Source organism: Duganella sp. GW821-FHT01E12, from assembly GCF_059422325.1.
The window spans coordinates 1-110,324 of sequence record NZ_JBWKWR010000013.1; the positions used below are offsets into that span (position 1 = coordinate 1).

Below are 110,324 nucleotides of genomic sequence, written 5' to 3' on the forward strand. Positions count from 1 at the left end.
GCGGCAACACCGCCGGCGCGGGCGGCAGCGGCGGCACCACGACCGGCGGCGCGGCCACTGGCGGTGCGGCGGCCGGCGGCACTGGCGGCGCCGGCGGCGATGTGTCGGTGACGGCGGGCACGTTCAACATGTCCAACACCATGAGCAACGTCGGCCAGTCGGCCGCAGGCATCATGGTCACGGCGCAGAACAGCGGCATCGCCTCGCTGGTGCAGCAGAGCGTCAACGTCCAGGCCAATCTGTCGGTTGGCAAGTAAGGCAGTCGCGGGATGCGCGCGCCGTTGCGGCGCGGCGCGTCCCGCCATCCACAGGGGGTACGGTATGCGAATACCAGTCTTGAGTTTATGCGGCGCGCTGGCGCTGGCCGGGCAGGTTGCTGCTGCTGCGCCGGCGATCGCGCCACTGATTCCACCGCCGGCGCAGCCGGACGCGCCATCCCGGCCGGCGCTGCTGCCGGACGCCATCGTCATCACGGCGGCCGATCCCGCCGGCTTTGACGCCGCCGCCGTGCCGGCCGCCAAACTGGCCGGCAAGCGCGCGGGCGCGGACGCGGTCAACAACGACATGCAGTTGAACGGCGCCGTCAGCGGCAACACGGCGGTCAATGTCTACACCGGCGCCAACGCCATCAGCAGCGGCTCGTTCAGCAACGCCTCCGGCCTGCCGGTGGCGATACAGAATTCCGGCGCCAATGTGTTGATCCAGAACGCCACCATCATCAACGTGCGGATGCAATGAACACGCCTGCCTGCATCATCGTTCTGGCCGCCGTCGCGTGCGGCCAGGCCGGCGCGGCCGACCTGCCCGGCATGGCGGGCGGCAGCTATGCGCTGCGCGTCACCAGCCTGAAGGAGGCGCGCTTTCGCGCCACCGTGCGCCAGCAGTTCGATTTCAGTTGCGGCTCGGCGGCGGTGGCCACGCTGCTCAGCTTTCACTACGACACGCCCGTCAGCGAGCGCCAGGTGTTCGACGCCATGTACGCGCAGGGCGACCAGCAGAAGATACGGCGCGAGGGCTTTTCGCTGCTGGACATGAAGCGCTACCTGGCCACGCTGGGCTTCATCGCCGACGGCTACCAGCAACCCTTGCACAAGCTGGCCGAGGCGGCGTTTCCGGCCATCGTGCGCATCCGTGAAAACGGTTATGAGCATTTCGTCGTCATCAAGGGGCTGGACGACGGGCGCGTGCTGCTGGGCGATCCGGCCGGCGGCACGCGGGCCGTGCGGCGCGCCGACTTCGAGGCGCTGTGGCAGGACCAGCTGCTGTTCGTGATCCACAACTGGCCGGGCAAGCCGCGCTTCAACCAGGCGGCGGACTGGGGCGTGGCGCCGCGCGCGCCGCTGGGCGAGGGCATCAGCCGCGCCAGCCTGACCGACATCACGCTGCCCAAGAACGGCAGCGGCAACTACTGAACGGAGGCGCGCATGCGCACAAGCATCCTGAGCCTGCTGCTGGCCTGCGGGGCGGCCGCGCACGCCGGCGATTTGCCGGACCCGACCGACGGCTGGGGCGCGGTCGACGATGCGCGGCTGGAGCAGGCGCGCGGCGGCTACGAGCTCGGCGGCGGGCTGCTGGTGTCGCTAGGTGTCGAACGTTTGGTTTCGATCAATGGCAGTGTTGTAGCGAATAGTCGTTTCGCGATCGCCGATGTGACAAAGTTGAGCGCTGCGGAAGCACAGATGGCCGGCGATGCGCTGGCCGCCGTGGTGGTGCAGAACGGCGCCGGCAACGCGGTCGATCCGCTGCCGGCCATGCCAGGTCTGGGGGCCTTGCTGATCCAGAACAGCGTCAGCGACCAGGCCATCCGCAGCCAGACCACGATCAGCACCAGCGTCAGCAACCTGGCGTTGCTCAAGGCCGCCAACTTCGAAACCCTGTTGCGCGATGCCCTGAGCGGTGCGGTGGGACCGAAATGAACGCGACTCAGGAGGGCGGCGATGCGAAGTGCGAGATGGCAGGGCGGCGCGGTGGCGCTGTGGGCGTTGGCGTGCGCGGCGGCGCAGGCGCAGGGCGGGGCGGCCCAGCCGCCGGCGGTGGCGCCCTTGTTCGAGCAGCCCGGCGTGCTCACGCCGCGCGGCAAGCTGGTGCTGGAGCCGTCGGCGCAGTTCGGCTACTCGTCGAGCAACCGGGTGGTGCTGGTCGGCTACACCATCATCCCGGCCTTGCTGATTGGCCTGGTCGATGTGCGCGAGGTCAAGCGCAACACGCTGACCGGCGCCGTCAGCCTGCGCTACGGCCTGAGCAACCGCGCCGAGCTGGAGTTCAAGCTGCCCTATGTGTACCGGTCGGATTCCACCGTCAGCCGCGAGCTGTTCACCGGCACCGGGGTCGACAAGGTGTTCGAGACCAGCGGCAAGGGCGTGGGCGACGCCGAGCTGGCGCTGCGCTACCAGCTCAACCAGGGGGCGCCGGACCAGCCGTACTACGTGGCCGGGCTGCGCGTGAAATCGCGCACCGGCACCGATCCGTTCAGCGTGGTCACCGATTGCAGCAAGCGCTGCGTCGGACCCAACGCCACCGGCACCGGCCTGCCGCTGGAGCTGCCCACCGGCTCGGGCTTTTATGCGCTGCAGCCCAGCCTGACCTGGCTGTACGCCAGCGACCCGGCCATCCTGTTCGGCAGCGTCAGCTATCTGTACAACTTCAAGCGCAGCAACGTCAGCCGCAAGGTGCTGGCCGGCGACTGGGAGCCGCTGGGCACGGTCGCGCCGGGCGATGTGCTGGGGTTTAACTTCGGCATCGGGCTGGCGATCAACGACAAGGCGCTGGTCAGCCTGGGCTACGACCACAGCTCGATCGCGCGCACGCGCCAGAACGGCGTGCCGGTGCCGGGCTCGGTGCGCACGCAGTTGGGCACCTTGCTGATGGGCGTGTCGTACCGGCTCAGCGACAAGCGCACCATCAACGTCGCCGTCGGCGCCGGGCTCACGCGCGACACGCCGGACGTGCAGCTATCGTTCCGCATGCCGTTCAGTTTCTAGCCGGGTTACCAACAAAGTTGATTTTGCGGTATCGTAGCGTTTCTCGATAATCAAAAATACAGGGACGCTATGATCACGACCACCTTGACCCGCTCCGCCGGCCTGCTCGCATTGGCGGCGGCATGTTCGATGGCGCACGCGGCCGCGCCGATGGCCAAGTTCCAGGCGCCGGGCTTTTACCGCACCACGCTGGGCGAGTTCGAGATCACCGTGCTCAACGACGGCACCATCGACCTGCCGGTCGACCAGCTGCTCAAGCAGCCGGCCGCCAAGACCAACGCCGCGCTGGCCCGCGCGTTCCTGAAAAGTCCGGTGGAAACCTCGATCAACGCCTTCCTGATCAACACCGGCGGCAAGCTGGTGCTGATCGACGCCGGCGCGGCCAGCCTGTTCGGGCCGACGGGCGGCAAGATGCTGGCCAACTTCAAGGCCTCGGGCTACAAGCCGGAGCAGGTCGACGAGATCTACATCAGCCACATGCACGGCGACCACGTCGGCGGCCTGGTGGCCAATGAACAGCGGGTGTTTCCCAACGCGATAGTCCGCGCGGGCAAGCTGGACGCCGACTACTACCTGAGCCAGAGCAACCTGGACAAGGCGACCGGCGACGAGCGGGACGATTTCCAGGGCGTGATGATGTCCTTGAATCCCTACGTCAAGGCCGGCAAGTTCCAGCCCATCGTCGCCAACAGCGAGCTGGTGCCGGGGATCAAATCGTATTTCAACGGCGGGCACACGCCGGGCCACATCACCTACGTGGTCGAGAGCGCGGGGCAGAAGCTGGTCCTGCTGGGGGATTTGCTGCACGTGCAGGCGGTGCAGTTCGAGCATCCGGGTGTCGGCATCGCCTTCGACACCGACAGCAAGGTGGCCATCGCCGAGCGGCGCGAAGCGTTCGCGGCGGCGGCCAAGGACGGCTACCTGATCGGCGCGCCGCACCTGTCGTTCCCGGCGCTGGGCCATGTGCGGGTCAACGGCAAGGGCTATGAATTCGTGCCGGTGAACTACGCGTTGCCGCGCTAGCGGTCACGGAGCGGTCCAACCCCTGAGCGTTCAGCGATACGCTTGCCGCGCCACCTAGGGGTCGGACCCCGTCCGGGGTTCGACCCCGCCTGGCCGTGCGGGTCAGGCCAGCGCCGGATAGTCGGTGTAGCCCTCTTCGGCCGGTGCATAGAAGGTTTCGGGTTTCCACTCGTTCAGCGGCGCGTCCAGCTGCAGGCGGCGCGGCAGGTCGGGGTTGGCGATGAAGGCCTTGCCGAAGGCGATGGCGTCGGCCGTGCCGGCGTCCAGCACCTGCTGCGCGGTCTGCTTGTCCATCTTTTCATTGGCGATGTACACGCCGCCGAATTCCTTCTTCAACAGCGGGCCCAGGCTGTCCTCGCCCACCGCTTCGCGTGCGCAGATGAAGGCGATCTTGCGCTTGCCCAGCTCGCGCGCCACGTAGCCGAAGGTGGCGGCCGGATTGGAATCGCCCATGTCGTGCGCGTCGCGGCGCGGCGCCAGGTGCATGCCGACGCGGCCGGCGCCCCAGACGGCGATGCAGGCGTCCGTCACTTCCAGCATCAGGCGCGCGCGGTTCTCGATCGAGCCGCCGTAGTTGTCGGTGCGCTGGTTGGTCTTATCCTGCAGGAACTGGTCGAGCAGGTAGCCGTTGGCGCCGTGGATTTCCACGCCGTCGAAGCCGGCCTTCTTGGCGTTTTCCGCGCCCAGCTTGTAGGCGGCCACGATGCCGGCCAGCTCTTCGGTGTCGAGCGCGCGCGGCACCGGATAGGCGCGCTGCGGACGCAGCAGGCTGACGTGGCCCTCGGCCGCGATGGCGCTGGCCGACACCGGCGCTTCGCCGTTCAGGAAGCTCGGGTCGGAGACGCGGCCCACGTGCCACAGCTGGGCGAAGATCAGGCCGCCGGCCTCGTGCACGGCCGCCGTCACCTGCTTCCAGCCTTCGACCTGCTCGTCCGACCACAGGCCCGGCGTGTCGGCGTAGCCCACGCCCTGCGGCGTGACGGCGGTCGCCTCGCTCAGGATCAGGCCGGCGCTGGCGCGCTGCACATAGTACTTGGCCATCAGCGCGTTCGGCACGCGGGCGCCGCCGACGGCGCGGGCGCGGGTCAGCGGCGCCATGACGATGCGGTTTTTCAGGGTGAGGTCGCCGATGGTGAGCGGGTCGAAAAGATTTGCCATGATGAGTTTCCTATAAAGTCATTTGATCGATGAAGGCCTGGATGGTCGCTTCGTCGCGTTTGAAATAATTCCACTGCCCCACGCGGTGGGAGGTGATCAGCCCCGCCTTGAGCAGCGTGGCCAGATGCGCGGAGACCGTCGACTGCGACAGGGCGCAGCGCCGGTCGATCAGGCCGGCGCACACCCCCAGGCTGAGCGGGTGTTGCTGGTCTGCGAAATACACCTCGGGCTCCTTCAGCCACGCCAGGATCTGGCGCCGCATCGGGTTGGCGAGGGCTTTGTGGATAGCGTCTATGTCCATTTGCATGTAACGATATATGGATCGTCTTTTTCCGATTTCAATATCGTCATCTTACGATATAAAAGAAAAACGTGCTGGCGGCGCGAAAATCATTTATGTTATTGGAACATTGTTCGAAGTTTAATGAGGGCCGTATGTCGAGTCATTACCTGGATGTGGCCATCGGGCTGTCCTACACCTTTCTGGCGACGAGCCTGCTGTGCAGCGCCACCCGCGAAGCGATCGCCTCGCTGTTCCAGACCCGCGCCAAGGTGCTGCTGGACGGCGTGCTGACGATACTGCACGAGCCGGCCAGCCAGCCGCGCCTGCGCGGCATCCTGCCGTCGATCCAGCGCCTGCTGCGCCTGGACGGCGGCTTCAACCTGGCCAAGCTCGGGCCGAACTCGCTGTCGGCCGCCGTCATGACGCATCCGCTGATCACCGGCATGGCGCAGCAGGGGCGCATGCCGTCCTACATCCCGTCGGCGATCTTCGCGCGCGCCTTCGTGTCCACGCTGACGGCCAAGTATGGCAAGGGGCAGACGGCCGCGCTGTTGCTGGCCAACGTCGGCAACGAGGGCTTGAGCCGCACGCTGCTGGCGATCATGGGCGAGGGGCCGGACGACCTGGCGGCGCTGGAGAACGCCGTGCGCATCTGGTACGACACGGTGATGGACCGCATCACCGGCTGGTACAAGCGGCGCTCGCAGCTGGTGCTGTTCTGCGTCGGCCTGTTCTACGCGGGCGCGATGAACATCGACGCGCTGCAACTGAGCCAGCGCCTGTGGCGCGACAACGCCGCCGCCTCCGCGCTGGCGCAGCAGGGCGCCGACGCCATCGCCGCCGGCGCCATGAAGCCGCCCGTGGCAGCCGCGCCCGGCGCCCCGGCGGCCACGCCGATGAGCCAGGTGGTGGAAGCCAGGAAGGACCTGCAGACCGTGCAGGCCTTGCCGATCGGCTGGCCGTCCGCGCGTTTCGACGGCGCGCATGGCAAGGGCGCCGGCGCCTTCATGGCGGCGCTGGCGTTCGCGTTGATGGGGTGGATCATCACCGCCTTCGCCTCGTCGCTGGGATCGCCGTTCTGGTTCGACGGCATAGGCTGGCTGCTGGCCTTGCGCGGCACCGGCTCCAAGCCGGCCCCGACCGAACCGGCGCCGGTGGTGGTCGACACCATCGTGCTGCCGAGCCTGACGGTGGCCAAGACCACCGGCAGCTAGGCCTCAGGCGAAGTGCAGCGCCAGTGCGATCACGGCCGGCAGGGTTTGGATCAGCAGGATGGAACGCTTGACCGTCACGCCGCCCCACACGCCGGCCACGGCCACGCAGGCCAGGCCGAACACCGTGAAGGCCGAGGCGATCGCCGGATCCGGATGCGCAAAGCCCACCACCAGCGCCGCCACCAGGAAGCCGTTGTAGCAACCCTGGTTGGACATGGCCGGCTGGACGATGTCGGCCTTCTCCTGCGTCAACCCGAACACGCGGCGCCCGCGCGACTGGAACAGCACGGTCTCCAGCAGGACGATGTAGACATGAATCAGCGCCACCAGTCCGGTGACGATCTGCGCCAGTAAATGCATGGGTACTCCTCGTTTTTATTGAAAGGGCATTATGGCCCGAGGCGGGCGCGGCGGGAAGCCGTCAGCGGAGATTTCGCGCCGATGCTATAGTTCCGGCCAATTTTGGAGACACGCGATGACCTGGATTATCCTCATCCTGGCCGGCCTGCTGGAAGTGGCATGGGCGGTCGGACTCAAATACACCGACGGCTTCAGCAAGCCGCTGCCGACCGTGTTGACGCTGGGCGCGATGGCCGGCAGCGTCGCCTTGCTGGGCCTGGCGCTGCGCACGCTGCCGCTGGGCACGGCCTACGCCATCTGGACCGGCATCGGCACCGTCGGCACGGTGATCTTCGGCATCGTCGTGCTCAACGAGCCGGCCAGCGCGCTGCGCGTGGGCTGCATCGCCATGATCATCGGCGGCATCGTCGGCCTGAAGCTGTCGACTGTCTGATCAGAAGGCGGGATTGGCGCGCGTGAGGTAATACCATTCGCTGTTGGCGCCGGCCGCCGCGTCGGGGAACAGGATGCGGCCGTCGAACTCGGCCAGCACCGGTGAGCCGTCCGCGCGCGTGCCGATCTGTTCGCCTTGCCGCACCAGATCAAAGCTGGACCAGGCGCGCGTGAAGCGGTCGTCGGCATGCTGCTTGTCATAGACCGCGACCATGCTGAGCGCCTCCATCGCCTCGTCGGCGATGGGCGGTGGCGACGGCGCATCGATCAGGCCGAGGAAGGCGAGGGTGTTGACGATGGCGCGATAGCCGACCTCGGGCGCCTGCGGATCGGCGTGCTGGCCGCATTCGAGCGTGAGCGCGTAGCCGCCGGTGCTGCGCATGTATTCGGTGGTGCCCATGCCGTAGCGCAGCACGGTTTCGAGCTGGCTGTCGTCGCGCAGGCGGCGCTGCACGCCGGCGCCGTAGGTGCGTAGCCAGCCATCGACGAAGCGGCGCACGCCGAGCCGGCGCGCCATCGCGCGCTCCTGCTGCTCGTGCTGGAACGGTTCCAGCGGGCCGTCGTTGTCGCGCGGGCCGACCATGACGAACGGTTCGCTGGCGGCGTTGAACGAGTGCAGGTCGAGCAGCACATCATGCTGCGCCAGCAGCGGGCACAGCCAGTTGGCCACGCGGTCTTCGAAATCCTGCGGATGCAGATTGGGGAACAGGTTGCGGTTCAGGTTGCGGTCGCCGGAGCGCTCGCCCTTGGCGTAGGCTAGCGGATTGGCGACCGGGACGAAGGTCACGCAGCCGTTTCGGATGGTCAGCGCGCCGCTGTCCAACTCCTGCATCACGCGCGCGATAGCCTTGGTGCCGCAGGTCTCGTTGCCATGCACCGCGCCGGTGACGATCAGCTGCGTGCCGGCATGTTGTCCGCAGTATTGGTGTGATTTGAACTGGAATTTTTTGACATCGGGCATACCGCGCTCCTGTCTGGTTCGTCCGGCAGTGTATCCGATATTAAAGATGGTTTACAGCGGCCAATTGCGCGCCGCTGCAGGTTGCCGTGAAAATTGTTTTAGCTTTGAGGGTCGTTGTGGATTTGTGGATCGTGGGAAAACTCGATGCCTTCCTTATCTTCAAACTTCAGGTTGATGTTTAACGTCATTTTGATCGTATTAATATCGCTGAAGGTCAGAAGGCGACCATCGACGCTGACTGTAGCTTTACTCAGTTGGCCGTTGTTCTCAGGTTTGACGGACATACCCGTGAAAACAATGGGATAGCCTCCTGTATCGACGATCTGATAATTAATGACGGTGTCCGCATTGATGATTTGCGGTGCCGCCGGCTCGGTGACGACGTCATATTTACCTGGGTGGTCGGCTCTTGGCTTAACCCAAACCATGATGTTTTGGAAGGTGATTGGAGGTACGAGCGTAGTCATGAAGTCGCTTTCTTTGAGGGGTGGTTGGAAAGGTACTGCAAGTAAATCGGATCTCGATAGCCTATGGCCTCAAGTTGTTTCTTGGTCGAGGTGACCTCGTTGTGTGCATCGAGGCAGGCATGGGATTTGACCCAAGGAGCCAGGACATGGAAGTCGGTGCTATGTTGAATAAATGGCGCCAAAATATCCCTGACAGCGGCACAGTTGTGACGTGCGGTTACTGTATCTCGAAGCGCAAAGTCAATTTCAGCCTTGAGTAGTAGGCTATCTAACAGATTGCTGCGTAATACTTGATCTGCTGGAGTGCTTGCATAGATTTTTTGTAAGCGTTCAAGTGCTGGTCTTAAGGTCCGTGCTGCTTGCTCGGCTTTTCCATCACGCAATTCTAAGGATGCCTTCCGTTGTTCGGTGACTGCTACCAGCATTTGTAAATTTACCTTGTTGGGCTCCAATCGACTCAGTTCCGCAAGATTGTCATGGAGCTTGTCCAATAGCTCAAACGCCTGAGACTGAGCCATTAGTTGGCTTGTCACGTCGAGTACTTTTAGTTCGGCAATATACATATCGCGTTGCCATGCGCGATTGCTGGGGTCTTCGGTGACTAAGGTACGTAGTAGTTCATGAGCGCTGTTAAGGTAAGTGTGGCTGGCTGCCACATCGCCTCCCGCTAGCTTTACTTCAGCTTGATGCAACCATGCGGATGCCAACGTTTTCAACCATAGTTTGTCGCCCGGATTCGCGTCGCGCAGCGCCTCTAAAAGTGCCAGTTCACGCGCATAGAGAGACTCTGCCGTGGCCAACTGACCTAATTGAAGTTGTGCGCTTGCCAGCCATGAAAGACTGTCCGCAAGATCGGCGGCTAGTGCTTTGTCATTAGGCGATTTCTCTCTGGCCCGAGTCTTCAACTCGACTGAAAGCGCGAATTCGTTCGCAGCACGCCGCACATCGCTACGTTGTAAAGCGAGCGTTCCGAGACTGTTGTGTGCATAGGATTGTTCGATCCAACTGTCGGGGCTTGCGGGGGCTATCTCGGCCAGTCGGTCACTGTGCGCCCGATACTCGTCGAAATATTGCTGCGCTTCGTTCCACTCCTTACTGTCGAAATGAATTTGTCCCAGCCAGAACGCATTTTCACCGAGGCTTTTCAGCAGGCCAGTGTCGGTAGATCGGGTCTGCAATTGTTGATGCAGAATGTCGCGTGCTGCCAGTAGCGCAGTGTTAGCGCCTATTGGATCGGCGCGCGCGATCTTGACTTCGGAAATCAGTTGCAGCGATTTGGCGCGTTGCGTGAGGGCCGCTTCGCTATCGTTCGCCTTGGTCTTGTCTGAAAGGTAGGATAGGGCGCGATTGCTAACGCTATCGAGTAGGTCCAGCTTTCCAAGCGGGCGCAATTTATCTACGAATTCACCGAGCATGTAGCCCATCAAGTCCTCGGCTTCGGTGCGATGTTGTTCGGCGAGTGATTGGGCATTCTTTGCCACCAGTCCGAGGCCGCCGGCCAGCAGCGTCAGGCCTGCCATGACGATGGTGATCGTCAGGCGCAGCCGCTCGCCGCGCTGCACGCCCTGCAGTGAGGCCTGCACGAACGCCTGCTCCTGCGGCGTGAAGCTGAAGCCGCTGGTCTTGAGTAGCTGGCGCGCCTGGTTCGCCTGTGTGCCCGACGGCAGCAGCATGTCTCGCGCGCGGCCGCTGTCCTGCCAGCGCCTGGCTTGCGCGCTGATGCGGCTGCGCACCTGCAGCGCTTGCCTGTGTTCCTCGATCCACGCCACCACGCGCGGCCAGCGCCGCAGCAGCGCCTCGTGCGCGATGCCGAACGCCGGCGCGCCGCCGTGCAGGTCGCTGACGAACAGGTGGGCGTCGACCAGCGCCTGCACCAGCCCGTGATCGGCCTCGTCGCGCAGCGCCGACCACGGCACGCGGCGCGAGGTGACGGTCGATTCGTCCTCGGCCACCAGCACCAGTTGCGACAGCACATGCGGCAGCGCGGCGATCTGCGCACTGCCCAGCGCCGAGATGACTTGCTCCGCGCGCGCGCCGATCGCGCCCTCCAGCCCGCCCAGCGCGTGGAAGCTGGCGTGGCTCAGTTCACCCTCGGGACTGCGCAGCCGGTAAAGCTCCTGCAGGCAGTATTGCAGCAGCGGCAGCGTGTCCGGGCCGGCCTTGGCGGCGTCGATCAGTACCTGGTCCAGCGATTCGCCGGTGTCGGCGTCGACCGTGTAGCGCAGCTGCGCCACCTGCACCGGGTGGCGGATGATCTGGGCGATGTCGGCCGCGCCGGGCGGGGCCAGGTCGAAGTGGCCGCCGCGCAGCTTCATGCTCATCAGCGCGGGGTAGGCGGTCAGGTGCGGATAGAAGTCGTTGCGGCAGGCCAGCACCAGCAGGATGCAGCCGGAACGCGCCAGCTGGTCGAGCACGTGGATGAAGCCGGCCCGCTCCTGCTCGCCGATGTGCGGCAGCCGGAAGATGGCTTCGAAGCGGTCGATGAATAGCATCAGCCGGATCGACGGCAGCCGCGCCTGCAGCTGGGCGATCAGTCCCGGCAGGTCTTGCGCCATGCGCTGGGCCAGCGCCGCGGCGCTGGTGTTCTCGAACAGCAGTTTGCCGTCCAGCTCGGCATCCAGCAGCACGCTGGCCAGGGTGTCGAGCAGGCTGGCCTGGCCCATGTCGGCGCAGTCGAGCTGCAAATGGCTGGCGATCGCCAGGCCGGACTCGGCCGGCGCGGCGCCCGCCTTCAGGGCTGGGATCAGGCCGGCCTGCACCAGCGAGGTCTTGCCGGCGCCGGACGGTCCCAGCACCAGCACCATCGCGCACGCGGCCTGCACCTGGCTGACCACCACCTGCACCAGCTGGTCGACGCCGAGCTTGCGGCCGAAGAAGATCGCGGCGTGCTGTTCCTCGAACGCCTCCAGGCCGCGGAACGGCGAGGCGTGCAGCCAGCTGCCGTTGCTGACGTCGTCGTCGTAGCTGAGCTCGGCCAGCAGGCGGTAGCCGCGCTTGCGGATGGTCTCGATATAGCGCGGTTCGACCGCCGAATCGTCCAGCGCCCGGCGCAGCTGGGTGATGATTTTATGGACCGCGTTGTCGCTGGGGGAGATGTCGCCCCAGCAGGCGTCGAGCAAGGTTTCGGCGGACACGACCACGTGCGGGTGCTTGCACAGATGCAACAAAACATCCATGGCACGCGGTTCCAGCTGGCGGTTCAGGTCGCCGCAGCTGAGTGTATTGGTGGCGGGATCGACCCGCCACTGCCCGAAACGAAAGCTTTTGTGATTCACACGGACCTTCTTGGTTCTTAGATAAGTTATTTGTAATCAATGACTTGGAGGCCGGAAGGTTTTCCGAAGGCCAATTCCATGCGGATTGACTACAGTTGTTTCATATCTACATCTTTTGCAAATATTAACATTAACACGGGGAAACCACACCCCTTTCTATCGGAGATGTCATGGTTGTTCTGACTGGCCTGAAAGCGCCATTTGAACTGACGCAGCACGCAATTGCAATTAAACAACAAGGGATAGATTTCGCGATCCGCTATTACAGCCACCAGGCGGGCAAGAGTCTGTCGCTGGCCGAGGCCCGTTCGCTGACGGACGCCAGCATTCAGATCGGCGCGCTGTGGCAGGCCGGCGGCGATCACCTGAACTATTTCAGCCGCGCCCAGGGTTGCGCCGACGGCGCCGCCGCCTATCTGATGGCGCAGCAGGTCATCACCCAGCCGTCCGGCTCGGCGATTTACTTCGCGGTGGATTTCAACCCGTCGGAAGAGGCGATCGCCGGCCCGGTCAGCGCGTATTTCGAGGGCGTCAACCAGGCGTTCCGCGCGGCGGGGCCGGGCGAGCCCAAGTACCAGGTCGGCGTGTACGGCTCGGGCGCCTGTTGCGAGACGATGCTGCTCAGGGGGCTGGCCGCGCTGAGCTGGCTGTCGCCGTCGCCCGAGTACCACGGTTCGCGCGATTACGTCGGCTTCAGCCTCAAGCAACTGGCCCCCGCCAGCCTGGCGGTCGACGACGGCAAGCGCATCAGCGTGGACCTGACCCGCACCAACGACGGCTATCCGGCAGGCCTGTTCCGGGTGCTGTGATGCAGATCATCCAATTTACCGAAGCCGTGTCGCTGAAGACAGTCAAGCCGACCAAGACGATTTTTCTCAACAATACGGGGCAGGATCTGGTGCTGAAGTTCGTCACCGCGCCGGACATGCTGCTGTCGGCCTACACCATCAGCAACGGCGTGAGCGCGGCGATCGACAGTATCCGGCTCGGCACGGTCGATTATTATTCCGGCCACAGCCACAACGTAGCGATCGCGCTTGGCAGCACAGCGGTGCTGAATGTGACCAACAACGTGCTCAACATGGTGATCTCGCCCTGATTTGTTAAGATGCGGACATGAATCCCATATCCCAGGGCCGCAACGCCGGCCTCGACACCCTGCGAGCGCTGGCCATCGTGCTGGTGTTTACCAATCATTACATGCTGTTTGTCAGCGGTAGCCCGACGTTCGGCTGGTTCGGCCAGATCGGCTGGGCCGGCGTGGACCTGTTCTTCGCCCTCAGCGGCTATTTGATCGGCAACCAGATCCTGGGCGGCATCCGCCGTTCGCGGCAGTCCGGCGGCGGCGAGCGCTTTTCGCTGGCGCGCTTCTATGCGCGCCGCCTGCTGCGTACTTTGCCGAATTTTTACTTCGTGCTGGCGCTGTATGCCTTGTGGCCGGCGTTCCGCGGCACGACTGTGCTGCCGCCGCTGTGGAAGTTCCTCACCTTCACCCAGAATATTCAGCTGACGCCGGGCACGGCGTTCTCTCATGCGTGGTCGCTGTGCGTGGAGGAGCAGTTCTACTTCCTGCTGCCGGCCGTGGCGCTGGCCATCGCCGCTTGCCGCAGGCCCTTGCTGCTGGCATGGCTGTCCATGGTCGGCACGCTGCTGGCCGGCATGGCGATCCGCAGCCATCTGTGGACGCAATACGTGGGGCCGGAAGAGCAGGGCGGTTTTCACTACTACACGCTGATCTATTACTCGTCGCTGTGCCGTTTCGACGAGCTGGTGGCCGGCGTCGCGCTGGCGCTGGTGAAGAACTATCACGCGCACGCCTGGACTCGGCTTACCTCGCGCGGCAACTGGGCGCTGGCGGTGGGCGCGGCGTTGCTGGCGCTGACGTGGTCGCTGTTCCTTGAGGACCATTACGGCTATCCGATGACGGTGATCGGCTATCCGCTGCTGGGCCTGAGTTTCACGCTGCTGCTGGTGGCGGCCCTGAGTCCCGGCTCGCTGCTGCAACGGTTGCGCGTGCCGGCCGCGGCCAGTATCGCGCTGTGGTCGTACGCGATCTACCTGACGCACAAGACGCTGTGCGTGCTGTTGCGGGCGCCGCTGCAGGCCGAGGGGTGGGGGCCGAACAGCTGGCAGGCCATCGTGCTGATGAGCGCGGCCAGCCTGCTGGCCGGCTGGCTGCTGCATCTGCTGGTGGAGACGCCGTTCATGAAGCTGCGCGACCGCTACGTGCCTGGCAATTTTGCGCGGCCGGCGGCGCCGGCGGGCGCCGTCGCCTAGGCCGTCATCGGAAAACCGCGCAGGGGATAGGTGGGGGGGGAGCTGCGCGGTGGTTGTAGCAAACGTCCTATTTTCTCCCCTATTTTCTTCGGCTTTCCGCGATCTGGATCGGCAAATTCGGAAATTGTGAAAAGCTTGAAAAAATCGAAGAAAATCAAAAAGAAAATCGAAGGTTTGCTAGAAGGGCGCGGGAGGAGCACCCCCATGTACATACTCCCATGTTTCCCTTAATTCAGTTCGATCACGTCGAACGGCGACTGCATTGAGCCGAGGAAGGCCATCACGCTGCGCGCGCGTTCGCCCATGTCCTCGTGCCGGGTGGCGGCGATGGCGGCGCGCAGGCCGGGGACCACTTCGGTGATGTGCGGACTGTCGTAGGCGGTCACCAACAACGCCGCCAGTTCGCTGGCGCGGCCGCGGTTGTTGCGCATGCGCTCCTCCAGCATCGCCAGCAGCGCGCGCTGCATGCGCGGAGTGGGGTTGGTGATGTAGCCGAACACCAGCGGCGTATTGCCGATGGCCTCGCACAGCCGGCTCTCGATCTGGTCCGGTTTGACGTCGGAGGCGATGTCGAAATATGCGCCGTTCCAGCGCGTCCGTTCGTACGGATGGCCGGGCGGGAAGGATTCGGCCGTCTCGAAGCCGAGAACGTGGCTCAGGTAGCGCAGCCATTTGAGGATAGTGGGCATCATCCCGGCATTTTATCCTGAGACGGGAAACTGATGGGGAGACAGCCGCCGGGCAGTATGCCTGTCCGGCGGCTGGTGCAACCTTAAACGTGGGCTTCCTCGCCCAGCTTGCCGGCGCGGAAATCCTCAACGGCGGCGAAGATCTCGGCCTGCGTGTTCATCACGAACGGGCCGTACTGCGCGATCGGCTCGTTCAGCGGCCGGCCCGCCACCAGGATCAGGCGGCTTGCCTGCTCCGCATGCACCGTCACGCCGTCCGCGCCCGCCGTGTTGGCCAGGATCGCCATGCGGCCCGAGGCCACCACCTTGTCGCCCACACTCACCTCCCCGCGATAGGTAAAGATGAACGCGTTGTGGCCCTCCGGCAGCGCCTGGCTGAAGCTGGCGCCGGCCGGCAGATGGATATCGAGATAAACCGGCTCCGTCACCTCGCGCTGCACCGCGCCGGCCACGCCGTGGCTGCTGCCGGCGATGACCTTCACGTCCACGCCGTCGGCCGTGGTAAAGGCCGGCACGTCGGCGCCGTTGAAGTCGCGATACCACGGTGCCTGCATCTTGTCCTTGGCCGGCAGGTTCAGCCACAGCTGGAAGCCTTCCATCACGCCCGCTTCCTGCTCCGGCATCTCCGAGTGGATCACGCCACGACCGGCCGTCATCCACTGCACGCCGCCGTTGGTCAGCAAGCCTTCGTTGCCGGCGCTGTCCTTGTGACGCATGCGGCCTTCCAGCATATAGGTCACGGTCTCGAAGCCCCGGTGCGGATGGCTGGGGAAACCGGCGATGTAGTCGTTGGCCTGGTCGCTGCCGAAATTATCCAGCATCAGGAACGGGTCCAGCCGGCGCTGCAGCGGCTGGGTCAGCACGCGGTTGATCTTGACGCCGGCGCCGTCCATGACGGCCTGGCCGCTGATGATGCGTTCTACGCCGCGAGGGCTGCTTACTTGGCCGGTCATGGCATTCTCCTTGTTTGCTTGTCTTACACCAGTACTGCGTTGATCTCCGCTTCGGCCTGGGCCTGCGCCTTGGCGACGGCTTCCGGACCCATGCCCAGGCCTTCGGCGAACACGTACTGCACATCGCTCAGGCCCACGAAGTTCAGGAACATCTTGATGTGCGCCAGTTGCGTATCGGTCGGCGCGTCGCGATGCAGGCCGCCGCGCGCCAGCGCCACATACACTTTTTTGCCGGTCAACAGGCCGACCGGGCCGGTCGGGCCGTACTTGAAGGTCACGCCGGCGCGGGCGATGGCGTCGAACCAGCTTTTCAGTTGCGCGGTGATGCCGAAGTTGTAGGTCGGCGCGCCGATCACGATCACGTCGGCCGCCTGGACCTGGGCGATCAGCGCATCGTCCAGCGCCACGCGGGCGGCCTGGGCTTCGGTGCGCTGGTCGGCCGGGGTGAACAGGGCTTGCAGCGTCGGCTCGTCGATCACCGGATGCGGATCGCTTGCCAGGTCGCGGCGCAGCAGCGTGGCGGCCGGATTAGCGGCGCGGACCTTGGCGACGATGGCGTCGGCCAGGCGGGTGGATTCGGAACCGGTGCTGCGGGCGCTGGAGTTGATTTGCAAGATGTTCATGGTGTTGCTCCTGTTATTGGGTTTGTGCTGCGATGGAGTCACTTTAATCGTTTCAAATTCATTCCGGAAGCCGTTAAAATGGATAACATTAGTCCACTGATGGAACAATCCTATGGAAATCGACCCTGGCGACCTGCTTTTGTTTGCCCGCATCGTGGAATGCGGCAGTTTCAGCCTGGCGGCGCAGCGCGTGCAGCTGCCCAAATCGACGGTCTCGCGGCGCGTATCGCTGCTGGAGGCGCAACTGGGCGAGCGCCTGCTCCAGCGCACCACGCGCAAGCTGGTGCTCACCGAGTTCGGCGCCAGCCTGCTGGAGCACGCGCGGCGGGTGGCCGACGAAACCGAGATGGCCGCCGCGCTGGCGCAGCACCGGCAGGGCGCGCCCAGCGGCTTGCTGCGGGTGTCGATGCCGGCCGACTTCGCCAACCTCACGATGGGCGGCATGATGGCGCGCTTCATGAACCAGTACCCGGCCATCTCGCTGGAGCTGGACCTGTCGCCGCGCCGGGTCGACCTGGTGGCGGAGAATTTCGACCTGGCCATCCGCATGGGCAACCTGCCGGACGACGCCTCGCTGGCCGCGCGCCGCGTCACGCTGAGCAAGATCGCGCTGTACGCCTCGCCGCTGTACACCTCGCTGCGCGGCTTGCCCGAGCACCCCGACGACCTGTTCCGGCACGACCTGCTCAGCCTGCCGCCGCGCCTGAACGGGCTCACGCGCTGGAAGCTCTTGCGCGGCAAGGTGGAATGGGAGCGCGAACTGCCGGTGCGCCTGATGGCCAATTCGCCGGAAATGCTGGTGCGCATGGCGGCGGCCGGCGTCGGCATCGCCGCCTCGACCGAGCTGATCGCGCGCGAATATCTGCAGGGTGGGGACTTGGTGCGGGTTTTGCCGGAGTGGTCGTTCCCGGTCGTTACGGGCTGGGCGGTGTTCCCCGGCCGCCGGCTGATGCCGGCCAAGACCAGGGTCTTCCTTGACATGCTGGAGACCGCCTTCGAGGACGGCCGGCCAGTGGAGTGACGGGGCTTACTGCTTCAGCGTGGCCATCGCCTGGCCCAGCTGGACTGCGCCGGCCGGCTGCCAGGCCGGATTGAAGCTCAGCACATCCTTGGGGAACAGCATCACGACGGTCGAACCGAGCAGGAAGCGGCCCAGTTCCTCGCCTTTTTTCAGCACGATGTCCTGGTCGTCGTACTGCCATTCGCACACATGCGGCATGCGCGGCGGATTGACCACGCCGTGCCACACGGTGGCCATGCTGCCAACGATGGTGGCGCCGACCAGCGTCATCACGAACGGGCCATGGGCGGTGTCGAACACGCACACCACGCGCTCGTTGCGGGCGAACAGGCCGGGGATGCCGCGCGCGGCGGCCGGGCTCACCGAGAACAGCTCGCCCGGCACGTAGATCATGCGGGTCAGCCTGCCGTCGCAGGGCATGTGGATGCGGTGGTAGTCGCGCGGGCTCAGGTACAGGTTGGCGAAGCTGCCGTTCTGGAACTTGGCGGCCAGCTCGGCGTCACCGCCCACCAGCGCCGTGGTCGTGAAATTGTGGCCCTTGGCCTGGTAGATTTGGTCGTCCTTGATTGCGCCGAACTGGCTGATGCGGCCGTCGATCGGGCAGATGAAGCCGGCGTCGGCCATCGGGCGGGCGTCCGGGCGCAGCGCGCGCGTGAAGAACTCGTTGAAGCTGCTGTAGTTCTCGATGTTCGGATCCAGCGCCTCGTCCATGTTGACGTTGTACTTGCCGACGAACCAGCGGATCAGCCAGGTTGTCTTGCCGCCCCATTTGGCGCCGGCCACGCGGCCGGCAAAATTGGTCAACGCTCCTTTGGGAAGCAGGTAGTGCGGCAGGACAGCAAGACGAGACACGATAGGGTATCCATACAATGAACGATCGCGCATTATAGCGCCGGCCGCCGGCGCGGTTTAGAAAAATGGACTAAACACGCGGCGCAACTTGCCAATTGCTGAACATTTTGTTTAAAACAAGGCATAATGCGCGGACTCATCCTACAACTTGCCCCTCAGAATGATGCCCGCCCGCCAATTCCGCCTGACGCAGCTCGCTGCCGCCGTGTTCTTCCTGTATGCCGGCGCCGCCCGCGCCGAAGCCGAAACACCGCCCGTCGAGCAGCCCAAGCCGGCGCCGATGCAGAAGGTGGAGATCAAGGGCGCGGCCGCCAGCTACGACGCGCGCCGCGACGACACCGCCAGCAAGACCGTCGTCACCAGCGAGGAGATCCAGAAATACGGCGACACCTCGGTCAACGACGTGCTCAAGCGCGTGCCCGGCATCACCGTCAGCGGCGCGGCCGGCCGCAGCGGCGGCGAGATCCGCATGCGCGGCCTGGGCAGCGGCTACACGCAGATCCTGATCAACGGCGAGCGCGCCCCGGCCGGCTTCGCCATCGACAGCCTGGCGCCCGAGGTGATCGAACGCATCGAGATCCTGCGCGCCGCCAGCGCCGAGTTCAGCACGCAGTCGATCGCGGGCACCATCAACATCGTGCTGAAGAAGGCCTTGAAGTCCGCCCAGCGCGAAGTCAAGCTCAGCGAGGCCAAGGGCAGCAAGTTCAGTTCGCCGTCCCTCAGCCTGCAGATGTCGGACAAGCTCGGCGGCACCTCCTATTCGTTCGGCGGCAACGCCTGGCGCTACATGTATAACCGCAGGTCGCCGTCGTATGACAGCGGCACCGATGCCAGCGGCCAGCCCAATCTGGACCGCGTTACCACTTGGGGCGACCAGGGGCGGGCCGACGGTCTGAACATATCGCCGCGCATCAACTGGACGCTGGACAACGGCGACACGCTGACCTCGCAAACCTTCGTCAACCTGAACCATTTCGCCAACAACAGCCACGGCCGCACCAGCACCGCGCTCGGCCGCGGCCCGGACTATGACCGCATCGACGGCACCTTCAGCAGCCACAACGCCTTCGGCCGCACCGACCTGAACTGGGTGCACAAGTTCGACGGCGGCGCCAAGCTGGACTTGAAGGCCGGCGTCAGCGACAACCATAACACCAGCGATTCCCTCCAGTTCGGTGGCAACCACGGCCTGCCGGCCACGCTGGAGCGCACCGTCATCTCGACCAGCGGCGAGCAGGGCTTCAGCACCCAGGGCAAGTACTCGCGGCCGCTGACCTTAGGCGTGGCGCCGGCCGACGGCAAGGGCGAGGCGCCCACCGAGCACGCGCTGTCCATGGGCTGGGACGCCGGCGTCACCCAGCGCGACGACACCCGCATGCAGCGTGAGGCCGCGCTGCCGGGCGCCACGCCGGACAACAGCGACGAAGGCTTCTCGGCCAAGGTCACGCGGCTGGCGCTGTACGGCCAGGACGAATGGAACCTGACGCCGCAATGGTCGCTCTACACCGGCCTGCGCTGGGAGGGCCTGGACACGCGCAGCGACGGCAACACCTTCGACGCCGTGCGGCAGCGCTCCAGCGTGCTCAGCCCGCTGATGCAGACCCTGTACAAATTCCCCAACAAGAAGGACCAGCTGCGCGTTGCGCTGACCCGCACCTACAAGGCGCCGTCCACGGCCAGCCTGATTCCGCGCAAGTTCACCTCGACCAACAACAGCCCTACCGAGCCCGACCGTCGTGGCAACCCGCACCTGAAGCCGGAGCTGGCGCTGGGCCTGGACGCTTCGTTCGAGCATTACTGGGGCGAGGGCGGCCTGCTGAGCGCCAGCGCCTCGCTGCGCCGCATCGAGAACTACACCCACCAGGGCTTGCTGTACGAGGACCAGCGCTGGGTCTCGACCGCGATCAACGACGGCCGCGCCGAAACGCGCGGCATCGAGCTGGAGGCCAAGTTCCCGGTGCGCGCGCTGATCGAGCACGCGCCGGCGCTGGACCTGCGCGCCAGCGTCAGCCGCAACTGGTCGCGCGTGGACAGCGTGCCCGGCCCCGACAACCGGCTCGACCAGCAGACCCCGCTCAGCGCCACGCTGGGCGTGGACTACAAGAGTCCGAACGGCGCGCTCAGCACCGGCAGCAGCTTCAGCTTCCGCAACGGCGGCCTGGCGCGCCTGAGCGGCACGCAGGGCGGCTACACCAGCGTGCGGCGCGACCTGGACGTGTACGCGTTGTGGAAAATCGACACCCAGAACAATCTGCGGATCGCCGTGTCCAACCTGCTGGCGCAGGACTATGTCACGGAAAGCCTGTACAGCGACGCCAACGGCACGCAGAACCGCACGTCGGTGGCCAGCGGCGAAACCCAGTTGCGCATCACGGTCGAAAAGCGTTTTTGATGGCGTGATTCCGAGGTGATATGATTCTGCGGTGTACTTAATTGCCGCGGGCCTCCCCTGAAAAAGCCTAAAGTTACCGAGATCGAGCAGCCGGACGCCGACAGCCTGCGTCTGGCGCTGGCCGAGGTGCGCGATCTGCAGCGCACCGTGGTCGTGCTGCGCTCGGAATTGGAGCTGTCCCACCAGGAGCGCCAGCACGCGGTGCAGGACGCCTTGTCCTTCGCCCACAGCGAGATCAGCCAGCTGCGCGACACCGTCGCCGCGCTGCGCGCCAGCCTGGAACGGCTGACGCAGGAAAAGCTCGACGCGCTGCAGCAGGCCAGCACGCTGCACCACGGCGAGGTCGCCCAACTGCACGACACCATCCGCGCCCTGCGCGACACGCTGGAGGCGCGCGCATGAGTGCCAAGCCCGCCATCCGCAGCGTGCCGGCCAAGCCGCCCGCCAAAAGCGAGGCGGCCTCGGCGCAGGCGGCGGCCGGCGCCCAGCGCAAGCGGCTGCGCCAGGTCGAGCTGCTGCTGGAAGTGTCGCGCCGCATGGCGGCCTACGACACGCTCGACGAAATCCTCACCGCGCTGATCGACGTCACCACCGAGGAGCTCGACGCCGAGCGCGGCACCTTGTTCCTCAACGACGCCGAAACCGGCGAGCTGTTCTCCCGCGTCGCGCAGGGCAACATCCAGCGCGAGATCCGCTTCCTGAACCACACCGGCATCGCCGGCCACGTGTTCACCACCGGCGAGGCGCTCAACATCGCCGACGCCTACGCCGATCCGCGCTTCAACCGCTCCATCGACGAGCAGACCGGCTTCGTCACGCGCAACATCCTGTGCGTGCCGATCAAGACCTTCAAGGGCGAGATCATCGGCGTGTCGCAGACGCTCAACAAGCGGCGCGGCAAGTTCACCCGCGCCGACCTGCAGCTGCTGGAGGCGCTCACCACCCAGGGCACGCTGGCGCTGCAAAGCGCGCGCTTCCTGGAAAGCATGAAGAAGATCCGGCGCCAGGAGATGGAATTTATCGACGTGGTGTCCGAGGTCACGGCCGACATCAAGCTCGGCTCGCTGCTGCAAAAGGTGATGGGCGAGGCCACGCGCCTGCTCAACGCCGAGCGCTCGACCCTGTTCCTCAACGACGACAAGACCGGCGAGCTATGGTCGGAAGTGGGGCAGGGCCTGGAGTCCTTGCAGATCCGCCTGCCCAACACGGCCGGCATCGCCGGCGCCGTTTTTACGTCCGGCAAGACCATCAACATCCCCTACGCCTACGCCGACCTGCGCTTCAACCCGGCGTTCGACAAGCGCACCGGCTACTTCACGCGCTCCATCCTGTGCGTGCCCATCGTCAACAAGGCCGGCAAGATCATCGGCGTCACGCAGGTGCTCAACAAGCGCGGCGGCCCGTTCACCCACGAGGACGAGTCGCGCCTGCGCGCCTTCACCGCGCAGATCTCGATCGCGCTGGAGAACGCCAAGCTGTTCGCCGACGTCCAGCAGATCAAGAACTACAACGAGGCCATGTTGGAGTCGATGTCGAACGGCGTCATCACGCTGGACGGCCAGGAAAAGATCGTCACCTGCAACGCGGCCGGCCTGCGCATTTTGCGCACCGGGCCGGCCACCATCCTGGGCCGCTCGGCCGAGGAATTCTTCGGCGGCGCCAACAGCTGGGTGATGGACAAGCTGCGCCAGGTCGAGGAACACCAGAGCGCCGAGCACCTGATGGACGCCGAGCTGGTGGTGGCGGACGCCACGCTGTCGGTCAACTTCAGCGTGCAGCCGCTGCTGTCGATGGAGAAGCAGCGCATCGGCTGGATGCTGATGCTCGAGGACATCTCCAGCGAGAAGCGGCTGCGCTCGACCATGTCGCGCTATATGGACCCCGGCATCGCCGACCAGATGGTGGCCAACGGCGCCGAAATGCTGGGCGGTAAAAACGTGCCGGCCACGGTGCTGTTCTCGGACATCCGCAGCTTCACCACCATCACCGAGCAGCTGGGCGCGCAGGGCACGGTCACCCTGCTCAACGAATACTTCACCATGATGGTCGACTGCATCCAGCGCGAGGAGGGCATGCTCGACAAGTTCATCGGCGACGCCATCATGGCCGCCTTCGGCATCCCGGTCGGCCACGACGACGACGCCGACCGCGCGCTGCGCACCGCCATCGCCATGATGACCGAGCTGCGCGCCTGGAACGGGCTGCGCGCGCGCGAGGGCAAGCCGCCAGTGGAGATCGGCATCGGCCTCAACACCGACCAGGTCGTGTCCGGCAACATCGGCTCCAAGAAGCGCATGGACTACACCATCATCGGCGACGGCGTGAACCTGGCGGCGCGGCTGGAATCGGCGTGCAAGCAGTACGGCGCCCACATCCTCATCAGCGAGTTCACCTACCGCGCGCTGCGCGCCACCTACCGCCTGCGCGAGATCGACATCGTGGTGGTCAAGGGCAAGACCCGGCCGGTGTCGATCTACGAGGTGATGGACTACCACAGCGAGGACAGCTATCCCAACCTGGTCGAAGCCATGGGCCTGTTCCGCAACGCGCTGCAAAGCTACCGCAAGCGCAACTGGTCCGCCGCCGGCAAGCTGTTCGACGAGGTGCTGTCGCTCAACCCGCACGACCGCGCGGCCGCGCTGTACATCGAGCGCAGCCTGCACATGGCGGCCAACCCGCCGCCCGACGACTGGGACGGCACCTTTGTCATGGAAACGAAGTGAAGATACCCCGCAGCACGCTGGAACAATGGCAGGTCTTGCAGGCGATCGTCGAATGCGGCGGCTACGCGCAGGCGGCCGAGGCGCTGCACCGCAGCCAGTCCTCGGTCAGCTACATGGTGGCCAAGCTGCAGGAGCAGCTGGGCGTGGAGCTGCTGGAGATCGACGGCCGCCGCGCGCGCCTGACGCAGAACGGCGCGGCCCTGCTGGCCAAGGCGCGCGAGCTGCTGGGCGACGCCTTCCAGCTCGAGCAGCTGGCCAGCAGCCTGGCCGAGGGCTGGGAGCCGCAGGTGGCGATCGCGGTCGACAGCCTGTTCCCGGTCGAGCTGCTGGTGCAGGTGCTGCGCGACTTCGAGCCCTGGGCCAGGCACACCCGCGTCAACCTGGAGGAGACCGTGCTGTCCGGCTCGGAGGATGCGCTGATCGAGCAGCGGGTCGACATCGCCATCGCCAGCCGCATTCCCTCGGGCTTCCTGGGCGACCTGCTGATGGATATCGAATTCGTCGCCGTGGCCCATCCCTGCCACCCGCTGCACGAGCTGGGCCGCGAGCTGGAGGTGGACGACCTGAGCCGCAACCTGCACATCGTGGTGCGCGATTCGGGCACGCTGAACCCGCGCGACCACGGCTGGCTTGGCAGCAACCAGCGCTGGACCGTCACCAGCCCGCACACGCGGCTGGAGATGATCTGCAACGGCCTGGGCTTCGGCTGGCTGGCCGAGCACAAGATACAGACCCAGCTGGAGCAGGGCTTGCTCAAGCCGCTGCCGCTGCGGGTGGGACAGCGCCGCAAGCTGTCGCTGTCGCTGATCGTCGCCAGGCCCGAGGTGGCCGGCCCGGCGACTTGCCGCCTGGCCAATCTGATCCGCAAAGTGGTGAAGGACGGCATCGAGCACCGGCCGCTGTGCGGCTGAGGTCCCGCCGAGCGAGACGGCATTTTTTTGTATAATCGGCGTCCTTCTTTGACGCCGAGTCCAATGTCCGACACCCGCCACCCCGCCTCGCGGCCGCCGCGCAGCCTGCGCCAGGCCCTCCGTCCGGGCGTGCGGTGGCTGCACCGGTGGCTGGGTTTGACGCTGGGCCTGCTGATCGTGCTGGCCGGCCTGAGCGGCAGCCTGCTGGTGTTCCAGCACGAACTGGACGCCGAACTCAATCCGCAACTGGTCCACAACCTCGTGCCCTGCGACACGCCGCTCGACATCGGCGGCGCCATCGCCAGCCTGCGGCGGCGCTGGCCGCAGGCCCGGGTCGGCTCGGTCTACCTGCCCAGCCATGCCGGCGCCAGCTACGGCCTGTACTTCAAGGCGCCCGGCGCGGCCGACAACGAGGCCATGCTCGATTCGTGCAGCGGCGCCGTGCTGGGCAGCCGCGACCGCGACGCGCCCGGCTTCGACGCCCCGCATCTGGTGCCGACCCTGCTGCGCTGGCACACCACGCTGATGCAGGGCAAGCCGGGCCGCGCCGCGCTCGGCTGGCTGGCGCTGGCCTGGCTGGCGCTGCTCGCGGCCGGCCTGCTGCTGGCCTGGCCGGCGCCGGCCCAGGGCTGGAAGCGCGCGTTGCGGGTCGACCTGCGCCGCAACGCCTGGCGCGCGCCGGCCGACCTGCACCGCTCGGCCGGCCTGCTGGCGGCCGCCCCGATGCTGGTTGTGGCCGTGACCGCCTTTTGCAACGGCCAGCCGGAACTGACGCGCGCGCTGGTGGGGCGGGTGACGCCGGTCAGTGCCGAACACCGCCGCATCGCCCGGCCGGCCCTGGCGCCGGGCGAGGCCACCATCTCCTGGAACGACGCCCGCGCCATCGCCGCCCAGCACCTGAGCGACGGCGCCGTGCTGCTGGCGCTGCACCGCCTGCCCGAGCGCGGCATCTACCAGGTGCGCCTGCGCCGCGCCGACGACTGGCAGCGCACCGGCACGCTGCGCCTGCTGATCGATATCCGCGACGGCGCCGTGATTGAAACAGTTAATCCGCTGGGCGGCACCGGCGGCGACCGCTTGCTGACGTCTTTATTCCCGCTGCATTCAGGCCAATTCGGCGGCGCGATAGGGCGCTGGCTTATGGCGATTGCCGGTTTGCTGCCCGCGCTATTCTTTATAACCGGCCTCGTCGGTTGGATTATGCGGCGCCGTCGTAAAAGCGTCTGATACGCGCTTCATTTGAACAACAGTGGTGGAAATAATTCGTTTTTATAGCTATATTGGTATTTGTCGCGTATATCTCTGGAGAATTAGTGCAAAGTTATGGTAAATTGCGCTTATCAATTCTCACACATTGTCACTAGTGGTTTTTTTAGAATCTAACCTGCCGATAGAAGGAAATAAGATGACGACTTACCAGGAATACAAAGCAAAGATCGCCGAACTGGAAAATCTGGCCGAGACTGCCCGCAAAAATGAAATCGCGCAGGCTAAAGAAAAAGTCACGGCCATCATGCGTGAATACGGCCTGACCGTGGCGGATCTGGGCGGCGTAGCCAAGGTGAAGGCGGTCAAGACCCGCGCGCCGGTGCCGACCAAGTACCGCGACGACGCCACTGGCCAGACCTGGACCGGCCGCGGCCGCGCTCCGAAATGGCTGGAAGGCAAGGACAAAGAGCAATATCTGATTAAGTAAGCCGCGCCGTCAGTTTGCTGCAGGCCGGGAGCTGCGGGTTTATATGTTTTTATAAACCCCAGTCCCGGCTTTTCTCTTTTTTGGGACGCGATCCATGATGAGCCGAGCCGCAGTCTTATTCTCCGCTTTAATTTCTCTTTTTTCTCCCGCCGCCGGGGCCGCCGATAGCCTGTTAAGTCCGGATCGCGTGTGGACCGGCGACGGCCAGGCGCATGCCAATTGGTCGGTGCTTATTGTCGAGGGGAAGATAGCGGCAGTCGGCCCCGCCGATAAAATGAATGCGCCGGCCGGCGCCGAGCGTATCAGCCTGCCCGGCACGACCCTGATACCGGGTTTAATGGACCTGCATGCGCATCTGCTGCTGCACCCGTATAACGAAACCTCGTGGGACGACCAGGTCTTAAAGGAGTCGCTTGAATACCGCACCCTGCTGGCCTCCCGCCACGCCGCCGCCACATTACAAGCCGGTTTTACCACGCTGCGCGATCTGGGCACCGAAGGCGCCTTGTATGCCGACGTCGCGATTAAAAAAGCGATAGAGGACGGGCTTATTCCCGGCCCGCGTTTATTCATCGCCACCCGCGCCATCGTTGCCACCGGAAGCTATGGGCCGTCGCCGCGCGGCTACCGCGCCGACATGGATCTGCCCCAGGGCGCGCAGGAAGCGAGCGGCGTCGACGAGGTCACCCGCGCGGTGCGCGAGCAGGGCGCGCGCGGCGCCGACTGGATCAAGGTCTACGCCGACTACCGCACCGGCGCCGACGGCGGCGCCCACGCCACCTTCTCGCAAACGGAACTGAACGCGCTGGTGGCCGCCGCCCACGAATCTGGGCGCAAGGTGGCCGCGCACGCCGGCACGGACGAGGGCATGCGTCGCGCCACGCTGGCCGGCGTCGACAGCATCGAGCACGGCTACGGCGGCAGCGAGGCCACCTTTCGCCTGATGGCCGAACGCCACGTCGCCTATTTCCCGACCCTGACCGCGCCCGAGGCCACCAGCGTATACTTCCAGCGGCACCAGCGTGGCGGCCCGCCGACGCCGTCGATGCAGGCCGCCGCGCGCGCCTTCCAGCTGGCGCGCAGGCTGGGCGTCGTCATCGGCAACGGCAGCGACGTCGGCGTGTACGCGCACGGCGCCAACGCGCGCGAGCTGGAGTGGATGGTCAAGCTGGGCATGACGCCGACCGAGGCGCTGAAGTCCGCCACCGTGGTCAACGCGGCCGTGCTGGAGCGCGCCGCCTCGCTGGGCGCGATCCGCGTCGGCTACCTGGCCGACCTGGTGGCGGTGCAGGGCGACCCGACCCAGGACATCGCCGCGCTGCGCAGCGTTGCTTTTGTGATGAAAGGCGGCGTCATTTACCGCCGGCCTTAACGAAGCCTTAAGGTTAGTGCGGTCAGTCTAGTCCGGCCGCGGCCATTTCGTGCGATGATGGCGGAATGGCATCAATTCCTCTTTTTCCCCTGAATACCATCCTGTTCCCGGACGGCCATTTGCCCTTGCAGGTGTTTGAAGTACGCTATCTGGACCTGATCAAGCGCTGCATCGCCAAGGGCGAGGAATTCGGCGTGGTCCCGCTGCTCGAAGGCAGCGAAACCCGCATCCCCGACAAGCAGGAAACCCTGTCCGACGCCGGCACCATGGCGCGCATCCTGGAGTGGACCGCGCCACTGCCGGGGCTGCTGCAAATCTCCTGCGTCGGCACCACGCGCTTCCAGATCAAATCGGCCGAAAAGCTCAAGCACGGCTTGTGGATGGCCGAGGTCGACGAGGTGGCCGAAGACATGGTCGTGCCCATCCCCACCGAACAGCAGGACGTGGCCAACGCGCTTGGTTCGCTGATCCGCTCGCTGCAGAAGAAGCAGATCTCCACCGCCAACATGCCGCTGGCGCCGCCGTACCGGCTGGACGAAGCCGGCTGGGTGGCGAACCGCTGGTGCGAGCTGCTGCGGCTGGACGTGGGCGAGAAGCAGCGCCTGCTGCTGCAGGAGAATCCCGTGCTGCGCCTGGAACTGATCCAGGACGTGCTGAGCGAGAACGGCTTGCTGGACTAGGCCTGGCCCCACGCGGGCTGCCCGCGCTGGCCCTTTCCGCGCCCGCGCGCTGCTGCTACACTGGCCGGCGTCACCACTGCCGCCATCGAGCCGCCATGTACCTGCAACCCGCCTTCGCCGAAGACCGACTCGAAGTCCGCCACGGCCTGATGCGCGCCTTCCCGCTGGCCACGCTGATCCTGGCCGACGCCGACGGCGTCACCGCCGACCTGCTTCCCTTCATGCTGTACGCCGACGAGGGCGACAGCGGCCTGGGCGTGCTGCGCGCCCACGTGGCGCGCGCCAATCCGCTGTGGCGCAAGCTGGGGGCGGCGGCGCAATGCCTGGTGGTGTTCCAGGGCCCGGAATCCTACATCAGCCCGAGTTGGTACGAAACCAAGCGCACCACGCACAAGGTGGTGCCGACCTGGAACTACGCGATGGTGCAGGCGCGCGGCGCCGGCCGCGCGGTGGACGATCCGTTCTGGCTGCGCCGCCTGCTGGACCGCATGACCGCCTTCCACGAAAGCGGCATGCCGCAGCCATGGGAGCTGGACGACGCCCCGGCCGATTTCATGGCCGCGACGATGAAGGCCATCGTCGGCATCGAGATCCCGATCGACAGCCTGGTGGGCAAATGGAAGGTCAACCAGAACCGCAGCGCCGCCGACCAGCGCGGCGTGGTGGCGGGCTTGGGCGACGATCCGATGGCGCAGCTGGTGGCCGAGCGTCTCAAGCCCGAATAGCGCGGCGCTAGCCGGCGTGCGCCTCGCCGGCCTCGTCCAGCGCGTGCACGCGCATCGACCACATCACGCCGGCCGCCAGCAGCAGCATGGCGGCGATCTCCAGCCCGCGCGGCAGCTGCTGCTTGTAGATAAAGCCGTACAGCAGCGCGAACAGGGTCTCGAACAGGATCAGCTGGCCGGACAAGGTCAGCGGCACCTTGCGGCTGGCGATATTCCACAGATGGTTGCCGATCACCGAGGCGCCCAGGGCCAGCAGTGCGTTGACGATCCAGAACAGCGTCCAGTCGCGGCCGCTGGCCACGGCGCCGGCGCCGGTCACGTCGTTATGGAACAGCGCCAGCGCCGCCAGCGCGATCGCCAGCGCGATCAAGCCGCTCGACACCCCGTACAAGGCCGACCACTCGCCGCTGCTGAAGTGCGGATTGCGCTTCAGGTAGCGCGCATTGTCCACCGAATACCAGGTCCAGCACAGCAGCGCGCCGGCCGCGCACAGCACGCCGAGCAGCTTGTCGGCCAGCGGCGCGCCGTTGCCGGCGTCGTGGCTGAAAACGTCGATGTTGATGCAGGCGATGCCGGCCGCCACCAGCAGCAGCGGCAGCGTCAGCTGCCTGAGCGGCACCGAGCCGTGGTCCTTGCTGCCCATCAGCGTGACCGAGATCGGCAGCACGCCGATGATCAGCGAGGTGGCAGGCACGCCGGCGAACTTGACGCCCAGCGCAAGCAGCATGTAGTAGACGATGTTGCCGGCCAGCGCATGCTTGACCATCGCGGCCACGTCGCCCCGGTCCAGCCGGCGCAGCAGCGCGGGCAGGCGCGGCGCCATCAGGCCGCCGGCGATCAGGCCGTAGGCGATGTAGCGCCCGCAAGCCATCTCCAGCGGCGTGAAGGCCGTCAGCAATTCCGGCACGATGAACACCATGCCCCACATGGCGCCCGCCAGCAAACCGCACATCACGCCTTGCCACATCGTCGGTATCCTCAGTAATTTGCGCACAGCCGCCAGACGGCGGTCAACGCGGCAAGGTTCAGCGCCACGCTGCACCAGTAGGCGATCTGGAAGGAAGTCTTGACCGTCTTGTGGCGCAGCCAGCGCTGCGCCAGCAGGCCGCCCGGCCAGCCGCACGCCAGTCCCATCAGCAGCAGCGTGCGTTCGGGGATGCGCCGGCGCCGGCCCACGGCGGCCGACTTGTCGAGCGCGTAGGCGATAAAGCAGACCACGCTGGCCACGCCGTACGCCGCCGCCAGCCACGGCAAAGCGTCCGGCGTCAAAGGCTTCAGAAGTAGCTCAGGCCGAGCGCGGCCTTGACTTCGTCGGCGGTCTGCGCCGCCACTTCGCGCGCGCGCATCGTGCCTTCCTTCAGCATCTGCATGATGTAGCCCTTGTCCTGGGCCAGCTCCTCGCGGCGGGCGCGGATCGGCGCCAGCATCTCCTGCAGCACCACTTCCAGGCGCTTCTTGACGATGGAGTCGCCCAGGCCGCCGCGCACGTAGTGGGCCTTCATCTCGGCCAGCTTGTCCTTTTCCGGATCGAAGGCGTCCAGGTAGATGAAGGCGACGTTGCCCTCCAGGTGGCCCGGATCCTCCACGCGCAGGTGCAGCGGATCGGTATACACCTTTTTCACGGCGGCGGTGATCTCGGCCGCGGTGGCGCCCAGGTTGATCGTGTTGCCCAGCGATTTGCTCATCTTGGCCTTGCCGTCGGTGCCCGGCAGGCGGCCGATCTCCGGCACCAGCGCCTTGCACTCGACCAGGATATCCTTGTTGGCGATGCGGTTGAAGCGGCGCACGATCTCGTTGGTCTGCTCGATCATCGGGATCTGGTCCTCGCCGACCGGCACCAGCGAGGCCTTGAACGCCGAGATGTCGGCCGCCTGCGAGGCCGGGTAGGTCAGGAAACCGGCCGGGATGTCGCGCTCGAAGCCGCGCAGCGCGATCTCGGTCTTGACGGTCGGGTTGCGCTCCAGGCGGGCCACCGTCACCAGGTTCAGGTAATAAAAGGTCAGCTCGGCCAGTTCCGGGATCTGCGACTGGATCAGGATGGTCGACTTGGCCGGGTCGATGCCGACCGCCAGATAGTCCAGCGCCACCTCGACCACGTTGCGGTGCACCTTGCCGGTGTCGTCCATGTTGTCGGTCAGCGCCTGGGCGTCGGCCAGCATGATGAACTGTTTGTACTCGTGCTGATAGGCGACGCGGTTGCGCAGGCTGCCGACGAAGTGGCCCAGGTGCAGCGGGCCGGTCGGACGGTCGCCGGTCAGGATCACGGTCGGGCCTTTGGACGCGGCTGCTGCGGTGGCGATTACTTCGGACTGTTCGGTCAGGCTCATCAGGGGTTCCTTTACGTTGCCCCGATCCGGCGCGACGAATGTAAAAAACGCCACCAGATGAGGGCGGCGTTGATAAAAATATCACATCACTATGGGTAGACAGTGGCCGCGCGCTAGGAGCGGCGCCAATTCAGGCAGGCGTGAGGTGTGGTGAAAAAAGTCATCCGCGTATGGTTGCAGTTCAGCGCCGGTCTGTCAAGATGTGAGGCCCCGCCTTGCTTCTCCAGCCCATGCATTAATCTAAACGATAAGGTAGTATTGCCGATCCCGAGCAATACCCCTTACCGGAGCCGATATGCGTGACCTTGCAGTTGCAGTGCTTTCCACCCTGATGGTCTCCGCCGCAACGGCGCAAACGCCCACGCCGCCCATGGCGCCCGACATCCCCGCCAAGTTCGACACCGCCGTCCCCAACGCCGACTACGTCAAGCGCGACGTCATGATCCCCATGCGCGACGGCGTCAAGCTGCACACCGTGATCGTCATCCCCAAGGGCGCCGTGCACGCGCCCATGGTGCTGAGCCGCACGCCCTACAACGCCAGCGGCCGCGCCCAGCGCAACGTCAGCCCCAGCGTGCTGGCCACGGTCGGCCAGGGCGACGAGGTGATGATGGAGAACGGCTACATCCGCGTCTACCAGGACGTGCGCGGCAAGTACGGCTCCGAGGGCGAGTACGTGATGACCCGCCCCGTCAAGGGCCCGCTCAACGACACCCGCACCGACCACACCACCGACGCCTGGGACACCATCGACTGGCTGGTCAAGAACGTCCCCGAAAGCAACGGCAACGTCGGCATGATAGGCTCGTCCTACGAAGGCTTCACGGTGCTGATGGCGCTGGTCGATCCGCACCCGGCGCTCAAGGTCGCCGTGCCGATGAGTCCCATGGTCGACGGCTGGCGCGGCGACGACTGGTTCCACAACGGCGCCTTCCGCCTGCCGAACCTGAGCTACATCGCCGGCCAGACCGCCGCCAAGGGCAGCGGCAAGACCATGGCCACCGGCGTCTACGACGACTACGAGGGCGTGCTGCGCGGCGGCTCCACCGCCGACTACGCCAAACAGTTCGGCCTGGACCAGCTCAACTTCACCCGCAAGCTGTTCGAGCACCCGGCCTACGACAGCTACTGGCAGCAGCAGGCGCTCGACAAAATCCTGGCCAAGCGCCCGATGAAGGTGCCCACCATGACCGTGGTCGGCTACTGGGACCAGGAAGACATCTACGGCGCCTACGCCTTCTACTCGGCGGTGGAACCGCAGGACACGGCCAACAACAAGAACTTCCTGGTGGTGGGACCGTGGCGCCACAGCGGCGTCAATTACGACGGCTCCAGCCTGGGCGCGCTCAAGTTCACCGGCGACACCGCGCTGGAATTCCGCCGCGACGTGATGCAGCCCTTCCTCGACCAATACCTGAAGGACGGCGCGCCGGCCGCCGACACGCCGCCGGTGCTGTTCTACCAGACCGGCGTCAATCGCTGGCAGCGTTTGCAGCGCTGGCCGCTGGCGTGCGAGGCCGGCTGCCCGGCGCCGCTCAAGCCGATCTACCTCAAGCCCGGCTTCAAGCTGGACTTCGACGCGCCGCGGCAGGGCGCGGGCTACGACGAATACGTGTCCGACCCGGCCAAGCCGGTGCCCTTCGTGCCGCGTCCGGTGCGCATGGGCGACGCCAACGTGTGGCGTCCGTGGCTGGTTAGCGACCAGCGCGGCGTCTCCGACCGCACCGATGTGCTGAGCTACGTCACCGAACCGCTGAAGGCCCGCCTGCAGATCGCCGGCGCCGCCATGGTCAACCTGTACGCCTCGACCAGCGGCACCGACAGCGACTGGGTGGTCAAGCTGATCGACGTCTACCCGGACGAAGTGCCGTCGCAGCCGGAGCTGGGCGGCTACCAGCTGGGCATCGCGATGGACATCTTCCGCGGCCGCTACCGCAACAGCTACGAGCATCCGTCGCCGGTCGCGCCGGGCGCCGTGGAGAAGTACCGCTTCGCGCTGCCGAACGCCAACCACGTGTTCCTGCCGGGCCACCGGGTGATGGTGCAGATCCAGTCCAGCTGGTTCCCGCTGTACGAGCGCAACCCGCAGACCTATGTGCAGAACATCTTCCACGCCAAGCCGGCCGACTACCAGAAGGCCACGCTGCGCGTGTACCACGCCGGCGCCGAAAGCAGCGCGCTGGAGCTGCCGGTGGTGGAGGGGAAATAAGCCTAACGGTATAAACCGTTTAGCGCCTAACGCGGACGCACGCTGTCGGCCAGCACGTCCGCGCGGAAGTAGCGGCGGTAGCCTTCCATCACCTGGTTCGACTTGCCGATCTTCTCCAGCATATCGATCAGCAGCCGCTGGTCCGCCGCCGGCAGGGCGCGCGACACATAGGCGCCGCTGTCGTTCCACGGCAGTTCCGGAATCGCGTCCAGGCGCAGCTTGTCCTGCAGGCCGTCGACGCGCGGGTCGCGCCGGATGGCGCCGGCCATCAGCGTCGGCCCCATGATGGTGAGGTCGGCCGACCCGGCGTGCAGCAGGCGCGCCACGGCCACCACGTCGACCTCGGTGAACAGGCGGCCCTGTTTGGCCAGCTCGTTGACCAGCGCCATATACTGCTCGCCATAGTCGAAGCCCCGCACCACCGCCACGCGCAGCTCGCGCCGCTCCAGCAGGTTCCTGGCGCTGGTGATCGGCGCCAGCTGCCCGGCCACCGAAATCAGCATGGCGCGGTGGCCTATCATCGGCACGAAGGTGCCGGCCAGGTCGCGCGACGGCGTGCGCGAGGCCGGCAGCAGCAGGTCGGCCTTGCCGGCCTTGTACATGGCCACCTGGCGCGCGCGCGGCACCACGCTGAAGACGAAGTTGCAGCCGTACTTGCCGCTCGCGCCACGCAGCAGTTCGGGGTAGATGCCGCCGATATGCTCGCCCTCTATCTGCACGCTGGCGCCGCTGGCCGACACCGGCACGGCGATCTCGCGCGAGCATGCGGCGGCGCATGCCTGCGCCACGCCTGCCGCCAGCAGCGCGGCGATGGTGCGCGGGTTCATGGCTTGGCCGCCCGCAGATGGTGTTGATGGAAATAGCGCTGCGCCACCAGGATGGCCACCGCCTGCATCGCCGCGCACAGGTAGAAGGTGCTGCCGATGCGCCAGTCGTCGGCCGGCAGGTGGCTCACTTCGCCGAGGATGGCGGTGCCCAGCAGCGGCATGAAGATCACCCCCAGGCTGCTGACCGATTGCAGGGACCCCATCAACTCGCCCTGTTCATGGGGCGGCGTCGCCTTCGAGACGATGCCCTGCAGCGCCGGGCCGACCGCGAACGCCAGCACATTGCACAGGATGAGCACATACATCATCCAGCCGTGCGTGGCCAGGCCGTACAGCAGATAGGTGAGGGCGCCCGAGCCCAGTCCCAGCAGCGACAGCCGCACCTCGCCGAAGCGCTTGATCAGGATGCCCAGCAGGCCGGCCTGCACCACGGCCGCCGTCAGGCCGACGCAGAACATGGCGGCGCCGTTCTGGCCCGGCGTCCAGGCGAAGCGGAAGTGGGTGTACAGCACCCAGGTGGTCTGCAGCATCATCTGCGCGAAGGTGACCAGGGCGAAGGTGATCACCAGGCCGCGGATGTCGGTGCGGCGCGCCAGCTTGAACAGCGCCGACAGGGGATTGATCTTGGCCAGCTTGAACGTCGAACGGCGCTCGGCCGGCAGCGATTCCGGCACCACGAAGTAGCCGTAGACGAAATTGGCGGCCGACAGCCCGCCGGCCACGTAGAACGGCAGGTGCAGGTTGACGCTGCCCAGCAGGCCGCCCAGCATCGGGCCGCAGATGAAGCCCAGGCCGAACGCCGCGCCGACCTTGCCGAAGCTCTTGGCGCGGTTCTCCGGCGTCGAGATGTCCGACGCGTAGGCCGACGCCACCGACATGCTGGCCGACGACATGCCGCCCACCACGCGGCCGATGAACAGGTAGGCCAGGTTGGGCGCCCACGCAGTGGACAGGAAGTTGATGCACATGCCGGCCATCGAATACAGCATCACCGGGCGGCGGCCGATGCGGTCGCTCAGGGCGCCCAGCATGGGCATGAAGATGAACTGCATCAGGCCGAACACCGCGCTCATGATGCCGAACCAGTAGGCCTGGTTCTCGCGCGAGCCGGTGAATTCGCCCACCAGCATCGGCAGCACCGGCACGATCAGGCCTATGCCCAGCATGTCGATGAAGACGCAAATCAGGATGAAGTTCAGGTTGCCCGGCGCCGGGGTGGCCGGCAGGGCGCTTGCTGCGGTATCGGGGGTGGTCATGTCGATGAATGAAAAGGGTCAGGGCGCGGCCGGGCTGGCGGCCCATTCGGCGATGAAGCTGTCGCGGAAGGCGGTCAGCTCGTTGAGGCGGGTCTGTGCCAGGTGGCGGCCGGCGGACGTCTGCATCTTGGCGGGCAGGGTGGCCAGCTTGGTGTCGATATGGTCCAGCGCGTAGGCTTTCTCATCGAGCTCGCGGTGCAGCGCCATCGGATCGTCGGCGTGGGCCAGCGCGCTGCCCATGCGTCCGGCCGTGTAGAATAGCCGTGCCAGGCCCACCGCGCCCAGCGCGTCGAGGCGGTCGGCGTCCTGCACGATCTTCGCCTCGATGGTCTCGGGGCGGATGGCGGCGGAAAAGCTGTGGCTCTCGATCGCATGCGCGACGGCGGCCAGCTTGTTGGACGGGAAATCGAGTTCGGCCAGCTGGCGGCTGGCCAGCAGCGCCGCCTTGCGCGAGGCCTGGTGGCGTTCGGGATCGTTCTTGGGCAGGTTGACCAGGTCGTGCAGATAGCAGCCGGCCAGCACGACCAGCGCGTCGGCCTCGGGATAGTCGTCCAGCAGCAGGCTGGCGTTGCGCCAGACCCGGTGCAGGTGGTTGGTGTCGTGCGCGCCGTCGGCGCCGGCGGCGGCACTGGCCAGGCGGACCAGGCGCGGGTGCCAGCTGTTCAGCAAGCTGTTCATCGTTCTCCCGTGGTGTCTGTCTTCGACGATCTTTTTTCAGATCATACAGCCTGATACGGCCCTTGTGCAGGGGAACTTGGTGGTGATTAACAATTGTTCGCTTGACAAGTACGACGAGATTGCGCATTATGCAACCATATTTGATAATCACAGGCACTATGATGCGTAACTTCCTGGCGCTTGCGCCGATGTTGTTGACCCTGGCATGCGGCGGCGCGCAGGCGATCGACGACACGCCGACCGTGGCGCCCCATATCCAGGTCAAGGGGGAAGACAGCCGCCAGGCCGTCGCCCGTCCGAACGCGGCCGCCGCCGCGCTGGCGTCGCCCGCGCCGCGCCGCGCCCAGGCCGAGATCGAGGCCGCCCGGCCCGACCGCGACGCCACGAATCCGCGCGCCGTGATCACCACCGTGCTGCGCCCGCTGCCGTCCTCGGCCGGCCGCCTGGTCGAAAATCCCAGCTGGAAACGTTAATACAATTTATTTCCCAGGTGCATTTATTTGGTGCTTAATAACTTGACTTGAGGTAACATTGCTGCCAATCACTTTAGCAATGAAGGAAACCCCATGTCTAATGTAAGCGAACTGCACGCAACGAACCCCGCCGGCGAGTATTTGGCCTTCACCCTGGGCCAGGAAGAGTACGGCATTGACATACAAAAAGTAGCGGAAATCCGCAGCTACGAAACCCCGACCCGCATCGCCAACGCGCCCGACTTCGTCAAGGGCGTGGTCAATCTGCGCGGCATCATCGTGCCGATCGTCGACATGCGCATCAAGTTCAACCTGGGCACGCCGTCTTACGACCAGTTCACCGTCGTCATCATCCTCAACATCGGCCACCGCGTGGTCGGCATGGTGGTCGACCGCGTCTCCGACGTGACCACGCTGCTGCCCGAGCAGGTCAAGCCGGCGCCGGAAATCGGCGCGGCCATGAACAGCGACCATATCGTCGGCCTGGGCACGCTGGAAGAGCGCATGCTGATCCTGATCGACATCGACAAGCTGATGTCGAGCGCCGACATGGGCCTGGTCGAAACCACCGCGCTGGCGGCGTAATGGGCATGCTGGCCAATATCAGCATCGGCAAGCGCCTGGCGCTGGGCTTTTCCATCATCCTGGCGTTCGCCATGCTGATCACCGGGATTTCGGTGTGGCGCCTGCAGGGCGTGGCCACGGCCACGCGCGACATGATGCAGGTGCCGCTGGCCAAGGAGCGCATGATCTCCGACTGGTCGAGCAAGATCGACAGCGCGATCCGCCGCACGACCGCGATCGCCCGCAGCAGCGACGCCACGCTGGGCGCCTTCTTCGCCGACGAGGCCAAGGCGTCGTCGGCCATCTCGGCGGAATACCAGAAGAAGGTGGAAGCGCTGATTGTCGACGCCGACGAGCAGGAACTGTTCGGCCGCATCGGCGAACAGCGCAAGATCTACCTGTCGTCGCGCGACCAGGTGGCCAAGCTGAAAAGCGCCGGCGACCAGGAAGGGGCCGAGAAGGTGTTCTCCGGCGTGTTCGTTCCGGGTTCCACCAGCTATCTGGCGCTGATGCAGGAACTGCTGAAAATGCAGCGCGCGAAAATCGACGCCACCGCCGTCCACATCGACGAAGTGGCGGCCAGCAGCCGCAATCTGCTGTACGTGCTGGCGCTGCTGGTGCTGGCCTTCGGCGCGGTCAGTTCGTGGCTGCTCACCACCGGCATCACCGTGCCGCTGCAGCAGGCGGTGACGGCGGCGCGGCGCGTCGCCGGCGGCGACCTGACCGGCAATATCGACGACAGCGCGCGCGACGAAACCGGTCAGCTGCTGACCGCGTTGAAGGAGATGAACGCCAGCCTGCTGGGCATCGTCACCGAAGTGCGCAGCGGCACCGACCATATCACCACTTCGTCGAGCGAGATCGCGGCGGGCAACCAGGATCTGTCGCGCCGCACCGAGCAGCAAGCCGGCGCGCTGGAGGAAACCGCGTCGTCGATGGAGGAGCTGACGTCGACCGTGAAGCACAACGCCGACAACGCGCGCCAGGCCAACCAGCTGGCCGCGTCGGCCGCGCAGGTGGCGATGAAGGGCGGGCAGGTGGTGTCGCAGGTGGTCGACACGATGGATTCGATCAACCAGTCCTCGCGCAAGATCGTGGACATCATCGCAGTCATCGACGGCATCGCCTTCCAGACCAATATCCTGGCGTTGAACGCGGCGGTGGAAGCGGCGCGCGCCGGTGAGCAGGGACGCGGCTTCGCGGTCGTCGCGACCGAAGTGCGCAACCTGGCGCAGCGCAGCGCGTCGGCGGCCAAGGAAATCAAGGAGTTGATCGGGGATTCGGTGGAGAAGGTCAACCAGGGCAGCAAACTGGTGGCCGATGCCGGTTCGACGATGGACGAAATCGTCACCAGCGTGCATCGCGTCAGCGACATCATCACCGAGATCACTGCGGCCAGCACCGAGCAGAGTGCCGGCATCAACGAGGTGTACCAGGCCATCGGCGCGATGGATGGCGTGACGCAGCAAAACGCCGCGCTGGTGGAGCAGGCAGCTGCGGCGGCGGAGTCGATGCAGCAGCAAGCGGCAGCGCTGGCGCAGGCTGTGAGCGTGTTTAAGGTCGAGGGATCGGCATCGCGCTCGCGCACCACGCCGGCGCGCGCAACGGCTGCCCGTCCGGCCCTGCGCCTGACCAGCCACGCCTGAACCACATCGTCATTTCCCCCACCGGGGAAAATGACTTCCCGCCTGCGCGGGAATGACGTATCAGGCCTCTGGTGCTGTGCCCGGAGGCCTGTGTATCGCCTGCTGCGACAGGCGATCCGCGTCGCCATTGCGATGGCGCGGAACCCAGCGCAGGCTGACATCTCCCAGCCGCGCCAACAACTCCACCACGCGCAGCCGATGCGCCTCCAGCCCTTTCGCCCCGCGACCGGCGGCCACCGCCTGCACACTCAGATTCACGTCATTGACCACCACCTGGCTGTCTCCATGCACCACCAGGCCGGTGGCGTCGAGCCGCACGGCCGCCTCCAGCAGGGCCGTCAACGCCAGGTATTCCGCCTCGCCGCTGTTGCCATGGCCGGCGCGGCGGCTGATCTCCACCCGTTCGCCATCCGGCCCGCACAGCAGCGCGCCGATGCCGATCTGGCCCGGGTTCGGATGCGCCGAACCGTCGAACCATCCGCGCCAGCCGTCGCTGGCAGGCCGCGTGCGCGCCGCGCGTTGTTCCAGCAGTCTGGCCTTTTCCGCCACCCTGGCCGAGCGCCGCTCTTCGTCACGCAGACGCAAAGCCTCGCGCCCGGCCAGCAGCAGCGGCAAGCCCTGCGCGCCGGCCGCCTGCGTCAGCACCTGATGCAGCGCCTGCGCCTCGCTCACATTGGAGCGCGCAGCCAAACGACGAGCGGCCACGCGCTCGCCCTTGTAGGCGGCCGTGGCCAGTACTTCGAATTCGCTTTCGTTCATCAATCGCGCCGTGGATTGTCCGGATGGCGGTCCTGGCGGTTAGGCACGCCGTCGCCGTCGCGATCATGGTCGTAGCGGTTCGGGATGCCGTCGTGGTCCTTGTCGCCACGACCATGGCCCCGGTTGTCGTGACGGTCGTAGCGATTGGGGATGCCGTCGTGATCGCGGTCGCCGTACGGGCCCCGTTCCCAGCGTGCTTCCTCGCGCAGCCAGCGTCCGTCGCGCTGAACCCAATGCGGCTGGGCGTAGACGTAGCCCGGCCGCTCCACCATCCAGCTGCCGCCTATCCATTCGTGGCGGTTGCCGCGCCAGTCCCAGTACCCCGGCGCCCAGATGTAGCCGACGCGCGGAGCCGGCACGCGCTCATAGCGCGGTGGCGGCGGGGCGACCGTCACGTAGTCCACGCGGCCCGGGCCTGCATCGACCGTCACCCAGCCGCCTGGGTCCAGGCGCCAGTTGCCGCCGTCGCGTATCCACTCGGCGCGGCGGTATTGTGCGCCGATGCGTTCCTGCTCCCAGCGGCCGGCCAGCCATACGTGGCGATAGCCGTCCCAGTTCCAGTAGCCCGGCGCCCAGACATAGCCATGACGCGGCGCGGGAATGCTCTCGAAGCGCGGCGGAGGCGGCGCATTGCCGATCACGATGCTGACGCCAACCTGCGCGGACGCGATGGCTGGTGCGAATGCTGCTGCGCTGATGGCCAGCATGGCGGCGGCGTAAATGGTGTGCGAGCGCTTGATCATGATGTTCTCCGTTTGCGCGTCCTGGTACAACGCTTGAAACGAACTATAGCAAGCCGCGTATGGGAAGACTCCCGAAGATGCAACTTTTTACATCTGACACAAACGTGGGTGAAGTTGTGTGCGATGGCGCACAGAGGGCAAGGAGGCGGGGGAGGTGCGGAAAGGCGAGCTTGAAACGGAGCGAGGCGGGGAAAGGCTTCGCCTGTTACGCGGCATGTCGGTGGCGCGTACAGGCGAAGGGCTTACGGGCCTTCAAATTTTGCTCGCTGCGGTGGTGTCGGCGGCCAGCACGGACTTGCCTTCGTCGAGCAGCGATTGTTTTTTCTGTTCGGCGGTCAGGCGTTTGGCGCTGACGACGATCACTTGCATGTCCTTAGCGGCTGGCGCGGCGTAGCTGGCTTGAACCGGCGCAGGCGCCGCGGTGGTTTCGTCGAGGACGTAGTTGGCGGCGCAGGCCAGGCCCAGGGTCACGACAAACAGGGCTTCGAAGTTTTTCAGGACGTTCATTTTGCTTCCTTTCGGTGGTTAAAAGTGTGTTTCGATGTGCTCACTTTATGCAAAGGCCTGTCCAGCCGCCACGGGATTGCGACGAGACGCGCTTTTGGCGGCCCGAAATGCAGATTGGCGCGATAAGGCGATAGCTTTTAGACCACGGAACGGCTTTTCCCCGCCCTCCGCTAAGGCTGGGCAGATACCGTCCACCAGCGCGAGGGGCTTATGCCGAGATTCATCACCACCATACTGCAAGCCTGGGCCCAGCGCCGCCTTGCGCGCCGCAGGCAGGCCAATCTGCGCGCCGGCGCGCGCGGCCGTCCGGCGATGCGGCTGGTGCCAACGGCGCGCTCCGGCCGCAGCCGCGCCGCTGGCGCGCAGGACGGTGCAGAAGGCGCTGAGAGTTCGATAGGCCGGCATCGCGCCATGTGGATCGCCGTGGCCGGTGTCTGTGTGCTGGCCGGGGGCGGTGGGCTCATCGCCGGCCACGCCCGCCATCTGGCCGCCGCCACGGTCAGCACGCCGCAGGCGGTCAACAGCGTGCGCGCCGCCTACGCCTATCAATCCGTGCTGCCCGGCGCCGCCTTCACCGTGCCGTCGCAGGCGGGGCTGAGTACCAGCATCCACGCCGGCGGCGCTTTGCTGGTGGCGTCCGGCATGCAGGCCGCGCCGGCCGTGCGCGTGGACCTGTGCAGCCAGATGCGCAGCCCCGGCGACGCACGCCTGCTGCCGCTGCGGCTCGGCTATCGCTTCGACGACGTCAAGCGCTGGGTCAAGCGCAATGAGGAATCGAGCGCCCAGGTCTCGCTGCGCAACGTGCTGCTGGTGGCCGACAGCGGCGCCGGCGCGGACGCCGTGCCGGAAATCCAGATCGACGGCACGGCCCGCGCGGACTTCGCCGATCCGCTGAGCGAGCCGCTGCGACTGAGCTGGCGCAGCGCGCAGGCGGGCGCGCGCTGGATCGGCGACGCCAGCTTCGGCCAGATCGAGCAGGGCGCCAGCGGCCAGGTCGCGCTGCGCCAGCAGGGATGGCTGCTGTGGGGCGCCGCGTCGGCGCTGCGCATCGAGCGGCGCGCCAACGCCATGTGCCCGCAGGCGGGCGAGCTGCTGGTGCAGATGTACCGCTTGGCGCCTAAGACCGCTGCGGGCAGCGCGCTGGTGGTGGCCTTCCCGGCGCGCGGCAGCGCCGTGAGCACGACGCTCGCCGCCGGCTCGTACCAGGTGCCGGCCGCCGCGCCGGCGGCGTTGGAAGACCAGGCGCTGTTCAACGAACTTCAGGAACAGGGCCTGGTGCGGCTGACCGCCGCCGGCGCCATCGAAGTGGCGCCGCGCGACCTGGCGCAATGGGAGGCCGCAGGCGTCGCCGAACGCGCCGCCGAATTGGACAACTGGAAGCAGGTCAAGCCCGGCGCCGCCACGCACAAACTCTTCAAGCGCCTGTACTACCAGGCCGACGGCGCCTACGTCCGCCAGCAGATCGATATCTACAACAGCGAGCGCCGCCTGCTGGCCTGGCGCGTCAAGGCGCCCGCCGGCCTTGTGCTGGACTGGAGCGCCAGCGCCGGCAGCGACGCCTCGCCAGGCAGCGTGCCGGCGATGGTCGCCACCACCAGCCAGATGCCGGTCGCCGCCTCGCGCTTGTTCGCCTCCCTGCCGCAGGGCTGGCAGCCGTGGACCCGCGTGGCCCGCTGGCCGCAGGCCGCCGAAGGGCAGAGTGGCCGCCCCGTGGTGCGCCTCAGCCTCGCGCTGCCGCGCGCCGCGCAGGGCGGCGAAACGATGCAGGTGATGGTGGCCGGCCGCGTCACCGGCAGCGTCGGCGCCAGCGCGCAGTTGTCGCCGGCCTGCACCGGCCGCGCATGCGCCAGCGGCTCGGATGTGCAGCAGGTCAGGCTGACACTGCTGGCGGGCGCGCGCAGCGTGCAGCTCACCGCGCAACCGCTGGACTTCAACGCGCCGGAGGACCAGAAATACCGCCATCTGCGCGTCGCCGGCGGACGGCTTGTATGGCAGGCGTTGTCGCCCGTCGCCGGCGATGCCGCACCCGGCCTGCCTCGTCCCGCCGCGCTGTCGCCGGTACAACTTGTAGACCGCAACGGCACGCCGCTGTGGACCGATGGCGCGCCGACGCAGTCCGCCATCGAGGCCGGCCTCGCGCCGCTGCTGGGCGTGAGCGGCGACCACGCCAACAGCGTGGCCGGCATGCTGGCCCGCCTGCCGGTATCCGACGCCACCGTCTCGCGGGCCTCCGGCGCGGCGGTCGGCGCGCGCCTGACGCTGGACCTGCCGCTGCAAGCCCTGAGCCAGCACGTGTTGAACTGCATCGGCATGCATCGCGGCCGCTGGGACGGCAAGGCCTGCACCGGCGGCCAGCCCGCGCCCGAAGGCCGCCACGCCGGCCTGGTCATCCTCGACACCGAAACCGGTGACGTGCTGGCCGCCGCCGGCGCCGGCGCCGGCGAAGTCAGCGCCGCCAACTGGGCCGAGGTGCGCGACTTCGACCGGACCAGCCCCGCGCGCAGTCCTCTGCGCCTGCCGGCCCTGCAGCACGACGGCGGCGCGCACCAGAGCCCCGGCTCCACGTTCAAGGTGGTCAGCGCGCTGGGCCTGGAACTGGCCGCGCAGCGCGATCCACAGATCGACGCGCTGCTGGGCGGCATGCCGCTGCCGGCCATCAACCGGCTCGCCGCGCAGCGCGGCTTCGGCTTCCAGACCGACGCCGCCAGCTATCCGCTCAATCCGCGCCTGGCACACATCACCAACTACCACGAGCAAAGCCTGGACCGCCGCGCGCAGGAGGGCCGCCTGGGATTGGCGCAGGCGCTGACCTACAGCCTCAATACCTGGTTCGCCTGGTCCGGCGAATTGAGCGACCAAAGCCTGTTCGGCCGCGCCGACGGCGGCGCGCCGGACCTGCAGGCGCTGGACGCCGACGCGCTCGACGCGGTGCGTCCCATCGTCGCCGCCGCGCACAGGCTGGGTTTCGAACAGACACTTCGCCTGGACGGCGGCCTGCTGCCGGCCGATTTCAACTGGCGCAGCTGGGATGCGCTGCAGGCCACGCCGGCGCACATCGATCCTATCCACACGCGGCACGAGTTGCGGCAGATGTCGATCGGCCTGCGCATGCAGGTCACGCCGCTGCAAATGGCGCTGGCCGCGGCGGCGGTCGGGCAGGGCAAGGTGGTGGCGCCGCGCATGCTGCTCACGCTGGGCCGCGCCGACAGCGCCGTGCCGGAGATGAAACCGGTCGGCATCCGTTTGGACCGCATCAAGGCCGGCATGAAAGGCGTGGTCGATGTCGGCACCGGCGCCGGCGCGTTCGGCGGCGCCGCGCTGGCCGGCGTGCGCCCCGGCCTGTACGGCAAGACCGGCACCGCGCCCACCGGCGACGACACGGCCACCGTCTGGTTCACCGGCTGGCTGGAGCCGGGAACCTTGCCGGGCCAGACGCACCGGCTGGCAATGGCGGCCTTTGTCAGCCACTCGAACGCCACCGGCGGCGAGCACGCGGCGCCCGTGCTGGCGGCGGTGCTGTCCACGCTGGCGGCGCAGAACCGTGAACAGAAGGGGAAATAGGCTTGTAAACGGGATAATGAAATCGCCGCTTTTGTGGCATGATTTTGAGGCGTCCGCCATAGCGCGCCCATTTTCGTTTTTCTATTATTGACAGGACTGTATGCGCTTGCCAGGAACCCGGTATCAGGAGCACGGCTGGGAACAAGTGCGCAAGCTGTTGGGACACTGCTCGCTGCAGGCGTTCCGGCGGCTTGAGATGCACCAGCTGCTCGACGCGGGGCAGCACGCCGCGCTGCTCGACAGCTACACCGATGCGGTGGCCGCAGCGCTGCGCGCGGGCGCGCGCTTGGCCCGCGCCGAGGCGGAGGGCAACAGCTACGGCGACAGCGTCTATGAATTGTCCCTTAGCCTGCTGTTTGAATTGCAGGCGCAGCCCGCGTTCTGGCTGGCGTTCGCCGCCGCCGTCGCCGCCGAACATGCGCGCAGCGGCGCCTTCTGGCTCGACGCCGCCGCCGAAGGCGTGATGCGCAAGAAGGTCAACGACATGTACGCCGGCCTGCGCGACAAGGTCGATGCCGACAACTACATCGTCACCACGGGCCGCGACTGCTCGCCCAACAAAATCTATACATACCGTATGCTCGATACCGCCTACCGCGAGATCGCCGGCCTGTTCGCGGACTGGCGCCAGCATGCGGCGCAGGTGGGCGATATCCTCGGACGTCCGCTGGACGGCAGCCCGATCGAGGCGCGGCAGATGAAGTCCATCGGCGGCTGCAAGGCCGAGTGGATCATCCGCTGGAGCGAGTCGCAGGAGCGCTATGCCGGTTCGCCCGGGCCGCTGCACACCAGGTCCAAGCGCTTCGCCAGCCTGAAAAACAGCCCGGAGAAGATCGGGGCGATGCTGTCGGAGATCGGCGACTACGAGGAACTGTCGGCCAATATGGACCGCGCCGACGACTGGTCGGGCGACGCTGGCGAAGCGGCCTTGTGGCTGGAAGACTACTGGCGCGTGATCGGCGAGTCCGAACAATGCCAGGCGCAGGATGAGGACCGCATCCTGCCCGAGCCGGCGGAGGAGGAAGAGGCAAGCCTGGGGGACGACACTGCGGACGACGGCGCCGGGCCGGAACCCGAATTCGAGGCCCATGACCTGGCGGTGGAACAATCGCTGGCCGGCGCGCTTTCCCTGCCCCCCCGCTATCTGGAATTGGCGCGGGCCGCGCAGGAAGCCGGCAGCTGGGCGCTGCGCATCCTGAGCGGCGAATCGCTGCCGATCCGGCTGGCCGTGTACCAAAAACTGCTGGGCGCCGCCGACGACACCTACCCGGAAGCCTGGCTGGACCCGGCCACCGGCGAGCTGCCGACCTTGCAGCAGCTGGCGGCGCTGGACCAGATTTCGATGCCGACGCTGCGCAAGCGCCGCAACGAAGCGATCGACAAGCTGTACGCGGCCAACGCCGCGCCGGTGAAATGAAGGAGAACGATTTGAAATCCGCACAAGATGAGCAAGACGCGCGGCTGCAAGAGCGCGCGCTGCTGGCCCGCGCCGTGCCGGGCGACCGCCTGATGCTGGCCGACGCCACGCTGCTGGCGGCGCTCGACGGCAGCCGGGCGCTGACGCCGAACGAACGGCAGGCGCTGTCCGCGTCGCCGCTGACGTTGCGGCGCTTTCGCCAACTGTCGCTGGAGCGGCGTGCGCGTGCGGGCTTGCCGCAGGCCGCCAACGATCCGGTATGGGGCGGCAGCAGCGGCATGCTGCGCGCGGCCGCCAGCGCTACCGCGTTGGAATCGCTGGTCACCGACGACAACTGCTGGACGCTGCACTTCCTGCCGCAAGGCGAGGGCTGGCAGGTGATCCTGAGCCTGTCGGCGGAGGCGCCGTTCGCCGCGCGCCTGCTGCGTGAGCATGTGATGGTGCGCGTGATAGACGGCGGCGGGGCGATCGTCCTGCAAGGTCGCCTGGACGCGGACGGTGAATGCGAATGCGCCTGGCCCTTCGCCACCGCGCCGGCGCGGCACTTCCAGATGTACGGTGCGGGTTTCGCCGTCGAACCGGTGACACCTTAGACCATGGGTATATTTTTCCGGCGCCGCAAACCAGCCGTCGATGTCGACGGTCTGGGAGTCACGCTCATCGCGCTTCGGCTCGAGGAGGGCGACTTTGCGCCGGCTGGCAGCACTGTCGTGGTCTTCAACGCCGGCGGCCACGGACGCCGCGTGCCCGCCGGGAAGATGGCCTGTGAGCAGGGCGAGACGGCGCTGTGTTTTCATCCGGGGCCGTACACGGTGCATCTGGCTCCATTCGCCTCGGCGCCGGAGTGGGGACTGCAGCTGCGCTTTGTGGTGGACGCGCCCAATCCGCGCGTGACGCAGCAGCGTTTCGACCTGTATTTGTACAGCGAGATGGCCGAGCGCCTGGACCTGGAGACGCTCCGCGCGGCAGCACAGGCTGCGCTGCAAACGGAGCTCGCGCAGGGCGCATTGGATCTGCCGCCATGCACCACGCTGGACGAGTGGCACGCATTCCGCGCTGGGCTCAATCAGTTGATGTACACGCGCTTCGGCGTGACTGTCGACGATTGCGTGCCAGTGGATCTGGGCGACCGGGTCGATTATGCCGAAGTGCTGAAGGCCCGCGCCGCGATCGAAGCTGACATTGTGGCGGCAACCGAGGCAGCAGTCGCGCCGGCGCGCGAGGAGCCCTCCACCGTTTCGCCCTTGCCCCCGATTGCGCCGCCCGTGCCGCCTGCGCAATCGCCGCGTACCGCCGCGACCAGCGCGTCAACCGACCAGCAGGACGCATACGCCCTGCGGCGCCTCTTCATCGAACTCCCCAGCCTTGCCACCGAACTGCGCCTGCTCGTCCTGCCGGACGGGCTGCAAATCTTCCAACAACACCAGGCCCTGTTACTGCGTCTCGGCATGGCCGCGCTGAACGTCAACACCATGCCGGCGCTGGCATGGGCCGCACCCGACCAGCCGCTGGCGCACGAAGAACAGACCCGTCGCACCGTCCAAACCCTGCTGGCGGTGCAGGCGCTGGACGAAGCCTGGGCCTTGCTGGCCCGCTTACAGCGCGCCGACCACGCGCAATGGCCGGCGTTGCTGGAAGATGCAGATCGCATTTGCGCCAACCTGGAAACCGGCCTTGCCTTCCGCCGCGCTCCGCATGCGCCCCGCATGGAACCTACGCTATGACCACGCTATCCGCCGCCACCGTGCCCACCAACGCCGAATGCCGCAGCATGCTGGCCGACGGCCGCGTACTGACCATCACCGCCAGCCGCCGCCCGCGCGCCAACCGCGCCGACGTCAAATGCAGCGTCGCCGGCGCCCCCGCCATCGCCGAGCGGATGCAGGAAGTGGTACGCCTGGCCCGCCACACCGAAGTGCGCCTCGACAGCCGCGACCAGGTCGTCCTCAGCATGGACATCGCTCCCGCCGCCGCAGACCGCGACTGGGAACTGGCCGCCGTACTGGCCGACCGCATGGTGCGCGGCCTGCATCGGCCGATGCATGCGGGCGGCGAATACGCGCAAGGCTGGTCCGATGCATGGCACCTTGGCCGCGTCGATGGCACGGTTGGCGACGGCGCTGCGCGCACGCAGCGCATCACCCACCTGGGCGCGCTGAGCGGACATGCCGATCCATCGGCCGGCGTTTCCACCGTGCGCGCCTGGTTCCCGCTGCACAGCGGCGGCATCAACGACAGCCTGGCATGGGTGGAGGTCAGCGTCTTTGCGATCGACAGCGCCGCCGAAATATCGGCCGCGACAAGCGAGGAAGACACCATCGCCGCGCCGGGCCTGGACCTGAGCGCCCAACTGGAGGTGCGCCAGACGCTGGCCAATTCCCGCCATTTCGACGCCAGGGGGCTGGGACGCTGGCGCAGCGTGGTGCGTTTTGGTCAGCCGCGCTTCCAGGGCGGATCGTATCAACTTGCGCTGGTGATGGCCGACCGGCTGGCGCGAGGGCGCGAATTCGTGCCGCGTGGGCGCATCATCGCCACCGGCTGCTCCAGCGCCTGGCATGCCGGCCGCGTTGAAACGGTCGAGGGCCGTGAGCCCAAATTGGAATTGATATTGAAGCAAGCCGCCGCCGGCGACCGCATCCTGCTGCCCAAGGACTGGGAGCCCAACCTGCCGGCCGGTTTTACCGCCGAATTGCGCCAAAGGGGCGCCAGCGTTGCCTGTATCGAGCGGATCGGTATGATTTAGCGCAGCGCGGTATCGTGCGCAAGAATGAAATCGGGCTCGCCCTGCTAAAATCGGCGAATGGCAGGGCGGCCCTGGAAGATGAATCGAAGAAGGAGTCTGACATGTTCCAAATGTTTGGTTTTGGCGGCGTCAAATGCCCGCGCTGCGAGCACAAAAACGACGACCAGTCGGGCTACTGCAAGCACTGCGGCTTGACCTTGGGCGCCCCGCGCAACGAGCCGGTACTGCGCGATAACCGCTGGATCCCCGGCGACGACGAACTGGCCGTGTACTTCGGCGTGAGCGCCTTGTCCGGCATCTTCACCAAAACGCTGCGCGTGCCGGCCACCTCGCGCGCCTACATCCTGCAGGCGGACAAGGCCACCGAGGTGCCGCAGGGCGAGTACGAGATCGAAGGCTTCTTCACCCGCCTGAACCACCTGCTGCGCAACCAGAACGCAGAAATCCTGATCACCCGCAGTGCCGCGCTGCCGGTGGAGTTTTCCTTCGCCGACCTGCAAACGGCGGAACATCTGAAGGTATCGGCCCGCTTCACGGTCGCCATCCGCATCGAGAACGTGCCGGCCTTCGCCCAGCACTTCATGACCGTGCCGGGCACCGTCAGCACGCAGGACCTGCACGACCTGCTTGGGCCATCGGTGCACCAGGTGGCGGCGGAATTCGTCGGCAGCCGGTCGATGCGCGACATGGCGCACAACGCCGACCTGCGCCTGCAACTGGACGAGCGCCTGCAGGCCGCGCTGAAGCTGCGCCTGGCCGCGTATGGCCTGGCCATCGACCGCGTGGAGACCGCCGCGCTGCGCCACGACAAATTCGACCACAACCGCGAACGCATCGGCACCCTGTGGCTGGTGGCGGACGAGCGCCACGTGCAGCTGGAGCACACCAAGCAGCTGGACCAGATCTACGACGAAGAGGAATGGCAGGCCATCTGGCGCGAAGAGCAGAAGATGCGCTCCGAGCTGCGCCGCGCCGAACTGCGCCAGGACGCCGCCGTCGAAAAGGCCGAGCTGACGTTCAAGGAATCCGAGCGCATGCAGGCATTGCGCGCGCGCGAAGTGGACCTGTACAGCCGCGTGATGGAATCGAAGACCCGCAAGGTCGCCGTCGACAAGGGCGCAGGCACTGTGCTGGCCGATCTGGAACACGAGCTGGCGAAGAATAAATCGCACCGCGCCGGCGAGCAGGCGGATTGGGAGCATGTGCGCCACCTGGCCCAGATCAAGATGCGCACCGAGCTTGAAGTGCTGCAGCAGACCGCTGCCGAGCAGCGGCAGTTGGCGCAGCAGCGCCTGTCGCACCAGCTGCGCCAGCAGGCCATCGAGAACCAGATGGCGCAGGCGCTGCTGATCGAGGACGAAGCGCATCGCCGCAGCGAGCTGTCCGCGCTGCGCCAGCGCGAGAAGGCGGAAAAAGAGCGCGAGCTGCAAATCGAGGCGGAAGGCCACAATGAGCGCATCCAGGGCCTGACCCTGGCCGCCGCCGCGCGCCGCCGCGAGGCCGAGCGCGTGCAGGAATGGGAAGACCAGCTGCAATTGGCCCGCCAGCGCGAACTGCTGCGCGGCGACGCCGTCAAGGACGCGGCCAACGCAGTGCAGGTGGCCGAGATCAACCAGAAGATCGAGGAATTGAAGCGCGCCGGCGCGCAGGCCGATTCCGTCGCCCAGTACGAAAAGCTGTTGCGCACCATCGAGGCGGACGGCGTGCACCAGCGCCAGAACCTGGCCGTGAACAAGCAGGCCATGCTGGATCAGCTGGAGGTCGAGGAACAGCGCCAGATCCTCAAGCAGAAGGAGCAGGAGGCCCAGTGGCAGCGCGAGCTGAAGAAACTGGAGCACGACCGCGACGAGAAGTTCGCGCGCTGGAAGGGTGAGTACGATGTGCTGCTGGCGCAGCAGTCGCACGAACTGGCGCGCATCGAAACCATCGGACGCCTGAGCGATACCGCCAAGGTAGCCACCGCCGCCGCACCCAACGCCGAGGCACTGACGCAGATCATGAAGCTGCAGATCCAGGGCGGCATGACGGCAGAGCAGATACAGGCGCTGGCGAACGTGGTGGCGGCCGAACATGGCGTCACTCCGGCGGAAGCGGCGCAATTGGCGCATGCTCGGGTGCTGGAGGAACGCGCGCACCGCGACGCCGAAATGGACAAGGACCGCCGCCACCAGCTCGATCTGCTGAACGTGCAAAACGCGGCCAGCGCCAGCGCGCTGACCACGCAGAGCCAGCTGGGCGTGGGCGTGGCGCAGGCCGGAGCATCGGCACCGCCACCGGCGCCTGTGCGCTATTGCGTCAACGGCCATCCAACGCGGGCCGGCCACCCGCTGGACAAATTCTGCGCCCAATGCGGCGTGCCTTTAGCTTGAACGGTTTGAAGCAGGAACGGTTACACTTCGCTTAATGATGCAGACAGCAAGAGACAAGATCCGCGAACTGCGGGCCTTACATGATGACGGTCTACTGAGCTTGCAGGAGTTCGACCGCCGCAAGAACGCCATCCTGGATGCGGAGTACGCGCCACCGGGAGGCGGCGTCACGGCCCCGCCGCCGGTTCGGCAGGGGACGGAGCTGGGGCTGATGTCCGGGCAGGAGATCGGCCCGCAGAACCGCCGCTATCGGCTGGAGCGCCTGATCGGCATGGGCGGCATGGGGCAGGTGTGGCAGGCGACCGACCTGGCCACCCACGCGGAACTGGGCCACAGCGACATGGTGGCCCTGAAGATCCTGCCGCCGCAGCTGACGCAAAGCGCCACCCACGCCAAGCTGTTGATCGAGGAAGCGACGCAGGCGCGCAAGCTGGCGCATGAGAACATCGTCCGCGTGTATGAATGGGCGCAGGACCCCGCCACCTCCAGCTATTTCATCATCATGGAATACCTGGAAGGCCAGGATCTCGACGCCTACCTGGCGGCGCAAGGCCCGCTGCCGCTGGACACCGTGTACCGCCTGCTGGCGCCCGTCGGCGACGCCTTGCAATACGCATGGGACAAGCACAAGCTGGTCCACCGCGACATCAAGCCCGGCAATGTGTTCCTGACCCAGCGCGGCGAGATCAAATTGCTCGACTTCGGCATCGCCTCGCGCGCGCGCAGCGCCGGCAGCAGCCTCGGTTTGCAGACGCCCAATGCCGGCACGGTCGGCTACCGCGCGCCGGAAGCGGGCACGCATCAGCGCCAACCCGCGCCCAAGCTGGATGTCTACGCCGTCGCCGTGATGATCTACCAGTTGCTCGAAGGCCGCATGCCGTTCGACGATATGCGGCCGGCCGATTTCCATCCGTCGCCGCCGCAGGGACTCAACCCCGCGCAGTGGAAGGTGCTGCAGAACGGCTTCGCCTACGCGCAGGAGCGCCGTCCGGCATCGGTCAACGAGCTGCTGGCGGAGCTGCACCGCGCCGCCGGCCCGAGCGAAGAGGAACTGGCCGCGCAAGCCAAATTGGCGCAGGAGCGCGAGCAGCAGCGCAAATCCGAGCAAACCGCCCACGCCGAGGCCAAGGCCGCGCAAGCGGAGCAGGCGCGCGCCGCCGAGTTGAAGCGCCAGGCGCTGGCTACCGAATTGGCGGCGCGTCGACAGGCCGAGGCGCAGGCGGCTGCGGCGGAGAAGGCAAAGCTGGACCAGCAACGCCGCGCGCTGGAGGCCAAACAACGCGCCGAGGCGGAAGCCGCAGCGCAGGCGCGCAAGCAGGCCTTGCGCGAACAATTGCAGGCGCGCCGCGATGCCGACGCGAAGAAGGCCCGCGAGGAACGCGAGGAGCAGCAGCGCAAAGCCGCGCAGCTGAAGGCGGAAGCGGCCTATCGCGCCGAACAGGAACGCCACCGCAAGCAGCAGGCCGAGCGCAACGCCGCCGAACTGGCCGCGCTGATGCCCACGCCGGGCAGCCCGGTCGCCGACGCCAATGGCGTGCTGCGCGACCGCTTCCTCGATGGCACAGGCGTCGGCCCCGATCTGGTGCTGATACCGACCGGCCGGTTCCAGATGGGTTCACACGAACATGAACAGGCGGCGGCCATCAAGGCCGGCGCGCAGAAGAACTGGCTGGACCGCGAAACCCCGCAGCACTGGGTCGGCATCGAACATTCGTTTGCGATGGGGCGCTCGCCCGTCACGGTCGGACAGTGGCGCCAGTTCGTGCGCGCCACCGGCTGGGAGTCGCAGTCGGACACCGACTGGCGCGCGCCTGGCTTCGCGCAGACCGACGAGCATCCGGTGGTCGGCGTCAGCTGGGTCGACGCGCAGCTGTACCTGCGCTGGCTGTCGGAGAAGACCGGCCAGTTGTACCGCCTTCCCAGCGAGGCGGAATGGGAGTACGCCTGCCGCGCCGGCACCAAGACCGCCTTCAGCTTCGGCGACACCATCACCACCGAGCAGGCCAACTACGATGGCCACTACACCTACAACGGCAGCCCGCGCGGCGCGTATATCCAGGGCACCAACAAGGCGGGAACCTTCCAGCCCAATCCCTGGGGCCTGTTCGACATGCACGGCAACGTGTGGGAGTGGACGCAGGACCTGGTGCACGACACCTACGTCGGCGCGCCGGTCGACGGCAGCGCGTGGGAGGAGGGCGGCGACCCGGTGCGGCGTATTCTGCGCGGCGGTTCGTGGCTCTACAACCCGCGCTATCTGCGCTCCGCCGTGCGCAACGGCTTCTCGGCGGTGCTGGCCAACGACATCGTCGGCTTCAGAGTGGCGCGAAAATTGGTCTAACTACGGCCAAGCACTGGTATAATGCTGCCTTCTTCAAAACACCAGGACCGTACCATGAGCACCTTGCCACCATGCCCGAAATGTAATTCTGAATTCACCTACGAAGACGGCACCCAGCTGGTATGCCCGGAGTGCGCCCACGAGTGGAGCGCCACCGCTGCGGAAGCCGCGGAAGAAGGCGCCAAGGTGTATCGCGACTCCGTCGGAAACATCCTGCAGGACGGCGATACTGTGACCGTGATCAAGGATTTGAAATTGAAGGGCGGCGGCGGCACTGTCAAAGTGGGCACCAAGGTCAAAAATATTCGCCTGGTCGACAGCGACCACGATATCGACTGCAAGATCGACGGCTTCGGCGCCATGAGCCTGAAAACCGAGTTCGTTAAAAAAGTCGTGTAATCATCCCAGCCGCTCCAGCGCAAAGTCCACGAAGCTGCGGACCTTGGCGCTGGGGCGCGCTTCCGGCCTGCGCAGGATGTGCATGGGCCGCGACGGCAGTTCCCACTTCGGCAGCAGCCGTACCAGTTTGCCCGCTTCCAGCGCGGGCTCCAGCAGCAGGTCCGCCTGCATCGCCACCCCCATGCCCGCGATGGCGGCCGACACCAGCGACGTTCCCGTATTGCTGACGAAGGAGCTGCGTACCGGCACCTCGATCTCTTGTTCTCCCTTGCGGAAGCGCCACGCCGCGTGTGGGCGCCAGTCCGAAAACACCAGGCAGTCGTGTTTTTCCAGATCCGACGGATGGCGCGGCGTGCCGCGCCGCTTCAGGTAGTCCGGGCTGGCGCAGACCAGCACGCGGCCCGGCCGCAAAGGCCGCGCGATCAAGCCGCTGTCGGCCAGCGCGCCGGAACGGATTGCGACGTCCACGCCTTCCTCGGCCATGTCGACCACACGGTTCGTCAGCATCAGATCAATTTTCACTTGCGGATGCAGCGCCGAGTAGGCGCCGATGACGGGCATCAGCCGATGTTCGCCGTAGGTGGCGGGCGCGGAGATGCGCAGGCTTCCTTGCGGCTCCGCGCGCAGGTGCTCGGCCACATGGTCGGCCGCTTCCACGCTGGCCAGCACGTCGCGGCAGCGCTCCAGGTAGACAGCGCCGATTTCCGTCAGCGACTGCCTGCGCGTGGTGCGCTCGATCAGACGCGCGCCCAGTTCCTGCTCCAGCGCCTGCACATGTTTGCCGACCATGACCGGGGACATGTCCAGCGCCTGCGCGGCGGCTGCAAAGCTGCGCGCCGTGGCGGCGGTTACGAATACCTGCATGCTGCGGAGTTTATCGCTCATTTTCTATTCGAAAGTAATGGTTACGAGTCTGATAAATTCTAGCTCATTTATACCTCACTCGCTTTGAATCAAAATGGAGTCTCATTCAACAGCAAGGAGGTCATCATGGCAGTATACGCAATCGGCTATCTCACTTTACGCAACTCGGACTGGGTGGCCGAGTACAGCGCGCACATGCCGGCGCTGGCCCAAAAGCACGGCGGCAAGCCGCTGGCGAAAGCGGCTCCCGTGGTCCTGGAAGGTTCGCCGATGCTTTCAGAGACGCAGATCATCGTCGAGTTCCCGTCGATGGAGCACGCGCAGGCCTGGTACGACGATCCCGCGCACGCGCCGCTGAAAAAACTGCGCCAGGGAGGCGCCGATTTTTCGATGGTGCTGCTGAACGGCCTGTGAACGTTTAGTAGAGGCGAAACCTGGTCAAACGGTGTAGAGTGACGGTTTTGATAATGCCGTTTTCGAGGACCACCGTATGACTATCAAAGTACTGCGCGACCAGTCGCTGCCGATGCGCCACATCGTCCATGTGCGCAATCACATTCTGTCGACCGACGGCTCGGTGGAGGAGGGCGGCAGCGACGCCGGCCCTTCGCCGCATGACCTGTACGACGCGGCGCTGAGCGCCTGCAAGGCCCTGACCGTGGTCTGGTACGCCAAGCGCAAGAACATCCCGCTCGAACATGTGGAAGTGAGCATGGAGCGCGACGCCAGCGAAGAGCGCCAGGGCACGTATCGCCTGGCCGCCACGCTGCACCTGACCGGCAACCTGACCGAGACCCAGCGCGCCGAACTGCTGGCAGCCGCGCAGAAATGCCCGATCCACAAACTGATGACTTCCGTGACCACCGAAGTCACCACCGTGCTGGGGTAAGAACATGACGATTTCGAATCTGCTCAAAGGCCACGAAAAAGACCTGGGCGGCGGCTTTGTAGTGCGCCGCTATTTGCCTTCCGCCGTCAAGCAGGCGGTGGGCCCGTTCATCTTCTTCGACCATTTCGGCCCGGTCGATGTGCCGCTCGATGCCGATCATGACGTGCGTCCGCATCCGCACATCGGTCTGGCCACCGTGACCTATCTGTTCGAAGGCGCGATCGACCACCGCGACAGCATCGGCAGCGTGCAACGCATCGAACCCGGTGCGATCAACTGGATGACGGCCGGCCGCGGCATCGTCCACTCCGAGCGCACTCCCAAGGACTTGGTCGGCAAGCCGCACCGCACGCACGGCCTGCAGCTGTGGGCCGCGCTGCCGGTCGCGCATGAGGAGGACGAGCCGGGCTTCTGCCACACGCCTTCCGAAGACATTCCCGAGTTCGACGTGGACGGCGCGCGCGTGCGGGTGCTGGTCGGTTCGGCCTTCGGCCAGACCTCGCCGGTGAAGACCTACAGCCAGACGCTGTACCTGGACGTGACGCTGAAGGCCGGCCACGAGCTGGCGCTGAGCGGCCTGCCGGCGGAAGCGGCGATCTATCCGATCAGCGGCGATCTGAGTGTGGATGGTACGGCGCTGGCGCTGCATACCATGGCGCTGCTTGATACGTCCACCGCGCAGCTGATCAAGGCCGACGCGGATGCGCAGTTCGTGGTGATCGGCGGTGAGCCGCTGGATGGACATCGCTACATGTCGTGGAATTTCGTCTCGTCGCGCAAGGAGCGCGTGGTGCAGGCGGGCGAGGATTGGGAGGCGCAGCGTTTCGACAAGGTGCCGGGTGAAACCGAGTTCATTCCGCTGCCGGCCAAAAAGCCGGCGTAAGCCTATCGGTTCAGGCGGTCGACATGGCGTTGGCCGCCACGGTGCTATACAGGTCGGTGGCGCCGGTGCGGATGATCCAGTGTTCCGGATACGGATCGCTGGCGAAGCGGTTGTGGCGCGCGACGCGGCTCAGTTTTTCGAGCGGCACGGTCGGCGCCAGCGCGGTTTCCTTGCCGGTCAACTGGTCCAGGTGCCAGAAGCCGCCGTCGCGGTGCAGCAGCAGCGGCAGCGCGGCCGCATGCGGCGCGGCGGCGAAGGCCTTGACCGGATAGCCAGGATGCGTCTCCGGCATCAGCAGGTAGAAGCACTCGGCGTTGGCGCCCTGGTCGATGCGGTGCAGGATCACGCCATGCGGCATGATGGCCGATACCGACAACACCACGATGCCCTTGATGCTGGCGCTTAGCTCGATGCGCATGCCCAAGCGCAGCGCGGTCGGCTTGTGCTTGCCGGGCCAGACGCCGTCCAGCAGCAGACCGTAGCGCGACACGTCCTCGATTTCAAACCCCTGGCCGGAGCGGCGTATCACCGCATGGCGGCCGGACAGGCGGCGCGTGAGGCCGTTGGTGTCCTGGCCGTCGGCGCTGTAGTGGGTCAGCAGCACGTCCGATTCGGGATCGACCAGTTCAAAGCGTCCCAGCACGCATTCCTCCATCGCGAACAAACGGATCTGGCGCTGGGCGCCGGCTTCCGGCGCGGCGTTGACCAGGCAGGCCGCGCGGCTCGGGTGCGGATGCACGGCCGCCGCCAGCGGCATGTCGATCTCGATCAGGTCCTCGTCCCAGGCGATGGTGGTGAAGCCCATGTCCACCTTGCCGGCCGGCGCGTTCAGGTCCAGGTGGGCGATGCCGGCGTTGCGCGCGGTGACGTCGATATCGAGGCTGTCGCCGCCCTGCGCGCTGACACGGGCGATGGAGGCGTCGTCCGCCATCACGCGCACGTTCTTGTGCGTGCTGAGGAAGATGCGGTGGATTTCGGTCAGCGTCGCGTCCAGGCGCGGCACCAGGATCACGAAGGTGCACACCCATTTGCGCGAGGCCAGCGCCGCGTGTTGGCTCAGCAGCTCGATGCTGATCTGGTACTGGCCGTGCTCCTTTCCGCGCGAGGAGAACTCGACGAACACCGGCCGCCACTCGCCGCTGGTGGCGCGCACGAACTGCTGGCGCGCGGCGCCGTTGGGGATCAGGTCGGACTGCACCTGCAGCGTCAGCTGCGGCGCGCAGGCGTCCGGCATGCCGCGCAATTCCATCTTCAGGGTCTGGCGGCCGCCGGCGGCACGCGGGTCGAAGCCGCTGATGTGCAGCTGCGGGCGCTCCGACTGGGCGCGTTGCAGGGGGCGGGCGTAGGTGCTGGGCGTGTGGGCGGCAGTATCGGCAGGGGCGGCGTCCAGCACCGTGCCGGGGACGCCGGAACGGGTGCGGCGCACGGCACTCAGCAGGTCAAAGCTGGAGGGCTCTGCTTGGGCGTGGCCGCCTTCGCAAGCTTGCGCTCCTGGCATGACCCAGTAGGTGCAATGCGGGTGCTGGGCATTACTGCATTTTTTCATGGCGAACCGACCGATGGGATACCCGTCAGTTTATGCGGTTTTCACTGTGTTTGGCAATTCGGCGGCCATGGAATCGACTTATTTTTGAGGCATGCCGCGTCGTGGGGCGGCGGCGCAACACCGTCGCCCATCAGTTATCAAAAATGTGACGGCATTGATGCGTGGGGCAGTGCCGTTTCGTCAATGTTTTCGCCCTGTGCCGGATCGTGCGGCGGCGCGAAGCGCAGCACGATGGCGCTCAGGTTGTCGATGTGGAGCGCGGGCGGCGGATGGTCGGCGTAGTCGTTGAACAGCGCGTCGAGCGCGGCGCCGGCCGAGTGGCCCGGCTGAACCAGCAGCGCCGGCCAGCGCGCGGTCCAATGCAGCGGCCGGCCGCAGGACCAGAAGCCGTCGGTCGCTAGCAGATAGGTAGCGTCCGCGCGCACGGTCAGCAGGCGACGGTCGGCCAGGCCGTGCAGGAACGGCGGCAGGTTGGCGGCGCTCAGCGCGAGCAGGCCGTCGTCCAGTACCTGCGGATTGGCGAAGGCGTTGCCGAGGATGTAGGCCTGCGTGATCTGCGGGCGGTGTTCGCCGTGCACCTGCTGCCACCATTCGCGCTCGCCCAGCAGCCCGTGCATGGCGAACGAGGTGGCCGGCACGTGGTCCACCGTGAGCGGCTGCGCGGCCTGCGCGGTGATTTCGTACAGCCTCGAATCGCCGACGTGGTACAGCATCGGCGCGGCGCCGGGCGGGATTTCGAGCAGCGTCAGTGTGGTGCCGGGGCGGCGGAAGCTGTCTTCGTCGCCCTCGCTGCGGAATTGATCCTGCAGGCGGGCGTGCAGCGCGTCGAGGCGGGCGCCCAGTTCTTCCTGCGTGTCGCAGGCCGGCACCAGCAGCAGGCCGGTGGCCACGGCTTCGGCGGCCTCGCGGCCATTGCCGTGGCCTCCCATGCCGTCCAACACGGCCAGCCGCACGTGGCCGCGCGGCCAGTCGGGCAGCGTGATGCTGTGCGGCGCCTGGTCGCGCAGGAAGACGGCGTGGCCGCCGGCGTCGATGATGAGCAGGTTGTCCTGGTTCTCCGGCACTTGCAGCTTGCTGATGCTCGCGCTGCTGCGCGCGGCGATGTCGAGGTGGGGGCCGAAGTTCTGCGAGTCGGTGATTCGGGTCATCGGTGCGGGCGCCGTGGCGCGGGAGATGAAAGGCCACAGCTTAGCTGAAAATTTGCCCGCGCGGGATGGCGTGGCCGCCGGCGTCATTCGCCGCTCCGGCGCAGCCACAGGCTGTTGACCCAGCCGGTGCTTTCGTGGCCGGCCACGCTGGCCCGGATCTGCCACCAGTCGCCGTTGCGCGCGCCGGTCGGCGTGACGGTGGCGCCGGCCGGCACGGTGACCAGGCGGGCCGCGTGTACGCCGGCCGCTGCGCGCAGGTTCAGGTCGCGGTAGACGGCGAAGGGTTGCCCGGCGATCAGCGGCGCCGACGCGCGAGCCGCAGCTTCCCTTGCCGCAGCAGCCGCCGTGATGGCGCGCGCTTCGGCGGTGCGGTCCTGCGTGACGGCGGCGATGTCGTTCTCGCTTTGCCGGCCGTGCGCCGCGTACAGTATCAGGCTGCCGAAGCCCCATGTGCCGGCCACCATGATGAGCAGCGCGCGCGCGTTCGGACGGCGCCACCACTGGCGCGGCGTCAGGTAGGCGGCCAGGAACAGGGTGATCACCAGCCCCGCCGCGAAGGCGCCTGCCGCGTAGAGTTTTGCCGTTTCCATGCAGGCTCCCTGTGCGCTCAGGCGTCGAAGCGCAGCACGTAGTGGCCCGCCACCAGATGATGGCCGGTCGGCAGAAGGTAGGGCGCGTCGGTGTCGGCGTCGCCGATGCTGGCGACGAACTCCAGCCTCTCGTCCAGGTGGTACAGGGCCTGCGAGGCGCTCAGGCGGCCGATCTTGTAGCCCTGCGCCGCCGCCTCGAAACTGAAAGCCTCGCGCGAGAGGCCGATGCGGTCGGCGCTGGCGGTGTTGGCGCCGCCGGCGCGCTTGAGGAAGCGCGGCGAATCGAGCAGGCGCAGTGCCGCCAGCATCGGCGAATTGCGCCCGAAGCTGAAGCGCGCGCCGCTCGCCACCGAGGCGCCCACCGGTTGCGGCAGGCAAATCAGGGCGCGGTAGCGGTCGTCCATCTGCGGTGCTGCCGTCAGTACGCGGATCGCCTGCGTGTCGACCGGCGTGAAGGTGGCTGGCGCCGTGATGCGCTGGCGGCCTTCGGCGGTGCAGGCATACAGCTCGTCGGAAGCATCGACCACGAAGCTGATCGCCGGACGGCCGTCGGCGGACAAGGTCAGTGCGCGGTTGAACGGCAGCTCCATCGCCTGCGCGCCGGTGTCGCGGTAGCGGCTCAGGCGCGGCATGGCCAGCGCCACAAGGCTGACGCGCTGTTGCGACACCGGCGCGTAGGTTGCGTCGCTTTCGCCGGCGTTGTTGGCCGGCTTGTGGCTGACCGGGATGGCCGTCATGTCGGGCGCGGCGCCGTTGTGGGCGCGGCTTTGCCATACGGCCGGCTTGCCGGTGTTGGCCGGGGCGATGCTGATGGTGTCGGCGGCAGCACTGGCTTGCGGGCGCGGCGCCGCCGCTGCGGTGCGCGCGATCTTGAGCATCAGGCGCGGGCTGCCGCCGGGCGTTTCGCGGGTGGACTTGATGGTGTAGTAGCCGCTGCGCGGATCGAAGCGGCAGTCGTAGGCATCCTTGGGGCGCATCTGCACGACGGGCGGCGCATCCGGGCCGTCGTTGATGACGAGGATGGCGCCATCGGGACCGAACGGCCAGCCGCTGGCGACGAAGCTCGCTTCGCCGCCTTCGCCGCCGATCAGGGCAAGGCGCTGGTTCGGGTAGATCGGGCAGACCGGGTGCCAGATCGCGCTGTCGCGCGAGACGCTGACGTTGTAGAGGATTTTTTCGTCCGCCGCCGGCAGGTACACGGCGTGGCCGAACTTGACTTCGATCTCGCCCGGCGCCAGCGACGACGTGCCGATCACGTCGTAGCGCACCTGGTCGCCGCCCAGCAGGTCGCCGAAGTCCTTCTGGTGCAGCGCCGTCAGCGTCTGCGCCAGGTCGCGCGCGCGGGCGCCACGGGTCAGGTGGTAGTCGTCGTCGACTTCCTCCTGCGGCAGCATCAGCGTGACGTGCGAGAAGCAGCGCGTGGCGGCGCGGCCCTTGTGCTCGCGCGGGCTGCGCTCCAGCAGGTCGCGCAGCAGCGGGCGGCGCGAGAATAGCGCCAGGCCGGGCGCCTGCCAGATCGCTTCGGCGTTGAAGACGTCGGGGATGCGGCCCAGGACTTCGTGTTGTACGTAGATCGGCATGATTCATTCTCCTTCTGATGATTGCGCGCTGATGGCACTGAACGCTAGCAGGGGGCAGAGGAAAAACAGCAGGTGGCTGCCGCCGGCCGAGAGGAAGCTCATGGGCTGGCCCATGATGGGGAAGATGGCGAGGTTGGTGCCCCACGAGAGCAGGAAGTGGCCCAGCACGAAGGCGCCGCCGCCGCACAGCACGAAGTAGCGGAAGCGGCCGGACCAGGCGTGGCGGAAGTCGCGCGCCATCGTGCCGGATTGGTAGGCGCGGGCTGCGGTGAGTGCGAGTCCCGCCAGGAAGGCCGCTTGCGCGGTCCACAGCAGCAGGCCGCCGATCAAGCCGTGGCGGTTGAGGAAGAACGAGGCGGCGAAGTCGTCCTGCACGGCGGGGATCTGCACCGCGCCGCCGGCCGCCATGCCGAGCGAGCGCAGGCCGAGCCAGTGGTCGGCGCCCAGCCAGCCGCCGTCGGCGATGGCGCGGGCGCCCAGCAGCAGTTGTTGTCCGGTGTGTGGGTGCTCGGCGGGATTGAGCCAGACCAGGAAGCGGTCGGCGTAGAAGCCCCAGCGTATCAGGTCGTCCGTGCCGACGCAGCGCAGGTAGACGATGGCGCCGGCGGCCGTCAGCGCCAAGGCGATCAGCGCGCCGGCCAGCCTGCGGTTGCGCGCGGCGAGGGCGTAGGCGAAGGCCATGACGGTGCTCCAGATGAGCAGCAGGATCAATGGCGAGAAGTCGTCGACTTGCACCAGCGAGAGACCCAGCAGGGCCAGGAACAGCAGCGCGGGGGCGATCAGCTGCAGCCAGCGGGCGCCGTGTTCGACCAGTTTGTGCGGGCCGGCGTGCCAGTTGAAGCGCAGCGCAAGGCAGTGGGCGGTGAGGGCGGTGAGGGCGAGTTTGGCCAGTTCCACCGGCTGCAGGTCGAAGACGCCCTGTTCGTCGCCCCACAGCACTTGCGCGGCCAGCGCGGCCAGCGCCACGGCGGCGAACAGGGCGAGCAGCCATTCGATGCTGCGCTGCTGGAGATGTCCGCCGCGCGCGGCCTGGTGTCGCGCCCACAGACGCAGCAGGCCACCAAGGCCGGCGCCTATCGCCAGCATGGCGGCGCTTTTCTGGTAGTAGCGCAGCCAGGACGATTCGGGGGCGCCCAGGCCCAGTTCCAGTTGCGACAGCAGGCCTGCGGCCAGCAGCACCACGCCGGCGGCGGTCAGCAGCGCGAGGCGGCCGGGTAGCGCGAGCCACAGCACAAGCGCGCAGGCGGCCAACGCCATCGAACACGCGGCGCTCGGTGCATAGCCGGCACGCTGCGATACCAACGCGACGACGCCGCAAACCAGCACGCCACCGGCGGCCAGCAGCATGGCCATGCTGCCAACGCGGCTAACTTGCGCGCCGTTCCCGACGCCCGCACCGCCGGCCTTGCGCCGCCCGCGTGGAGCGAGCGTCAGGGCCGCCGCCATGCAAGCGAGACTCGCGGCGATGCCAGCCCAGATGGCGCCGGACTGCCCGCCGCTCCATAGTGTGCGCTGCTGCCACTGCCAGCTCACATGCTCCGGCAGCTTCAGGTCCGGTGCGCTGAAAAGGTTGACGTGGCGGCTGGGGCGAAGCGTGAGTTGGCCGCCGTTCGCATCCAGCTGGAAGCGGGTATGTCCGACCACAATCGCCGTCACACCGTCCAGCGATGCCTCCTGCTTGCGCAAGTCGGTCTGCGAGCCGGCGCTGTGGATCAGCACCGCAGCACGGTCGCCATCCGGATTGCCTGCCGTGAGCTGGAGGCCACCGTTGCCGCGGGCGATCAGCGCCGCACCTGGCGTCACCTGCGCCAGTCCAAGCCGATTATCGCAATGCAGATTGCCGCCGAAAGATAATGGACGCGATATCGTCAGCACGCCAGGCACGGCGCGGTTCCACAGCGACAGCACCTTCGACGCCACATGCGACTCGGGGCAATTGGCCTGCTGATGACCGTCGCGGTACAGCACCGCGCCGTCGTAGCGCCATTCGTGGCCGTCGCGGGCGAAGACGATGCTGCCGGAATCGGCGGCGCGCACCTCGAACAGCGCACTGTCGATCTGGAAGCGTTGGCCGCCGGCCAGCGGCGTGCTGCCCAGGCGTTGTTCGCTGCCGTCGCGCAGCAGGATCACTTGCCGGGTCGCGCTCAGGTTGCGCACGATCCAGCCGTCGTGCGCATCGCGGCGCAGGGACAGATGATCGCGGTCGGCCTGTGGCGCCGCCAGTTCGTGCCGTCCCAGCGCGACGGATTCGCCCTGCGCCAGCTTGACGCTGATGGCAGCCGGCAGCCACGCCGCCGGAGCGCGCAGCAAGGCCAGCGCCTGCAGGCCGCACAACGCGGTGAGCAAGGCCAGCGTGACGGCGAGGGTGCAATGGGCAGCGGCGGCGCGGGCAGTGGCCGCAAAAATATCGCGAGGGCCAGGCCGGTCGAAAGCGGCGCGGCGCGCGGCGGGCGCCGTGGAAAACGGCAGACGTAAAGAGATCGCCATCATGCCCCCCGGATGTTGCGCCAGCTGTTATCGGCTGTCGGACGGCCCATGCCGTGGACAGGATCGGCCGCGGTTAAAACGCCGCGTCCCGGCTTGACGCCGTGGACCGCATGCAGCATGCGGCTGATCTGGATGGCGTGGCGCGGACGCTGTGCCGGGTCCAGATGCAGCAGCGCGCGCAGCAGCTCAAGTGCCGCATCGCGCGCCGACGCCGGAATCGCGGCGGCAAAGCGTGCCTCCTCCTCGGCATGCAGCGCCGCCGGAATCGCGCCGCCGTGCACGCGCCGCAGCAGATCGGCGCCGGCCGTGTGGTGTTCGCGATAAGCTTGCCCGCAGTCGCTGCAAAAGCGCAGCGGCAGGCCGCCGGTGACGAGGAAGTAGAACATCGCGCCCAGCGAGAAGTAGTCGCTGCGCTGGCCTGTGGCATAGCCGCCGCCATCGGCGGGGAAAAACTGTTCCGGCGCCTGCCAATTGGCGGTGCCGGCATACGAGTGAACTTGAAGGCTGCCCAACTGGCGGTTGGTGCCGAAATCGGCCAGCTTGACGGTGGCCAGGTCCCAGTCCAGCAGCACGTTGGCCGGTTTCAGGTCCAGGTAACGCCAGCCGTATTGGTGCACCTTGGCCAGCGCCTGGTTGACTTGGGCGATCCAATGGAGGATGCGCGGCAGCGCAAGCGCCTGGGTGCGCCCCTTCAGCGCGATCATGTGTTTGCCCAGGTCCGTGGCCATCAGCTCCAGCGCCAGCACCGGCAGGCCCTCGTGCCAGCCATTGTCGAGCAGGCGCACGATGTGGCGCTCGTCCCACGGCTCCAGCGACTGCAGGAAGCCGATTTCGTTGTTTGCGCTGGCGATCCAGCGCTCGCGCTGCGCGGGCAGGGCGCGCGCCATCTGCTCGCGGTTGATCAATTTGATGGCGACGTCGCGCGTGGCCGGCGGCCCGCTGGCGCGCCAGATGATGCCGTAGGCCGATCCGCCGATCTGCTCGCGCAGCCGGTAGTGGCCCAGTTCCAAAGCGATGATTGCGTCTGCTGTCGTCATGATTTCCCCTCGGCCCGCGCCGTTACGCTGGGCTAGCGGGGGGCAGACGAAAAAAGGCCCCTTGCGGGGCCTTGTGCGGTCTGCGGACCTGGGATTACCAGCGGTCGTAATGATGATGGTGGTGGTGTTCCCAGCGTTCTTCGCGGTATTCGCGGTAGTAAGGGCGGGCCGGTTCCACGTACACCACGCGCGGAGGCGGGGCGTAGTAGCGTGGCGGCGCCTCGTAATACACCGGAGCCGGTTCGTAGTACACCGGAGCGGGCTGGGTGTACACACGGGTCTCCACGTAACGGTCGCCACGGCCATAGTAGCGGTCATTGGTGCTGATGCTGTTGCCGACCGCCGCGCCAACCAAGCCGCCGACGATGGCGCCATCGCGTCCACCGGCATTGTGGCCGATGGCGGCGCCGACCACCGCACCGGCTACCGTGTTGAAATCACGGTCGCCAGCGTAGGCCGACGACGATACTGCTGCTGCGGCCAGTAACGCTACACCCATAAATTTTTTGCTCAACATGGTATTTCCCCTTGCGGTGGCCCGGATCGGAATGATACGTCGGCCAGTGACTTCACTATAAAGCCTGGGCAAAAATACGCCACGTCTTATACACATGCTTACAAACCGGCCAATCCGGTAATGGCTTGTAACAATTGGCGGCCGCCCCCATTTAGCCGCGGAGCGCCTCCCATTCGGGGCGCAGCAGGCTGAAAACCTGCACATCCTGGTATCGGCCGTTGATGAAAAAGCTCTGGCGCAGCGTGCCTTCGGCGCTGAAACCGCATTTTTGCGCCACCCGGATCGACGCCACGTTCTCCGGCGCGGATAGCAGTTCCAGCCGGTGGAACTGGTGCACCTTGAACAGATAATCGACCAGCATCCGGCACGCTTCGGTCACGTAGCCGTGCCCCGCCAGCTTGGCGTCGAACAGGCGGTAGCCGATTTCGCGCGTGACCGGCGTGCGGCTCTTGAAATGGGTGATGACGCCGACAATGTGGTGCAGGCTGTCCTCGATCACAAACAGCTCGCTGTCGTCGGAAACGAAACCGTTTTGCACGAACTCCTTGCGCATCGTCTCCGGCGACTTGAAATGACTGGAAAAGTAGTCGCCGCGCGAGGGCAGGTCGTTGACCAGGGCGATGAAGGTGTTCAGATCGGTGGTCAGCAGGTGGCGCACGGTGCAGAGTGAACCCTTGAGCATAGGCGGCACTTTCGTCGAGGAGGAAGGTTCATGGTAGTGCAATGGCCATGACAAATCAACATTGATGACAAGAACTCCATGATGGGTTATCGTTTAGATCGTTCTTTGCAATTCACTCCCCCATCGATAGGAAACGCATGAAATCCGTCTTCAAGTCCCCGCTGTCCCTGACTGTCCTTGCCAGCTGCCTGTTGAGCGCCGGCGCCATCGCCGCGCCGGCCAACGATCCGGCCACGCTGGCCCAGATCCGCGACAGCGCGATGAAGAACGACTGGGCCTACGAGCGCTTGGCCGACCTGACCGACCTGGTTGGCCCACGCCTGTCCGGCTCTCCCGGCGCCGCCGCGGCGGTGGAGCAGGTGGCGGCCGCCATGCGCAAATTGGGCGCCAAGGTCACGCTGCAGCCGGTCAAGGTGCCGCACTGGGTGCGCGGCGTGGAGACGGCGGAACTGGTCGATTACAACGGCCGTCCGGCCGGTATCACGCAGAAGATCGTGCTGACGGCGCTGGGCGGATCGGGCGCCACGCCCGCCGCCGGCCTGACCGCGCCGGTGGTGGTGGTGCGCAGCCTTCAGGAATTGAAGGCCAAGGCGGCCCAGGTGAAGGGCAGCATCGTGCTGGTGGACGTGGCCTTCGACCAGGAACTGGCCGATCGTGGCCACGCCGGCGCGGCCTACGGTCCTGGCGCTGGCTTCCGCTATATTGGTCCGAAGATGGCGGCGGAGATGGGCGCGGCGGCGGCGCTGGTGCGCTCGGTCGGCGGCGCCAACTACCGCATCCCGCACACCGGCGTGACTGGCCTGGTCGACGGCGCCCGCATTCCGGCCGCCGCCATCACCACCGAAGACGTGCTGCTGCTGGACCGCCTGCTGGCGCGCGGCCCGGTCAAGATGCACCTGACCCTGACGCCGCAGAACCTGCCCGACGCCGACAGCTTCAACGTCATCGCCGATTGGCCGGGCACCGACAAGGCCGACGAAATCGTGGTCGTTTCCGGCCACCTCGATTCGTGGGACCTGGCCACCGGCGCCAACGACGACGGCACCGGCGTGGCCGGCGCCATGGGCGTGATCGAGACGCTGAAGAAGCTGGACCTGCATCCGCGCCGCACCATCCGCATGATCGCGTGGATGAACGAGGAAAACGGCACCCGTGGCGGCAAGGCCTACTTCGACGCGAACAAGGATAAACTGGATAAACAGTTTGCCGCCATCGAATCGGACAGCGGCGGTGGCCGTCCGTTCGGCTTTATCGGCAGCGTGACGGCGCCGATGGTGAAGTACTTCGCGCCGCTGAAGGACGCGCTGGCGCCGATCGGCGCCGGCCAGTTCGAGCGCCGCGACATCGCCGGCGCCGCCGATACAGGGCCGATGGAGCGCGCGGGTGTGCCGGTGTTCGAGCCGATGGTCGATAGCTCGGCCTACTTCAATTATCACCACACGCCGGCCGACACGCTGGACAAGGTCAACCCGCTGGAATTGAAGCGGCATGTGGCGGTGATGACCTCGCTGAGCTGGTTCCTGGCGAATATGGAGCAGCCGATCGGCCGCACCGCGCACCAGGACGGCGAGGAGGATTGATCGGTCTGGCGCGCGGCGCATCCGTGCGCGGCGCGCCAGGGCCTTCGTGATAGGCTGCTTACTTATCGAGGAGAGCGTCATGGACAAGATTCACTACAAAGGGTGGAATATCGTGCCGACCGCGTTGCCGACCGCCGACCGCCGCTGGTCCGCCAGTTGCGACATCGAGCGCGCCAGCGCGGGCGGGGTGGAGGTGTTCGAGGGCGCCACCATGCAGTTCGTGCGCGACACCGAGGACGAAGCCATTGCCGCCGCCTGCGACGAGGCGATCCGCCAGATCGACAACATCATCGCCAACCCGCTGGTGCGGCTGGCTTGAGCTTGCGCTCAGGACGGATAAAAAGCCTTTGCTGCCAGCCCCAGCAGGAATAGCGCGATGGCGAACTGCGTGCCGAAGAGCCAGCGGGCCATGTAGCGGAGTTCCGAGCGCAGCTCTTTGATCTGCGCGGCTTGCTCGTCCAGGCGGCGGTCGATCTGATCGAAGCGTTGATCGACATATCCGAAGCGTTTGTCAATCTGATCAAAGCGCTGATCGACATATTCGAAGCGTTGGTTGACATACTCGAAGCGCTGATCCGTGTCTTTAAATCGCCTGTTCATGTCTTGCCGCAGGTCTGCGATCTGGATTGCTTGGGCGTCCAGTTTGCTTAGTATGAGTTGGGCGTCCACTTTTTGCTGGCGCAGCTCGGCCAGTTGGTTATCGACCAGCCTGAATCGCTCGTTCATATCGCTCCTCAGTGCAGCGACCGCGGCGACGGTGCTGTCGGCTATTGCTTCAAGTTTTGCGATGCGCTCTTCCATGGCCCCATCCTTCCGGCAGATAAGGTGTTGGACCTGCGTCGGCTGAATTCGTTCCTTCGCTGCGGCCTGATTGCCGCCCTCCGGCGAATTTGCTAGTATGCAAGTCAGATGAAATCACGCCGCTATCCCGAACAAATCACCCTGTTGCCGTACCTCGGCAAATGGACCTTCATCGCTGGCCTGATCGCACTGCTGAGCGGCACGGCCTCCGCCTTCTTCCTGTTCGCCCTCGACCGCGCCACCGGCTGGCGCGAAGCGCACCCTTGGATCATCTGGCTGCTGCCGCTGGCCGGCTTTGCCGTCGGCTGGGTGTACCTCAAGTTGGGCAGCAGCGTCGAAGCCGGCAACAACCTGCTGATCGACGAAATCCACGACCCCAAGAAAGTCGTCCCGCTGCGCATGGCGCCGCTGGTGTTGGTCGGCACCGTGATCTCGCACCTGTTCGGCGCCTCGGTCGGCCGCGAAGGCACGGCCGTGCAGATGGGCGGCACGCTGGCCGACCAGCTCACCCACGTGTTCCGACTGCGCCATGCCGAGCGCCGCATCCTGCTCATGGCCGGCATCAGCGCCGGTTTCGCATCGGTGTTCGGCACGCCGCTGGCCGGCGCCATCTTCGGACTGGAAGTGCTGGCCATCGGCCGCCTGCGCTACGACGCCATCTTCCCCTGCATGGTGGCGGCCATCGTCGCCGACCAGGTGGGCATGGCCTGGGGCGTGCATCACACGCATTACGCGATCAGCGGCGTCGTGGCGATCGGCTTCTGGAGCATGGCCGCCGTGCTGGCCGCCGGCATCCTGTTTGGCCTGACCGGCATGCTGTTCGCCAAATCCACGCACGCCGCGTCGGCGTTCATGAAGCGCCATGTGGCGTATGCGCCGCTGCGTCCCCTGATCGGCGGCGCGTTGGTGGCGCTGGCGGTATGGGTAGTCGGCACGCGCTACATCGGCCTTGGCATCCCGGTGATGGTCGAAGCGTTCCAGCATCCGCTGGCGGCGACCGATTTCATCGGCAAATTCCTGTTCACGGTGGCGTCGCTGGGCAGCGGTTTCAAAGGCGGGGAGGTCACCCCGCTGTTCTACATCGGCGCGACATTGGGCAATGCGCTGGCGCCGTTGCTGCACCTGCCGTTCGCCATGCTGGCGGGGCTGGGCTTCGTCGCCGTGTTCGCGGGCGCTGCCAACACGCCGCTGGCGTCCACCATCATGGCGATCGAATTATTCGGGCCGCAGATCGGGCCTTACGCCGGCCTGGCGTGCGTGGTGGCTTATCTGTTCTCCGGCCATACCGGCATCTACCGTGCGCAGAAAGTCGGCATCGTCAAGCACCGCTTGCCGCCGGTGGCGCGCGACCGCCAGCCACCGGCTTGAGGCTTACTGCTGCTGGTCCCGCGCCAGATCGATAGGGGCGACGGCCGGCGCCGGATGCCAGTTCTCCTTCGGGATCACGTGCGGCGTGGCCGGTTCGCGCGTGAAATGCGGCGATGTGATCTGCACGCCGAATTCGTTGAACACGTCGACGATGTACTGGTGCAGCTGGTTCAACACCTCGGCGCGGCGGCGCGGTGTCTCCACGGTGGCGTAGGCTACCAGCCGGTATTCCACATAGAAGTCCGACAGCCCGATCTGCATCACGTAGGGCTTGGGCGTGGCGGCGATGTCCTCGGTTCTTGCCGCCGCCAGCTCCAACATCGCATGCACCTGGCGCCAGGGCGTGTCGTAGCCGATGGTGACGGTGGTGTCGAGCACAAAGCCAGTGCCCGTATGGGCGCGCGAGTAGTTCTTGGTGGTGTTGGACAGCACCCATGCATTGGGCATGGTGATCTCTTCACCGAGGCCGGTGCGCAGCCGCGTTTCGAACATGCCCAGTTCGACCACCGTGCCTTCCGATTCTCCGATGCGCACGTACTCGCCTTTGCGCAGCGACCGCGCGTACATCAAAATCAAGCCGCTGGCGCCCTGGCCGACGATGCTCGATGCGCCGATCGACACCATCAGACCCACCAGCACCGACACGCCCTGGAACGCGGCAGTATGCGCGCCGGGCAGGTAAGGGTAGGCCATCGCCAGCGCGAACAGCCAGATCACGACATTGAAGATGCGGCGCGTGGGCATGGCGGTGTCGCGATCGAGCCAGGCGATTTGCAGCTCGCCGCTCTCCACGCGCTGGAACACCGAGCCGGCGGTGAGCATCACCAGCCGCGCGATGGCGGCGATGACGGCCACCAGCACCAGGCCAGGCAGCGCGTCGATGACGCCCTGGGCCACGCTGGCGACGATATCGATCAGGTAGTCCTGCAGGCGCTCGCCCCAGCTGCGCGAATAGGGGATTTTGCCCAGCACGAAGGCCAGCCACAGATAGGTCGCCATCAGGCGCAGGCCCCAGATCAGCAGGTTGACCAGCTGGCGCATGAAGGCCACGTAGTGTTCGGCGTCGAGGACGCGCACGTTCTTGAGCCGCACCTGGCCGAGGCGGCGGCTGATGGCCTGGGTCGAACGTTTGCCCACCCAGCGGTGCATCAGCCGCAGGCCGTGCAGTATCAGGCCGTATGCCAGCGTAGCCGCGGCGCACAGGGCCGCCGCGATCAGCAGGTAGCGCGGGCTGGCTTGCTCGCGGCGCTCCAGCAGCGCCTTGCCGAGCGTCGCCGCGCTTTCGGCGGCGACGCTGTCGGTGGTGTCGCCGGCCAGCGGATTGATGTCGGCCGGCGTGACCAGGAACAGCAGGGCGCCGTCCAGCATCACCTGCGTGCCTTCGGCGATCGTCCGGGTGCCGGGTTGCTGCGGTCCATTGCGGGCCAGCGCCGCCTCCAGCCGCTTGTGCGCGCCCTCGGCGCGTTCCTCGGGCGGATAACCGGTCAGCACGGAGCGGAACACGAAAATGGTGCGGTTGGCGAACACCAACTTGGCTTGCGTGGGCGCCGAGGCGGGCGTGGCGGATGATGGGCTGGGGAGGGCGTCGGTGGCGGTTGCGAAGCAGTGGAGCATCATCAACAGCGCCGCAACGAGCAGGCGGCGTAAAACGGTCATGGCTATCCTTGTGACGTAGATATTAGCAATGATGCCATGTTATCGGATCTGACAGTTGCCGGTGTGGCAGTTATGCCGGGTTCGTGGCATAATCACGGGCTCTGTCGCTCCGATGGTGAAATTGGTAGACACTGGAGACTTAAAATCTCCCGCCGCAAGGCGTGCCGGTTCGATTCCGGCTCGGAGCACCATTACCTCATCCGCAGACGTCCACGCGCGTCGCGGTTTTTCTCCTTCTCATAGGAGAAATCTCAAATCTAAGTCCCCCAAAAGCTGCTGAGGTCTGTTGACAGCTCGCGGTTTTGGAGGCATTTTTGGGGGCAGTTTTCGGGATGCCCCCTTAAAATGCCCCCATCATGCCGATCCCCGTCGTACCGTTGAGCGATACCCAGATCCGGAAAGCCAAGCCCCGGGAGCGTACCTACAAGCTCTTCGATGGTGGCGGGCTCTACCTTGAAGTGATCCCGTCCGGTTCCAAATTGTGGCGCATGAAGTTTCGTCAGGCGTCGGGCAAGGAAAGCCGGCTCTCGTTCGGACCTTATCCGGAAGTGTCGCTGAGTGAGGCGCGTGCTTGTCGCGACGAGGCGCGTGCACTTCAGCGGGGTGGCAAGGATCCGGCGCAAGCGCGTCGCAGCGCCAAGGCCGTGCGACAGATGGCGGCGTCCAACACCTTCGAGGTGGTGGCTCTCCTGTGGCTTGAAAAGACCAAGGCTGAACGAGCCGAGGGCACACGGAGAAAAATCTTCAACTGGCTGCGCAAGGATATCTTCCCTGTCATCGGCGCGATGCCGATCTCGGAGATTCGTCCACGCCAGGTTCTCGGCGCGCTTCGACACATCGAGGATCGCGGCGCATTGGAGACCGCTCATAACGTCAAGCGTGCGGTGGGGCAGGTCTTTCGCTTTGCGGTGGCCTGCGAGCTCGCAGAACGCGATGTGACGCGCGATCTGGGCGACGCCTTGGCCTCCGTGCCTGAGGGGCATTACGCGGCCATCACGGAGCCTGAAAAGGTCGGCGCGCTGCTGCGAGCCATCTACGGATACGAAGGGCATCCATACACCATGGCTGCGCTGAAGATCTCGCCGATGCTGTTCCAGCGACCTGGCATGATCCGCGCGATGGAGTGGTCGGAGCTCGATCTCGTTAAAGGCGAGTGGCGCGTCCCGGGCGTCAAGATGAAAATGGAGAATGACCATATCGTGCCGCTTCCCACGCAGGCGGCCGACATACTGCGACAGGTGCATCGATTGAGCGGGAAGGGCAGGTATGTGTTCCCAGGTATGCGCACGCATGACCGCTGCATGAGCGAGAACACCATCAACGCCGCCTTGCGCAGTATGGGTTACAGCAAAGAGGTCATGACAGCTCACGGCTTCCGCGCGATGGCGCGAACGATCATGGACGAAGTTCTCGGCGAGCGCGTTGACCTGATCGAGCACCAGCTGGCGCATCGCGTCAAAGACCCGAATGGCCGTGCCTATAATCGAACCGCTCATTTGCCGGCACGACGAGAGATGATGCAGCGTTGGGCCGACTATCTTGACGGACTGCGCGCAATGCAAAATAGCCTCGACTACAAATAAACCGAAGATAGTTTTATCCAAGTGATGCCGCCGCGAGCCGGATGGCGGACAATATGCTTTTCGACGCGAGGGGATCGCCCTTCGCGCAACTTGGCATCGCGCCAAGCGTCTGCGCTCGTCACGCGCCCTTAGATAATGCATTCGTGCATAGCTTCATCTTAGATTGGCTTCGCCGTTGAGCGAGCCCGCGATCAGCCTGGATAGGCTGCATCCATCTTGCGCATCCTTCCCCCGAGGACGATGCGCGTCACACCGTGCGCATTCACGCACCGTCACCATCTCACGCGGCGATCTGCCGCCGCGTGCATGTCGATACGCCGCCATAGTCCGCGGCGCAAACCGCGCGTCGTTACTGGCGGCCTGCTGCCAGTGACGACGCGTCAGCAATCAAGCGCTATATGGGCTGCGCCGCCGTTTTCTCAGTGACGGCGGCCAGTGACAGCGGATCTACCGCTATCAGTGCAGCAGAACGCTGCTTGCCAACCATGCCCCTCGTGGGCCGACAACGTGTGCGAGGCACACCCCATGGACCCTGGGTAACTGGTCCCACCGCGATCATGCTTCTAAAAGGAGCGGATCGCGGCGCCATACGCGCATGCGGCGCGGGCAAGCAGTGAATACACCGCATACACGGGAGTGGTGTCCCGGGGCCTTTACAAACCGTCCTTGCTGCGGCAAGCACGGTGGCCAGAAACACTCACCAGATTCGATTACACCATGTATGTTTGACCAAGCGGTTCCTGCTGTGACAATTTGCGTTTTTTTCATATGGACAAGCTGTTATGCTGCCCCCGTAGACCAAGTCCGGCCAGGAACTGATGGTTAGATCCGGCAGTCTGACTAAAAAATATCGGAGTGATTCAATGGCAGAAGATGTTGAGATGATGCTGTTCCCATCCCAGGGAGCTTTTGCGCATTGGCTTGCAGCTCATCACGACGGCTCTGACGGGGTGTGGCTGCAGCACGCGAAAAAAGGGGCCCCGGTCCCTAGCGTAAGCTATCAAGAGGCGTTGGAAGTTGCGCTGTGCTTCGGCTGGATCGACAGCCAGAAGCGTTCGCTCGACGCCCATCACTATTTGCAGCGCTGGACTCCGCGTCGCCCACGCAGTCTATGGTCCAAGGTCAATCGCGAGAAGGTGCTGATGTATATCGAGGAGGGTAAGATGCAGCCGAGCGGCCTGGCTGAAATCGAGCGAGCGAAAAAAGATGGTCGATGGGATGCGGCATACGAATCGGCCAGCATGGCGAGCGTGCCGCCCGAACTTCAAGCCGCATTCGCTGACCACCCCGGGGCCGCCGAATTTTTCGCCACTCTCAATTCGCAAAACCGCTATGCGGTGTTGTTCCGGGTTCAGACAGCGATAAAGCCTGAGACCAAACTACGCAAGGCACAGGAGTATGCAGCCATGCTGGCTCGGCATGAGACGCTTCATCCGATCATGGCGAAGAAGCGGAGCAAGGCCGACGAGGACACGACATAAGCGTAAGGGGGCGTTTCATCGCGAAGACGAACTCAAGCGGCCAAGTGCAAGCATTGTTGAGTTAAGCAGGGCGTTGACTGCTATTTCCCACAGCGGTATTCTTAGTAACATATATTTCATTAATTAATTAACATGCAGATTGCAACGATTATTGGTTTGGCAGGTACGGTAACATGCGTAGGTCTCTTCTTTAAGCAAAAGAACTGGTTGCTCGCTACCGCTTTTGTTTTTTCTACGGTGTACATGATATTGGATAAAGTAATTCATATTCCGCTGGTGCCATATTTTTTGGTTCCATGGTTTGCGTACTTGTTTTTTGCTCTTGTTGCGTATGAGATTTTTCGAACAGTTGTCCTCAAATAGGTTCATGTCGACTAGGAACAGTCACTATGGATATTCCTGTTAAGCGGCAGGTCTAACGCTGAGCGAAGACCTGCAACGGGCCGTCAGGGGCCGAGCCGGCCGACAGTGAGCGCTGCCGGCCAACATGCAACAGCAATGGAAGGAATAAGCATGACCGTTGGAAAAAAGCCGGACGCCGCCCGGTTGGACAAAATTGTGGCTGACGCACGGCGCGCGGCTGATCAGCGCGAGCTGGGCTATCGCGAGCGCTCGCTAAAAATGTATCCGTGGGTGTGCGGGCGCTGCATGCGCGAATTCACGCATTCCAATGTGTCGCAACTAACAGTGCACCATCGTGACCACAATCACGACAACAATCCCCCTGATGGCAGCAACTGGGAATTGCTGTGCCTTTACTGCCACGACAACGAACACTCGCGTTATCTGGAGGCCGACCGGGGACATGGTCTGAAATCGGCCGAGGTCGCGCCCGCAACGCATAATCCGTTTGCCTCATTGGCGGGCCTGATGAAAAAGAAAGAATGACGGTAGAGGGGGGGCGGCGACGTGAATAGGCACAATCGGCCACATCCGAATGTAGCAGTCGCAATTTTATATTGTAAAATTAGAAATATTGATGGAATTTATGGACAGTGCTTCTAGCATTTTGGTTCGAGCTCTCAAAGAAAGCGATTTCCAGGAATGGCGGGAACTGTGGCTTGGATACAATCAGTTCTACGGACGCCATGGCGAAACAGCGCTACCCGAAAATACCACCCTAATCACTTGGTCACGGTTTTTCGACGCCTACGAGCCGATGCACGCGTTGGTCGCCGTGAAAGACGACAAAGTCGTAGGGCTAGCTCATTTTCTCTATCATCGAAGCACAATCCAGGTCGGGCCCAGCTGCTATCTACAAGATGTATTCACCGACGCATCAGCCAGGGGACAGGGTGTCGCCCGGTGTCTTATAGAGCGGGTTTACACGGAAGCGACAACCGCAGGATGTCCTCGAGTGTACTGGCAAACACACGAGACTAATACTACAGCCATGCGACTGTATGACAAGATTGCCCAGAAGTCAGGTTTTCTCGTCTATCGAAAATTATTGTGATTTGAGTCGGCCGAAATCGGCCAGGAGCAGCTGCTTCAGCATGTGAAAGGAAACGATGAAAATACCACCGGACGATTTGCCAATTTATCGAGTGCTAACGGGACCTGACGACGCAAAATTTTGCCGTCGCGTTAGCGAAGCGCTTGCTCTAGGGTATGTGCTTTACCGCTCGCCGTCAGTGACGTTTAATGGGGAAAGCGTTATCGTGGCCCAGGCCGTCGTCTGGCCTAAGATTGACGCTTAATTGGCCTCATCCGGCCAGGATCTGCCACTGAAACTTCAGGAACTTGAGGGGTCTATAGTGCTGAACGAGTTGGAGAAAAAGAGAGTTGAAAACGCAGTTGGAGCCTTCGTTGCAAGGCGTCGTCCGCCCGTCCACGTCCGAAAGGAAGTCGATCTTGATTTCAGGATTGCAGGGCAGAGCATCGAAATTTTTGAGATACGACCAGTTTGGCAAGGGAACGGAGAAACGCATGAAATTCCTATTGCGAAAGCGACATTTGTTAGGACACGTAGCGTTTGGCAATTGTATTGGCAGCGCAGAGACTTGAAGTGGCACAGTTATGAACCCTTGCCTGCGGCGCGTTCAATTGAAGAAGTCATTGCCGAGATTGATGCCGATCCTTGCGCCTGTTTCTGGGGATAATTCAGTGCCACGTAGAGATACGCCAATTTGGCCGAGTTCGGCCATAAGCAGCCGTTGAATTCATGAAATATAAATACAGTTCCAAAGAAAGTTGAACATTCGAATGCGGTTCCTGAAGCAACGAATCAAAGAATTTATTGTTGGCTTGACGTTATCAACGTCATGTGCGATATCCGTATCCGCGCAGGAGCCGGGACGACTGGCCGAAGTTGCAACAAAGTCGACTAAGGCCGAAAGCTGGGTGCATATCTATCGGGATGCATCGCCAATGATCGGTCCGACCGATAAAGGCCCATATGACGAATATCTGAATTTAGACTATCTGGAAGTCAACGGGGAGTGGGTGCTAGTGCATATAAAGACCATTCGTGATGATCCCCCCACGGAGTACCACGGCAAGCTGATACTGAGCACATTGGCTATTTCCTGCAAACAGATCAAGTTTGGCCACCCTTATATAGGCAATTTTTACGATGTGGAAGGGCGCATGCCGATGTACGAAACCACCATTACCTTTGCGGAGTTGGATCGGCTTGCTAGTGGGCGTGTACCAGCTGCAAGTTCGCCTAGTGCAATCTATTATCGCTTTGCCTGCCTTGGCCTTAAGCCGCAGCCAGAGGAGGTCGTGTGGACTATGCCCTGAGAAGGACTGCGACTTCTTCCGGCCAGAAGCCGCCGCTCAAAACTGAATTGATATGATTGAACGCCTTATTTTGTCAGCCTCTTTGTTGGCATCATGCCTCCCGTGCAATGCGCTTCCACACGGCTCGCCTCCTCCATTACCAATGACTTTTGCTGGCGATTACTGGGACTGTGTTCTTCCGCTAAAGATAACGTTAACAGGTCCCTCCACCGGGTACGAATCGCCGGAAGATAACTCGAAAGCGGTTCAAAAATTTCGAACAAAGGACCATGTAGTGATGCTTGAAATTCGGGATGTCGTTACTGAACCAGGCTTGGCCGTGGTCAAGCGGAATGACTTTGACAACAATCATCTTAGTTTGAAGGTTGGGACAGAGGTGTATGCGTTGGCCGAATGGGAGTATCTGTATTACCACGCCTGGATTGACGGACATGAGATTGAAGGCGGACTGCCACTAGCCGATGATACATACTTTGAGTTGAGTCGCCCACCAAAGGTGGAGCACTGGATTCTGCTTCAGAAGTCCCGTACTAAGGGTATAAAGAGCTGGGTGAAGTACGATGATGCCGTTCGAGATGACCATGCAATAAAAACCTGCAAAAATTACCAACATCACTAATTGACTTGGCTCCTGGCTGTAGTCGGCCAAAAGCTGTCGCTGAGATTGAATGGAATTTACATGAAAACGTGTTGCACCTTAGTTGTATTGTTAGCCACACTAATCGTGTCTAGCTTTGCCCTTGCAGGCACAACTTCTTCCGACGCGCTTAAAGAAAACGCCAATACGGCTGGATTCCAACCCAAAGAGGGTATGGTGCCAGATGCGACGACTGCCATTGCGATAGCGATTGCGGTCTGGAATCCTGTATATGGCGAAAAGGAGATAGCGTCGGAGAGACCTTATAGTGCAGTTCTGAAAAGAGGCGAATGGACTGTCACACGCAGCATGTCTGACAGTTGGGTTGGCGGGGCACCTACCGCTGTAATATCAAAAAGAGATGGGCGCGTTATCAAAATTTACCATACGAAATGACACCCATCGGCCAACAGCAGACCATGGCATTTAGCGAGGAATAGATATGCGAGCAGAAATTCGGAGGCTCGTCGAGCTAGGTGAGCTGCCAAGCGAAGACGACGGCGATGTCGAGACGCTTCGAAAATATGAAATCGAGTATCGAGGAATCACGCGGCCAATCACCGACGAAGAGGCCATTGCGCTTCTCGGACTTTTTGGGGAAGATGGATGCTTCGGGTTCGCTTCATCGCTCATGCATCTTATTGAAACAGCACCTGGCTGGCCGATAGAAGCCTGCCTTACTGATACCGGCAATCCTTGGGTTCTCGCATTAAAGAATCGGGCTATCCGGGGCGGTGTTCTTCAAGGGCGATGCGTTGGTTGCGTATCGGCTAGAAGCCGCCCTTGAGATCACTAAGAAACTAAGGCCCTGATATGCCCTCCGACCAGCAGCAAATTTGCCAGCGATTCAATGCCCAATACATGCCGCCTAGCGGGCATGAAAAGGTCGGAATTGCTCTGGGAACTTTAGCGAACGTCCCTCTTCATGCGGTTCGAGTCCAGCCAGAGAACGGCGATTGTGGCTGGTACATTTACGGTGGCGAGCACTCTACGGATACTGACTTTTATCAGCCACTATGCGCTGCACACCTGCCGGAATACTGCGATATGATTGTTCCGTATCTAGGGCTCCCGCCAGGATGGAGAGTGTTACTCGCACCGGATTACGAAGACGTCTGGTTCGATGAAGAATTATTGAGAAGCAAAGCTAAAGACGCATAGCGGCCAAAACTGGAGTTGCAAGCGCCTCTAAATTAAATGACCCTGAACATGCATTTTTCCGACGAATTCGATAGCTGGCTTGCCTCCGTGCTCACGCCAGGTGTGCCCATCACTGTAGTCGCATTTTCATTCAACCTCTTTGAACTTGAATCCGCAGAAGCGAAGTATGGCATTGAACTAATTGGCGCCGACGAGTTTGATCCGGAGGATCCTGACTGGGCATGCGGCGAGGCTTGGGTCGCCCGTCCTCGGTCGATTTCTATCCCACGCACATTTGCCAACGAAGGCTGGGATGAATGCTTGCGCAAGACTAAGCGGCTTCTGAAAAATAAACTAAGTGAACCTTCCTCACCTGTCGCAAAGCTGAAAGAAACTAGAGCGGTTGCCATTGGATTCGTCGATGGAGACTTGGAGCTACTTTGGCAACGCTAGGCTGCAGCCGGCCAATTCCGGACAGAAGATTTCATATAAAAATTAACCATGACAGCCATGCGAGAATTAGACGACCTTGATACCGTTTCTGCTATCTGGATTCTCGCGTCTAACGATGAGAACCCACTGATTACATACAAGGGATTGGTACACCGACTCGGATTGCCAGCTAACTGCGATGTAAAGGTCATAGTTGCGTCTCGCCCCGAGATGTTTCGCCCAGGTGCAACCGAAGCACGTATAAATTCTTGGAAAGAAAATTTAAGAGCAGGTAAAGGTCTTCCAGGATGGCTGAAGGAAATCAGCGAAGGTGCGGAAAGAAGCGCAGCCATTGAAGCACTCACTTCCAATGATATCTTTAGGAGTCAGTTCAGAGCTCATTCCGGCGCGGAGCGCTCTCCTATTGAGATAATCAAATGGGGGTTGGAGCACTTAGACCGATTACGAAAGGCCAGGGCAGAAGCAAATGATGCATCGGTAAAGCGATGGCAGATGTGGCTGGTCTTTTGGGTGAGCCTGCTGGGGGTAGTATCCCAATTCGTCATCGCCTACATCAAGCACCTTGGCTGGTTGTAACATTTGAACTAAGTTGACAGTTTTCGGCCAGGAACGGTCATTCATTTTCATAATAGGTGCTCGATGGCTATTTGGCAGTGCGTAATAGAACTAATACCGCAGGCATGGGCAGAGATAGAGGGAAATGTTCCAGAAATGCTGCGCGACGGCGAAGGGTACTATGATATGTCGAGGGCCTGGAAACAGAATCAACCCAGCGCAAATCTGGTCGACTTGATTGCGCAAATATTGCCACCAACGGAATCGTGGAGTGAAACGATTAAAATTTTTGGTGACCAAGCCAAGAGCGATGTACAAGTTAGCTATGCTGGCAATGCCGTTGAGTCTCTCCAATTTCGCATTGACACGCGGGAGGAGACGTCGCACATGTGCTTGAAAATTGTTGAACTTGCACGTGCGCTAGGTTGCTTCCTTTTCCTCCCAGAAGCGAGTTCAATAATCATGGCGGAGGTGGCCGCGCTCAACTACGCTGTTCATAATTCGCGGGCGGCAAGATTCTCTGCGGAACCGCGTGATTTTATGGAGCGGCTTGGTCGAGTAACCTCCAGGGAGAGTTAGTCAGCTAGCCGCCAAAAACGGGCTATTATTTTTTTGTAAGAATTTTTCTTGAATAACCTCTTTTGGTACATATGCTTAAAGAACTCTCCGATATCCCCCCAGCACTACAGTTGCTGGTAAATGAGGTGGCTCAATGTGATGGATGGGCGGATTCCAGAAAACGTATCAGAGCTATTCTTCCGGAACTTAAAGCTCAAGCTCGTTTTTTTGACTTTCCAGATGCGAGTGAGATGGCTATCGCAAGGGATCCCGGAAAGCTGAATATCCATTTGCATGGAGCGCTAGACCTCATTAGTGGAGACGGCTGCGGTGCATTTGATTGCAGATTGAAAGCTGCAGATAGAGTCGCGCGCAGCGTCGGACTAATTGCTGACAGAATATGGCTGACGGATACCATATCCTATCGGTTAGTAGATTTTGGTAGGGCGACCAATGAAAAAATTGATATTCTTATCGAGGACGCGTTAATTGTTGGCAGACTTGCTCCGTTAATAAATGCGGGATTGATGAAATTTAGATCACCCTTCTTCGGTATTTGTGATCACTGCTCAGACATGCTTATTGGTGAAGTTTCTTCTCTAGCTAATAAACTATCTAAGAAATTCAAAGCTGATTTTAAAATTAGCTCCAGAGAGCTAGGTGGTTATAACGCTGATACAGGGAAATGCTTCGAGCCGTCGTTGATATTGACGAATCCTTATGCGACAGAGTTGCCGAAATTACGCGAATTTATGTCCCCGTATATCGAGCAAGAACTACGGTCTATTTTGTTTGTTGCCCGAGAAGCTTCATTAACTGGAGGTTCAATTGTATCTAATTCTCGTATCGGACTAGCCGGCCTCCTTGAACAGGATGGTCGGCTGCTAAGTAGAAGGTCAATGCTGTTACTGGAAAAAGAGCGCGAAATAAGTGTTCCCTGGGTGAGTGAATTGAACCCAGAGCAAATTGTTCAGCTTCGTGAGGAAGCTGCAACTGCCTTGCCAGCTTTTAGGTCTAAGCTGACTAAGATTTTTTCTGTGGATCTAGCTGAGGGAGCGTTAGATTCGGCACTGGTATCGTTAGATTCCTTAAGAGACCAAGCAATAGAAGTGCGAGCAGAACTAAATGCGAAGAGAAAGTATTCATCAAAGTACTGGAAAGTTACATACGGAATTCTCGGTCTGGGCCTATCTGCGTATGGAATAGGAACAGAAAATATCGCGGCGGGCGTCGGTGGGATTCTTCCGTTGATACAGTTGTTAATTTCGCACAACTCTGGGCACGAGACCGAATTGGAAAAACTAATGGCACGTCCAGGTTATGTATTGCTGAAAGCCGAAGATATATTAGGGCATGCTCATTAATAGTCAGCATGAAATTAATATAAATCAACCACCCATCATTTTTACTATTCTGTTACAGCACAAGGAATTCTTCGGAAATAACGATTATATGAGTAATCTAACGACGGTCCGCAACGGGGCGAAAGCGGACCCAGCATTTGCAATGAAATTATTCAGGCTGCCGGATTTATCTAAATCTAGAATTCGCTTGAAATTCAAGAAGGGATTAAAAGTTCTGGTAGTTGCTTAAAGTTCGAGCTAGAATGAATAAGTCGTCGCGATATGGATTTTTTATACATATTCGAGGGGGCAGTTGAGGGAGCATCTCCTTCTGCACCCGAGCCAAAGCGTTGATCCATCAGGCCTGCAAGCCAATTTTCGATTCCGGCTCGGAGCATCGCCAGCATCCATGCAGGCTCCAGTCGAGCGGACTGGAACGCTGACTTTCCTCAAAGCGGCGCCATTTCCGCAAAAATTCTACTTGGTCGGCTTGACCAACTTACCCCGGCGGTGCCGGACGTAATGCGCCGTCATGGACGAAGTGGAATCGTTACGCCAGCTCAGTGTCATCGTCGACTAGCCCGCCTTTTTTTCCGCTTTGCGCAAGCAGCTCATCATCGGGCAGGCTGCCAGTTCTTTTCTTGCCCCCGTTGTCCGCCTGCTCTTCGTCGACCAGGCCGCCTTTCCTTCTCGTAGCTGCGTTATCCGCCAGATATTCGTCACCAGGGTTGATGGCGATTGCGGGTGATTTTTTGGCTGGGATGTCGGTTTTTTTGATCATGGGTCACTCCGGGAAAGGGTTGCGAGGCCGCCTCATGCTTGCTCCTCGTATTGTACGCGGAGTATTTTTTGCGAGGGCAATGATCACGCTGAAGAATCCGATGAAGCGTGGATTGCCGCCACCCAAGGCCACTTCCACCAGTCACTTGTTGTACAAAAGTCGAACGCTAAGCAAAAGGATGGAAAAATTCCCATAAGATGCTATCCTTTCCTTGTGGTAATGAAAAACAATCAAGAAGATTGATTGATTTGTAACATGGCCGTGCCGACGGGTAGTTTTGCCAGTTCGACCAAGTCCAACAGGGTGGCAATCATGGAAAGAATTCTGCTCGACACGGTGCACAGCACTTTGCCCGTCACTAAGCGGTTTCTTTGTCGGCTCAATTTCCATAAATGGAGTTATCTGAGCGATGTCGTGCGCATCTGCCCCTGCGGCTGCTTGCAGCGGCTGAACGAGGAAGACGCCCGCGACTGGGCGGAGTTCAACTGGGTCGAAGAGAAGTGACCGGCCGGAACTCTCCGCATACCGGCCAGTATCCTGGTGCGGCGATGCCGGGTCAGCGATACACCAGCACCGGAACAGTCGCGTGGGCTAGCACGCGCTGCGTCTGACTGCCGAGCAGCAAGCGCTGCAGGCCGCCATGCCCGTGCGTGGCCATGAAAATCAAATCACAATTGTATTCCTGCGCCGTGCGCACGATCTCGTCGGATGGACTGAGCGAGGTGGCCACGTGGGTGGTGCAGGGCACGCCCGCGCTGGCCGCCGCCGCGCCGATCTCCTGCACGCATGCATGCGCCGCCGCCTGCATGGCGTCGGCAAAAACCTGAACATCCATCACGGCGCCGAATTCCACATACGGCGAGTACGGGTAGGGTTCGGCTACCGACATGGCAACCAGGCTGGCGCCGAGCTTGCGCGCCAGTTCGATGGCGGCGGTGGTCGCCGCCTTGGACAAATCCGAGCCGTCGCTGGGAAGTAAGATGGTCTGGTACATATGCGCTTTCTGCCGCTGAGGTGAGTGGTACAGGCCGCCGTCGGCGGGGTACGGTGATCATCGCGCCGCTTGCGCCGCAAAGTCCTTGATGTAGATCAAAACCTTCCGACCCACGCGGTTTTCACCTGTGGTGCGGCGCGCGGAACAATTCGGGGGTTTTTTGATTTGGGTCAGGCGGCCCTAGTGCTTTTATGCGCGGCTCCTACTACTGTGAGGATTCTTCACGGAGGATCTGCCATGTACGCATTGAAAAACTGGGTGTTGATACTGGCGCTGGTTGCGCAAGGCTGCGCGCTGGCGGCCGAGCTGGTGCCGCAGACGCAAAACGGCGTCGTCTATTTGAGCGGCGGCGTGGGCGAGGACGAGCAGCAGGCCATGCAAGCGGCCCGTGCCGACTATCCGGTGCGGCTGACCTTTTCCACCAAGGGCAGCGGCGAATACCGCGCCGACGTCGCGCTGACCATCCTCGACCGATCCGGCGCGGTGGTGGCCAAGCTGGTGTCGCCCGGCCCCTTGTGCTACCTCAAACTGGCGCCGGGCAGCTACCGCATCCTGGCCACCGTCCACGGCAAGGAATTGTCGCAGGCGCTCGTGGTCCAGGCGCTTGCTGTGCGCGAGTTGTATTTTTACTGGGATCCGGAATAAGCGGGCCGCTACGAATTCCCCACCACCTGACCTGAATGGATAGCCATGACCACACCCCACGTCCCCCTGCCTGCGCTGCAACTGATCGCCCCCGAAGCCCTGGCGCTTGACGCCGAATTCGCGCCGCTGAGCATGGCCTTGTTCAAAGTGCTGCTGCGGCGTAAGTCCAGCCGCGAGTTCAGTCCCGGCGAGCTGCCCTTGTACGCGTTGTCGCGCCTGCTATGGGCGGCGTTCGGCATCAACCGGCCGGAGCAGGGCCTGCGCACGGCGCCGTCGGCCAACGACGGCCAGGAGATCGACATCTACGTCGCCATGCGCGCCGGGCTGTATCGTTTCGATGCGCAGCAGCTGGCCTTGCTGCCGGTGCTGGCCGAAGATATCCGCGCCGCCACCGGCCGCCAGGATTTCGTCGCCACCGCCCCGATCAATCTGATCTACGTGGCCAAGTTCAAGGAGGGCGATGTGCGCACGGACACCGAGCAGAACTTCTACGCCGCGCTGGATACCGGCTTCATCAGCCAGAACGTCTACCTGTTCTGCGCGGCCGAAGGCCTGGCCACCGTGGTGCGCGGCTGGGTTGACCGGCCGGCGCTGGCCGAGGCGATGGGGCTGGCGCCGCACCAGCACGTGATCGCCGCGCAATCGGTCGGCTATCCGCCGTCGCCGCAGGGGTGACGGCTCATTCGTGCAGGCCGCCGTCCGAGTAGCGGTTGCGCGGATTCCACAGCATCCAGCCGTTGGACTGGGCCGCCTCGGCGCCGTCGATCTGCGCTTGCACCTCGGCCGCGCCGAAGGGCCGGCGGTCGAAGGCATAGTCGGTGAAGTCCTGCAGCCACGGCCGGAAGCGCGCGCCGCCCAGGCCGGTGCGCTGCTTGGCGCGCTGCAGCGACTGGTAGACGATCTCGTACGGATGGTCCACCGGGTTGCGGTAGTTGGGGATGCCCCATTTGAAGCCGGACGGATACAGCATCGGGCAGATGTAGTCGAGCGGTTGGGTCAGGCGTTCCAGCTGCTGGCCGATCGCCGTGTCGTTGGTATTCCACAGCACGTAGCCGAAGATGTCGGCCGCCACAAACACGTTGTAGGGCGCCAGCCGCTGGCGCGCCGCGCCCAGGAAGCCGCTGATCGCGTCGACCCGGCTGGCCTGCGTGCTGGGCTGGGCGTACTGCACGCCGGGCGCATCCGGGAAGCGCACGTAGTCGAACTGGATTTCGTCGAAGCCCTGGCGCGCCGCTTCTTCGGCGATGTCGAGGTTGTACTGCCACACCTCCTGCCGCATCGGATCGACCCACGGCAGATTCTCGCCGTCGCGCCAGAGCTGGCCCGCGCTGTTCTTCAGCGCCAGATCGGGCTGGGCCGTGGCCAGCGGCTCGTCCTTGAACACCACGATCCTGGCGATCAGATAGATGTTCTTTTGATGCAGCTGCGCGATCAGCGCCGGCATGTCGCGGACGGTGCGCACCTTCTGCGCGCCGACGCGCTCGGCCAGCGCGATGGTGCTGGCGTAGGGGATCATGCCGCGGTCGCTTTTGACGTCGATCACCAGCGCGTTCAACTCGGTCTGATCGACCAGCCGCAGCGCGGCCTCGCGCAGCGCGTCGCTGCCGATGCCGTAGGCCGACAGATACACGGCCTTGGCCTGGAACGGCGCGAGCGCCAGCCGCAGCGGCACGCTGGCGTCGGCGTGCGCGACCTGGCGCCGCCCATAGCCCGGCGCGCGGACGGCCACGTCCGGCCCTGTCCCGGCCAGGTGGAAACGGCCGGCCGTGTCCGTCAATGTGCTGGCGCCGCCGGACGTGACGATGGCGCCGGCGATCACGCTTTGGTCGGCCTGGTTGTAGACGACGCCGTCGATCGGCAGCGCTGGCGGGAGCGCGAGCGTCAGGGCGGCCGCAAGTACGAGTCGATGCATGGGATAGTCCTTGGTGAATGTTCAGTGTGCCGCCGCGGCGGATGCTTGTGTCTGCTCCAGCAAGCGCGCGAAGGCGCGCTCGCCGTAGGCGTCGCCGATCAGGTAGCGGGGCAGGGCCAGCGGCGCGTCGGCCCGGCTGGCCGGGTGCGCGGCGAGGGTGAAGGCGGCGGTGTAGCCGGCCTGCGCCGCCGCTTGCATTAGTTCGTCGTCGACGATGCCGAACGGCCAGGCCAGCAGCGTGACCTCGCCGCCCAGCATCTGCTGCAGGCGCTGCCGCGATCCGAACAGTTGCTGGCGCAGCAGCTGGCGGTAGGCGGCCGGCGCCAAGCGTTGCCGCTCCTGCTTGAAGTTGGGGTGCCACAAGGTATGGGATTGGATGTCGAACCAACCGCTGGCCTGCAGCGCCTGCAATTGCTGCCAGGTGAGTGCATACGAGGCGTTCGAGATCGCCGACGGATAGATGAACAGCGTCACCGGCACCCGGTAGCGCAGCACCAGCGGGCGCATCTCGTCCCACACCGAGCGGTGGCCGTCGTCGACCGTGATGACCACCGCGCGCGGCGGCAGCGTGGCTTGCTTGCCGGCCAGGTAGTCGAGCAGCTGGCGCAAGGGGATGACCGTGTAGCCGTGCGTGGACAGGTAGCGCAGCTGGGCTTCGAAGGTGCTGGTGCGGATGGTCATGCTGTCGGCCACGGTGGCGCCGAAGCGATGATAGACCAGCACCGGGACGGCCGCCGGCGGCGCGGGCTGGGCCGGAGCCGCGCCGCCGGCGAGCAGGCCCGCCAGCAAGGCGGCCAGGCTCAGGCGGCGGCTAATGCGCATGACGTCGGTGATGCATGGTGGCTCCTGTGCGGATCGGTGGGCGCTGCTCGGCCCGGCAGTATCGACTGTAGCGGCGGATGTTGCGGCGGCACAGGGTGTCGCTTGATCCAGGTCAAAAGACCGTCTAATTTGCGGCGCCTTTGACTTGAATCAAAATGTCGTACAGACAATGCCGGCCCCGGTTGCTACAGTGATTCGGTAGCTCGACGGCGATGGCGCGTACGCCGGCGCACCATCAGTTTGCCCACACCGGTGTTCACTGACAAATGGAGCATGACATGGCTAACAATCTGATGCAGTTCGATCCCTTTGGCGACCTGGCGCGGCTGGAACCGCTGCGCGGAGTCGAAGACTTTTTCCGCGATTTCCGACTCAAAAACATGCTGCGCGATTTCGACGCCAAGCCGCTGATCAAACTCGACGTGGCCGAAACCGAGCAAGCCTACAGCATCAAGGCCGAGCTGCCCGGCATGAAGAAGGAAGACATCAAGGTCGATGTCGACGGCAACCGCGTCACGATCTCGGCCGAGACCAAGCGTGAGAGCGAACAGAAGGAAGGCAAGACGGTGGTGCGCAGCGAGCGCTACGTCGGCCAGCTGTACCGCAGTTTCACGCTGGAGAAGGATGTGGACGACGCCAGGGCCGAAGCCAAATACCTCGATGGCGTGCTGGAGCTCACCTTGCCCAAGAAGCCGAACAACGGCGCCAAGAAGCTGGTGATCAACTAGTTCCCGGCGCGCGCGGCCCGGCGCAGTCCGGGCCGTGCCTCACAGGTAGGCCAGCAGCGAAGGCAGGCTGGCCGCCAGCAGTATCGACAACAATCCCCACCCGACCCGCCGCAGGAACAACCGTCCGCCGCCGGCCGCGGCCGCCGCCAGCTTGCTGCAGGTGTTGGCCGCCAGCGCGAACAGCAGGATATGCCGCGTCGCCGCCGGCGTCAGCACGCCGCTGTCGGCCAGCGACAGGATGGAACTGGCGGCCGCGTGCACGTCCACCAGTCCGACCAGCAAAGCCCCCAGCGTTGCCGCGGCCGTGCCCAGATAGGCGTTGGCGTAGGCCATCAGCGCGGTCGCGCCGCTCAGGATCAGCGCGAACAGCACGGCTTGCCGGATGCTGAAGACGCGGCCGCCGCGCGCGGGCGGCCGCACCTGGGGCGGCACGGCGTGCAGCAGCGCGGCCGACACCAGCACCGTCGCCAGCAAGGCGCAGCCGAAGGTGGGCGCCAGCGGCAGCAGCTGGGCCGGGGCGATGGTCACCGTCACCACCAACAGCAGCAGATAGGTGCCCACGTTCGACAGCAGCGCGGCGGCCGCGCACGCGCCCAGCAGCGACGGCTCACGGCGGTAGCGCCGGCCCATGTCGGCGTTGGCGGCGACGCTGGAGACGAAGCCCGAGGCCAGCCCGGTCAACGCCAGGCCCATGCGCGGCCCGGCCATGCGCATGGCGATGTGCGCGACCGCCTGCAGCGCCATCAGCACCACCACCAGGCCCCACATGCGGCGCGGATTGACGCCCAGCAGCCAGCTGTTGGCCGCGTCCGGCAGCAGCGGCCAGACCACCAGGGCGCAGCCGGCCAGGATCAGGCCGTCGCGCAGTTCGCCGCTCTTGAGCGTGACGCGGATGAAGTGGTGCAGCGGCGCGCGCAGGTTGAGCATGGACGCCACCAGCACCGCCAGGCCGGCCGACAGCGCCGGATTGGCGATGGCGTTGACGCCCAGCAGAAAGCTGAGGAACAGGGCCAGTTGGGTGACCATGCCGGGTTCGCTTTCGCTGGCGCGGTAGTAGCTCACGACGTTGAGCGCGACCACCAGCAGCGCCGCCATCAGCGTCAGCGCGGGGTCGATGATGCGGGCCAGCGCGCCGCCTAGCGCCACCAGCGCGAAGCTGCGCACGCCGGCCAGCGCATGGGTGGAGGCGCCGCCCTTGCGCCGCTCGCGCTCGATGCCGATCAGCATGCCGCTGCCGAGGGCGGCGCCCAGTCCGATCACATTGGCACTGATGCTCATGGGCGCTCCCTACAGTTGGCCATAGCGGCGCGCCAGCCAGCCCTTGAGCAGCTGGGCCGACACCAGGTAGGCGGCCACGATGGCCGACAGCGCCAGCCAGTAGCCGCCCGGCGGCGCCACGAAGCCGAGCGCGCCGCCGAAGGCCGCCAGCGGCAGCCACAGGCCCAGCACGCAGACGGCCAGCGTGGTCGCCAGCAGCGGCGTGCTGGGCTTGCTTTGCACGAAGGGCACCTTGCCGGTGCGCAGCACGTGCACCACCAGCGTCTGCGTCAGCAGCGATTCCAGGAACCAGCCGGACTGGAACAGCGCCGGCTGGCGGGCGGCGTCGAACAGATACCACAGCACGCCGAAGGTCAGGTAGTCGAACAGCGAACTGAGCGGGCCGAGGTAGAGCATGGTGCGCCAGATGTTGCCGATGTCCCAGCGGCGCGGCCGGCGCAGGTAGCCGGCGTCGACATGGTCGCTGGCCAGCGCGGTCTGCGACACGTCGTACAGCAGGTTGTTGAGCAGGATCTGCACCGGCGCCATCGGCAGGAAGGGCAGCAGCACGCTGGCGCCCAGCACGCTGAGCATGTTGCCGAAGTTGGAGCTGGCGCTCATGCGCAGGTATTTGCTGATGTTGCCGAACACCTTGCGGCCCTCGACCACGCCGTCCTTCAAGGCCATCAGGCTTTTTTGCAGCAGGATGATGTCGGCCGATTCCTTGGCGATGTCGACCGCGCTGTCGACCGAGATGCCGACATCGGCCGCCTTCAGCGCGGCGCCGTCGTTGATGCCGTCGCCCAGGTAGCCGACCACGTGGCCGCGGCTTTGCAGCGCGCGGATCACCCGCGCCTTTTGCGCCGGCGCCAGCTTGGCGAACACCGACACGTCCTCGGCCCGCAGCGCCAGCGCGGCGTCGTCCAGCGCGTCGATGTCGCTGCCCAGCATGACCTGCTGCACCGGCAGCCCGACATGGCGGCACACGCTGCGCGTGACGGTGGCGTTGTCGCCGGTCAGCACCTTGACCGTGACGCCGTAGTGGCTCAGCGCGCGCAGGGCCTCGGCCGCGCTGTCCTTGGGCGGATCGAGGAAGGCGATGTAGCCCACCAGCAGCAGGTCCGCCTCGGCGCGGTTGTCGATCACGGTGTCGCCGGCGGCCAGCTCGCGGCAGGCCACGGCGATCACGCGGAAGCCGTCCTCGTTGAGCTCGTTCACCACGCGGTCCAACGCGGCGCCGTGGTGGTCCTGCAGCGAAATCACGCCGGCGCCGGTCTCGGCCCGCGTGCAGACGCTGAGCACCTCCTCCACCGCGCCCTTGCAGATCAGCACGCGCGTACCGTCGCTGCGCTCGACCACCACCGACATGCGGCGCCGCTGGAAGTCGAACGGCAGCTCGTCGATCTTGCGGAAGGCGTGGTCGGCGTCCAGGTGCTCGTGCACGTCCACGTAGTTGAGCACGGCGACGTCGAGCAGGTTCTTCAGGCCGGTCTGGTAGTAGCTGTTCAGGTAGGCGTACTCGGTCACGCGGGCCGAGTCCTTGCCCTCGATGTCGACATGGCGCTCCATGATCACGCGGTCCTGGGTCAAGGTGCCGGTCTTGTCGGTGCACAGCACGTCCATCGCGCCGAAGTTCTGGATTGCGTTGAGCCGCTTGACGATCACCTGCTTGCCCGACATGGCCAGCGCGCCCTTGGCCAGGTTGATGGTGACGATCATCGGCAGCATCTCCGGCGCCAGGCCGACCGCCACCGCCACCCCGAACAGCAGCGCCTGCAGCCAGTCGCCCTTGCTCCAGCCGTTGAGCAGGAACACCAGCGGCATCATCACCAGCATCACCCGTATCATCAGCCAGACGAATTGGTTGACGCCGCGGTCGAAGCTGGTCAGAGCGCGGGCGCCGGCCAGGTCGCTGGCGATCTGGCCGAAGCAGGTGCGCGCGCCGGTGGCCACCACCAGCGCGCTGGCGGTGCCGCTGACCACGGTGCTGCCCATGAAGGCGATGTTGGCCAGTTCCAGCGCCGGCACGCCGGCCGCGGCCTGCGCCTGGGCGTGCTTCTCGACCGGCAGCGCCTCGCCGGTCAGCGCCGACTGGCTGACGAACAGGTCGCGGCTGGACAGGATGCGCAGGTCGGCCGGCACCAGCGCGCCGGCCGACAGTTGCACGATGTCGCCCGGCACCAGCGCGGCCAGCGGCAGATCGCCGGCCACGCCGCCGCGCAGCACGCTGGCGGTGGTGGCCACCATCGAGCGCAGGCGTTCGGCCGCCAGGTCGGAGCGGTGTTCCTGCACAAAGGCCAGCAGCGACGACAGCACCACCATGACGGCGATGACGACGGCGCCCCAGGCCTGGCCGGTGAGGAAGTTGACCAGCGCCAGGGCCAGCAGCAGCAGCGACAGCGGACTGGCCAGCAAGGTCAGGAAGCGCGCCCAGGCGTTGCCGTGGGCCTGGTGGGCCACGGCGTTGGGGCCGGCTTGCTGCAGCCGCGCGCGGGCTTCCTGCTCGCTCAGGCCGCCGGCGCGGCTGTCCAGCAGGCGCAGTGCGGCGTCGTGGTCGGCTGCTGCGTAAGTCTGGAGCAGGGCTTGTTGTTGCGCGTTGGCGGTGCTGGGCGGATGGGCGGACATGTCGGTCGTATGGCTCCGTTGGGCTTGGGTGGGTCAGCCGCGCTGGCCGCGATGGGGGCGCCGCTCGTGCGCCTCCTGGCAGGGCAGGCACATCTGGGCGGTCGGCTGCACCCGCAGGCGCTCCTGCGGGATGGCGGCGCCGCAGCTCAGGCAGCGGCCGTAGCTGCCGGCCTGCAGCCGCGCGCAGGCGCCGTCGAGGCTTTGCAGGGCCGCCAGATCCTCGGCCAGCCGCACCAGGTCGCAGCCCGGCAGCTGCCTGGCGACGGCGGGATCGCCCGGCGACATCGTGCCGTCGAGCAGTTGCGCCGTCAGCGGCAGCGGCCCCAGCCGCAGGCGCAACTGGCTGGCCAGTTCGGCGCGTTGGCGGTGCAGGCGTGCGGCGAGCACTTCCAGTTCGAGGGGCGAGGGCGGGTTCATGGCACCACTGTAGGGCCGCGCCGGCGCGCCGTCAGTAGCACCCGTTGATCCAGATCAAAATGCCCGGGAATACAGCGGGGGCGATAAATTGCCGATAAGGCACTTTTTTTTGTGTTTCGGGCGATTCAAACGTATCATCGAGGTTTGGGTGCCGGATTGGCATCGTTATTCAGGACGCACCTTTGAAAAATCTCGGTATAGAAGGCTTGAGTCTGGAGTGGCTGGTGGCCTCGGCCACCGACGCCATGCTCATCGTCGACCAGGGCGGCAAGATCGTGCTGGCCAATCCGGCGCTGGAGCGCCTGTTCGGCTACGGGCCGAACGAGATGCTGGGGCTGGCGCTGGAAGCGCTGGTGCCGTCCCGTTTCCACGCCGCCCACGTGGGCCAGCGCGACGAATTCTTCCAGCAGCCCCGTTCGCGCGCCATGGGCGCCGGCGCCGAGCTGTTCGGACGGCACCGCGACGGCCGCGAGTTCGGCGTCGAAGTCAGCCTGTCGCCGCTGCGCACCTCGCAGGGGCAGCAGATGGTGCTGGCCACGGTGCGCGACATCACCGAGCGCAAGCTGGCCGAACAGGCGCTGCAGGAAAGCGAGGCGCGCATGCGCGCCATCTTCGAGACCGCGGTGGACGCCATCATCACCATCGACGAGCAGGGCGTGCTGGAGCGCCTGAACCCGGCCGCGGAACGCTTGTTCGGCTACCGCGAGGCCGAGGTGGCGGGCCGCAACGTGTCGATGCTGATGCCGCAGCCGCACCGCGCCCAGCACGACGGCTACCTGGCCCACTACCGCGACACCGGCGAGAAGCGCATCATCGGCAAGGGCCGCGAGGTGGAGGGCTTGCGCCGGGACGGCAGCGTGTTCCCGATGGAACTGTCGGTGGTGGAGATGCAGCTGGGCGCGCGCCGCATGTTCACCGGCATGGTGCGCGACATTTCCGAGCGCAAGCTGGCGGAGGACCGCAACCGCCGCCTGATGCAGGAGATCAGCAGCGCCAACGAGGAGCTGACCAATTTCGCCTACGTGGTGTCGCACGACCTGAAGGCGCCGCTGCGCGGCATCGGCTCGCTGGCCGACTGGCTGGCCACCGACTACGCCGAGCAGTTCAACGACGAGGGCAAGGAGCACATGCGGCTGCTGATCAACCGGGTGCACCGGATGAGCAGCCTGATCGACGGCATCCTGCAATACTCGCGCGTGGGCCGGGTGCGCGAGGCGCAGCTGCCGGTCGACCTGAACCAGCTGCTGGTGGACGTGGTGGACCTGCTGGCGCCGCCGCCGAACTTCCGCGTGACGGTGGCGCCGGCGCTGCCGACCGTGCTGATCGAGCCGACCCGCATCCAGCAAGTGTTCCACAACCTGATCTCCAACGCCATCAAGTACATGGACAAGCCGGACGGCGTGATCGAGATCGGCTGCGCCGACGACGGCAGCCACTGGCGCTTCAGCGTGCGCGACAACGGCCCCGGCATCGAGACCCGCCACTTCGAGCGCATCTTCCAGCTGTTCCAGACGCTGGCCTCGCGCGACCGCGTCGAGAGCACCGGCGTCGGCCTGGCGCTGGCCAAGAAAATCGTTGAAATGTACCAAGGCCGCATCTGGCTCGAATCGCAGATCGGGCAGGGCAGCACCTTCTGGTTCACGCTGCCCAAGTCCGGCTCCCCCTTATCCAGAACAGGACCGTCTACATGAAAATTATTAACAAGCCCATCCTGCTGGTCGAAGACGACCACGTGGACATCATGACCATCAAGCGCGCGCTCAAGGAGATCCATGTCGGCAACGCGGTGGTCAGCATGGAACACGGCGAAGCGGGCCTGGCTTACCTGCGCGACCCGGCCAACGAGCGGCCGTGCATCATCCTGCTGGACCTGAACATGCCCATCATGAACGGCATCGAATTCCTGCAGCAGATCAAGCTCGACCCGTCGCTGCGCCGCATCCCCGTGGTGGTGCTCACCACCTCCGAAGAACAGCAGGACAAGGTGCACAGCTTCGACCTGGGCGTGGCCGGCTACATGGCCAAGCCGGTCGACTACCGCCGCTTCGTCGAGATGATGCGCTCGATCGACCTGTACTGGACCATCAGCGAGATGCCGTGAACGCCCCCCTGCGCGTGCTGATCGTGGAGGACGACGCGGTCGACCGCATGGCCTGCCGGCGCGCGTTCGCCGCCGCGCCCGACGCGCCCTTCGTGCTGCTGGAGGCCGACAGCGGCGAGCAGGGCCTGGACCTGGCGCGCAGCCAGCAGCCCGACTGCATCCTGCTCGACTACCATCTGCCCGACCTGACCGGGCTGGAGTTCCTGGCCCACCTGAACGGCGACGGCGCGGCCCAGGGCATCCCGGTGATGATGCTGACCGGCGCCGACAGCGCCGCCGTGGCGGCCGAGGCCATGCGGCGCGGCGCGCGCGACTACCTGGTCAAGGATGTCGACGGCTACTACCTGGAGTTCCTGCCGGGCGCGATCCACCGCATGCTGCGCGAGCAGAGCCTGCTCAACGACAAGCGCCAGGCCGAGGCCCGCTTCCGCACGCTGATCGAGCAAATGCAGGCGATCAGCTATATCGCCGAGCTGGGCGAGGGCGGCGCGCTGCGCTACATCAGTCCGCAGATCGGCCTGCTGGGCTTCAGTCCGGCCGAGTGGCTGGCCAATCCGGCGCTGCACGGCCAGCGCATGGACCCGGAGCAGCGCGAGGCGATCCTGCAGGCCATGCGGCGCAGCCGCCGCGACGCCAGCCCGCTGCACCTGGAATACCGGCTGCACGCGCGCGACGGCCGCACGCTGTGGTTCCGCGACCAGGCCGAGCTGGTGCGCGACGAGCAGGACCAGCCGCTGTTCATGCAGGGCATCATGATCGACATCACCCAGACCAAGCTGGCCGAGCAGGCGTTGCTGGCGTCGCAGCAGGCGCTGCGCAGCCTGTCGGCGCACCAGGAGCAGATCAAGGAGCACGAGCGCAAGCGCATCGCCCAGGAAATCCACGACGAGCTGGGCGGCCTGCTGACCGGCATCAAGGCCTATGTCGCGGTCAGCATCGAGCGCGCGGCGGCGGCCGGTTCGCCGGCCGAGCCGCTGCTGGCCGAGGTGGCCGGGCTGGCCCAGGACGCCATCGACACGGTGCGGCGCGTGATCACCGACCTGCGCCCCAGCGTGCTCGACCAGCTGGGCGTGTGGGCCGCGCTGGAGTGGTATGCCGAACAGGTCGAACGCCGCTCGGGCCTGCATTGCCAGTGCGCGGTGGCGCCGGCCGCGGCCGCGCTGGAACTGGACGCCGGGCGCAGCACGATGTTGTTCCGCATCGCCCAGGAGGCGCTGACCAACGTCGTGCGGCACGCCGAGGCCAGCAACGCCACGCTGCAGGTGGACTACGCCGGCGGCGTGCTGGAATTGCGCATCGGCGACGACGGCCTGGGCATCGAGGCCGAGCGCCTGCTCAACCGCGAATCGTGGGGCATCCTCGGCATGCATGAACGCTGCCGTCATTTCGGCGGCGAACTGAAAATCACCGGCAAGCCCGGCCAGGGCACCACCCTGTTGCTGCGCCTGCCATTGGACGAATGACGTGAGTAAAAGATGAGTAACAACCCCATCCGCGTGCTGCTGGTCGACGACCATGCGATCGCCCGCAACGGCGTGCGCCTGATGCTGAGCACGGCCGACGACATCCGCGTCGACGGCGAGGCCTGCAACGCGCAGGAGGCGCTGCAACTGGTCATGGCCCAGGAATTCGACGTGGCGCTGCTCGACATCACCATGCCCGGCAAGAACGGGCTGGAACTGCTCAAGCAGCTGCGCAGCGAGCGGCCCAAGCTGGCCGTGCTGATGCTGAGTACCTATTCGGAAGATATCTACGCGGTGCGCGCGCTCAAGCTGGGCGCGGCCGGCTACCTGATCAAGGACGCGCCCACCACCACGCTGGTGGCGGCCGTGCGCAAGGCCGCCTCGGGTGGCAAGCACGTCAGCCCGGCGCTGCTGGAGAAGCTGGCCAGCCTGATCGGCGGCGGCGGCGACGCCGGCCACGAGGCCCTGTCCAACCGCGAGCTGGAGGTGTTCAAGTTGATCGCGGCCGGCGAATCGCTGGTGCGCATCGGCGAAACCCTGCACCTGAGCCCCAACACCGTGACCACCTACCGCTCCCGCATCCTGGAAAAAATGGGCCTGGAAAGCAATGCCGAACTGACCCGCTACGCCCTGGAGCACGGCATCATCTGACGCTGTAGGGCTTCCCCTACAAAATACTGTCGGCCAGCCCCTACACGACAGGACAGCGAAGCCCGATTAGCACCGCGCCGCCCATCGCCGATACTGTGTCCATGCCCAAGCCATCATTGCGATGCGCGGGCCAGCAGACTAGGGAGCATGGACATGAGCAATTTACAACTCGCAGCATCCGGCGGCAACGTGAACGCGGCGCAATCGAAATGCGGCGTGTGCGCCTTCAAGAACCTGTGCCTGCCGCAGGGCCTCAACGAGAGCGAGATGGGCCGCCTCGACAAGATCATCGGCCGTCGCCGCCGCGTCGAGCGCGACGAGAACCTGTGCCGCATGGAGCAGCCTTTCCACAGCCTGTACGCGGTGCGCTTCGGCCACTTCAAGACCTCGCGCGTCAATCACAGCGGCCAGCAGCAGATCACCGGCTTCCAGATGGCCGGCGAACTGCTGGGCATGGACGCCATCGGCAGCGGCCAGCACGCTTGCGGCGTGGTGGCGCTGGAGGACAGCGAAGTGTGCGAGATCCCGTTCGCCCGCCTGCAGGAACTGTTTGCCGAAGTGCCGCAGCTGCTGCGCCACTTCCACCGCATCATGAGCCAGGAAATCATGCGTGAACAGAACGCCATGCTCTTCCTCGGCAATATGCGCGCCGAGCAGCGCTTCGCCACCTTCCTGCTGAACCTGTCGACCCGCTATGCCGCGCGCGGCTACTCGCCCAACAGCTTCCAGCTGCGCATGTCGCGCGAGGACATCGGCGACTACCTGGGCCTGACCATCGAAAGCATCAGCCGTCTGCTGTCGCGCTTCCGCGCCAGCGGCTGGATCGCGGTCGACAAGCGCGAGCTGACCATCCTCGACCACCCCAGCCTGGAATCGCTGGCCACCGGCATGCCGGCACTGGTCCCCGGCGCCCGCCCGGCCCACATGATGATGCAGGCCGCGCTCGCCTGATCCCGGCGTCAGCGCGGCGCCATCTTGGCGCCACCCCGCAATTCCAGTTCCGTCTGGCAGTCCCGGCACATCTCGGCCTCGGGCTGCGCCAGCAGGCGCGCCTCCAGGATGGCCTCGCCGCAGCGCGCGCACTTTCCGTAGGCGCCGTGGTGCAGCCGCGCCAGCGCGTCGTCCACGCTGCGCAACTCCAATAATTCGTGATTGAGCAGGGCGATATCGGTATCGCTGAGCTGGCTGGCCTCGGCCAGGTCGGCGTCGATGGCGTAGTTGTTGAACAGGGCCATTTCCTGCTGTTCGTCAGCCTGGTGCAGACGCTGGCGCAACTGGGCGGCCAGTTGCGCGCGCCGCTGCTGGAGCCGTTCGCTCAATACTTGCATGACGGTGGCGCTGACGGTACTCATGGTGTTCTCCATTGTGATGATGTGGTTGTGGTTGTTGTTTCAGTGGGCCATCAGCACGGGCAGCGTCATGCCGCGCAGGACGGTGCGGGTGGCGCCGCCCAGCAGCCATTCGTGCAGGCGCCGGTGGCCGTAGCCGCCCATCACCAGCAGGTCGGCGCCGGCGCCGGACGCCAGGGCCAGCAGCGCTTCGCCCGCATGGCGGCCCGGGTCCGACTGGGCAAGGGTGACCGCCACGCCATGCCGCGCCAGGTAGCGCGCCAGTTCGGCGCCCGGCACGTCGGCCTGGCGGCCGTGGCCGGCCGTCTGCGGCGCGGCGGCGACCGTGACGGCGGCGGCGCGCTTGAGGATGGGCAGCGCGGCGATGACCGCGCGCGTGGCCGAGACGCTGCCGTCCCAGCCCACCAGCACCTGCTTGCCGATCCGCTCGAACTGGCCGTCGTGCGGCACGATCAGCACCGCGCGGGCGCAGTGGAACATGACGGTTTGCGGCAGGCGGGCCAGCAGGTCGTTGGTGTAGTCGCGCGGATCGGCCTGGCTCAGCACCAGCAGGTCGGCGTACGGGCTTTGCAGGATCAAGCCGTCGTCGGCCGCGTCGTCGACCAGCCGGGCTTCGATGGACGGCACGCCGAGGCGGCCGGCGCAGTCGGTGAACTGGGCCAGCGCCGCGTCCGCGCGGTCGTGCAGCAGGCGCAGGTCGAAGGGAAAGGGCGTGCCGACCGCGGCGATGGAGCCGTCCGGCAGGGCGTGGCGCGACAGGCCGGTCATGGCGGCGCCGACCAGATGGGCTTCATGGGCCAGGGCGACCAGCGCCGCCAGCCGGATGCGCTGCGCCGCCTGCGGCGTGCCATCGGCATGCACGAGTATGGTTTTGTAGGTCATGGTATCTCCCTAGTGGCCGGCACAGATTCAGCGACGCGGCGTTTGAGTCGCGTCAAGTACCGCCATCGTAGAGAGTTGATAGTGCAATTTGATTGATCCAAATCAAGCGCGCCCTAGTCTGGCGATCCGCGTGCTGTATGTATGCTTTTTTTGAGTTGGATCAAACCGCCATGGTGACGCCGGGCCGGCGCGCCCTTACAGTCGGGGAGTGGGTGGCGTCGCCGCCTGATTGACAGGAGCCGCATCCGATGAAACCGTCCCCGCTGTCGCCAGTCGTGCCGTTGCTGCTGGTGTTGACCGCTCTGGCCGGTTGCGCCCATCTGCGGCCGGTCAGCCTGCCGCCGGCGGCGGCGCCGTTCCAGGCGCCGGCCGACTGGTCGTCCGCCAAGTCCGGCGCGGCGCCGGCCGATGCCGCCGCGCTGGCCGCCTGGTGGCGCCGCTTCAACGATCCTCTGCTGGAACAACTGGTCGGGCAGGCGCTGCAGGCGAACACCAGCATTGCGCAAGCGCGCGCCACGCTGCAGCAGGCGCGCGCCACGCGGGCCGCCGCCGCTGCCGGCCTGGGCGCGACCGTGACCGGCAGCGGCCAGGCCCAGCGCAGCAAGCTGGACGGATCGGCCGCCTCCAATTCCTACAACCTGGGCTTCGACGCCCGCTGGGAGCCGGATGTGTTCGGCGCCAACCACTACGCGCTGTCGGCCAGCGCCGCCGCCCTGCAGGCCAGCGCGGCCACGCTGGGCGGCACCCAGGTGTCGATCGCGGCCGAGGTGGCGCGCGACTACATCGACTTGCGCGGCGCCCAGGCCCGGCTGGCGATCGCCCGCGACAACCTGGCCAGCCAGTTGAGCACTTTGGAAATCACCAACTGGCGGGCCCAGGCCGGCATGCTGACCTCGCTGGAACAGCAGCAGGCGATCACCGCCGCCGAGCAGGCGGCCGCCCAGCTGCCGGTGCTGGAAACCAGCGTGGCGCAGCTGGGCCACGCGCTGGCGGTGCTGTGCGGCCAGCCGCCGGCCGCGCTGGACGCGCTGCTGGCGCCGCCGCAACCCATCCCCGGCGATGGCGCGCAACTGGCGCTGAGCCTGCCCGCCGCGACCTTGCGCCAGCGTCCCGACGTGCGGGCGGCCGAGTTCCAGCTGGAAGCGGCCCGCGCGCGCGTGGGGCAGGCCGACGCCGCCCGCTACCCGCAGTTCCGGCTGGACGGCTCGCTGGGCTTGAGCGGCCTGGGCTGGGGCGCCAGCGGCGGCACCTTGCTGCGCACGCTGCTGGCCGGCGTCACCGGCAATGTGCTCGACGGCGGCGCCAGCCAGGCCCAGCTGGACTTGCAACGGGGCGCGCTGGCGCAGGCGCAGGCCGGCTACCTGTCCACCGTGCTGGGCGCCTTGCAGGAAGTGGAGGATGCGCTGGCCTCGCTGTCCGGCGAGCGCGCGCGGCTGGAGCATCTGCGCCTGGCCGCCGCGGCCGCCGAGCGCGCCGCGCTGCTGGCGCGGCAGCGCTACGCCAGCGGACTGGTCGACTTTCAAACGGTGCTGGAAACCCAGCGCGCGCTGTACGCGTCGCAGGACGGGGTGGCAGTCACCAGCGCCGACCTGGGCAGCGACCTGGTGCGCCTGTACAAAGCGCTGGGCGGCGGCTGGCAGCCCGACAGCGATACCGCATCGACGCAACCGGGAGCCAAGCCATGAACCGGCCCTTGACGACAGCGGCGCCGCCGGCCGCCTCCGCCCCGCTGAGCGAGTTGGCCGAACCGCCGCCGCGTCCCTGGTGGCGCCGCGCCACGTTGTGGGGCGGCCTGCTGGCGCTGCTGGCCATCGGCGCGACGCTGTATGCGTGGCAGATGCAGCGCCAGGCGGCGCGCGCGCCCAGCTACGTGACGGTGCCGGTCAAGCGCGGCGGCGTCACGCTCAGCGTCACCGCCAACGGCACTTTGCAGCCCACGCGCGCGGTCAACATCGGCAGCGAGTTGTCCGGCACCGTGGCGCGCGTGCTGGTCGACATCAACGACCAGGTCCATGCCGGCCAGGTGCTGGTGCAGCTGGACACGGCCAAGCTGCAAGACCAGATCGTGCGTTCGCGCGCGGCGCTGGCCGCCGCCAAGGCCGCGCTGGCGCAGAACCAGGCCAGCCAGGCCGAGGCGCGCAGCGCGCTGGGGCGGCTGGAGGAAGTGGCTCGCCTGTCCGATGGCAAAGTGCCGTCGCGCGCGGAGCTGGACGCGGGCCGCGCGACGCTGGCCCGCGCCGAGGCGGCCGTGCTGAGCGCCGCCGCCAGCGTGGACAGTGCGCAGGCCGCGCTGTCCACCGACAGCACCAACCTGTCGCGCGCGTCGATCCGCTCGCCCATCGACGGCGTGGTGCTGAGCCGCAGCGTCGATCCGGGCAACGCGGTGGCCGCGTCGCTGCAGGCGGTGACGCTGTTCGCGCTGGCCGAAGACCTGCGCCATCTGCGCCTGCTGGTCAACGTCGACGAGGCCGACGTCGGCGCCGTGCAGGTGGGGCAGCAGGCCAACTTCACCGTCAGCGCCTATGCGGATCGCAGCTATCCCGCCGTGGTCACCCGCGTCTCGTACGGTTCGACCATCACCGAGAACGTGGTGACCTACGTCGCTTATCTGGACGTCGACAACGCGGACCTGAGCCTGCGTCCCGGCATGACCGCCACCGCCGTGATCCGCGCGGCCCAGCATGACGACGTGCTGCTGATCCCGAACAGCGCGCTGCGCTTCACGCCCAGCGAGGCCGGCGCGGCTGCATCGGCCGGGCTGGTGTCGCGCCTGATGCCGCGCCTGCCGGCACGCGCGCCGCGCCAGGCCGGCGTGGCCGCCGCCGTGCGCCGCTCGCTGTGGGTGCTGCGCGACGGCCGGCCGCAGGAACTGAGCGTGGCGCTGGGCATCAGCGACGGCCGCTACACGGAGGTGAGTGGCGCCGGGCTGGCGGCCGGCGTGCCGGTCATCACCGACCAGCGCGCGGCGGCGCCGTGAACGATACCGTCCCGCTGATACGGCTGCGCGACGTCTGCAAGCGCTATGGCGAGGGCGGCACCGCGCTGATGGCGCTGGACCGGGTCAGCCTCGATATCGCGCAGGGCGAGTTCGTCGCCATCATGGGCCCCAGCGGCTCGGGCAAGTCCACCGCCATGAACATCCTGGGCTGCCTCGACACGCCCAGCGCCGGCCAATACCTGTTCCATCAAGTCGACGTCGGCGCGGCCAGCCGCGACCAGCGGGCGCGATTGCGGCGGCGCTATCTGGGCTTCGTGTTCCAGGGCTTCAACCTGCTGGCACGCACCTCGGCGCAGGAGAATGTGGAACTGCCCTTGCTGTATCGCGGCGAGGGCGCGGCCGGCCGCCACGCGCTGGCCGCGCAGGCGTTGGCCGCCGTCGGCCTGGCCGGCTGGGAGCAGCACACGCCGGCCGAACTGTCGGGCGGCCAGCAGCAGCGGGTGGCCATCGCGCGCGCCATCGTCAGTTCGCCATCGCTGCTGCTGGCCGACGAGCCGACCGGCAATCTCGATAGCCAGCGCAGCGCCGAAATCATGGAGCTGCTGGCGCGCCTGAACCGCGAGCAGGGCATCACGGTGGTGATGGTCACGCACGAGCCGGACATGGCGCAGTACGCGCAGCGCATCGTACGCTTCCGCGACGGCCGCATCGAGAGCGATGAACGGAACCTGGCCGCATCGGAGGTGGGCTGATGCTGCTCAACACCATCCTGCTGGCGTTGCGCTCGATCCGGCGCAACCTGCTGCGCTCCTTCCTGACCATGCTGGGCATCGTGATCGGCGTGGGCGCGGTGATCGCCATGGTCACGCTGGGCAACGGCGCGACCCAGGCGGTGCACGACCAGATCGCGAGCCTGGGCAGCAACCTGCTGATGGTGCGCACCGGCCAGCGCATGGGGCAGGGCGGCTCCGGCGCGCCGGCCTTCAAGGAGGCCGACGCCGACGCCATTGCGCTGCAGATCGGCGGCATCCGCGCAGTGGCGGCCGAGGCGCGCAGCGGCGCCACCGTGGTGGCCAATGGCCGCAACTGGACCACCACCGTCACCGGCGGCAGCGCCGGCTGGATCACCGCCGCCAACTGGACGCTGAGCGCCGGCCGCCAGTTCGATGACGGCGAACAGCGCGCCGGCAGCGCCGTCTGCGCGCTGGGCGCGACGGTGGCGCGCTCGCTGTTCGGCCACCGCGATCCGCTGGGTGAGCGGCTGCGCATCAAGCAGTTCTCCTGCGTGATCGTGGCGCTGCTGGCGCCCAAGGGCCAGGGCGCGATGGGCAACGACCAGGACGACGTGGTGCTGCTGCCGCTGCACACGCTGCAGCGCCGCGTGACCGGCAACCAGCGCGTGAACACGTTGCTCATCTCCATGCAGGAAGGCAGCGACGCCTCGGCGCTGCAGGCGCGCCTGTCGCTGCTGCTGCGCGAGCGCCGCAAGCTGGGCGCGGCCGAGGAGGACAACTTCAACATCCTCGACACGCGCCAGCTGGCCGAGACCATGTCCGGCGCCACGCGCGTGATGACCACGTTGCTGGCGGCGGTGGCGGCGGTCAGCCTGCTGGTGGGCGGCATCGGCATCATGAACATCATGCTGGTGAGCGTGACCGAGCGCACGCGCGAGATCGGCCTGCGGCTGGCCATCGGCGCGCAGGAGCGCGACGTGCTGCTGCAATTCCTGATCGAGGCCATGGTGCTGGCCGCGCTGGGCGGCCTGGCCGGCGTGCTGCTGGCGGCGCTGGCGACGGTGCTGATGGCGCACGCGCTGCAGCTGCCGTACCTGTTCAATCCCGGCGTGAACCTGCTGTCCTTCCTGTTCTCGGCCGGGATCGGGGTGGTGTTTGGCTACGTGCCGGCGCGCCGCGCCGCGCGCATGGACCCGATCGAGGCGCTGCGCCACGAGTAGCGGCGGGCCTACAAGGGCAGTGCCGTCTCGTACTTCACTTCGCGCAGCGCCACGCTGGTGTTGACCTGCGCCACGCCATTCAGCTTGACCAGCACATTGTGCAGGAAGTCGTGGTAGGCGTCCATGTCGGCCACGACCACCTTGACCATGTAGTCCGAGCTGCCGGTGGTCTCGTAGCATTCCACCACCTCGGGCCGCAGGCGCATGGTGGCCTCGAACTGTTCGACCACGCCTTCCGCGTGCCGCGCAAGCGAGATATGCAGCAGGCACACCACGGCCAGCCCCAGTTTGCGGCGGTCCACCAGCGCGGTGTAGCGCACGATGTAGCCGTTGTCCTCCAATTCCTTCTGCCGGCGCCAGCACGGGCTGGCCGACATGCCGATCTTCTCCGCCAGCTCGTTGGACGAAATCCTGCCGTTTTTCTGCAGCTCGGCGAGGATTTTCACCGAGGCCGGGTCGATAGAAGTATTTTTCATGTTTTAGGTGAAATTTCGAAATATTTTCGCCATTCTAGCCCCGCAAGCGGCAAAGATAGAAATAATTTTTCTCTCGGGCGGACATATCCTGTCTCATCAAAAAAACATAATGAGACAATGAATACTCTGACCATTCCCGTGCCATTCCTGGCCGATCCGCACTACGCGCTGGACGACAACCTGACCCGCGCCGAGGGCCGCGTGTTCCTGACCGGCACCCAGGCGCTGGTTCGCCTGCTGTGCATGCAGAAGCTCAGCGACGAGGCGCAGCAACTCAACACCGCCGGTTTCGTCAGCGGCTACCGCGGCTCGCCGCTGGGCGCCGTAGACCAGGAACTGTGGCGCGCCAAGGATCTGCTGCAGGGCCACCACATCGAATTCCTCCCGGCGATCAACGAGGAGCTGGGCGCGACCGCCGTCATGGGCTCGCAGCAGGTGGAGGCCGACCCGACCCGCAAGGTCGACGGCGTGTTCGCCATGTGGTACGGCAAAGGGCCGGGCGTGGACCGCGCCGGCGACGCGCTCAAGCACGGCCACGTCTACGGCTCGTCGCCGCACGGCGGCGTGCTGGTGATCCTGGGCGACGACCACGGTTGCGTGTCGTCGTCGATGCCGCATCAGAGCGAGCAGGCGCTGATTGCCTGGGGCATGCCGGTGATTAATCCGGCCAACATCCAGGAGTACATGGAGTTCGGCCTGTACGGCTGGGCCATGTCGCGCTACTCGGGCGCGTGGAGCGGCTTCAAGGCCATCTCGGAAACGGTGGAGGGCGGCGCGGTGGTCGAGCTGCCGCCGCTGCCGCAATACGTCGTGCCGACCGATTACGTGGCGCCGCCGGACGGTCTGCACAACCGCTGGCCGGACCTGCCGGGATTGGCGCTGGAGCAGCGCGCCGCCGCCAAGCTGGAGGCGGTGCAGGCCTTCGCCCGCGCCAATTCCATCGACAAGCTGGTGGTGCCGGCGCCGCGCGCCACCCTCGGCATCATCAGCGCCGGCAAGGCCTACCTCGATTTGCTGGAGGCGCTGGAGCGCATGGAGCTGCCGCTCGAACGGCTGGAGCAGCTGGGCGTGCGCCTGTACAAGCCGGGTTTGACGTATCCGCTGGAGCGCACCCGCCTGTCGGCCTTCGCCGAGGGACTGGGCGAAATCCTGGTGGTCGAGGAAAAGGGCGCGGTCATCGAGCAGCAGGTCAAGAACCTGTTCTACAACCTGCCGCACGAGCAGCGCCCCATCGTCATCGGCAAGACCGACCGGCATGGCGATCCGCTGTTGTCGGCACTGGGCGAGCTGCGGCCGTCGCGCATCGCGCCGGCGCTGGTGCGCTGGCTGGCGCCGAACTTCCCGCAACTGGACCTGGCGCGCATGCTGCCGAACTTCTGCGCCGCCGAGCTGCTGTCGAACGGCGCGGATGGCGTCAAGCGCACGCCGTACTTCTGCTCCGGCTGTCCGCACAACACCTCGACCCGCGTGCCGGAAGGCAGCCGCGCGCTGGCCGGCATCGGCTGCCACTTCATGGCGACGTGGATGAAGCGCGATACCAACTACCTGTCGCAGATGGGCGGCGAGGGCGTGAGCTGGGTCGGCTCCTCGCGCTTCGTCGGCGAGCCGCATGTGTTCCAGAACCTGGGCGACGGCACCTTCTACCATTCGGGATCGCTGGCGATACGGCAGGCCATCGCGGCGCGCACCAACATCACCTACAAGATTCTGTACAACGACGCGGTGGCCATGACCGGCGGCCAGCCGGTGGACGGTAGCCTGTCGGTGCCGCAGATCGTGCAGCAGGTGTGCAGCGAGGGCGCGAAGAAGGTCGTGGTGGTGACCGACGCGCCGGAAAACTACCAGGGCGTGACGCTGCCGCAAGGCGTGACCGTGCACCACCGCAGCGAGCTCGATGCCATGCAGCGCATGCTGCGCGAGATCGCCGGCGTGACGGTGCTGGTGTACGACCAGACCTGCGCCGCCGAGAAGCGCCGCCGCCGCAAGAAGAACAAGCCGGACAAGGTGGTCTTCCCCGATCCTGCGCGGCGCATGGTGGTCAATCCGGCCGTGTGCGAAGGCTGCGGCGATTGCGGCGTGCAGTCGAACTGCCTGTCCATCCTGCCGCTGGAGACGGAGCTGGGACGCAAGCGCCAGATCGAGCAATCGTCCTGCAACAAGGACTACTCCTGCGTCGAGGGCTTCTGCCCGAGCTTCGTCTCGGTGCTGGGCGGCGCGCTGCGCAAGCCGGAAAGCGTGAAGCTGTCGCTGGCCGATCTGGAGCAGGCGCTGGCCGCCTATCCGCAGCCGCCGCGCCACGCGCTGGTCAAACCGTTCGAGATATTGGTGGCCGGCGTCGGCGGCACCGGCATCGTCACCGTCGGTGCGTTGATCTCGATGGCCGCCCACCTTGAAGGCAAGGGCGCCTCGACGCTGGACTTCATGGGCTTTGCGCAGAAGGGCGGCGCGGTGCTGTCGCATGTGCGCGTGGCCTCCTCGCCGTCGCGCCTGAACCAAGTGCGCATCGACCTGCGCCAGGCCGACGCGGTGTTCGCCTGCGACCTGGTGGTGGCCGCGATGCCGGACAGCCTGTCCGTCATGCGCCATGGGCACACCAGGGTGGTGGCCAACGAGCGCGAAATTCCCACCGCCGAATTCACCCGCGAGCGCGACGCCTCGATCAACAAGGCCGGCCTGCTGGAGAAGCTGGCCGCGTCGGCCGGCGAGGCGAACCTGTCGCAGCTCGACGCGCAGGAGACGGCGGCGCGCTTCCTCGGCGATCCTATCGGCGGCAATATCCTGCTGATGGGCTATGCGTGGCAACTGGGGCTGGTGCCGGTCGGGCTGGAGGCGCTGATGCGGGCGATTGAATTGAACGCGGTCGCCATCGACATGAACAAGCGCGCCTTCATGCTGGGCCGCCTGGCTGCCGCCGACCGCGCGGCGCTGGACCGCCTGGTGCAGCCGTCGCAGCAGGTGATTCAGTTCGCCGCGCCGAAGTCGCTGGCCGATACCGTGGCCTTCCGCGTCGACTGGTTGACCAAGTACCAGAACGCCGCGTACGCGCGCCAATACGCCGACGCGGTGGCCGCTGTCGAACTGCGCGAGATCGCGCTGGAAGGCAGCGGCTCGCGCAAGCAGTTGAGCAAGGCCGTGGCGCGCAACCTGTTCAAGGTCATGGCCTACAAGGACGAGTACGAGGTGGCGCGGCTGCACGCCGATCCCGCCTTCCGCGCGCAGATCGCCGCGCAGTTCGACGGCGACTACAAGCTGGCCTTCCATCTGGCGCCGCCGCTGCTGGCGCGCCGCAAGCCAGGTTCCGACCTGCCGTCCAAGATGACCTTGGGCGCCTGGATGATGCCTGTCTTCGGTGCGCTGGCGCGGCTCAAGTCCCTGCGCGGCACGCCGCTCGACGTCTTCGGCTACACGCAGGAGCGCAAGCGCGAACGCGCGCTGCGCGACCGCTACCTGGCCTTCGCCGAAGAACTGGCGTCCGGCCTGAGGGCCGACAACAAGGAGGCCGCGCTGAAGCTGGCGCAGTTGCCGGACCAGGTGCGCGGCTACGGCCACGTGAAGCTGGCGGCGCTGGACAAGGCGGACGAGCAGTGGACCGAACTGGCGGCACGCTTCCGCGCCGCCAAGGTGGTGGAACTGAAGCGGCAGGCCTGATCAGTTTTTAGCGGGGTCGTAGGACAGCTCGACCTTGTAGCCTTCCGGCGCGATCGAGGTATCGAAAGGATAGCTGCCGAAGTTCTGCTGGTCGACCAGTCCGAGGTTGATCAGGATGGTGTGCGGCAGATCCTTGCCGCGCCCCTCCAGCAGGTTGACGGCGGCGTTGATAGCGACCCGCGCCTGGCTCACGCCCTTGGTGTCGGCCGCGGCGTAGATGTCGCCGCTGCGGATCAGGCGCGCGATTTCGTCGGTCAGGTCGTAGGCCACCACGCGCAGCTTGCCGCTCAGGCCCGCCGCCTTGATCGGCTGCACCGCGGCCGGAGCGCAGCCGGTGCAGCCGATCAGGTAATCGAGCTTGGCGCCGTGCTTGGCCAGCAGCTGCGCCGCCAGTTGCGATTGGATCTGGCGGTCGCTGTCGCCATACCGGATGTCGATGATGTTGACCGGAATGGTCGCTTCCTGCGCGGCGATGCGGGTGCCGTCCACTTCACCCTTGACCCAGCCCGCGCCCATGGGACCGGGCAGCAGCGCGACGTTGACCGACTTCAGGCCGCGCTGCTGGGCGTCGCGCACCATCCAGCGCGTCGCTTCCACGCCCATATTGCGCAGCGATGTCGTCACCTTGATGGTGAGGTCGTCGCTGCGGCTGTCGTTGGCCAGCTCGAACACCGGTATGCCGGCGGCGCGCGCCTTGGCGATCGAGTTGTTATTGGCCGTCATGCCGATCGGCGAGATGACGATGGCGTCGTACTTGGCGGCGATGGCGGCTTCCATCTGGCGCAGCTGGCCTTTCAGGTCGTCGTAGCCGGTGGCCGGCAGGATGTCGACCGCCACGCCGAGCCGGCGCGCCTCGCTGATGACGCCATAGCTGCATCCAACCCAGTACGGGTCTTTCAGATGCGGGAACAGGAAGGCAATGCGCCAATGCTTGCTGGCCTTGGGCGCCATCGCATAACTGCCGGGGACCACGCGGCCGCTGGCCAGCGCGTCGTCGGCCGAGCCGTTGGCCTGCAGCGGGCGGAAGATCGATACCACCGGCACCGGTGCGAATTTGGCGATGGGCGTTGCCGGGATGGCGGCGGCGGGCCAGATGCCCATGCCCAGCGCGCCCAGACAGGCCAGTTCTCGTAAGCGGCGTTTGAACATACTGTGTTTTTCTTCCGGTTCCACGGATAGTGCTTGTTTAGCACAATTCTAACCGCATCGGCAGCGACGGTGGGCAAGCTGACAATTGTCATGTCAAAGTTGTGGCATTTGCGTCTGGTTTGCCGCCGCCGCTCGCGGCACACTGTCGTTATTCCAACCTGGAGACTACGATGAAACCTGTAATTTCGACTCTGCTGTTCGCTTGTGGCCTCGGCCTGACCATCCCGGCGCTGGCCGACACCTGGCTGATACGCGACGCCCGCGTGTTCGACGGCGAGCAAATGCACGCCAAACGCTCGGTGCTGATCAAGGACGACAAGATCGTCGATGCCGACTTTCACGGCGCGGTGCCGGCTGGCGCCCACGTCGTCGACGGCGCCGGCCGCACGCTGCTGCCAGGTCTGATCGACGCCCACGTCCACGCCTACCGCCACCTGGAGCTGCCGCTGATGTTCGGCGTGACCACGCAGATCGACATGTTCACCGGTGTGGACACGATGCGGATGATGAGCGAGAAAATGCGCGCCAACGACAACCACGGCCAGGCCGACATGTATTCGGCCGGCACGCTGGTCACCGCGCCGGGCGGCCACGGCACCGAGTACGGCATGGCGATACCGACCTTGACGCGGCCCGAGGACGCCCAGGCCTTCGTCGACGCCCGCATCGCCGAGGGCTCGTACTTCATCAAGATCGTGATGGAGAGCGGCTCGCCCGGCCATCCGGTGCAAACGCTGGACCTGCCGACCGTCAAAGCCGTGATCGCGGCCGCGCATGCGCGCGGCAAGCTGGTGGCGGTCCACGTCAGCAAGCTGGCCGACGCCCGTGCCGCGCTGGAGGCGGGCGCCGACGGCCTGGCCCACCTGTTCAACGGACCTGGCCTGAGCGGCGAGGAACTGGCCGCCTTCGTCCAGCTGGCGCGGCAGAAGCACGCCTTCATCATCCCGACCCTGAGCGTGTTGGAGAGCATCGCCGGCTTGCGCGAGGAGGACGTGCTGGGCGACGCCGGCCTGGCGGCGCTGCTCACCAAGGAGCAGATGGCGCCGTTGAAGGCCACCTACGGCACGCAGGCCTATCCCTCGCTGATGACGGCGCCGCAGCAGGTGGTGGCGGCGCTGGGCAAGGCCGGCGTGCCGCTGCTGGCCGGCACCGACGCCGGCAACACCGGCACCCAGTACGGCGTGAGCCTGCTGCACGAGATGCGCTCGCTGGTGCAGGCCGGACTGACGCCGCGGCAGGCGCTGGCCGCAGCCACGTCGGCGCCGGCGCGCGCCTTCAGGCTGGCCAATCGCGGCCGCATCGCCAAGGGCTACAAGGCCGACCTGCTGCTGGTGCAGGGCGATGCCGGCGCCGATATCGGCGCGCTGCACCGCATCGTCGAGGTGTGGAAGGACGGCGACGCCGTCAGCCCGCTGCGCAAGGCCCAGCAGGGCAAGGTGGCGCAGGAGCTGGCGCCGCGCACGCAGCCGGCTATGGCGCTGCCGGCCGGCGGCCGCATCAGCCAGTTCACGGCCGAGCAGCT

General features: G+C 65.5%; 109 protein-coding genes, 1 tRNA gene and 1 pseudogene (1 of these 111 running past the window's edge). 69 read left to right on the top strand and 42 right to left on the bottom strand.

The genetic code is table 11. The annotated features are described in order from the left end of the window. The 6 genes and pseudogenes from AC07WS_RS26140 to AC07WS_RS26165 all read left to right on the top strand — a co-directional run. Window positions 1-257, top strand: a pseudogene (locus tag AC07WS_RS26140) (hypothetical protein); the annotation flags it as partial. A gap of 64 nt (window positions 258-321) precedes the next feature. Then, window positions 322-738 (top strand): hypothetical protein, encoded by a 417-nt coding sequence (locus AC07WS_RS26145; RefSeq protein ID WP_494731877.1) that lies wholly within the window; start codon window positions 322-324, stop codon window positions 736-738. Next, the gene (locus tag AC07WS_RS26150) at window positions 735-1,412 is read left to right on the top strand and encodes a C39 family peptidase (RefSeq protein WP_494731878.1); all 678 of its coding nucleotides are present in this window, start codon (window positions 735-737) and stop codon (window positions 1,410-1,412) included. Before AC07WS_RS26145 ends, AC07WS_RS26150 begins: the two co-directional genes overlap by 4 nt. Window positions 1,413-1,424: 12 nt before the next feature. Continuing rightward, entirely contained in the window at window positions 1,425-1,916 is a 492-nt protein-coding gene (locus AC07WS_RS26155; RefSeq protein ID WP_494731879.1) for a hypothetical protein, read from the top strand. A 21-nt stretch (window positions 1,917-1,937) separates the two neighbouring features. Continuing rightward, the gene (locus AC07WS_RS26160; protein ID WP_494731880.1) at window positions 1,938-2,981 is read left to right on the top strand and encodes an acetate kinase; all 1,044 of its coding nucleotides are present in this window, start codon (window positions 1,938-1,940) and stop codon (window positions 2,979-2,981) included. Window positions 2,982-3,050: 69 nt separating this feature from the next. Beyond that, entirely contained in the window at window positions 3,051-4,004 is a 954-nt protein-coding gene (locus AC07WS_RS26165; protein ID WP_494731881.1) for an MBL fold metallo-hydrolase, read from the top strand. Window positions 4,005-4,106: 102 nt separating this feature from the next. Here the strand turns inward: AC07WS_RS26165 and AC07WS_RS26170 are convergent, their stop codons facing one another. Together AC07WS_RS26170 and AC07WS_RS26175 are read right to left on the bottom strand one after the other, a co-directional pair. Then, the gene (locus AC07WS_RS26170) at window positions 4,107-5,162 is read right to left on the bottom strand and encodes an alkene reductase (RefSeq protein ID WP_494731882.1); all 1,056 of its coding nucleotides are present in this window, start codon (window positions 5,160-5,162) and stop codon (window positions 4,107-4,109) included. A 10-nt stretch (window positions 5,163-5,172) separates the two neighbouring features. Beyond that, window positions 5,173-5,469: an ArsR/SmtB family transcription factor gene (locus tag AC07WS_RS26175; RefSeq protein ID WP_492928549.1), complete on the bottom strand. Its 297-nt coding sequence runs from the start codon at window positions 5,467-5,469 to the stop codon at window positions 5,173-5,175. A 128-nt stretch (window positions 5,470-5,597) separates the two neighbouring features. On the opposite strand from AC07WS_RS26175, the gene AC07WS_RS26180 reads away from it, so the two are divergent. After that, window positions 5,598-6,659, top strand: coding sequence for a hypothetical protein (locus tag AC07WS_RS26180; protein WP_494731883.1), 1,062 nt, complete (start codon window positions 5,598-5,600; stop codon window positions 6,657-6,659). Window positions 6,660-6,662: 3 nt separating this feature from the next. Here the strand turns inward: AC07WS_RS26180 and AC07WS_RS26185 are convergent, their stop codons facing one another. Further along, window positions 6,663-7,019 (bottom strand): DUF1304 domain-containing protein, encoded by a 357-nt coding sequence (locus tag AC07WS_RS26185; protein ID WP_494731884.1) that lies wholly within the window; start codon window positions 7,017-7,019, stop codon window positions 6,663-6,665. Window positions 7,020-7,134: 115 nt separating this feature from the next. Between AC07WS_RS26185 and sugE the strand changes: the two genes are divergently transcribed. Then, entirely contained in the window at window positions 7,135-7,452 is a 318-nt protein-coding gene (gene sugE / locus AC07WS_RS26190) for a quaternary ammonium compound efflux SMR transporter SugE (protein ID WP_116989972.1), read from the top strand. Here sugE and AC07WS_RS26195 read toward each other — a convergent pair whose 3' ends face one another. From AC07WS_RS26195 to AC07WS_RS26205, 3 genes are all read right to left on the bottom strand, one after another. Further along, window positions 7,453-8,412 carry a M14 family metallopeptidase gene (locus tag AC07WS_RS26195; RefSeq protein ID WP_494731885.1) on the bottom strand — a complete coding sequence of 320 codons (960 nt, stop codon included), beginning with the start codon at window positions 8,410-8,412 and terminating at the stop codon, window positions 7,453-7,455. A 98-nt stretch (window positions 8,413-8,510) separates the two neighbouring features. Continuing rightward, a complete protein-coding gene (locus tag AC07WS_RS26200) occupies window positions 8,511-8,879 on the bottom strand; it encodes a DP-EP family protein (RefSeq protein WP_494731886.1) in 369 nt (122 codons plus the stop codon). Next, the gene (locus AC07WS_RS26205; protein WP_494731887.1) at window positions 8,876-12,154 is read right to left on the bottom strand and encodes an nSTAND1 domain-containing NTPase; all 3,279 of its coding nucleotides are present in this window, start codon (window positions 12,152-12,154) and stop codon (window positions 8,876-8,878) included. The genes AC07WS_RS26200 and AC07WS_RS26205 overlap by 4 nt, the downstream gene beginning before the upstream one ends. A 170-nt stretch (window positions 12,155-12,324) precedes the next feature. On the opposite strand from AC07WS_RS26205, the gene AC07WS_RS26210 reads away from it, so the two are divergent. The 3 genes from AC07WS_RS26210 to AC07WS_RS26220 are packed head-to-tail and all read left to right on the top strand — an operon-like array spanning window position 12,325 to window position 14,431. Then, on the top strand, window positions 12,325-12,963 hold the full coding sequence (locus tag AC07WS_RS26210) for a DUF1906 domain-containing protein (RefSeq protein ID WP_494731888.1): 639 nt from the start codon (window positions 12,325-12,327) through the stop codon (window positions 12,961-12,963). Further along, window positions 12,963-13,253, top strand: coding sequence for a hypothetical protein (locus tag AC07WS_RS26215; RefSeq protein ID WP_494731889.1), 291 nt, complete (start codon window positions 12,963-12,965; stop codon window positions 13,251-13,253). The genes AC07WS_RS26210 and AC07WS_RS26215 overlap by 1 nt, the downstream gene beginning before the upstream one ends. Before the next feature lie 17 nt (window positions 13,254-13,270). Further along, window positions 13,271-14,431, top strand: a complete 1,161-nt coding sequence (locus AC07WS_RS26220; protein ID WP_494731890.1) for an acyltransferase family protein — start codon at window positions 13,271-13,273, stop codon at window positions 14,429-14,431. On the opposite strand, the gene AC07WS_RS26225 is transcribed toward AC07WS_RS26220, so the two are convergent. The 4 genes from AC07WS_RS26225 to AC07WS_RS26240 form a co-directional block, all read right to left on the bottom strand. Continuing rightward, window positions 14,428-14,637, bottom strand: coding sequence for a hypothetical protein (locus tag AC07WS_RS26225; protein ID WP_494731891.1), 210 nt, complete (start codon window positions 14,635-14,637; stop codon window positions 14,428-14,430). The two genes, AC07WS_RS26220 and AC07WS_RS26225, sit on opposite strands and share 4 nt — an antisense overlap. A gap of 21 nt (window positions 14,638-14,658) precedes the next feature. After that, window positions 14,659-15,123: a hypothetical protein gene (locus AC07WS_RS26230; protein WP_494731892.1), complete on the bottom strand. Its 465-nt coding sequence runs from the start codon at window positions 15,121-15,123 to the stop codon at window positions 14,659-14,661. Window positions 15,124-15,203: 80 nt separating this feature from the next. Continuing rightward, window positions 15,204-16,073, bottom strand: coding sequence for a pirin family protein (locus AC07WS_RS26235; RefSeq protein ID WP_494731893.1), 870 nt, complete (start codon window positions 16,071-16,073; stop codon window positions 15,204-15,206). A 23-nt stretch (window positions 16,074-16,096) separates the two neighbouring features. Continuing rightward, complete coding sequence (locus AC07WS_RS26240; RefSeq protein ID WP_494731894.1) at window positions 16,097-16,696, bottom strand: FMN-dependent NADH-azoreductase; 600 nt, start codon at window positions 16,694-16,696, stop codon at window positions 16,097-16,099. A 112-nt stretch (window positions 16,697-16,808) separates the two neighbouring features. On the opposite strand from AC07WS_RS26240, the gene AC07WS_RS26245 reads away from it, so the two are divergent. After that, window positions 16,809-17,717 carry a LysR family transcriptional regulator gene (locus tag AC07WS_RS26245; protein WP_494731895.1) on the top strand — a complete coding sequence of 303 codons (909 nt, stop codon included), beginning with the start codon at window positions 16,809-16,811 and terminating at the stop codon, window positions 17,715-17,717. Between the two features lie 6 nt (window positions 17,718-17,723). On the opposite strand, the gene asd is transcribed toward AC07WS_RS26245, so the two are convergent. Next, on the bottom strand, window positions 17,724-18,572 hold the full coding sequence (gene asd / locus AC07WS_RS26250) for an archaetidylserine decarboxylase (protein ID WP_494732035.1): 849 nt from the start codon (window positions 18,570-18,572) through the stop codon (window positions 17,724-17,726). A 160-nt stretch (window positions 18,573-18,732) separates the two neighbouring features. Between asd and AC07WS_RS26255 the strand changes: the two genes are divergently transcribed. The 9 genes from AC07WS_RS26255 to AC07WS_RS26295 all read left to right on the top strand — a co-directional run bounded on the left by AC07WS_RS26255 (window position 18,733) and on the right by AC07WS_RS26295 (window position 29,068). Then, window positions 18,733-20,961, top strand: coding sequence for a TonB-dependent receptor plug domain-containing protein (locus tag AC07WS_RS26255; protein WP_494731896.1), 2,229 nt, complete (start codon window positions 18,733-18,735; stop codon window positions 20,959-20,961). A 126-nt stretch (window positions 20,962-21,087) separates the two neighbouring features. Next, window positions 21,088-21,363 (top strand): hypothetical protein, encoded by a 276-nt coding sequence (locus tag AC07WS_RS26260; protein ID WP_494731897.1) that lies wholly within the window; start codon window positions 21,088-21,090, stop codon window positions 21,361-21,363. Then, window positions 21,360-23,684, top strand: coding sequence for a GAF domain-containing protein (locus AC07WS_RS26265; RefSeq protein WP_494731898.1), 2,325 nt, complete (start codon window positions 21,360-21,362; stop codon window positions 23,682-23,684). The genes AC07WS_RS26260 and AC07WS_RS26265 overlap by 4 nt, the downstream gene beginning before the upstream one ends. Further along, window positions 23,681-24,595 carry a LysR family transcriptional regulator gene (locus AC07WS_RS26270; RefSeq protein WP_494731899.1) on the top strand — a complete coding sequence of 305 codons (915 nt, stop codon included), beginning with the start codon at window positions 23,681-23,683 and terminating at the stop codon, window positions 24,593-24,595. The genes AC07WS_RS26265 and AC07WS_RS26270 overlap by 4 nt, the downstream gene beginning before the upstream one ends. Before the next feature lie 63 nt (window positions 24,596-24,658). Then, entirely contained in the window at window positions 24,659-25,822 is a 1,164-nt protein-coding gene (locus AC07WS_RS26275) for a PepSY-associated TM helix domain-containing protein (RefSeq protein ID WP_494731900.1), read from the top strand. A 178-nt stretch (window positions 25,823-26,000) separates the two neighbouring features. After that, entirely contained in the window at window positions 26,001-26,291 is a 291-nt protein-coding gene (locus AC07WS_RS26280; protein ID WP_117010121.1) for an H-NS histone family protein, read from the top strand. A 274-nt stretch (window positions 26,292-26,565) separates the two neighbouring features. Next, the gene (locus AC07WS_RS26285) at window positions 26,566-27,663 is read left to right on the top strand and encodes a metal-dependent hydrolase family protein (protein WP_494731901.1); all 1,098 of its coding nucleotides are present in this window, start codon (window positions 26,566-26,568) and stop codon (window positions 27,661-27,663) included. A 65-nt stretch (window positions 27,664-27,728) separates the two neighbouring features. Next, entirely contained in the window at window positions 27,729-28,343 is a 615-nt protein-coding gene (locus tag AC07WS_RS26290; RefSeq protein ID WP_494731902.1) for an LON peptidase substrate-binding domain-containing protein, read from the top strand. A 95-nt stretch (window positions 28,344-28,438) separates the two neighbouring features. Continuing rightward, on the top strand, window positions 28,439-29,068 hold the full coding sequence (locus AC07WS_RS26295; protein ID WP_494731903.1) for an FMN-binding negative transcriptional regulator: 630 nt from the start codon (window positions 28,439-28,441) through the stop codon (window positions 29,066-29,068). A 7-nt stretch (window positions 29,069-29,075) separates the two neighbouring features. On the opposite strand, the gene AC07WS_RS26300 is transcribed toward AC07WS_RS26295, so the two are convergent. The 3 genes from AC07WS_RS26300 to trpS are packed head-to-tail and all read right to left on the bottom strand — an operon-like array spanning window position 29,076 to window position 31,395. Next, complete coding sequence (locus AC07WS_RS26300; RefSeq protein WP_494731904.1) at window positions 29,076-30,035, bottom strand: DMT family transporter; 960 nt, start codon at window positions 30,033-30,035, stop codon at window positions 29,076-29,078. A gap of 11 nt (window positions 30,036-30,046) precedes the next feature. Further along, window positions 30,047-30,337 (bottom strand): DUF1294 domain-containing protein, encoded by a 291-nt coding sequence (locus AC07WS_RS26305; protein WP_494731905.1) that lies wholly within the window; start codon window positions 30,335-30,337, stop codon window positions 30,047-30,049. A 5-nt stretch (window positions 30,338-30,342) separates the two neighbouring features. Beyond that, a complete protein-coding gene (trpS, locus tag AC07WS_RS26310; protein ID WP_494731906.1) occupies window positions 30,343-31,395 on the bottom strand; it encodes a tryptophan--tRNA ligase in 1,053 nt (350 codons plus the stop codon). Window positions 31,396-31,690: 295 nt separating this feature from the next. On the opposite strand from trpS, the gene AC07WS_RS26315 reads away from it, so the two are divergent. Then, a complete protein-coding gene (locus AC07WS_RS26315; RefSeq protein WP_494731907.1) occupies window positions 31,691-33,604 on the top strand; it encodes a CocE/NonD family hydrolase in 1,914 nt (637 codons plus the stop codon). A 26-nt stretch (window positions 33,605-33,630) separates the two neighbouring features. Here AC07WS_RS26315 and AC07WS_RS26320 read toward each other — a convergent pair whose 3' ends face one another. Genes AC07WS_RS26320 through AC07WS_RS26330 form a run of 3 tightly spaced genes read right to left on the bottom strand, consistent with a single transcriptional unit; the run spans window position 33,631 to window position 36,365 of the window. After that, entirely contained in the window at window positions 33,631-34,431 is an 801-nt protein-coding gene (locus AC07WS_RS26320; RefSeq protein WP_494731908.1) for a substrate-binding periplasmic protein, read from the bottom strand. After that, entirely contained in the window at window positions 34,428-35,687 is a 1,260-nt protein-coding gene (locus AC07WS_RS26325) for a TCR/Tet family MFS transporter (protein WP_494731909.1), read from the bottom strand. The genes AC07WS_RS26320 and AC07WS_RS26325 overlap by 4 nt, the downstream gene beginning before the upstream one ends. 18 nt (window positions 35,688-35,705) lie before the next feature. Further along, window positions 35,706-36,365, bottom strand: a complete 660-nt coding sequence (locus AC07WS_RS26330) for an HD domain-containing protein (protein WP_494731910.1) — start codon at window positions 36,363-36,365, stop codon at window positions 35,706-35,708. 161 nt (window positions 36,366-36,526) lie between these two features. Between AC07WS_RS26330 and AC07WS_RS26335 the strand changes: the two genes are divergently transcribed. From AC07WS_RS26335 to AC07WS_RS26345, 3 genes are all read left to right on the top strand, one after another. Further along, complete coding sequence (locus tag AC07WS_RS26335; RefSeq protein ID WP_494731911.1) at window positions 36,527-36,838, top strand: hypothetical protein; 312 nt, start codon at window positions 36,527-36,529, stop codon at window positions 36,836-36,838. Between the two features lie 93 nt (window positions 36,839-36,931). Further along, window positions 36,932-37,423, top strand: a complete 492-nt coding sequence (locus tag AC07WS_RS26340) for a chemotaxis protein CheW (protein WP_494731912.1) — start codon at window positions 36,932-36,934, stop codon at window positions 37,421-37,423. Continuing rightward, on the top strand, window positions 37,423-39,048 hold the full coding sequence (locus AC07WS_RS26345; protein ID WP_494731913.1) for a methyl-accepting chemotaxis protein: 1,626 nt from the start codon (window positions 37,423-37,425) through the stop codon (window positions 39,046-39,048). Before AC07WS_RS26340 ends, AC07WS_RS26345 begins: the two co-directional genes overlap by 1 nt. A 60-nt stretch (window positions 39,049-39,108) precedes the next feature. Here the strand turns inward: AC07WS_RS26345 and AC07WS_RS26350 are convergent, their stop codons facing one another. The 3 genes from AC07WS_RS26350 to AC07WS_RS26360 all read right to left on the bottom strand — a co-directional run bounded on the left by AC07WS_RS26350 (window position 39,109) and on the right by AC07WS_RS26360 (window position 41,057). After that, window positions 39,109-39,807: a ribonuclease HI family protein gene (locus AC07WS_RS26350; protein WP_494731914.1), complete on the bottom strand. Its 699-nt coding sequence runs from the start codon at window positions 39,805-39,807 to the stop codon at window positions 39,109-39,111. Further along, complete coding sequence (locus AC07WS_RS26355) at window positions 39,807-40,550, bottom strand: thrombospondin type 3 repeat-containing protein (protein WP_494731915.1); 744 nt, start codon at window positions 40,548-40,550, stop codon at window positions 39,807-39,809. Before AC07WS_RS26355 ends, AC07WS_RS26350 begins: the two co-directional genes overlap by 1 nt. A 252-nt stretch (window positions 40,551-40,802) precedes the next feature. After that, on the bottom strand, window positions 40,803-41,057 hold the full coding sequence (locus AC07WS_RS26360) for a hypothetical protein (RefSeq protein ID WP_494731916.1): 255 nt from the start codon (window positions 41,055-41,057) through the stop codon (window positions 40,803-40,805). 210 nt (window positions 41,058-41,267) lie between these two features. On the opposite strand from AC07WS_RS26360, the gene AC07WS_RS26365 reads away from it, so the two are divergent. The 8 genes from AC07WS_RS26365 to AC07WS_RS26400 all read left to right on the top strand — a co-directional run bounded on the left by AC07WS_RS26365 (window position 41,268) and on the right by AC07WS_RS26400 (window position 53,887). Beyond that, a complete protein-coding gene (locus AC07WS_RS26365; RefSeq protein WP_494731917.1) occupies window positions 41,268-44,618 on the top strand; it encodes a penicillin-binding transpeptidase domain-containing protein in 3,351 nt (1,116 codons plus the stop codon). A 100-nt stretch (window positions 44,619-44,718) separates the two neighbouring features. Further along, complete coding sequence (locus AC07WS_RS26370) at window positions 44,719-46,035, top strand: hypothetical protein (RefSeq protein ID WP_494731918.1); 1,317 nt, start codon at window positions 44,719-44,721, stop codon at window positions 46,033-46,035. Between the two features lie 11 nt (window positions 46,036-46,046). Next, the gene (locus AC07WS_RS26375; protein ID WP_494731919.1) at window positions 46,047-46,628 is read left to right on the top strand and encodes a hypothetical protein; all 582 of its coding nucleotides are present in this window, start codon (window positions 46,047-46,049) and stop codon (window positions 46,626-46,628) included. A gap of 3 nt (window positions 46,629-46,631) precedes the next feature. Then, window positions 46,632-47,759 carry a hypothetical protein gene (locus AC07WS_RS26380; protein ID WP_494731920.1) on the top strand — a complete coding sequence of 376 codons (1,128 nt, stop codon included), beginning with the start codon at window positions 46,632-46,634 and terminating at the stop codon, window positions 47,757-47,759. Next, on the top strand, window positions 47,756-48,778 hold the full coding sequence (locus AC07WS_RS26385; protein ID WP_494731921.1) for a hypothetical protein: 1,023 nt from the start codon (window positions 47,756-47,758) through the stop codon (window positions 48,776-48,778). Before AC07WS_RS26380 ends, AC07WS_RS26385 begins: the two co-directional genes overlap by 4 nt. Window positions 48,779-48,879: 101 nt before the next feature. Further along, the gene (locus AC07WS_RS26390) at window positions 48,880-51,147 is read left to right on the top strand and encodes a hypothetical protein (protein ID WP_494731922.1); all 2,268 of its coding nucleotides are present in this window, start codon (window positions 48,880-48,882) and stop codon (window positions 51,145-51,147) included. 34 nt (window positions 51,148-51,181) lie between these two features. After that, complete coding sequence (locus AC07WS_RS26395) at window positions 51,182-53,488, top strand: SUMF1/EgtB/PvdO family nonheme iron enzyme (protein WP_494731923.1); 2,307 nt, start codon at window positions 51,182-51,184, stop codon at window positions 53,486-53,488. 54 nt (window positions 53,489-53,542) lie between these two features. Beyond that, window positions 53,543-53,887, top strand: a complete 345-nt coding sequence (locus AC07WS_RS26400; protein ID WP_161097775.1) for a zinc ribbon domain-containing protein YjdM — start codon at window positions 53,543-53,545, stop codon at window positions 53,885-53,887. Here the strand turns inward: AC07WS_RS26400 and AC07WS_RS26405 are convergent, their stop codons facing one another. Beyond that, a complete protein-coding gene (locus tag AC07WS_RS26405) occupies window positions 53,888-54,772 on the bottom strand; it encodes a LysR substrate-binding domain-containing protein (protein WP_494731924.1) in 885 nt (294 codons plus the stop codon). Between the two features lie 105 nt (window positions 54,773-54,877). Between AC07WS_RS26405 and AC07WS_RS26410 the strand changes: the two genes are divergently transcribed. The 3 genes from AC07WS_RS26410 to AC07WS_RS26420 all read left to right on the top strand — a co-directional run bounded on the left by AC07WS_RS26410 (window position 54,878) and on the right by AC07WS_RS26420 (window position 56,523). Then, a complete protein-coding gene (locus AC07WS_RS26410) occupies window positions 54,878-55,165 on the top strand; it encodes a DUF1330 domain-containing protein (RefSeq protein ID WP_494731925.1) in 288 nt (95 codons plus the stop codon). Between the two features lie 76 nt (window positions 55,166-55,241). Next, the gene (locus tag AC07WS_RS26415; protein ID WP_117010147.1) at window positions 55,242-55,640 is read left to right on the top strand and encodes an OsmC family protein; all 399 of its coding nucleotides are present in this window, start codon (window positions 55,242-55,244) and stop codon (window positions 55,638-55,640) included. 4 nt (window positions 55,641-55,644) lie between these two features. Then, window positions 55,645-56,523, top strand: coding sequence for a pirin family protein (locus AC07WS_RS26420; protein ID WP_494731926.1), 879 nt, complete (start codon window positions 55,645-55,647; stop codon window positions 56,521-56,523). Between the two features lie 10 nt (window positions 56,524-56,533). On the opposite strand, the gene AC07WS_RS26425 is transcribed toward AC07WS_RS26420, so the two are convergent. The 8 genes from AC07WS_RS26425 to AC07WS_RS26460 form a co-directional block, all read right to left on the bottom strand. After that, entirely contained in the window at window positions 56,534-58,069 is a 1,536-nt protein-coding gene (locus AC07WS_RS26425) for an FHA domain-containing protein (protein ID WP_494731927.1), read from the bottom strand. Window positions 58,070-58,206: 137 nt separating this feature from the next. Next, window positions 58,207-59,217, bottom strand: coding sequence for a PP2C family protein-serine/threonine phosphatase (locus AC07WS_RS26430; protein ID WP_494731928.1), 1,011 nt, complete (start codon window positions 59,215-59,217; stop codon window positions 58,207-58,209). A gap of 83 nt (window positions 59,218-59,300) precedes the next feature. Next, window positions 59,301-59,807 (bottom strand): SH3 domain-containing protein, encoded by a 507-nt coding sequence (locus AC07WS_RS26435; RefSeq protein WP_494731929.1) that lies wholly within the window; start codon window positions 59,805-59,807, stop codon window positions 59,301-59,303. Window positions 59,808-59,824: 17 nt separating this feature from the next. Continuing rightward, window positions 59,825-61,387 (bottom strand): hypothetical protein, encoded by a 1,563-nt coding sequence (locus tag AC07WS_RS26440; protein WP_494731930.1) that lies wholly within the window; start codon window positions 61,385-61,387, stop codon window positions 59,825-59,827. Between the two features lie 3 nt (window positions 61,388-61,390). Then, window positions 61,391-63,874: an FtsW/RodA/SpoVE family cell cycle protein gene (locus AC07WS_RS26445; protein WP_494731931.1), complete on the bottom strand. Its 2,484-nt coding sequence runs from the start codon at window positions 63,872-63,874 to the stop codon at window positions 61,391-61,393. Continuing rightward, window positions 63,874-64,911 (bottom strand): protein kinase domain-containing protein, encoded by a 1,038-nt coding sequence (locus tag AC07WS_RS26450; RefSeq protein WP_494731932.1) that lies wholly within the window; start codon window positions 64,909-64,911, stop codon window positions 63,874-63,876. Before AC07WS_RS26450 ends, AC07WS_RS26445 begins: the two co-directional genes overlap by 1 nt. Window positions 64,912-65,005: 94 nt before the next feature. Continuing rightward, window positions 65,006-65,410, bottom strand: a complete 405-nt coding sequence (locus AC07WS_RS26455; RefSeq protein WP_494731933.1) for a glycine zipper 2TM domain-containing protein — start codon at window positions 65,408-65,410, stop codon at window positions 65,006-65,008. Between the two features lie 169 nt (window positions 65,411-65,579). After that, window positions 65,580-66,110: a GNAT family N-acetyltransferase gene (locus tag AC07WS_RS26460; protein ID WP_494731934.1), complete on the bottom strand. Its 531-nt coding sequence runs from the start codon at window positions 66,108-66,110 to the stop codon at window positions 65,580-65,582. Between the two features lie 137 nt (window positions 66,111-66,247). Here AC07WS_RS26460 and AC07WS_RS26465 point away from each other — a divergent pair, with 137 nt between their 5' ends. Both AC07WS_RS26465 and AC07WS_RS26470 read left to right on the top strand, forming a co-directional pair. Beyond that, on the top strand, window positions 66,248-67,690 hold the full coding sequence (locus tag AC07WS_RS26465) for a M20/M25/M40 family metallo-hydrolase (RefSeq protein WP_494731935.1): 1,443 nt from the start codon (window positions 66,248-66,250) through the stop codon (window positions 67,688-67,690). A 79-nt stretch (window positions 67,691-67,769) separates the two neighbouring features. Then, window positions 67,770-68,009, top strand: coding sequence for a hypothetical protein (locus tag AC07WS_RS26470; RefSeq protein ID WP_494731936.1), 240 nt, complete (start codon window positions 67,770-67,772; stop codon window positions 68,007-68,009). 8 nt (window positions 68,010-68,017) lie between these two features. On the opposite strand, the gene AC07WS_RS26475 is transcribed toward AC07WS_RS26470, so the two are convergent. Next, a complete protein-coding gene (locus AC07WS_RS26475) occupies window positions 68,018-68,491 on the bottom strand; it encodes a hypothetical protein (RefSeq protein ID WP_494731937.1) in 474 nt (157 codons plus the stop codon). Between the two features lie 108 nt (window positions 68,492-68,599). Here AC07WS_RS26475 and AC07WS_RS26480 point away from each other — a divergent pair, with 108 nt between their 5' ends. Further along, window positions 68,600-69,859: a voltage-gated chloride channel family protein gene (locus AC07WS_RS26480; protein ID WP_494731938.1), complete on the top strand. Its 1,260-nt coding sequence runs from the start codon at window positions 68,600-68,602 to the stop codon at window positions 69,857-69,859. Between the two features lie 3 nt (window positions 69,860-69,862). Here the strand turns inward: AC07WS_RS26480 and AC07WS_RS26485 are convergent, their stop codons facing one another. Continuing rightward, window positions 69,863-71,515, bottom strand: a complete 1,653-nt coding sequence (locus AC07WS_RS26485) for a mechanosensitive ion channel family protein (RefSeq protein ID WP_494731939.1) — start codon at window positions 71,513-71,515, stop codon at window positions 69,863-69,865. A 106-nt stretch (window positions 71,516-71,621) separates the two neighbouring features. On the opposite strand from AC07WS_RS26485, the gene AC07WS_RS26490 reads away from it, so the two are divergent. From AC07WS_RS26490 to AC07WS_RS26560, 15 genes are all read left to right on the top strand, one after another. Continuing rightward, window positions 71,622-71,706 (top strand) — tRNA-Leu (locus tag AC07WS_RS26490). 165 nt (window positions 71,707-71,871) lie between these two features. Then, complete coding sequence (locus tag AC07WS_RS26495) at window positions 71,872-73,098, top strand: tyrosine-type recombinase/integrase (RefSeq protein WP_494731940.1); 1,227 nt, start codon at window positions 71,872-71,874, stop codon at window positions 73,096-73,098. Between the two features lie 863 nt (window positions 73,099-73,961). Then, on the top strand, window positions 73,962-74,579 hold the full coding sequence (locus AC07WS_RS26500) for a YdeI/OmpD-associated family protein (protein ID WP_494731941.1): 618 nt from the start codon (window positions 73,962-73,964) through the stop codon (window positions 74,577-74,579). A gap of 513 nt (window positions 74,580-75,092) precedes the next feature. After that, a complete protein-coding gene (locus tag AC07WS_RS26505) occupies window positions 75,093-75,467 on the top strand; it encodes a YajD family HNH nuclease (RefSeq protein ID WP_494731942.1) in 375 nt (124 codons plus the stop codon). Window positions 75,468-75,558: 91 nt separating this feature from the next. Next, complete coding sequence (locus tag AC07WS_RS26510) at window positions 75,559-76,035, top strand: GNAT family N-acetyltransferase (RefSeq protein ID WP_494731943.1); 477 nt, start codon at window positions 75,559-75,561, stop codon at window positions 76,033-76,035. Window positions 76,036-76,090: 55 nt separating this feature from the next. After that, window positions 76,091-76,279 carry a DUF1737 domain-containing protein gene (locus tag AC07WS_RS26515; RefSeq protein ID WP_494731944.1) on the top strand — a complete coding sequence of 63 codons (189 nt, stop codon included), beginning with the start codon at window positions 76,091-76,093 and terminating at the stop codon, window positions 76,277-76,279. Between the two features lie 57 nt (window positions 76,280-76,336). After that, on the top strand, window positions 76,337-76,681 hold the full coding sequence (locus tag AC07WS_RS26520) for a DUF3024 domain-containing protein (protein WP_494731945.1): 345 nt from the start codon (window positions 76,337-76,339) through the stop codon (window positions 76,679-76,681). A gap of 103 nt (window positions 76,682-76,784) precedes the next feature. Continuing rightward, window positions 76,785-77,324, top strand: coding sequence for a hypothetical protein (locus AC07WS_RS26525; RefSeq protein WP_494731946.1), 540 nt, complete (start codon window positions 76,785-76,787; stop codon window positions 77,322-77,324). Between the two features lie 52 nt (window positions 77,325-77,376). Beyond that, entirely contained in the window at window positions 77,377-77,943 is a 567-nt protein-coding gene (locus AC07WS_RS26530; protein WP_494731947.1) for a hypothetical protein, read from the top strand. A 192-nt stretch (window positions 77,944-78,135) separates the two neighbouring features. After that, window positions 78,136-78,357, top strand: coding sequence for an NTF2 fold immunity protein (locus AC07WS_RS26535; RefSeq protein WP_494732036.1), 222 nt, complete (start codon window positions 78,136-78,138; stop codon window positions 78,355-78,357). A 417-nt stretch (window positions 78,358-78,774) separates the two neighbouring features. Next, window positions 78,775-79,122, top strand: a complete 348-nt coding sequence (locus AC07WS_RS26540) for an immunity protein Imm33 domain-containing protein (RefSeq protein ID WP_494731948.1) — start codon at window positions 78,775-78,777, stop codon at window positions 79,120-79,122. Window positions 79,123-79,158: 36 nt separating this feature from the next. Next, on the top strand, window positions 79,159-79,554 hold the full coding sequence (locus AC07WS_RS26545; RefSeq protein ID WP_494731949.1) for a hypothetical protein: 396 nt from the start codon (window positions 79,159-79,161) through the stop codon (window positions 79,552-79,554). Window positions 79,555-79,602: 48 nt separating this feature from the next. Next, window positions 79,603-80,130, top strand: a complete 528-nt coding sequence (locus AC07WS_RS26550) for a hypothetical protein (protein ID WP_494731950.1) — start codon at window positions 79,603-79,605, stop codon at window positions 80,128-80,130. Window positions 80,131-80,193: 63 nt separating this feature from the next. Beyond that, on the top strand, window positions 80,194-80,688 hold the full coding sequence (locus AC07WS_RS26555) for a hypothetical protein (protein ID WP_494731951.1): 495 nt from the start codon (window positions 80,194-80,196) through the stop codon (window positions 80,686-80,688). A gap of 71 nt (window positions 80,689-80,759) precedes the next feature. Continuing rightward, a complete protein-coding gene (locus tag AC07WS_RS26560) occupies window positions 80,760-82,031 on the top strand; it encodes a hypothetical protein (protein ID WP_494731952.1) in 1,272 nt (423 codons plus the stop codon). A 529-nt stretch (window positions 82,032-82,560) separates the two neighbouring features. On the opposite strand, the gene AC07WS_RS26565 is transcribed toward AC07WS_RS26560, so the two are convergent. After that, window positions 82,561-82,791, bottom strand: coding sequence for a hypothetical protein (locus AC07WS_RS26565; RefSeq protein ID WP_494731953.1), 231 nt, complete (start codon window positions 82,789-82,791; stop codon window positions 82,561-82,563). A 255-nt stretch (window positions 82,792-83,046) separates the two neighbouring features. On the opposite strand from AC07WS_RS26565, the gene AC07WS_RS26570 reads away from it, so the two are divergent. After that, complete coding sequence (locus AC07WS_RS26570; protein ID WP_494731954.1) at window positions 83,047-83,295, top strand: hypothetical protein; 249 nt, start codon at window positions 83,047-83,049, stop codon at window positions 83,293-83,295. A 52-nt stretch (window positions 83,296-83,347) separates the two neighbouring features. Here AC07WS_RS26570 and AC07WS_RS26575 read toward each other — a convergent pair whose 3' ends face one another. Beyond that, window positions 83,348-83,785, bottom strand: a complete 438-nt coding sequence (locus AC07WS_RS26575) for a universal stress protein (RefSeq protein WP_494731955.1) — start codon at window positions 83,783-83,785, stop codon at window positions 83,348-83,350. A 237-nt stretch (window positions 83,786-84,022) separates the two neighbouring features. Here AC07WS_RS26575 and AC07WS_RS26580 point away from each other — a divergent pair, with 237 nt between their 5' ends. Further along, window positions 84,023-84,430, top strand: coding sequence for a carboxypeptidase regulatory-like domain-containing protein (locus AC07WS_RS26580; RefSeq protein WP_494731956.1), 408 nt, complete (start codon window positions 84,023-84,025; stop codon window positions 84,428-84,430). A 45-nt stretch (window positions 84,431-84,475) separates the two neighbouring features. Continuing rightward, window positions 84,476-85,105, top strand: coding sequence for a SagB/ThcOx family dehydrogenase (locus AC07WS_RS26585; protein WP_494731957.1), 630 nt, complete (start codon window positions 84,476-84,478; stop codon window positions 85,103-85,105). Between the two features lie 4 nt (window positions 85,106-85,109). On the opposite strand, the gene AC07WS_RS26590 is transcribed toward AC07WS_RS26585, so the two are convergent. Beyond that, window positions 85,110-86,342 carry a putative glycoside hydrolase gene (locus AC07WS_RS26590; protein WP_494731958.1) on the bottom strand — a complete coding sequence of 411 codons (1,233 nt, stop codon included), beginning with the start codon at window positions 86,340-86,342 and terminating at the stop codon, window positions 85,110-85,112. A gap of 21 nt (window positions 86,343-86,363) precedes the next feature. Beyond that, window positions 86,364-87,164 carry a polysaccharide deacetylase family protein gene (locus AC07WS_RS26595; RefSeq protein WP_494731959.1) on the bottom strand — a complete coding sequence of 267 codons (801 nt, stop codon included), beginning with the start codon at window positions 87,162-87,164 and terminating at the stop codon, window positions 86,364-86,366. A gap of 278 nt (window positions 87,165-87,442) precedes the next feature. Between AC07WS_RS26595 and AC07WS_RS26600 the strand changes: the two genes are divergently transcribed. Beyond that, on the top strand, window positions 87,443-87,892 hold the full coding sequence (locus AC07WS_RS26600; RefSeq protein WP_494731960.1) for an Hsp20/alpha crystallin family protein: 450 nt from the start codon (window positions 87,443-87,445) through the stop codon (window positions 87,890-87,892). A gap of 39 nt (window positions 87,893-87,931) precedes the next feature. Here AC07WS_RS26600 and AC07WS_RS26605 read toward each other — a convergent pair whose 3' ends face one another. From AC07WS_RS26605 to AC07WS_RS26615, 3 genes are read right to left on the bottom strand one after another with little or no spacing between them, the layout of a single operon-like run. Continuing rightward, complete coding sequence (locus AC07WS_RS26605; RefSeq protein WP_494731961.1) at window positions 87,932-89,170, bottom strand: MgtC/SapB family protein; 1,239 nt, start codon at window positions 89,168-89,170, stop codon at window positions 87,932-87,934. A 9-nt stretch (window positions 89,171-89,179) separates the two neighbouring features. Beyond that, window positions 89,180-91,774 carry a magnesium-translocating P-type ATPase gene (gene mgtA / locus AC07WS_RS26610; protein WP_494731962.1) on the bottom strand — a complete coding sequence of 865 codons (2,595 nt, stop codon included), beginning with the start codon at window positions 91,772-91,774 and terminating at the stop codon, window positions 89,180-89,182. 33 nt (window positions 91,775-91,807) lie between these two features. Continuing rightward, window positions 91,808-92,191: a TraR/DksA family transcriptional regulator gene (locus tag AC07WS_RS26615; protein WP_494731963.1), complete on the bottom strand. Its 384-nt coding sequence runs from the start codon at window positions 92,189-92,191 to the stop codon at window positions 91,808-91,810. Window positions 92,192-92,373: 182 nt separating this feature from the next. Between AC07WS_RS26615 and AC07WS_RS26620 the strand changes: the two genes are divergently transcribed. The 5 genes from AC07WS_RS26620 to fnr all read left to right on the top strand — a co-directional run bounded on the left by AC07WS_RS26620 (window position 92,374) and on the right by fnr (window position 97,357). Next, window positions 92,374-93,882 carry a sensor histidine kinase gene (locus tag AC07WS_RS26620; RefSeq protein ID WP_494731964.1) on the top strand — a complete coding sequence of 503 codons (1,509 nt, stop codon included), beginning with the start codon at window positions 92,374-92,376 and terminating at the stop codon, window positions 93,880-93,882. After that, the gene (locus tag AC07WS_RS26625; protein WP_494731965.1) at window positions 93,879-94,292 is read left to right on the top strand and encodes a response regulator; all 414 of its coding nucleotides are present in this window, start codon (window positions 93,879-93,881) and stop codon (window positions 94,290-94,292) included. The genes AC07WS_RS26620 and AC07WS_RS26625 overlap by 4 nt, the downstream gene beginning before the upstream one ends. Further along, window positions 94,289-95,755 carry a response regulator gene (locus AC07WS_RS26630; protein ID WP_494731966.1) on the top strand — a complete coding sequence of 489 codons (1,467 nt, stop codon included), beginning with the start codon at window positions 94,289-94,291 and terminating at the stop codon, window positions 95,753-95,755. The genes AC07WS_RS26625 and AC07WS_RS26630 overlap by 4 nt, the downstream gene beginning before the upstream one ends. A gap of 12 nt (window positions 95,756-95,767) precedes the next feature. Continuing rightward, window positions 95,768-96,406 (top strand): response regulator, encoded by a 639-nt coding sequence (locus AC07WS_RS26635; protein ID WP_161092964.1) that lies wholly within the window; start codon window positions 95,768-95,770, stop codon window positions 96,404-96,406. A gap of 153 nt (window positions 96,407-96,559) precedes the next feature. Beyond that, window positions 96,560-97,357, top strand: a complete 798-nt coding sequence (gene fnr / locus AC07WS_RS26640; protein ID WP_494731967.1) for a fumarate/nitrate reduction transcriptional regulator Fnr — start codon at window positions 96,560-96,562, stop codon at window positions 97,355-97,357. 8 nt (window positions 97,358-97,365) lie between these two features. Here the strand turns inward: fnr and AC07WS_RS26645 are convergent, their stop codons facing one another. Both AC07WS_RS26645 and AC07WS_RS26650 read right to left on the bottom strand, forming a co-directional pair. After that, window positions 97,366-97,758 (bottom strand): TraR/DksA family transcriptional regulator, encoded by a 393-nt coding sequence (locus AC07WS_RS26645; RefSeq protein ID WP_494731968.1) that lies wholly within the window; start codon window positions 97,756-97,758, stop codon window positions 97,366-97,368. A gap of 39 nt (window positions 97,759-97,797) precedes the next feature. Beyond that, window positions 97,798-98,637, bottom strand: coding sequence for a universal stress protein (locus AC07WS_RS26650; protein ID WP_494731969.1), 840 nt, complete (start codon window positions 98,635-98,637; stop codon window positions 97,798-97,800). A 248-nt stretch (window positions 98,638-98,885) separates the two neighbouring features. Here AC07WS_RS26650 and AC07WS_RS26655 point away from each other — a divergent pair, with 248 nt between their 5' ends. From AC07WS_RS26655 to AC07WS_RS26670, 4 genes are read left to right on the top strand one after another with little or no spacing between them, the layout of a single operon-like run. Beyond that, window positions 98,886-100,322, top strand: a complete 1,437-nt coding sequence (locus AC07WS_RS26655; protein ID WP_494731970.1) for an efflux transporter outer membrane subunit — start codon at window positions 98,886-98,888, stop codon at window positions 100,320-100,322. Next, window positions 100,319-101,614 carry an efflux RND transporter periplasmic adaptor subunit gene (locus AC07WS_RS26660; protein ID WP_494731971.1) on the top strand — a complete coding sequence of 432 codons (1,296 nt, stop codon included), beginning with the start codon at window positions 100,319-100,321 and terminating at the stop codon, window positions 101,612-101,614. Before AC07WS_RS26655 ends, AC07WS_RS26660 begins: the two co-directional genes overlap by 4 nt. Continuing rightward, complete coding sequence (locus AC07WS_RS26665) at window positions 101,611-102,327, top strand: ABC transporter ATP-binding protein (protein WP_494731972.1); 717 nt, start codon at window positions 101,611-101,613, stop codon at window positions 102,325-102,327. The genes AC07WS_RS26660 and AC07WS_RS26665 overlap by 4 nt, the downstream gene beginning before the upstream one ends. Continuing rightward, a complete protein-coding gene (locus tag AC07WS_RS26670; protein WP_494731973.1) occupies window positions 102,327-103,529 on the top strand; it encodes an ABC transporter permease in 1,203 nt (400 codons plus the stop codon). The genes AC07WS_RS26665 and AC07WS_RS26670 overlap by 1 nt, the downstream gene beginning before the upstream one ends. 8 nt (window positions 103,530-103,537) lie before the next feature. On the opposite strand, the gene AC07WS_RS26675 is transcribed toward AC07WS_RS26670, so the two are convergent. After that, the gene (locus AC07WS_RS26675; protein ID WP_494731974.1) at window positions 103,538-104,005 is read right to left on the bottom strand and encodes an Lrp/AsnC family transcriptional regulator; all 468 of its coding nucleotides are present in this window, start codon (window positions 104,003-104,005) and stop codon (window positions 103,538-103,540) included. A gap of 117 nt (window positions 104,006-104,122) precedes the next feature. Between AC07WS_RS26675 and AC07WS_RS26680 the strand changes: the two genes are divergently transcribed. Beyond that, window positions 104,123-107,653 carry an indolepyruvate ferredoxin oxidoreductase family protein gene (locus AC07WS_RS26680; protein ID WP_494731975.1) on the top strand — a complete coding sequence of 1,177 codons (3,531 nt, stop codon included), beginning with the start codon at window positions 104,123-104,125 and terminating at the stop codon, window positions 107,651-107,653. Here AC07WS_RS26680 and torT read toward each other — a convergent pair whose 3' ends face one another. Continuing rightward, window positions 107,654-108,802, bottom strand: a complete 1,149-nt coding sequence (gene torT / locus AC07WS_RS26685) for a TMAO reductase system periplasmic protein TorT (RefSeq protein ID WP_494731976.1) — start codon at window positions 108,800-108,802, stop codon at window positions 107,654-107,656. It abuts the gene before it with no gap. A 170-nt stretch (window positions 108,803-108,972) separates the two neighbouring features. Here torT and AC07WS_RS26690 point away from each other — a divergent pair, with 170 nt between their 5' ends. Then, window positions 108,973-110,324: the 5' portion of a CIA30 family protein gene (locus AC07WS_RS26690; RefSeq protein ID WP_494731977.1), read on the top strand. Its footprint extends 460 nt past the window's final position; 1,352 of the gene's 1,812 nt are visible here — the first part of the coding sequence; it begins with the start codon at window positions 108,973-108,975; its stop codon lies off the right edge, out of view.

What these genes read in the sequence shown, in the direction of transcription:
- AC07WS_RS26570 (WP_494731954.1), top strand. Translation starts at nt 83,047, where the DNA reads ATGGCCGTGCCGACGGGTAGTTTTGCCAGTTCGACCAAGTCCAACAGG.
- AC07WS_RS26600 (WP_494731960.1), top strand. Translation starts at nt 87,443, where the DNA reads ATGGCTAACAATCTGATGCAGTTCGATCCCTTTGGCGACCTGGCGCGG.
- sugE (WP_116989972.1), top strand. Translation starts at nt 7,135, where the DNA reads ATGACCTGGATTATCCTCATCCTGGCCGGCCTGCTGGAAGTGGCATGG.
- AC07WS_RS26290 (WP_494731902.1), top strand. Translation starts at nt 27,729, where the DNA reads ATGGCATCAATTCCTCTTTTTCCCCTGAATACCATCCTGTTCCCGGAC.
- AC07WS_RS26160 (WP_494731880.1), top strand. Translation starts at nt 1,938, where the DNA reads ATGCGAAGTGCGAGATGGCAGGGCGGCGCGGTGGCGCTGTGGGCGTTG.
- AC07WS_RS26585 (WP_494731957.1), top strand. Translation starts at nt 84,476, where the DNA reads ATGACCACACCCCACGTCCCCCTGCCTGCGCTGCAACTGATCGCCCCC.
- AC07WS_RS26200 (WP_494731886.1), bottom strand. Translation starts at nt 8,879, where the DNA reads ATGACTACGCTCGTACCTCCAATCACCTTCCAAAACATCATGGTTTGG.
- AC07WS_RS26215 (WP_494731889.1), top strand. Translation starts at nt 12,963, where the DNA reads ATGCAGATCATCCAATTTACCGAAGCCGTGTCGCTGAAGACAGTCAAG.
- AC07WS_RS26645 (WP_494731968.1), bottom strand. Translation starts at nt 97,758, where the DNA reads ATGAGTACCGTCAGCGCCACCGTCATGCAAGTATTGAGCGAACGGCTC.
- AC07WS_RS26595 (WP_494731959.1), bottom strand. Translation starts at nt 87,164, where the DNA reads ATGCGCATTAGCCGCCGCCTGAGCCTGGCCGCCTTGCTGGCGGGCCTG.
- AC07WS_RS26670 (WP_494731973.1), top strand. Translation starts at nt 102,327, where the DNA reads ATGCTGCTCAACACCATCCTGCTGGCGTTGCGCTCGATCCGGCGCAAC.
- AC07WS_RS26525 (WP_494731946.1), top strand. Translation starts at nt 76,785, where the DNA reads ATGCGGTTCCTGAAGCAACGAATCAAAGAATTTATTGTTGGCTTGACG.
- AC07WS_RS26180 (WP_494731883.1), top strand. Translation starts at nt 5,598, where the DNA reads ATGTCGAGTCATTACCTGGATGTGGCCATCGGGCTGTCCTACACCTTT.
- AC07WS_RS26275 (WP_494731900.1), top strand. Translation starts at nt 24,659, where the DNA reads ATGTCCGACACCCGCCACCCCGCCTCGCGGCCGCCGCGCAGCCTGCGC.
- trpS (WP_494731906.1), bottom strand. Translation starts at nt 31,395, where the DNA reads ATGAGCCTGACCGAACAGTCCGAAGTAATCGCCACCGCAGCAGCCGCG.
- AC07WS_RS26415 (WP_117010147.1), top strand. Translation starts at nt 55,242, where the DNA reads ATGACTATCAAAGTACTGCGCGACCAGTCGCTGCCGATGCGCCACATC.
- AC07WS_RS26240 (WP_494731894.1), bottom strand. Translation starts at nt 16,696, where the DNA reads ATGAACATCTTGCAAATCAACTCCAGCGCCCGCAGCACCGGTTCCGAA.
- AC07WS_RS26680 (WP_494731975.1), top strand. Translation starts at nt 104,123, where the DNA reads ATGAATACTCTGACCATTCCCGTGCCATTCCTGGCCGATCCGCACTAC.
- AC07WS_RS26265 (WP_494731898.1), top strand. Translation starts at nt 21,360, where the DNA reads ATGAGTGCCAAGCCCGCCATCCGCAGCGTGCCGGCCAAGCCGCCCGCC.
- AC07WS_RS26295 (WP_494731903.1), top strand. Translation starts at nt 28,439, where the DNA reads ATGTACCTGCAACCCGCCTTCGCCGAAGACCGACTCGAAGTCCGCCAC.
- AC07WS_RS26535 (WP_494732036.1), top strand. Translation starts at nt 78,136, where the DNA reads ATGGTGCCAGATGCGACGACTGCCATTGCGATAGCGATTGCGGTCTGG.
- AC07WS_RS26395 (WP_494731923.1), top strand. Translation starts at nt 51,182, where the DNA reads ATGATGCAGACAGCAAGAGACAAGATCCGCGAACTGCGGGCCTTACAT.
- AC07WS_RS26370 (WP_494731918.1), top strand. Translation starts at nt 44,719, where the DNA reads ATGCGCTTGCCAGGAACCCGGTATCAGGAGCACGGCTGGGAACAAGTG.
- AC07WS_RS26400 (WP_161097775.1), top strand. Translation starts at nt 53,543, where the DNA reads ATGAGCACCTTGCCACCATGCCCGAAATGTAATTCTGAATTCACCTAC.
- AC07WS_RS26360 (WP_494731916.1), bottom strand. Translation starts at nt 41,057, where the DNA reads ATGAACGTCCTGAAAAACTTCGAAGCCCTGTTTGTCGTGACCCTGGGC.
- AC07WS_RS26425 (WP_494731927.1), bottom strand. Translation starts at nt 58,069, where the DNA reads ATGAAAAAATGCAGTAATGCCCAGCACCCGCATTGCACCTACTGGGTC.
- AC07WS_RS26380 (WP_494731920.1), top strand. Translation starts at nt 46,632, where the DNA reads ATGGGTATATTTTTCCGGCGCCGCAAACCAGCCGTCGATGTCGACGGT.
- AC07WS_RS26230 (WP_494731892.1), bottom strand. Translation starts at nt 15,123, where the DNA reads ATGATGCCCACTATCCTCAAATGGCTGCGCTACCTGAGCCACGTTCTC.
- AC07WS_RS26625 (WP_494731965.1), top strand. Translation starts at nt 93,879, where the DNA reads ATGAAAATTATTAACAAGCCCATCCTGCTGGTCGAAGACGACCACGTG.
- AC07WS_RS26350 (WP_494731914.1), bottom strand. Translation starts at nt 39,807, where the DNA reads ATGAACGAAAGCGAATTCGAAGTACTGGCCACGGCCGCCTACAAGGGC.
- AC07WS_RS26210 (WP_494731888.1), top strand. Translation starts at nt 12,325, where the DNA reads ATGGTTGTTCTGACTGGCCTGAAAGCGCCATTTGAACTGACGCAGCAC.
- AC07WS_RS26495 (WP_494731940.1), top strand. Translation starts at nt 71,872, where the DNA reads ATGCCGATCCCCGTCGTACCGTTGAGCGATACCCAGATCCGGAAAGCC.
- torT (WP_494731976.1), bottom strand. Translation starts at nt 108,802, where the DNA reads ATGTTCAAACGCCGCTTACGAGAACTGGCCTGTCTGGGCGCGCTGGGC.
- AC07WS_RS26365 (WP_494731917.1), top strand. Translation starts at nt 41,268, where the DNA reads ATGCCGAGATTCATCACCACCATACTGCAAGCCTGGGCCCAGCGCCGC.
- AC07WS_RS26635 (WP_161092964.1), top strand. Translation starts at nt 95,768, where the DNA reads ATGAGTAACAACCCCATCCGCGTGCTGCTGGTCGACGACCATGCGATC.
- AC07WS_RS26195 (WP_494731885.1), bottom strand. Translation starts at nt 8,412, where the DNA reads ATGCCCGATGTCAAAAAATTCCAGTTCAAATCACACCAATACTGCGGA.
- AC07WS_RS26590 (WP_494731958.1), bottom strand. Translation starts at nt 86,342, where the DNA reads ATGCATCGACTCGTACTTGCGGCCGCCCTGACGCTCGCGCTCCCGCCA.
- AC07WS_RS26170 (WP_494731882.1), bottom strand. Translation starts at nt 5,162, where the DNA reads ATGGCAAATCTTTTCGACCCGCTCACCATCGGCGACCTCACCCTGAAA.
- AC07WS_RS26335 (WP_494731911.1), top strand. Translation starts at nt 36,527, where the DNA reads ATGCGTAACTTCCTGGCGCTTGCGCCGATGTTGTTGACCCTGGCATGC.
- AC07WS_RS26485 (WP_494731939.1), bottom strand. Translation starts at nt 71,515, where the DNA reads ATGACCGTTTTACGCCGCCTGCTCGTTGCGGCGCTGTTGATGATGCTC.
- AC07WS_RS26420 (WP_494731926.1), top strand. Translation starts at nt 55,645, where the DNA reads ATGACGATTTCGAATCTGCTCAAAGGCCACGAAAAAGACCTGGGCGGC.
- AC07WS_RS26340 (WP_494731912.1), top strand. Translation starts at nt 36,932, where the DNA reads ATGTCTAATGTAAGCGAACTGCACGCAACGAACCCCGCCGGCGAGTAT.
- AC07WS_RS26430 (WP_494731928.1), bottom strand. Translation starts at nt 59,217, where the DNA reads ATGACCCGAATCACCGACTCGCAGAACTTCGGCCCCCACCTCGACATC.
- AC07WS_RS26545 (WP_494731949.1), top strand. Translation starts at nt 79,159, where the DNA reads ATGACCCTGAACATGCATTTTTCCGACGAATTCGATAGCTGGCTTGCC.
- AC07WS_RS26505 (WP_494731942.1), top strand. Translation starts at nt 75,093, where the DNA reads ATGACCGTTGGAAAAAAGCCGGACGCCGCCCGGTTGGACAAAATTGTG.
- AC07WS_RS26330 (WP_494731910.1), bottom strand. Translation starts at nt 36,365, where the DNA reads ATGAACAGCTTGCTGAACAGCTGGCACCCGCGCCTGGTCCGCCTGGCC.
- AC07WS_RS26555 (WP_494731951.1), top strand. Translation starts at nt 80,194, where the DNA reads ATGGCTATTTGGCAGTGCGTAATAGAACTAATACCGCAGGCATGGGCA.
- AC07WS_RS26475 (WP_494731937.1), bottom strand. Translation starts at nt 68,491, where the DNA reads ATGGAAGAGCGCATCGCAAAACTTGAAGCAATAGCCGACAGCACCGTC.
- AC07WS_RS26605 (WP_494731961.1), bottom strand. Translation starts at nt 89,170, where the DNA reads ATGAGCATCAGTGCCAATGTGATCGGACTGGGCGCCGCCCTCGGCAGC.
- AC07WS_RS26435 (WP_494731929.1), bottom strand. Translation starts at nt 59,807, where the DNA reads ATGGAAACGGCAAAACTCTACGCGGCAGGCGCCTTCGCGGCGGGGCTG.
- AC07WS_RS26550 (WP_494731950.1), top strand. Translation starts at nt 79,603, where the DNA reads ATGACAGCCATGCGAGAATTAGACGACCTTGATACCGTTTCTGCTATC.
- AC07WS_RS26300 (WP_494731904.1), bottom strand. Translation starts at nt 30,035, where the DNA reads ATGTGGCAAGGCGTGATGTGCGGTTTGCTGGCGGGCGCCATGTGGGGC.
- AC07WS_RS26255 (WP_494731896.1), top strand. Translation starts at nt 18,733, where the DNA reads ATGCCCGCCCGCCAATTCCGCCTGACGCAGCTCGCTGCCGCCGTGTTC.
- AC07WS_RS26560 (WP_494731952.1), top strand. Translation starts at nt 80,760, where the DNA reads ATGCTTAAAGAACTCTCCGATATCCCCCCAGCACTACAGTTGCTGGTA.
- AC07WS_RS26315 (WP_494731907.1), top strand. Translation starts at nt 31,691, where the DNA reads ATGCGTGACCTTGCAGTTGCAGTGCTTTCCACCCTGATGGTCTCCGCC.
- AC07WS_RS26575 (WP_494731955.1), bottom strand. Translation starts at nt 83,785, where the DNA reads ATGTACCAGACCATCTTACTTCCCAGCGACGGCTCGGATTTGTCCAAG.
- AC07WS_RS26465 (WP_494731935.1), top strand. Translation starts at nt 66,248, where the DNA reads ATGAAATCCGTCTTCAAGTCCCCGCTGTCCCTGACTGTCCTTGCCAGC.
- AC07WS_RS26510 (WP_494731943.1), top strand. Translation starts at nt 75,559, where the DNA reads ATGGAATTTATGGACAGTGCTTCTAGCATTTTGGTTCGAGCTCTCAAA.
- AC07WS_RS26440 (WP_494731930.1), bottom strand. Translation starts at nt 61,387, where the DNA reads ATGCCGATCTACGTACAACACGAAGTCCTGGGCCGCATCCCCGACGTC.
- AC07WS_RS26655 (WP_494731970.1), top strand. Translation starts at nt 98,886, where the DNA reads ATGAAACCGTCCCCGCTGTCGCCAGTCGTGCCGTTGCTGCTGGTGTTG.
- AC07WS_RS26460 (WP_494731934.1), bottom strand. Translation starts at nt 66,110, where the DNA reads ATGCTCAAGGGTTCACTCTGCACCGTGCGCCACCTGCTGACCACCGAT.
- AC07WS_RS26470 (WP_494731936.1), top strand. Translation starts at nt 67,770, where the DNA reads ATGGACAAGATTCACTACAAAGGGTGGAATATCGTGCCGACCGCGTTG.
- AC07WS_RS26245 (WP_494731895.1), top strand. Translation starts at nt 16,809, where the DNA reads ATGGAAATCGACCCTGGCGACCTGCTTTTGTTTGCCCGCATCGTGGAA.
- AC07WS_RS26390 (WP_494731922.1), top strand. Translation starts at nt 48,880, where the DNA reads ATGTTCCAAATGTTTGGTTTTGGCGGCGTCAAATGCCCGCGCTGCGAG.
- AC07WS_RS26455 (WP_494731933.1), bottom strand. Translation starts at nt 65,410, where the DNA reads ATGGGTGTAGCGTTACTGGCCGCAGCAGCAGTATCGTCGTCGGCCTAC.
- AC07WS_RS26675 (WP_494731974.1), bottom strand. Translation starts at nt 104,005, where the DNA reads ATGAAAAATACTTCTATCGACCCGGCCTCGGTGAAAATCCTCGCCGAG.
- AC07WS_RS26410 (WP_494731925.1), top strand. Translation starts at nt 54,878, where the DNA reads ATGGCAGTATACGCAATCGGCTATCTCACTTTACGCAACTCGGACTGG.
- AC07WS_RS26345 (WP_494731913.1), top strand. Translation starts at nt 37,423, where the DNA reads ATGGGCATGCTGGCCAATATCAGCATCGGCAAGCGCCTGGCGCTGGGC.
- AC07WS_RS26150 (WP_494731878.1), top strand. Translation starts at nt 735, where the DNA reads ATGAACACGCCTGCCTGCATCATCGTTCTGGCCGCCGTCGCGTGCGGC.
- AC07WS_RS26385 (WP_494731921.1), top strand. Translation starts at nt 47,756, where the DNA reads ATGACCACGCTATCCGCCGCCACCGTGCCCACCAACGCCGAATGCCGC.
- AC07WS_RS26185 (WP_494731884.1), bottom strand. Translation starts at nt 7,019, where the DNA reads ATGCATTTACTGGCGCAGATCGTCACCGGACTGGTGGCGCTGATTCAT.
- AC07WS_RS26155 (WP_494731879.1), top strand. Translation starts at nt 1,425, where the DNA reads ATGCGCACAAGCATCCTGAGCCTGCTGCTGGCCTGCGGGGCGGCCGCG.
- AC07WS_RS26450 (WP_494731932.1), bottom strand. Translation starts at nt 64,911, where the DNA reads ATGACGACAGCAGACGCAATCATCGCTTTGGAACTGGGCCACTACCGG.
- AC07WS_RS26515 (WP_494731944.1), top strand. Translation starts at nt 76,091, where the DNA reads ATGAAAATACCACCGGACGATTTGCCAATTTATCGAGTGCTAACGGGA.
- AC07WS_RS26530 (WP_494731947.1), top strand. Translation starts at nt 77,377, where the DNA reads ATGATTGAACGCCTTATTTTGTCAGCCTCTTTGTTGGCATCATGCCTC.
- AC07WS_RS26405 (WP_494731924.1), bottom strand. Translation starts at nt 54,772, where the DNA reads ATGAGCGATAAACTCCGCAGCATGCAGGTATTCGTAACCGCCGCCACG.
- AC07WS_RS26500 (WP_494731941.1), top strand. Translation starts at nt 73,962, where the DNA reads ATGGCAGAAGATGTTGAGATGATGCTGTTCCCATCCCAGGGAGCTTTT.
- AC07WS_RS26650 (WP_494731969.1), bottom strand. Translation starts at nt 98,637, where the DNA reads ATGACCTACAAAACCATACTCGTGCATGCCGATGGCACGCCGCAGGCG.
- AC07WS_RS26615 (WP_494731963.1), bottom strand. Translation starts at nt 92,191, where the DNA reads ATGAACCCGCCCTCGCCCCTCGAACTGGAAGTGCTCGCCGCACGCCTG.
- AC07WS_RS26235 (WP_494731893.1), bottom strand. Translation starts at nt 16,073, where the DNA reads ATGACCGGCCAAGTAAGCAGCCCTCGCGGCGTAGAACGCATCATCAGC.
- AC07WS_RS26165 (WP_494731881.1), top strand. Translation starts at nt 3,051, where the DNA reads ATGATCACGACCACCTTGACCCGCTCCGCCGGCCTGCTCGCATTGGCG.
- AC07WS_RS26225 (WP_494731891.1), bottom strand. Translation starts at nt 14,637, where the DNA reads ATGGGGGTGCTCCTCCCGCGCCCTTCTAGCAAACCTTCGATTTTCTTT.
- AC07WS_RS26280 (WP_117010121.1), top strand. Translation starts at nt 26,001, where the DNA reads ATGACGACTTACCAGGAATACAAAGCAAAGATCGCCGAACTGGAAAAT.
- AC07WS_RS26355 (WP_494731915.1), bottom strand. Translation starts at nt 40,550, where the DNA reads ATGATCAAGCGCTCGCACACCATTTACGCCGCCGCCATGCTGGCCATC.
- AC07WS_RS26325 (WP_494731909.1), bottom strand. Translation starts at nt 35,687, where the DNA reads ATGACCACCCCCGATACCGCAGCAAGCGCCCTGCCGGCCACCCCGGCG.
- AC07WS_RS26145 (WP_494731877.1), top strand. Translation starts at nt 322, where the DNA reads ATGCGAATACCAGTCTTGAGTTTATGCGGCGCGCTGGCGCTGGCCGGG.
- AC07WS_RS26285 (WP_494731901.1), top strand. Translation starts at nt 26,566, where the DNA reads ATGAATGCGCCGGCCGGCGCCGAGCGTATCAGCCTGCCCGGCACGACC.
- AC07WS_RS26480 (WP_494731938.1), top strand. Translation starts at nt 68,600, where the DNA reads ATGAAATCACGCCGCTATCCCGAACAAATCACCCTGTTGCCGTACCTC.
- AC07WS_RS26320 (WP_494731908.1), bottom strand. Translation starts at nt 34,431, where the DNA reads ATGAACCCGCGCACCATCGCCGCGCTGCTGGCGGCAGGCGTGGCGCAG.
- AC07WS_RS26175 (WP_492928549.1), bottom strand. Translation starts at nt 5,469, where the DNA reads ATGCAAATGGACATAGACGCTATCCACAAAGCCCTCGCCAACCCGATG.
- AC07WS_RS26580 (WP_494731956.1), top strand. Translation starts at nt 84,023, where the DNA reads ATGTACGCATTGAAAAACTGGGTGTTGATACTGGCGCTGGTTGCGCAA.
- AC07WS_RS26660 (WP_494731971.1), top strand. Translation starts at nt 100,319, where the DNA reads ATGAACCGGCCCTTGACGACAGCGGCGCCGCCGGCCGCCTCCGCCCCG.
- AC07WS_RS26565 (WP_494731953.1), bottom strand. Translation starts at nt 82,791, where the DNA reads ATGATCAAAAAAACCGACATCCCAGCCAAAAAATCACCCGCAATCGCC.
- fnr (WP_494731967.1), top strand. Translation starts at nt 96,560, where the DNA reads ATGAGCAATTTACAACTCGCAGCATCCGGCGGCAACGTGAACGCGGCG.
- AC07WS_RS26540 (WP_494731948.1), top strand. Translation starts at nt 78,775, where the DNA reads ATGCCCTCCGACCAGCAGCAAATTTGCCAGCGATTCAATGCCCAATAC.
- AC07WS_RS26220 (WP_494731890.1), top strand. Translation starts at nt 13,271, where the DNA reads ATGAATCCCATATCCCAGGGCCGCAACGCCGGCCTCGACACCCTGCGA.
- AC07WS_RS26445 (WP_494731931.1), bottom strand. Translation starts at nt 63,874, where the DNA reads ATGGCGATCTCTTTACGTCTGCCGTTTTCCACGGCGCCCGCCGCGCGC.
- mgtA (WP_494731962.1), bottom strand. Translation starts at nt 91,774, where the DNA reads ATGTCCGCCCATCCGCCCAGCACCGCCAACGCGCAACAACAAGCCCTG.